This window comes from Allobosea sp. (genome assembly GCF_017308075.1).
Classification (GTDB): domain Bacteria; phylum Pseudomonadota; class Alphaproteobacteria; order Rhizobiales; family Beijerinckiaceae; genus Allobosea.
In genome coordinates this window covers 110,011-221,854 of record NZ_JAFKFX010000025.1, presented here as the reverse complement: position 1 = coordinate 221,854, position 111,844 = coordinate 110,011, and the positions used below count along the sequence as shown (strand labels likewise).

Here is a 111,844-nt window from a genome sequence, read left to right as displayed (position 1 = left end):
GAGCGGCGTGTCGTAGCCGATCTTGGTCCAGTCCTCGTTGTCGAGGGCTACGCCGATATGCTTGGCGATGGCGTTGACATGGACCGGCGCATTGGTCGAGCCGCCGATCGCCGAATTGATGACGATGGTGTTCTCGAAGGCTTCACGCGTCAGGATCTTCGAGGGGATCAGGTTCTCCCAGACCATCTCGACGATGCGGCGGCCGGTGAGATAGGCCATCTCATAGCGGTCACGATAGGGGGCCGGAATGGCGGCCGCGCCGGGCAGGGTCATGCCCATCGCCTCGGCGAGCGCGTTCATGGTCGAGGCCGTGCCCATGGTGTTGCAGTGGCCGGCCGACGGTGCCGAGGAGGCGACGAGGTCGACGAAGCCGCGATAGTCGATCTCGCCGGCCGCCATCATCTGGCGCGCCTTCCAGACGATCGTGCCCGAGCCGGTGCGCTCGCCGCGGAAGTCGCCGTTCAGCATCGGGCCGCCCGGCAGGGCGATCGCCGGGATGTCGACCGTCGCAGCCGCCATGATCTGGGCCGGGGTGGTCTTGTCGCAGCCGGTCGTCAGCACGACACCGTCGATCGGGTAGCCGTAGAGGATCTCGACTAGGCTGAGATATTGCAGGTTGCGGTCGAGCGAGGCGGTCGGCCGCTTGCAGGTTTCCTGGATCGGATGGATCGGGAACTCGAAGGGCACGCCGCCCATTTCGCGGATGCCGTCGCGGACGCGGCTGGCGAGCTCGAGATGATGGCGGTTGCAGGGGGCGATGTCGGAGCCGGTCTGGGCGATGCCGATGATCGGGCGGCCCGACTGCAACTCCTCGCGCGACAGGCCGAAATTCATGGTGCGCTCGATATAGAGCGCGGTCATGTCGGCATTGGCGGGGTTGTCGAACCAGGCCTTGGAGCGCAGCTGCTCCGGCTTGATCCTGCGGACCGGCTTCTTGCCATTCGAAGACTTGCTCGGCGTCTTGCCTGTGGGGCTCTTGGCCATCCCGTCGTTTCCTCTCGCGGCCAGGCGGCCTTCGAGCCGCTTCGGCATCGTCTTTAAATCGATTTGACCGACAGGTCATGCCGGCCACGGCAGCACGGCAAGCGCACTTGCCGTTGCTACTGTATTCTGCATACAGCAGCTTTGAGCGGCCTGCCAATCGCCAATGCACGCCCGGCACCAGCAAAGGTCGCGGCGGCGCAGTTTGCAAGTGTTCCAAATGCGGCCCAGCCCGGCGAGGGGCGCAGATGCGGGGGCCGAGAGCAGGCTTGCCCGGGCGCGGCTTTGCGGCCAAGACAGATGGACAAGGCCGGCCCGGCCTGCGGGACGGGTGCGACAACAAGCGCAAGAGGAAACCGCCATGACGCTCCAGGTCGTCCCATCCTTCGCCCGGATCGGCGAGGAAAACGCTTTCGCCGTGCTGGCGCGGGCGACCGAATTGCAGCGCCAGGGCAAGGACATCATCAATCTCGGCATCGGCCAGCCGGATTTCCCGACGCCGGAGCATATCGTCGAGGCGGCGGTGAAGGCGCTGCGCGACGGCCATCACGGCTACACGCCGGCGAATGGCATCCTGCCGCTGCGCGAGGCGGTCGCGGCTGATCTGCACAAGCGCTATGCCGTGAACGTCTCGCCGGAAGAGGTGATGATCGTGCCGGGCGGCAAGGTCACCATGTTCATGGCGATCCTGATGTTCGGCGAGCCCGGCGCCGAGATCCTCTATCCCGATCCCGGCTTCCCGATCTATCGCTCGATGATCGAGTACACCGGCGCGACGCCGGTGCCGGTGCCGATCCGCGAGGCGAACGGCTTCGCCTTCTCGGCCGAGGAGACGCTGTCGCTGATCACGCCGAAGACGCGACTTCTGATCGTCAACTCGCCGGCGAACCCGACCGGCGGCGTGACGCCCAAGGCCGAGGTCGACAAGCTCGTCGCCGGCCTTGCGAACTTCCCCCACGTCGCCGTGATGTCGGATGAAATCTACGACCAGATGCTCTATGACGGCGAGAAGCATGTCTGCCTCTTGAGCTATCCGGAAATCCGCGACCGGCTGATCCTGCTCAATGGCTGGTCGAAGACCTATGCCATGACCGGCTGGCGCATGGGCTTCTCGATCTGGCCGAAGCCGCTCTACGACAATGCCCGCAAGCTCGCGGTGAACTCGCATTCCTGCGTCAACGCGCCGGCGCAATGGGCGGGGCTCGCGGCGCTGACCGGCCCGCAGGACGCGGTCGCGATGATGCTGGCGGAGTTCGACCGGCGCCGGAAGGCGGTCGTCGCCGGGCTGAACGAACTGCCTGGCGTCTCCTGTATCGAGCCGAAGGGGGCGTTCTACGCTTTCCCGAATGTCTCGCAGACCGGCTGGAAGGCGAAGAAGCTCGCTTCGGCGCTGCTCGAGGAGACCGGCGTCGCGACCATCGGCGGGCCGGATTTCGGCGTGCATGGCGAGGGCTATATCCGCCTGTCCTATGCCAACTCGCTGGAGAATATCGAGCGGGCGCTCGGCCGGATGGGCGAGTTCCTCAAGAGCGCCAAGGCCGCATGAGCTATCTTTATCTCGCATTCGCGATTGTCAGCGAGGTGATCGGCACCTCGGCGCTGAAGGCGTCCGAGCAGTTCACCCGGCCGGTGCCCTCGCTGATCACGCTGGTCGCCTTCGCGAGCGCGTTCTACTTCCTGTCGCTGACATTGCGGACCATGCCGGTCGGCATCGCCTATGCGATCTGGTCGGGCGTCGGCATCGTCTTGATCAGCCTGATCGCGCTCGTCCTGTTCGGGCAGAAGCTCGACCTGCCGGCGGTGATCGGCATGGGCCTGATCGTCGCCGGCGTCGTCGTGATCAACGCCTTCTCAAAGTCGGTGGCTCACTGAGCCAGGCGGCGTGGGCAGGGTGAGGCCGGCCTGCACCGAGCGAGGCTCCGGTGCTTTCTGTTCTTGGTGCGTCATTCCGGAGCGGCGCCGCTGATGCGGCTTGTCCGGAGTGACGGCTGATCGGGGGGGGCGTCCCCTGCCGGCCTCAGACCTTCGCTGCACTCGCGGCGGCGTCGATATTGGCCACCAGCTCGGCATCGAGGCCGAGGGAGCCGGCGAGGCCGGCGAGGAAGTCCTTTTCCGCCGGCTTGTCCGGATTGATGGCGATTCGGGCCGCGGTGTAGATCTGCGCCGCGAGCTCCGGCGACTCGGCGCCCTCGACCAGCTCGTCGACCGAGGCGGGATTCGCCATCTCGTTGGCGAGCCAGGCATTTGCCTCCGGGTCGAAGCCGGCCTCGCGCAGGCCGCCGAGAATGGCGCCACGCTCGCTGTCGTCGATATGGCCGTCCGATGCCGAGGCGGCGATCATGGCGCGGATGAAGATCAGCGCATTGGCGTCGCTCGCGGCTTCCGGCTCGAAGCCCGAGCCGGCGGGGGCTGGCAGCAGGACTCGCTGCTCGGCGCCGAGCAGCGGCTTGCCGGCCTGATAGTTCTGGTAGGCCTTGTAGGCGAGGCCGCCGACCAGAGCGAGGCCGCCGACCTTGACGGCGGAGCCGGCAATGGAGCGCCCGGCCGAGGTGCCGAAGATCAGCGCGCCTAGGCCACCGAGGACCGCGCCGGCGGCCAGCTGGTTGTTGCCGAACATGCCCTTCGCCTGGGCGAGTAACTCCTCCGGCGTCTTGCCGCCGGAAATCTGGCCGACGATGTCGGTGGCGCCCTGCTGCAGCCCGGTCTTCTGGGCGGCGTCCTGCACGCCCTGCGTGGCCTGGCCGAAGATCTGGCCGGCCATGCCGGCGAGGCCACCGGCGCCGCCCGCCTGCTGGACCTGCTGGGCGATGTTGCCGAGCATGCCGCTCAGCCCGCCGCTGCCGCCCTGTGCGCCCTGCTGCCCTGCCTGGGCACCGATCTGGCTGCCGGCGCTGACGAGCGCATCGAGAAGGGATTTGGCGTTGAACATCGAAGGACTCCTTCGGAAGGCATGCCGGGGCGGCGGCGCACTCTAGGCACCGCATTCTGTGGCCGCTAGACGGGTCATGCGAAAACGGCGGGAGGATGGCGGCGGGCGGTCGCGAGAAAGGCGATGAATTCGGCGCCTTCGCCCTTGCTTTCGGCGTCAAAGTCCTTATACAGCCGCCATCGCATCAGGCGCGCTGTCGTTTGTTCGATGAGGGCCGGTCAAACGGTTCGCGTCGCGCCAAAATTTTTGACCGGTTTCGCCGCAGGGCGAGCCGATGGGAGTTCGAGCCATGAAGATCCGCAATTCGCTCAAGTCGCTGCGTCTCCGTCATCGCGACAACCAGCTCGTGCGCCGCAAGGGCCGCGTCTACATCATCAACAAGGTCCAGAAGCGCTTCAAGGCGCGCCAGGGCTGAGTTTCGACGCGGCTTTACGCCGCGTCGACCGGCACTATGCCAGACCGGAACAAGAGCGGGCTGCACTTCGGTGCGGCCCGCTTTTTTGGCTTGGCCGTCCTGGCTTTCCGGTGAGTTCGCCGTCCCGTGAATTGACGCCGGGCCGATGCCGCCTACATTCACGGACATGAGGCTCGTCCGTTTCCTCCGCTTGGCGCTGGTGCCGCTGTCGCTTGCCGTCACGGTGCCGCTATCCGTCTGGGCGCAGCCGGCGCCGCCGTCGCGCGACGGCGCGGTGCCGCCGGCCGACATCGACGACAAGCCCAATCAACCAGAGACGCCGGCGCCGCGCAGCCCGGCGGCGACACTCGACAAGCTGTTCGAGCGTCTGGCTGCCGCCAAGACGCCGGAAGAGGCCAAGGGCATCGCGAATCTGATCCAGCGCCGCTGGGCGCGCTCCGGTTCGGACACCGCCGACCTCCTGATGAGCCGGGCGCAGCAGGCCGTGAAGGCGCAGGAGCTGCCGCTGGCGATCGAGCTGCTCGACCGGGTGATCACGCTCGAGCCGGACTGGGCCGAGGGCTGGAACCAGCGCGCCAATGCGCTCTTCCTGCTGGGGGACCCGATTCGCTCGCTTTTCGACATCGGAGAGACGCTGAAGCGCGAGCCGCGCCATTATGGCGCGATGATGGGGCTGGGCACGATCCTGCGCCAGCAGGGCGACGACAAGCGCGCCATGATCGCCTATCGGCAGGTGCTGGCGATCTACCCCGAGCTCGAAGCGGTCAAGGAGGCCGTCGAAGCGCTCAAGATCGAGGTCGACGGTCGCGACGCCTGAGTCGCGCTCGCGTAGCGACTCAATGCGATTGCCCGCGATGGAGCGGCAATGTTGCGTTGTGCCCTGATCGCCATCCTGCTCCTCGCGCTCGGCCTCGCTGTCTTCAGTGAGGTCACCCGTGCCGAGGTGGAGGCGCGCCACCCGCCCCGAGGCGCCTTCGTCGCGGTTGAAGGCGGGCGGCTGCATTATCGTGAGTGCAGGCCGGCGGGGGAGCCGCGCGGTACGGTTGTGCTACTCCATGGCGCCTATGACAACCATGCCGATCTGCTCGCGGCGCTCGGTCCGACGCTCTCCAATTATCGCGTCATCGCATTGGATCGCCCCGGCCATGGCTGGAGCGAGCGCTTGGGCGGGCGTGAGATGGCCGATCCCGGCCGGCAGGCGCAGGCCCTGATGCAGGGGCTCGACCGGATCGCGCCGGAGCGCTTCGTGCTCGTCGGGCATTCGCTCGGCGGCGCGATATCGTCCCGAATCGCACTGGAGCGACCGGAAAGGCTGCAGGGCCTCGTGCTGCTCGGCGCCATGAGCCATCCCTGGCCGGGCGGCATCGCCTGGTCGCAGCGTATCGCCGCTACGCCCTGGATCGGGTCGCTGTTCAGCCATGTTGTCGGCGTGCCGCTGGCGCGCTACCGGCTGGGCGGCGAGACGGACGCGGTCTCGGGCCTTGTCCCGCAACGGCCTTGCCATGAGGCGGCGGGCGAGGCTCGCCTGCTGCTGCGTCCCGACGTTCAGCAATCCAATGCAGAGGACATGGCTGTCGCTTTCGATTTCCTTGCCGATCAGGCGCCGCGCTATCGCGAGCTCGAAGTGCCGGTGCTGGCGGTCGCTGGGGATGCCGACACCATCGTTTCGCCAACGATCCATTCGGCTGCGATCGCGCGCGAGGCTCCGCAGGGGCGCCTGCTGCTGCTGCCGGGCGTCGGTCATATGCCGCAGCATGCCGCGCCGGGGCTGATCGCCGCGGCTATCGACGCGATGCTCGCAGCGGCTCGTGATCGGCGCTGAGCCAGCCAATCGCTGATCTAAACTTGCCATATGGCATCAATTTATCTATATGATGCCATATGGAGGATTGGTCATGACTGCGCTTTCTCCGGTCGATACCGCTGCTGCGCCGTTTTCTCCCGCCGCGATCACGCAGGAGGAGGCGGCGGCGATGTTCCGGGCGGCGGTCAATCTGTTTCGGCTCTGGGGCGTCACTGACGAGGAGGCCGCCATGCTGCTCGACCAGCCGGTGCGCAGCTACCGGCGCTGGAAGTCCGGCGAGATCGGCCGGATCGACCGCGACGGCGCGGCGCGGCTCTCCAATCTGATGGGCATTCACAAGGCGCTGCGCCTGATCTTCCGCGAGCCGCAGCGCGGCTATGCCTGGATCAGGGCGGCGAACGAGGCCTTCGGTGGCAAGTCGGCGCTCGCGGTCATGCTCGATGGCGAACTCACCGATCTGATGCGGGTGCGGCGCTATCTCGACGCCGAGCGTGGGCTCTGGTGAGTTCCGGCAAGTTTCCGGTCGTTCCGGTCGCGTGCTCGGCGGCGGTCCGCATCATCCGCAGCGCCTTCCCGCCGATCGATCTGTTCGAGGACATCGCCGACCCCGCCGACTGGCCACTGCTGATCTCGGCCGAGATGAAGACCAATCCGCGGCTGATGGAGACGATCGGCAATCTCGATCTGGTGCCGCCGGGCCGTCGCGTCTCCGGCCCCGGGGCGAGCCTCCTGATGGCGCCCTTCACCCATGTCAGCCGCGACCGGCCGAGCCGGTTCAGCGACGGCTCGTTCGGCGTGCTCTATGCCGGCGACGTCTTCGAGACGGCGCTGTTCGAGACGATCCATCACCATGCAAGCTTCATGGCGAAGACACAGGAGCCGCCGGGCTGGACCTCGCAGTTCCGCGAGATCGTTCTCTCGGTCGAAGGCTCACTGCACGATCTGCGTGGCGAGGCGGTCGGGACGAGCCCGCTGCTGCTGGCGGAAGGGTACGAGGCCGGGCAGGCGCTGGGCGCGCGGCTCAGGGCGTCGGGCTCGGACGGCGTCGTCTATCCGAGCGTGCGCCGGCCGGACGGCGAATGCGTCGGCCTGTTCTGGCCGGACCTCGCGCACGATCCGGTTCAGGGCCGGCATCTCGACTATCACTGGAACGGCAGGCGGGTGGATCTCTACCGCGAGGCTGGGACGGGGAGGGTGTTCCGGATCGGGTAGCCCGTTGACACGCCCTCGCTCTGCTCCAGATAATGCCGGCATGATCGAGAAGGACACGCATATTGTCGCCCGGCTCGCCGGCATCCCGACTGGCGGGATGCCGGGGCATCGATCGCGTTAGTCCAAGCGTATCGCGCACCCGCAGCCTCGCCGGATACGGACGAGGCCGTCTTTTCGCCTGTGCCTCGTCCATCCGCATGACCGATGGAGCCTTTCATGGCACAGAACATCTATGACGATCCCGAATTCTTCGCCGGCTATAGCCAGCTTCCGCGGCAGGTCCACGGCCTCGCCGGGGCGCCGGAATGGCCGGCCATCCGCGCACTTATCCCCGATCTGAAGGGGAGGCGGGTCGTCGATCTCGGCTGTGGCTTCGGCTGGTTCGCGCGCTGGGCGCGCGAACAGGGCGCCGCATCGGTCACGGGTCTGGATGTCTCCGAAAAGATGATCGCGCGTGCCCGGGCGCAGACCTCGGATGCCGCGATCGCCTATGAGATCGCCGATCTCGAGACGCTTGAGCTGCCTCCGGCGGCGTTCGACTTCGCCTACAGCGCCCTGACCTTCCACTATATCGCGGATTTCGGCCGGCTGGTCCGCATGATCCACCAGGCTCTGACGCCGGGCGCGCATTTCGTCTTCACGATCGAGCACCCGATCTACATGGCGGCGGCCCATCCGCGCTGGTCGAGCGATGAGGACGGGCGCAAGACCTGGCCGGTGAACCGTTATGCCGTGGAAGGCGAGCGCCGCACCAACTGGTTCACCGACGGCGTCCTCAAATATCACCGGACGCTCGGTACGACGCTGAACGGCCTGATCGCCGCCGGCTGGACGCTCCGCCATGTCGCGGAATTCGCGCCGACCGCCGCCCAGATCACGGAGAATCCCGGGCTGGCGGAGGAGCTGGAGCGGCCGATGATGCTGCTGGTGTCGGCGCAGCGCTGATACCGTGCGGATCGCGGCGGGCTCAGACCCTGACCGCCTTCGCCTTGCGATCCGCGCCGCCGAAGATACGCAGGTATCGGGCGATCTCGGCCGGATCGCCCGTGGCCTTGTTCGGGTTGTCGGAGAGTTTCACCGCCGGGCGGCCATTGGCGCTGACGACCTTGCAGACCAGCGAGATCGGGTCGAGATCGGGCGTGCCGACCGGCGAGCAGCCAACGAAGTCGTTGGTGAGGTTGGTGCCCCAGCCGAAGCTGGTGCGGACCCTGCCGTGGAAATGGTGATAGGCTTCCTCGATCGAGTCGATGTCCATGCCGTCGGAGAAGATCAGCAGCTTGCTCTGGGGATCGCGGCCCTGGGATTTCCACCAGGCGATGATCTGCTCGCCTGCCTCGATCGGTGGGGCGCTGTCGGGGCGAAAGCCGGTCCAGTCGGCGAGCCAGGAGGGGGCGTCGTCGAGGAAGGCGGTGGTGCCGAAGGCGTCGGGCAGCACGATCAGGAGGTTGCCGGCATAGACCTGACGCCATTCGTCGAGCACGCGATAGGGGGCGGCGCGCAGTTCCTCGTCGCCGTCGGCCAGCGCCGCCAGCACCATCGGCAGTTCATGGGCGTTGGTGCCGATCGCCTCGAGATCGTTCTCCATGGCGAGCAGCACGTTCGAGGTGCCGGTGAAGGTCGGCCCGAGGCCCTCCTTCAGCGCCTCGACGCACCAGCGCTGCCAGAGATGGCCATGGCGGCGGCGGGTGCCGAAATCGGAGATGCGCAGATCGGGCAGCTTCTTCAGCCGCTCGACCTTGTCCCAGAGCTTCGACTTGGCGCGGGCATAGAGCACGTCGAGCGCGAAGCGCCCCCAGCCCTTCAGGGCCTGGCGCGAGCGCAGCTCGTTGACGATGGCGAGGGCCGGGATCTCCCACATCATCGAATGGGTCCAGGGGCCGGCGAAGGTCAGCTCGTATTGCCCGTCGACCTTGCGCAGCTCGTAATCGGGCAGGCGGAACTCGGCGAGCCAGGCGATGAAATCCGGCGTGAACATCTGGGTCTTGCCGTAGAAGCTGTTGCCGGCGAGCCAGATCAGCTCCTTCTTGGTGAAGCGCAGTTCCCGGGCATGGTCGAGCTGGGCGCGCAGCTCACCTTCGTCGATCACCTCGGCGAGCCGGATCGCCTTGCTGCGGTTGATCAGCCCGAAGGTGACCTCGACCTTCGGGTGGAAGCTCCTGATCATCTGCAGCATCAGGAGCTTGTAGAAATCGGTGTCGAGCAGGCTGCGCACGATCGGGTCGAGCCGCCAGCTGTGGTTGTAGGTCCGTGAGGCGATGTCGGTGATGGCCATGGGCGTCGCGGGCTGCTGGAAGGATCGCTCAAGCAGTAGAGCAGGGGCGGCCGCAGGGGAATGGCGGGCGGCGGCACAGGGTCATTCCGGGGCAGGCCGCAAGGCCCGAGCCCGGAACCCATGACCTCGATGCGTTTTCGAGAAAGCAGCACGACCGACAGTCTTGCTGCCGGCCGTGGTATTCATGGGGGCCGGGCTCTTCGCTGCGGGAAACCCCGGAAAGACGGCGTGCTTCCTCAGCAAGCGCGAAGAGACGTCCTCACGCCTGTTCGACATGCTCCTTCGCCACGAAGGCGATGCGGACCATGTTGGTCGCACCCGGCGTGCCGAAAGGGACGCCGGCGACGACGATGATGCGGTCGCCGAGCGCCGCATAGCCCTCGCGCACCGCGAATTTGCAGGCGCGGAAGGCCATGTCGTCATTGTCGCTGGCGTCCTTGGTGACGACCGCATGCACGCCCCAGACCAGGGTCAGGCGGCGTGCCGTCGCGCGGTTGGGCGTCAGCGCGACGACCGTCGAATTCGGCCGCTCGCGGGCGAGGCGGAAGGCGGTCGAGCCCGAGGAGGTCCAGGCCGCGATCGCCTTCAGGTGCAGGGCAGAGGCGATCTCATGGGCGGCCTTGGCGATGGCGTCGGCGCCGGTCGCCTCCGGCTCGGCGCGCTGCGCGTCGAGGATCGAGCGATAGGTCGTGTCGTTCTCGACCTCCTCGGCGATGCGGTTCATCATCGTGACGGCTTCGACCGGGAATTGGCCGGCGGCGCTCTCGGCCGAAAGCATCACGGCGTCGGCGCCCTCGAAGACGGCGGTCGCGACATCGGAGACCTCGGCGCGGGTCGGCACCGGGGCGGTGATCATGCTCTCCAGCATCTGGGTCGCGACCACCACCGGCTTGCCCATGCGCCGCGACAGGCGGGTGATGCGCTTCTGCGTGCCGGGAACCTTCTCGAGCGGCATCTCGACGCCGAGATCGCCGCGCGCGACCATGATCGCGTCGGAGGCATCGATGATTTCCTCGAGCCGCAGCAGCGCCTGCGGCTTCTCGATCTTGGCCAGGGCGAGCGCGCGGCCGCGCACGATCTTGCGGAGATCGGCCATGTCCTCGGGCCGCTGCACGAAGGAGAGTGCGATCCAGTCGACGCCGGCCTCGGCCGCCGCCTCGGCGTCGGAGCGGTCCTTGTCGGTCATCGCCGAGACCGCAATCGTGGTGTCGGGCAGGCTGATGCCCTTGCGCGAGGACAGCCGGCCGCCGACCGTGACCTTGGTGACGGCCTGCTTCTCCGAGGCCTTCTCGACCACGAGCCGGATCTTGCCGTCATCGAGGATCAGGTTGTGACCGGGCTCCAGCGCCGAGAGGATTTCCGGATGGGGCAGGTGGACGCGCTTGACCGTGCCGGGGGCAGGATCTGAATCGAGGGTGAAACGCGCGCCGTTCTCCAGCAGCACGCCGCCATCGCCACCGAACTGGCCGACGCGCAGCTTCGGCCCCTGCAGATCGGCGAGGATGCCGACCGGACGCCGGAACTGCGTCTCCAGCGCCCGCAGCATCGCGACCTTCTCGGGCAGCGTCTCGCGTTGGGTATGGCTCATGTTGATCCGGAAAACGTCGACGCCGGCCTGGAAAAGTTTCGCACACATCTCCGGCGTGGAGGAGGCGGGCCCCAATGTCGCGATGATCTTGATCCGTCGTTCCCGCCACATTGGGTCGTTTCTCCTTGTTCGCGCAGTTCGTTCTGCGTCCGGTCGTTCCGTCGCTTATTCGTGGCTCCAGGGCAAGCGCAGACGCAAGATTCTGCGCTCGCCCGGAACTGGAAAGGCTATCGCGGTCAAGGCCGCGGCGGCGCTGCTCCGGGGGTGTCGGTCAACTGGATCGTCCAGCCCTTCTGCTCGCCGGTGTCGACCTCGAAGAAGCCCGAGCGGTCATAGCCGCGCGACAGGCAATCCTCGATGCCGCGGATGGTGAACTCCTTGTTGCGGGTGCACATGATCGACTTGCCGGTCCATTCGCCGCCCTTGTCGTAGTCGACGGCGTGGACATAGTAGAAGCGTGCCGCCAGCGTGCCGCGCAGCAGGGTCTCGCAGGCCCGCGGCGCGATGTTCCACCAGCCTTCGGTGACCCAACCCTGGGCGTCGCGATAGCCGATGGCGACGCCGACGCGGCTGCCCGTGGTGTTGCACATGCGCAGATCAGCCAGCGCCGGGACGGCGCCTGCGAGCAGGAGCGCTGCCGGCAAGGCGAGGCGAAGCCCGGATCGGGCGAAGCGTGCGCTCAAAATCATGGATCGATCAGGATTACGCGGCAATCGTTGACATTGGTCAGGGTCGGGCCGGTCCGCAGCAGGTCGCCAAGGCCTTCGAAGAAGCCGGTCGAATCATTGTCGCGCAGCGATTGGGCGGGATCGAGGCCGAGCGCGCGGGCGCGTGCCAGCGTCGTCTCGTCGATGATCGCGCCCGCCGGATCGCTGGCTTCGCCGCCGCCGCCATCGGTGCCGTCGGTGTCGCCGATGAGCGCGACGATGCCCGGCTCGCTGGCGAGCGCGATGGCCAGCGCCAATGCGAACTCCTGGTTCGGGCCGCCACGGCCCTTGCCGGCGATGGTGACGGTGAGTTCGCCACCCGAGATCAGCGCGGCGCGCCGGCCTTCCGCCTTCAATGCAAGGGCCTGCCGGGCCTGCCGCTGCGCGACCTCGCGGGCCTCGCCTTCGAGATCGGGCCCGAGATCGATCGGTTCGTAACCGGCGGCGCGGGCGGCCGCCACCGCGGCGGCGATCGCGTCGGCCGGGCGGGCGACGATGCGGTAGTCGCTGCCGGCAAAGGCGGGATGGCCGGGCTTCGGCGTCTCGTTGGCCTCGTCGGCGAGGAGTGCCTCGGCCGCCGGCGGCAGCTTCAGCCCGTAGCGGGCGACGATGGCGCGGGCATCGGCCATGGTGCTGGGGTCGGGCACGGTCGGGCCCGAGGCGATGGCGGCCGGGTCATCATGCGGCACGTCGGAGACCGCGATGGTCAAAAGCCGTGCTGGGGCGGCGGCGAGGGCAAGCCTGCCGCCCTTGATGCGCGAGAGCCGCTTGCGCACGATGTTCATCTCGCCGATCGGCGCGCCCGAGCGCAGTAGCGCCTTGTTGACGGCCTGCTTCTCGGCCAGCGTGAGCGTGCCGGCCGGTGCGACCCAGTTGGCCGATCCGCCGCCGGAGAGCAGGACGAGGACGAGATCGTCGGCCGTTGCGCCCTGGGCGAGAGCGAGCGCGCGCTCGGCGCTGGCGATGCTGCCTTCGTCCGGTACCGGATGGCCGGCGGCGACCATCGGGATGTGGCGGGTCTTGGTCTCGTAGCCGTGCCGGGCGACGGCGTGGCCGAGCAGGCGTTCGGGCGCGAGGCCGAGCGTGTCGAGATAATGCGCTTCGGCGAGCGCGGTCATGCTGCCGGCGGCCTTGCCGGCGGCGAGCAGGATCAGGCGGCCGGACGGGGGAGGCTTGGGCAGGTGCCCGGCGAGCCAGCTGCTCGGATGGGCGCGCGCCACGGCGGCGTCGAAGATCGTCCGCGCCACTTTGCGCCGCTGTTCGATTGCCTTGCGAAGCTGTTGCAAACCGTCGGCCTTCCCGCGAATCCGATCATGCCAATCGACTTTCGTCTCAGCCCCTTCTATGTCGCTGGCGCGCGGGCGTCATCCGCGATTTGCTGGGCGGTTCCGAGGGCGGAATGGGGACGCAGATGGCCTTGCCGAACGATGCTGTCCCGTTGCTCCCGGGCGAGGTCGAGATCATCCCGGGCGATCCGGCGACCGGCGTGCTGCTGCTCTGTGACCACGCCACCAACGCCATTCCTGCCGAGCTCGACGGGCTCGGCCTGCCGGCCCAGCAGCTCGAACGCCATATCGCCTACGATATCGGCGCGGCCGAGATGACGCGGGCCATGGCGGCGGCGCTGGGCGCGCCGGCGGTGCTGAGCAATTTCTCGCGCCTCCTGATCGATCCCAATCGCGGGCGCGATGACCCGACCCTGGTGATGCGCATTTCGGATGGCGCGCTCGTGCCCGGCAACGCCCGGATCGACGAGGCCGGCATCGCCGAGCGGATCCTCCGCTATTACGCGCCCTATGACGCCGCCATCGACGCGGCGGTCGAGGCCGCGATCGCGGCTGGACACCCGCCGGCGATCGTCTCGCTGCATTCCTTCACGCCGTTCTGGAAGGGCGTGCCCCGCCCCTGGCATGCCGGTGTGCTCTGGGACCGCGAGGGCCGGCTGGCGCAGGCGCTGATCGCGGCGCTGCAGAACAAAGGCGATCTGATCGTCGGCGACAACGAGCCCTATAAGGGCGGGCTGCCGGGCGACACGATCGACCGGCATGCGACGCGGCGCGGCCTGCTCGACGCGCTGATCGAGATCCGCCAGGACCTGATCGGCCAGCCGCACGCGGCGCGCGCCTGGGGCAGGCGGCTGGCGCGCTTGTTGCCCGCGAGCCTCGCAATCGCGCGAGAAATGTGAAATCCGGCCGCTTCCCGCTTGACCTCGCGGCCCATCCGGGCGAACCCCTGCGACCAATTTTCGAAGAAGGGTTTGAGAATGGACGATCCGGTTGCAGGCGATCAGCTGCTTAGCATCGTGCAGCGCATCGAGCGGCTCGAGGAAGAGAAGAAGACGATCTCCGACGACATCAAGGAGGTCTATTCCGAGGCCAAGGCCAATGGCTACGACGTCAAGGTGCTGCGCAAGGTGATCGCGCTGCGCAAGCGCGACCTCGACGAGCGCAAGGAAGAGGAGGCGATCCTCGACCTCTATCTGCAGGCCGTCGGCGAGACGCCCTGATCCGGGCGGCGCGTCGAGCGCCAACCCGCCTATTGCCAGCCGGACTGCCCCTGTCGTCAGGCGATCGAGGCCGTCCGGCCCTGGCGCTGTCCGCTACCGGACGTTCAGCCCGAATTCCCGCAGCAACTGCCCGGCTTGTTCACGCGAGATCGTCGCGCCCTTGAAGGCGGCGGCATCGCCGAGCCGCAGTCCACCGAGATCGGCGCCGCGCAGATCTGCGCCCTGAAAGCGCGCGCCTTTCAGCGAGGCTTCGCGCAGGCTGACGCCTGCGAGGATCGCGTCGCGGAAATCGCAGTCGCCGAGATCGGCCTGCGAGAAGTCGACGCCCTCGAGGTGCATCCCGCGAAACGACATGCCGCGGAGCTTGGCGTAGACCAAAAGCGTGTCGCGGAAGCAGGTGTCCAGCGACCGGGTTTCCGTAAGGGTTGCGCCCGTGAGCTTGCAGCCGATGAAGGATGCGGCGGTGAGCTTCGCCCCGCGCAACCCGGCATTATTGAGGTCGCAGGACGTGAGTTTGGCCTCGGTCAGGTCCGCTGCGGTCATGTCGGCGAAGGCGGCACTGCACGATGTCCAGCTCGTGCGCTCCAGAATGGCGCCCTTCAGTTGTGCGTGCTGGAGATTGCAGCGCTCGAAGGTCCAGTCGGAAAAGTCCAGCCGCGACAGGTCGAGCCCCTGCAGGTCGCAGCCGGAAAGGCGGGCTGGTTGCTCCCGGGCGGCCAGAGCGGCCAACTCGGAGCGATCGGGCCTGCTGCCGGCACCGACGGTGTCAGGCGTCCTGTTCTCGGCCATCGCGAAGCTCCTGCGGGTGCGTTCTCAGTTGGCAGCCCTGTCGGCCATCGCTCCTGCGCCGTCAATTCATGACGGAAAACGCCGGCCTCGGATCATCCGAGACCGGCGCTTTCCTGGGCGGTCTTGCGGGCGGCTGTCAGCTATGGGTCCGGAACCGGACCTCGTCATCGATGAAGGTCTTCTCCGGGAAAGCCGCTTCATTGGAGCCGAAGGGCATCTGCGCGGTCAGCTTCCAGGACGCAGGGATGTTCCAGGCCTTGGCGACGTCTGCGTCGACGAGCGGATGGTAATGCTGGAGGCTCGCACCGATATCGGCGTCGGCGAGCGTCGTCCACACGGCCAGCTGCGCGATACCGGTCGAATGTTCCGACCAGATCGGGAAGTTGTGCGCGTAGAGTGGGAAGCTGGCCTGGAGCGCCTTGACCGGCTCCTGATCCTCGAAGAACAACACGGTTCCCGCACCGTTCGCGAAGCTGTCGATCTTCTTGCTCGTTCCCTCGAAATCGGCGGCCGGCACGACGGCGCGAAGCGCCTCCCGCGTGATGTTCCAGAACTTGTCGCTCTCCTTGCCGAAGAGAATGACGGCGCGCGAGCTCTGCGAGTTGAAGCTGGAGGGAGACAGTCGGATCGCTTCCCTGATCAGGGCATCCACCTGCGCTTCGGGGATCGGCAGATTCTTGCCGAGAGCGTATTGCGTACGGCGCTTCTTGAGCTTGTCGAGCATGGCTTCCTCATATGCGAACGCATGTCACGTCGGTGGACCGATGAGACAGGACGGGTTTCCCTGAGCGCCTGCACAGGCGCCGTCCCGGCGAAGGCGGGACTTGATGAGGGAGAGGTAGCGGTTCACTTGCTGCATCGGAATGCCCATATTGGGCACCAATCTGTTGCTAGCGGGGGAACGCCTGCATGTCCGAGCTCGACGATATCCGCAGCTTCGTCGCCGTGGTCGATTCCGGAGGCTTCGGCCGGGCCGGGCGTAGCCTCGGCCTGTCGAAATCGATCGTCAGTCGCCGCGTGGCGCGGCTGGAGGCCGATCTCGGCACCAGACTTCTGAGCCGTACCACCCGCGGCGTCAGCCCGACCGAAGCGGGGCTCGAGTTCAAGGCGCGCGGCGAGCGCATCTTGGCCGAGCTGACAGAAGCCCGCGAAGCGGTGGCGCTGCAGGCCGGCGGGGTCGCGGGCCGCCTGCGGCTGAGCATGCCGCTCTCCTTCGGCATCCACCATGCCGCGCCGGTGCTGGCCGAGTTGGCGCGCCGGCATCCCCGGCTCGAGATCGATGCCGAGGCCAGCGACCGGCAGGTCGACCTGATCTCCGAGCGCTTCGACATGGCGATCCGGATCGGCGTGCTGAAGGATTCCAGCCTGGTGGCGCGTCGGATCACCTCCGTGCGCGGCATCGTCGTCGGCAGTCCCGCCTACCTTGCCGGGCATGGCCGCCCGGCGACGCCGGCCGATCTCACCGGCCATGAATGCCTGATCTATACCGGCGGGGCGGTGCCCGACTGGAATTTCAAGGTCAATCGGCGGCTTGTCTCCGTCCGGCCGAGCGGGCGGCTTCGTTCCGATAATGGCGACACCTTGCTGCAATGGGCGGAGGCCGGGCTGGGTCTCGCCCTGCTGCCGAGCTTCATTGCCGGCGAGGCGATTCGCGCCGGCCGGGTCGAGCCCGTCCTGGTCGAGTTTCCGCTGCCGGAAAGCGGGCTTTATGTCGTGCGTCCGCCGGGCGCCTATGTCTCCGGCAAGGTCCGCGTGCTCACCGATCTCCTGGTCGAACGCTTCGGCTCCGCCGCGACCTGGGATCCCTGCCGGAAGGTGCTGGATCAGCATGCGCAGATGGTCGGATCTGGCGAGGACGAACATCAAGCTGCGTGAAGTTGCACTTCACCCGATTTCACGTGCCAGCCGTCTTTCGCAAAGGCAGTGTTGCGGCCCATCGAAGCGGGAGATCGTGATGCTGCTGGTTGGAATGCTCGACAGCCCCTATGTGCGGCGTGCCGCGATCACCGGAACCTTGCTCGGGCTCGAATTCGAGCACCGCTCGGTCTCGGTGTTCCGGCACATGCCGGAGTTCAGCAAGATCAATCCGCTGATCAAGGCGCCGACGCTGGTCGCCGATGATGGTACGGTGATCAGTGAATCGCTGCTGATCATCCAGCATTTCGAGGATGTCGCCGGACGCTCATTGCGGCCCGCCGACCCGGCCGCACGGGTGCGGGACCTCAGCCTGACCGGCATCGGCATCGTTGCCGCCGACAAGGCGGTTTCGGTCGAATACGAGCGCAAGCGTCCGGAAGAGCGCCGCTACGCCAACTGGCAGGAGCGCATTCTGACGCAGCTGCATACGGCGCTCGATCTGCTCGACCAAGCGGCGCGGCGCGGCGAGCTCGCCGCCGGTCCGGAATTGCGGCCGGGCGACATCGCGGCGGCGATCGCCTGGGGCTTCTGCCGTTTCGTCATCCCGGAGTTCGTCGACGAAGCGCGCTGGCCGGCGCTCGCCGCACAGGCCAAGGCCTGCGAGGCGCTCGACGTGTTCGAGGCCTGGCCGATCGACCGGGAGTAAGACCCGGCGCTACTGCGCCGGGTCGGGTTCGCGCTCGACCTTCGGCCTGGAGGCCGGGCGGAAGCGCTCGCGCAGCGACTGGAAGATGACGTAGAGCGCCGGGATCAGGAAGATGCCGATCACGGCCGCCGCGATCATGCCGCCGAAGACCGGCGTGCCGACATTGCGTCTGGCGAGCATCGAGGGCCCCTCCGCAATCACCAGCGGCAGGAGGCCGAGGATGAAGGCGAGCGAGGTCATCATCACCGGCCGGAAGCGCAGGCGCGCGCCCAGCGTCGCCGCGTCTAGGAGGGGAAGCCCCTTTTCGCGCTGCTCCTTGGCGAATTCGACGATCAGGATGCCGTTCTTGGCCGCGAGGCCGATCAGCACGACGATGCCGATCTGGGCATAGAGGTCGAGCGTCAGCCCGCCGATGACGATGCCGACGAAGGCGCCGAGCACGCCGACCGCGACCGAGAGCAGGACGGGCACGGGGATCGTCCAGCTCTCATAGAGCGCGACCAGGAAGAGATAGGCAAAGAGCAGGGCGAAAGCGAGGATCATCCCCGTCTGGCCCTCGGCCCGCTTCTCCTGGAAGGAGACGTCGGTCCAGTCGCCGCGATAGCCCGCCGGCAACGTCTTCGCCGCGACCTGCTCCATCGCCGCCAGCGCCTGGCCGGAGGAGACCCCCGGCGCCGGCGAGCCCTGTATCGTGACGGCGAGGCGGTTATTGTAGCGGATCAGCGCCTGCGGCCCGACGATGATGCGTGCCTCGAGCAGGCTGCGCAGCGGGATCATGCTGCCGTCGCGGCTGCGGACATTGATGCGGTAGATGTCGTCGATCGACTTGCGGTCGGCGCCGTCGGCCTGGATCTGGACCTGCCAGGTGCGGCCGAAAAGGTTGATGTCGTTGACATAGTAGCCGCCGAGCGAGGCCTGGAGCGACTGGAACAGGGTGCTCAGCTCGACGCCGAGAATCTGGACCTTGTCGCGGTCGATGTCGAGGAAGACCGAGGGCGTCGTGTCCGAGAAGGTCGAGAAGACGCGGCTCAGCTGCGGGTCCTGATTGGCGGCGATGGTCAGGCCGCGCAGCGTACGGGCGAGCGCCTTGGGATCGGAGCCGCCCATGTCCTGCAGCACATAGGTGAAGCCGCCGCCGGTGCCGAGGCCGACGATCGGTGGCGGCGCGATCGGCACCACGGCGCCGCCGCGTACCGCCCGCAGCTTCTGCGCGACGCGGGCGAGGACCGCGTTGGCGCTCTGGTCGGCACCCTTGCGATCCGCGAAGGGTTTCAGCGTGACGAGGAAGAAGCCGGCATTGGACTGCGAGTTCCCGTCGATGAAGTTCAGCCCGATGATGGTCGAGTAATCCTCGACCGTCGGCTCGGCCTTGAGGATCTTCTCGACCTCGGCGGCGACGGCGGCAGTGCGGCCGACCGAGGCGCCGTCGGGCAATTGCGCGACGACGAAGAAGGCGCCCTGGTCGTCCTCCGGCAGGAAGCCGGTCGGTGTGATGCGCCCCATGCCGTAGATCGCGGCACCGAAGGCCGCGGTCAGCGCCAGGCTGATCAGCGAGATGCGCACCAGCCGGGCGACGAGGTCGCCATAGCGATCGCGCGTCCAGTCGATGCCGCGCATGACATGGCCGATCGGGCCGCGCCGCGGGCCGTGATGCGGCTTGAGCAGAACGCCGCAGAGCGCCGGCGACAGGGTCAGTGCATTGATCGCCGAGATCAGCATCGCGACCGCGACGGTGACGGCGAACTGGCGGAAGAGTTCGCCCGAAATGCCGGGGATGAAGGCGACGGGCACGAAGACCGAGAGCAGCACCAGCGTGATCGCGATGATCGGCGCCACGATCTCGCCCATGGCGCGCTTGGTCGCATCGGCCGGCGAAAGCTCGGGATGCTCCTCCATCACGCGCTCGACATTCTCGACGACGACGATCGCGTCGTCGACGACGATGCCGATGGCGAGCACGACGGCGAGCAGCGAGACCGTATTGGCGGAGTAGCCGATGGCGTTCAGCACGATGAAGGTGCCGATGAGGCTGACCGGGACGGCGAAGGTCGGGATCAGGGTGGCGCGGAAGCTGCCGAGGAAGAGGAAGACGACGATGATGACGAGGATGAACGCCTCGATCAGCGTCTTCTTGACCTCGTCGATGGTCGCGGTGACGAAGGCGGTCGGGTCGTAGGTCACCTTCCAGGCGAGGTCTTCCGGGAAATTGCGGGCGATGTCGCCGACGGTCTTCTTGACCGCATCGAGCGCCGCGATGGCGTTGGCGCCCGGCGACTGGTAGATGCCGATCAGCACGGCCGGGCCGCTGTTGAGGCGGGTCTCGCGGTCGAGATTGGCGGCACCGAGCTCGATGCGCGCGACATCGGAGAGCCGCAGCACCGACCCGTCCGGGTTGGTGCGCACCACGATCTTCTCGAATTCCTGCGGCGAGCTCAGCCTGCCTTTGGTCTGGATGTTGAGCTGAAGCTGCTGGTCGTCGGAGATCGGACGTGCGCCGATGCGGCCGACCGCGGCCTGGGTGTTCTGCGACTGGATGGCGTTGATGATGTCGCCGGTGGTCAGGCCGAGCCCGGTCAGGGCGTCGGTGCGGACCCAGGCGCGCATCGAATAGTCCTGCGCGCCGAACAGCGAGGCGTCGCCGACCCCCGGGGTCGAGCGGATCGCATCGAGCAGGTTGATGGTGGTGTAGTTCGAGACGAAGAGGTTGTCGTAGGTCTTCTTCGGCGAGTAGACCGCGATGACCCCGAGCAGCGCCGAGGACTGCTTCTTCACCGTCACGCCGTTGCGCTTGACCTCCTCGGGCAGCTTCGACAGCGCGATCTGGACGCGATTGTTGACGTTGACGGTGTTGATGTCGGGATCGGTGCCGAGCTCGAACGAGATCTTCAGCGAATAGCTGCCGTCATTGCCGCTGACGCTCTTCATGTAGAGCATCTTGTCGGTGCCGACGATCTGGGCTTCGAGCGGTTGCGCCACGGTCGACTCGACCACGGCCGCCGATGCGCCGGGATAGGAGGTCGTCACCGAGACCTGTGGCGGCACGATGTCGGGATATTGCGCGACCGGAATCGCAAAGAGCGAGATCAGGCCGGCGATGACCGTGACGACCGCGATGACGATGGCGAGGCGCGGCCGGTCGACGAAGACGGAGGTGAACATGCCTCAGCTCCGGCCGGCCGGCGGTGCTGCGACGGGGGAGGCGAGAACCGGTGTGCCGGGCCGCAGGCCCTGAAGCCCCTCGACCACGACCTGCTCGCCGCCATTCAGCCCCTTGTCGACCACGACATAGGCGCCGGCCTCGGCGCCGATCTGCAGGCGCTTGACCACAGCCTTGCCGCCCTCGACCACGAAGACGTAAGCGCCTTGCTGGTCGGCGATCAGCGCCGCCTGGGGCACCAGGACCTTGTCCACGGGCTTGTCGGCATGGACGGCGACATTGACCAGGGTCCCGTCGATCAGCCGGCCTTTCGGATTGGGCACGACGGCGCGGACCAGGACGGTGTCGGTGGAGCGGTCGACCGAGACGTCGACGAAGTCGATCGTGCCCTGCTGGTCATAGGTCGAGCCGTCTGAAAAGCGCAGGGTGACCTTTGGTCCGGTCGCGCCGGCATCGACGCGATTATGGCCGAAGGTGACGAATTCGCGCTGACTGACCGGGAAGTTCACATACATCGGGTCTTCGCTGACGATCAGGGCCAGCGCGCCGCTGTCCGGCGAGACGACATTGCCCTTGGTCAGCTTGGTACGGCCGATCCGGCCGGCGATGGGCGAGGTGATCTCGGTGTAGCCGAGATTGATCTCCGCGGTCTTCAGATTGGCGGCGGCGGTGGTGGTCGAGCCCTTCGCAGCGGTCTCCTCGGCGACGCGCTGGTCGCGTACCGCGACCGAGCCGGCATTGGTCCGCAGCAGGTCCTCGGCACGCTGGCGCTGGGTGGTGGCGTTCTGCAGCGTCCCCTCGGCGCTCTCGAGCGTGCCCTGCGCCTGCTGCACGGCCGCCTCGAACGGCGCTCTCTCGATGCGGAACAGCGGGGCGCCTTCCTTGACGCTGTCACCGTCGCGGAACAGGACGGCTTCCAGGAAACCGGTGACGCGGGCCCTGATCTCGACCCGGTTGATCGCCTCGATGCGGCCGACGAAATCGGCGGTGCGCTCGATCGGGCGCTTCTGCGCCGGGGTGGTGCCGACCGGGATGGCCGCCGGCTGGGCGGGTTGAGCCGGCTGGGCGAGTGCGGGCCAGGAGGGGCCGAGCAGGGCGAGGCCGGCGACGAGCAGGAAGGTCGCTCCATTCCGCGACCGGCGAGCCGGACTTTCCGCAAGTTGAGCGCGCATTTCCATGACTCCCGTAGGCATCGTCCGTATCCTGCCATGACGCGTATCATGACGCGACGGCACTGTGCGCGTTTTATTGATGCAGCGCTACGCCTACAAGATCATGACGGGCGCTGTCGCAGCGTCGGCCCGTCGGCAGGTCAGTTCTGGACGAAGGTCGTCGGCAGGGCGCGGACGGCGGGGCCGCTGAAGCCGCTGGTCTTGAGGTCGCTGGGGGCGGCGTTGCTGAAGCCGAGCGCGGCCGCCGGGCTTGGCCCCGCGACCCACCCCCTGGCGGCAGGATCGGTCACCTTCGCCTTGGCGGTGGCGACGCCGGCGCGGCGCGGCGCGGCCGCCGGCTGGGCGACGGCGGCGAACAGCGAATCCAGACCGGAGCGATCGGCATCGTATTCGGCGGCCATCGGCGTCCGCGTCTCGGCCGCCGCGCCTTCGGCGACGCGTCGCGGCGCTTCGCCCGGCGCACGCGGACGGATCGGCGGCGGTGGATGCGAGACATTGACCAGGCGAGCACCGGCAGGAGCCGCGTCCTCGGCCTCGGCGCGAGCGGGCTCCGGGGCGAGGTTCGCGAGAACGACCGGGCGGATCGGTGGCAAGGGCGCCGCGACAGGCCGGCCGGCCACGACAGCCTCGATCACGGGGGGCGGCAGGTCGCCGGGGCGGCGCGGCGGCAGCGAGGCGAGAATCAGCTTCTGCTCGGTCTGCGGCAAGGGCAATGCCGAGGCCTCGGCGGCCAATGCGGCGAGTTGCGGCGAGCCGGCGGGCGGCGGCGGCAGCGTCAGGCTGGCCGGTCGCGCGACCGGCAATGCGGTCGCGATCGCGCTGGGCTTGGGCGGCTCGGCCGGCGGTGGCGCAAGGGCGGCGAGCTGAGTCTCGGCCGGTGCGGCAGCGGGCGCTGCGGGAGCCGGTGCCGTGGCGCGGTTCGAGCGCTCGCGCATCAGGGCGCGGCCGGTCGGCTCGGTCTGGGCGGGCTGGGCATTGAAGACCGCGAAACGGCCGCCATCGCCACTGTTGCTGTCGCCGGCATAGGCCATGACGGTGGGTTGCGGCGTCGGTGCGCGGCGGGCCGCGGCGCGGCCGCGGCTCGGGCGGGCATCCGCCTCCTCGTCGTCGCCGCCGAAGAGCGCTGCCCAGAAGCCCTTCCCGCCGCGGCCGGAAGCGATGATCGCGCCCTCGTCGAAATCTGTGGCGGCATAGCCCATCACCGAGCCGCCACTGGAGAGAATCTCGGCCTTGGCGACCTCGTAGCCGCCGAGGGGCTTGCCGTCGGCCGGCAGATGCACGGTCTTCTCGTCCGGGAACAGACGCACCAGCTGGTCGCGGGTCATGCGTGGCCAGGAGCGCACCGAGCCGGCGTCGAGATGGATGAACGGGGTATGGGCGCCGGGATAGAAGCCGACGCCGCCGCGTTGCAGCCGCATGCCGACCTCCCGGATCTTCGCGGTCGGCGTGTCCGGCAGGTAGAAGTCCATCGCCTTGCCGACCATGTGCTGGCTGGACTTGGCGACCCCGCGTGAGCGCCGGCGCAGCATCGAGTTGGTGCCGGGCGAGCGATAGGCGGACACGACGTGGAAGGGCTCTTCGGAGCCGACCTTGCGATGCACTTCCCAGGCGAGATCGAACAGGCGCGGGTCCATCCGGATCGGCTCGTCGGTGCGCCAGTCGCGCATCGCCCAGTTCAGCTTCTCGAGCGCTGCGGAATCGTAGCGGCCGTCACGCCTGAAGGTGACGGTCGTCTCCTCCTTGGTATGCATGTGCTTGATGGTGATGGTGCGGGTATCGCCGTTGGCGACGGCATCCTGCGTGCCGCGGACCCCAATGCACAAGACGACCACGCTGGTCGCGACGAGCGCACCGGTATGCGCGAGGCGCCGCATGGGGCGCGTCAGCCGTCTCGTCGTCTCGGCTTTCGACCAGCTCACTCTCACCTGACCCGTCTCGAAGCGCCGGCGAGCCGGTGCGGTAAACGTGAAGGAACAGTTGCCGAGAAGGCTTAACGGGAGGTTACCGGCGGCACAACCATCCCGCCGGATTTTCGGCAAGTCCGCAGCTGGCTACCCACAGATCATGGCGAAACCGTGCCGCCGCCGCAATCTGGCCTCAGGAGAGCCGCTCGAGCGCGGTGCGGACGAGCCGGTGGAAGCCGTAGAGATCCTCAAAGGTCGTGATCGCGCCGGCCTCGTTCACCACCAGCGTGTTGTAGACCAGATGGATCGGCAGCGGCTGCGGCAATCTGATCGTGCGCTCGCCGGAGCCGATCAGGCGCTTCAGCCGTTCGTTCGTCCATTCCGGGCCGAGCACGAGATCGGCGAGCGCGAACGGGTTCTCGACGCGCACGCAACCATGGCTGAGCGCGCGCTTGTTGCCGGCGAAGAGGCGGCGGTTCGGCGTGTCGTGCAGATAGACGGCATGGTCGTTCGGGAACATGAACTTGATCCAGCCGAGCGCGTTGCGCTCGCCGGGGGGCTGGCGCACCGAGATCGAATTGCCGCGGCGGGTGACGACATAGCCGCGCTTGGCGGCATAGTCGGGATCGGCCTTGAGCCCGGGCAGGAATTCCTTCTTCAGGATCGAGGGCGGCACGTACCAGGACGGATTGACGACGACATATTCCATCTTGTGCGAGAAGATCGGCGTCGCGCTCTGCGGCTTGCCGACGATGACGCGGGTATCGTGCACGGGCTTGCCGTCATGGACCATGCGCATCCGGAACTCGGGGACGTTGACCATGACATGGCTGGCACCGAGATCGGCGGGCAGCCAGCGCCAGCGCTCCATCTGGGCGATGATGTCGTTTTCCAGGCGGGCGGCGGGCGGCGAGCCGAGCGCGGCGAGCGTCTGGTTGCTGAGCACGCCGTCGGCGCGCAGCCCGGCCTGCTTCTGAAATTCGGCGAGCGCGGTCGCGGTCGAGCGGTCGAAGACCGGTTCTTCGCTGGCGCCGAGGCCGAGGCGGGCGCGGACCAGCGGCACGCGCTGGTCGCGCATGCCGAGCCGCAGCGGCGGCCCGGCAGGGATGCGCACCGAAGGCACATCCTCGTCGTCGGAGCGCAGCGTGGCGAGCTTGGCCTTGAGCCGGCGATAGCCCTCGTGCTGCGGGTTGTACGCGGCGAGCACCGCGCCCGGGTCGGCGGCGCCGGCGAGCTCCGACAGCACCTCGGTGGCCGAGGGCAGGTCGAGCTCCGGGGTCAGCATCTTCGAGAGGCGGCGTGGATCGATGCGGCCGCCGCGCGCGTCGCGGGCATAGAGCACGGCGAGGGCCGAGAGCCTGACATCGGCCTCGGCGAGGCCGTTTTTGTCGCTGGCCTCGAAAGCCGGCACGGCATAGTCGGCGGGGCGCAACCCGTCCTGGCCGGCGCGGGCGAGCTGGGCGACGAGCTGCTTGCCGGCGGGGCTCCAGCCCTTGCCCTCGATCCAGAACGGCCGGTTCTCGTTGGCAGCGTAGGCGGCGAGGATGTCGGCGCGCTCACGCTGGGCGAGGCGCGGTACGGCGAGACCATCCTCGGCACGCTGGGCGATGTGGGCGGCGAGCTCGAGCGCGCTCGGCAGCGACAACACGACTTCGGGCAATGCCGGCGGAGCGATCTCGATCTGCGCCGGGAGCGCGGCCGGGGAGGGCGCCTCCGGCGCCGGCCTGGCGGTCAATGCGGGATCGACCGGCGGCAGCTCGGGAGCCGGAATTTCGAGCAGGAATATGCGGTCCTCAGGCTGCGGCGTCACCGAGATCGCTCCGGTGACGAGCTCGGTCGCATCGAGCGGGGCGGCGAGCTCAGGCTGCTCTTCGGCGGGGCCGGTTCGCAGGTCGAGCACCAGCTCGGGCGGGGCGGGAATGTCGAGCTTGAGCGGGGCCGCTTCCGGCAGCATCACCAGTGGCGCCGGCAGTTCCGGCAGCGGCAGGCGCGGCGCGGCGGCCTCGTGCGGCGCTTCCTGCGCGAACGCGCCGGCGATGCCGAGCGCGAGAGCCAGGATAGCGGCGGAGGCGGATTCCGCCAGAAGGCGACGGCGCATGCTGTGTCCCCGAATCGCTGCCGATCCACGCCGATACCTGCGTGAGGCAGCCTGTTTCGACTAGTGCCGCCCTGCAACAGCGGCGGCCATTCTGTCCGAAGCCGGTTCCGCCGGCCGCGGCGCTCGGTCCGGTTCCGGCTCGGCGGCGTCCACTCCGGTCGGACCGGTCTCGCCTTCGATCAGCCCGTAATCCTTGAGCTTGCGATAGAGCGTCGAGCGGCCGATGCCGAGCTTGCGCGAGATCTCGGACATGTGGCCGCGATAATGGGCGAGCGCGAATTTGATGATCTCGCGTTCGAGCTCGTCGAGGCTGCGCATGTCGGAGCCGGCGACGAGGTCGAGCGCGTTGGGATCGCGCACCGGCACCTGGACGATGCGCGGCGGCGCATCCTCCTGGCGCGCGCCGGAAAGGGGCGGCGGGGCCGGCGGGATGCGGACGTCGAAGCCCTCCATCTGCGCGGCGATCTGCGGGAACTCGGCGATGGTCAGTTCGTCGCCATCGGCAAGGACCACGGCGCGGAACATGGCGTTCTCGAGCTGGCGGACATTGCCCGGCCAGTCGTAGCGGCTAAGCAGTCCGAGCGCCTCGCTGCTGATGCCGCGCAGCTTCTTGCCCTCTTCGGCGGAGAAGCGGGCGAGGAAGCCGCGGGCGAGGTCGGCGACATCCTCGCGGCGCTGGCGCAGCGGCGGCAGGGTGATGGGGAAGACGTTGAGGCGGTAATACAAGTCCTCGCGGAACTCGCCGCGCTTGACCTGATCGAGCAGGCTCTTGTTGGTCGCCGAGATGATGCGGATGTCGATGCGCACCGATTTCTTGCCGCCGACCGGGTCGACCTCGCCCTCCTGGATGGCGCGCAGCAGCTTGACCTGGGCATCGAGTGGCAATTCGCCGACCTCGTCGAGGAAGAGCGTGCCGCCATTGGCCTCGACGAATTTGCCGACATGGCGCTCGGTGGCACCGGTGAAGGCGCCCTTCTCGTGGCCGAAGAGGATGGATTCGACGAGGTTGTGCGGGATCGCTCCGCAATTGACGGTGACGAAGGGCTTGCCGCGGCGGTCGCTGGAGCCCTGGATGGCGCGGGCGAGGACCTCCTTGCCGACGCCGGATTCGCCTTCGACGAGGACCGGGATGTTCGACTTGGCGGCGCGCTCGGCGAGCTGCACGACCCGGCTCATATCCGGGCTCTTGCTGGCGAGGTCGCGGAAGCCGAGCTGGCCGGCGGAGCGCCGCTTCATGTAGCGGATCTCATGCTCGAGCGCGCCGAGCTTGAGCGCGTTCTTGAGCGAGACCTGCAGGCGCTCGGCTCCGACCGGCTTGACCACGAAGTCGACCGCGCCCGCCCGCATCGCGGAAACCACGGTCTCGATCGATCCGTTGGCGGTCTGGACGATCACCGGCGTCGCGATGCCGCGCTCGCGCAGCGCGGCGAGCACCGCCATGCCATCGCGGCCGGGCATGACGAGGTCGAGCACCAGGCAGTCGATATGCTGCGATTCGTCGCCGAGCAGAGCGAGCGCCTGCTCGCCGCCCTCTGCCGTCAGGACGTCATGGCCGAAGCGCTTGAGCATCGCGTCGAGCAGCCGGCGCTGAACGGGATCATCGTCGACGACGAGGACGGTGGCGGACATGGACCCTCGATCGGCCAGGGGCTTGCAGGCGGAAGCGCTGTTCCGTTTCGGGGCAATCTCGGCCAGAAGGGTTAAGCCGTGATTAAGACAGCGACACCGTTCGTGCTCAGGGGCGCGTGCGGGTCCGTGCTTCAGGTGCGGTGAAGGCGCGCCTGTAGCGGCGGCTATGCGAGGTGCCACGCTGCGGCACTTCCGGTGTGCCTTCCGCAAGGCCGGCGACCTCGACCCGGTCGCGGCCCTTGCGCTTGGCCCGGTAGAGCGCGGCGTCGGCACGCTCGATCACGGCTTCCAGCTCCTCCTCGCCGGCCGTCTCGGCGACGCCGATGCTGACGGTGACCGGGCCCTGCAAAGGAGCGATGGCGCGCGAGCGCCGCGCATAGCCCGCACGGATCGCCTCAGCCACCGTGACGGCCGGTTCGAGCGGCGTCGCCGGCAGGAGGACGACGAACTCCTCGCCGCCAAGGCGGCCGAGAACGGCGCCGGTTCCCTCGACCGCCTCGCTCAGGACTTTCGCGAGTTCCTGGATGACGAGATCGCCGGTGGCATGGCCGTAGCTGTCATTGACCTGCTTGAAGGCGTCGATATCGCAGAGCAGGAGCGCCGCTGGCTCCTGCGGATCGACCGTGGCCAGCGCGGTTTCGGCGGCGGTGAAGAAGCCGCGGCGATTGCCGATGCCGGTGAGCGGGTCGGTCAGCGACTGCGCGGTCGCCTCGGCCATCAAGTCGCTCGTCGCCCTGAGCAGGAAGAGGGCGGCCATGGCGCACCAGCTCAGCATGGCGAAAATCCGGAAGCTTACGCCCCAGAAGGCGCTCGTCACTTCCGCCTCGCTCTCGATCGGCCCCTCCAGCGCGAAGGCGAGGGCGGGACGGGCGACGAGGAGGGCGGCCGTCAGCACGAAGACCAGGCCGGTCAACCGGTCGATCCTGTCGCGGTCCGGGGCTCGCGCGATCGCGCGCGCTGCGATCAGGAAGATCAGGGCGGCTCCGATGCTGGCGATGGTACCGCGCCAGAAGACGCTCGGGCTCACGAGGCCGAACCAGATTCCGGCGAGGACGGTGGCGAGCAGGATCGGCAAGGTGACGCGGTCGGCCGGCCTGCCGCCATGCAGAAGCAGGGCGCCGCGCGCCGCGAAGAAGGCGACACCGACCAGAAAGGCGTTGGCGATCAGGGAGAAGGGCGCGGCGTTCTCGGTGATGAGGCGCGCCAGGCTGATCGCGGAGCCGAGGACAGCGCAGGCATAGGCCAAGGACCAGTTGAGCACATGCCGGTGCTCCCTTTGCTTCAGCCAGAGGGAATAAAGGGTCGCGCAGAGCACTGCGGCAATGACGGGCAGAATCGCGGTCAGAAGATATGCGTGGTCCATTCCACCATTCCGCGGTCGGCGCGCGCTCGCAGAGGCCGGTCTCGACCCTGGGTAGTGGCAGCCCTTACGGAAAGTCAACGTCTTCAGTTCGCGCGAATGCCCTGCATGCACAGGCGGCTGGAGCGAGGCGGCGCGCGAATGCGGCGCTGCGCAACGTTGATCGCGCGGTCTTGTCCGCGCATATGGGAGGGAACGGTTTCGCCAGAAAGGTGCCTTTGACATGACGACAGCCTTCGCCGGGACGACCGCCGCCAATGTCGCGCGGAGCGCCGAGGCCGGCGCCTCCAAGGCCGCCACGGCGCTCGGCATCCTGCCGGAATGGGATTTGACGCATCTCTATCCGGCGATGGATTCGCCTGCCTTCGCCGCCGATCTGGAGCTGGCCCTGGCCGAGGCGCGCAGCTTTGCGGCGCTCTACCGCGGCAAGCTCGCCGCGCTGGCCGAGCGCGCCGATGCCAGCACCGTGCTGGCCGAGGCGGTCGCAGCCTATGAGAAGCTCGAGGATCTCGTCGGCAAGATCATGTCCTATGCCGGCCTGGTCTATTCCGGCGACACCACCGATCCGCAGCGCGCCAAGTTCTATGGCGATACGCAGGACAAGGTGACGGCGATCTCGACCGAGCTGCTGTTCTTCGGGCTGGAGCTCAACCGGATCGACGAAGCCGTGCTGGCCAAGGCTGCCGCGCAGGCGCCGCTCAGCCACTGGAAGCCGTGGATCGAGGACCTGGCCAAGGACAAGCCGCACCAGCTCGAGGACCGGATCGAGGAGCTGTTCCACGAGAAATCGGTGACCGGCCACGGCGCCTGGAACCGGCTCTTCGACGAGACCATCGCCTCGCTGCGCTTCAAGGCCGGCGGGGAGGAGCTGACGCTCGAACTGACGCTGAACCGGCTGCAGGATGCCGACGGGGCGGTGCGCAAGGAAGCGGCCGAGGCGCTCGGCACGGTTTTCCGTCAGCATCTGCGGACCTTCGGGCTGATCACCAACACGCTCGCCAAGGACAAGGAGATCTCCGACCGCTGGCGCAAGTTCGAGGATGTCGCCGATTCACGGCATCTGGCGAACCGGGTCGAGCGCGATGTGGTCGATGCGCTGGTGGCGGCGGTACGCGAGGCCTATCCGCGCCTGTCGCACCGCTACTACAAGCTGAAGGCACGCTGGTTCGGGCGCGAGGCGCTCGACTACTGGGACCGCAACGCGCCGCTGCCCAAGGTCGACCAGCGCACGATTCCGTGGACCGAGGCGCGCGATACCGTGCTGTCCGCCTATGGCGATTTCTCGCCGGAGATGGCCGGCATCGCCCGCCGCTTCTTCGACGAGCGCTGGATCGACGCGCCGGCGCGGCCCGGCAAGGCGCCGGGCGCCTTTGCCCATCCCACCGTGCCCTCCGCGCACCCCTATGTTCTGGTCAACTATCAGGGCAAGCCGCGAGACGTGATGACCCTCGCCCATGAGCTCGGCCATGGCGTGCACCAGGTGCTGGCCGGGCCGAACGGCGCGCTGATGGCGCCGACGCCGCTGACGCTGGCCGAGACGGCGAGCGTCTTCGGGGAGATGCTGACCTTCCGCAAGCTGCTCAACGAGACGGTCGACGCCAAGCAGCGCAAGGCGATGCTCGCCGCCAAGGTCGAGGACATGATCAACACGGTCGTGCGCCAGATCGCCTTCTACTCCTTCGAGCGGAAGGTCCACGAAGCCCGCCGCTCGGGCGAGCTGACGGCGGAAAATCTCTGCGAACTGTGGATGAGCGTGCAGTCGGAGAGCCTCGGTCCCGCGATCAGGCTCGGCCCGGGCTACGAGACGTTCTGGGCCTATATCCCGCACTTCATCCACTCGCCCTTCTACGTCTACGCCTATGCGTTCGGCGATTGCCTGGTGAACTCGCTCTACGGCGTCTACCAGAACTCGGCGGAGGGCTTTCAGCAGCGCTATTTCGCGTTGCTCTCGGCCGGCGGCACCAAGCATCATTCCGAACTGCTCAAGCCGTTCGGCCTCGACGCCCGCGATCCGGCCTTCTGGCAGATCGGCCTCAACATGATCGAGGGGCTGATCATCGAGCTCGAGGGCATGGAATAAGCGAGGGGGTGCGCAGGTGAGCTCCCAGGTCTTCGACCGCGCGCTCTATCGGCGTCGCCTCGCGGCGGCGCTCGCGGGCGGCTATCCCGATTTCCTGCTGGCGCGCTGCGCCGATGATCTCGCGGAGCGGCTTTCTGCGGTGCTGCGGCGCTTCGCGGTCGCCGCCGATCTCGGCTCGGCCCTGCCGCTGGCGGCGCCGGTGCTGCGGGAGAAGGCGGACGGGGTGCTGCGGCTGGCGGAGGCGGCCGGCGCTGGCGCCGACATCGTCGGCGATCTCGAGGCGCTGCCCTTCGCCGCCGCCTCGCTCGACCTCTCCGCCTCGCTGCTCGCCCTGCATGCGGTCAACGACCTGCCCGGCGCGCTGCTCCAGATCAGGCGCAGCCTTCGGCCCGACGGGCTGTTCATCGGCTGCCTGCTCGCCGGGCAGAGCCTGACCGAACTGCGCCAGGCACTGCTCGCCGCCGAGGTCGAGGTGAGCGGCGGGGCGAGCCCGCGGGTCGCGCCCTTCGCCGATCTGCGCGATCTCGGCAGCCTGTTGCAGCGGGCCGGCTTCGCCCTGCCGGTCGTCGACAGCGAGCTCGTCACCGTGCGCTATGGCGATCTGTTCGGCCTGCTGCGCGACCTGCGCGCCATGGGCTGGGCCAATACGCTGCTGGAGCGCAGCCGCAAGCCGCTGCGGCGGGCCGTGCTGCTGCGTGCCGCCGAGCTGTATGCCAAGCGCTTTGCCGATCCGGATGGCAGGCTGCGGGCGAGTTTCGAGATCGTCTGGCTCTCGGGGTGGGCGCCGCATGAGAGCCAGCAGAAGCCGCTCCGGCCGGGTTCGGCCAAGGCGCGGCTGGCGGATGCGCTCGGCGTGACGGAGGTCGGCACCGGCGAGAAGCCGGGCGGAGAGGGGCAGGGATGAGCGACAAGCCGGTACGACTGAAGCGGGCCGGTTTCCGGCTGTTCCGCACGATCCCGACGCGCTGGGCCGATAATGACGTCTTCGGCCACGTCAACAATGTCGTCTACTACAACTGGTTCGACACGGTGGTGAACGCCTGGCTGATCGAGCAGGGCTTCCTCGACGTGAAGGAGAGCCCGGTCGTCGGCCTCGTGGTCGGCACGCGCTGCGACTATTTCGAGAGCGTCGCCTTCCCCGAGACGGTCGAGGGTGCGCTCGCGGTCGAAAGGCTCGGCCGCTCCTCGGTGACCTACCGTCTCGGCATCTTCCGCGAAGGTGCGCAGGAGACGGCGGCGCAGGGCCTGTTCACCCATGTCTATGTCGAGCGCGCCGCGCAGAAGCCGGTGCCGATCCCGGAAGGGCTGCGTGCGGCGCTGGCGGGACTGAGCATCTGAAATCTGGCCCGGAAAAGTTGTTTCTCCGCCGGCTTCGGGCTATGCCCCGCCCTGAATGAGCGCTCCGCTCGCCCCGTCCGTCAGGAACAGGTCGCGTGATTCCCAACGACATCAAGATCACCCCCCAGTTGGTCGCCGAGCACGGGCTCAAGCCCGACGAGTACCAGCGCTTCCTGCATCTGATCGGGCGCGAGCCGACGATCACCGAGCTCGGCATCGTCTCGGCGATGTGGAACGAGCACTGCTCGTACAAATCCTCGAAGATCCATCTGAAGACGCTGCCGACCAAGGCGCCCTGGGTGATCCAGGGCCCGGGTGAGAACGCCGGCGTGATCGACATCGGCGACGGGCTCGCCGTGGTCTTCAAGATGGAGAGCCACAACCACCCGTCCTTCATCGAGCCCTATCAGGGCGCGACCACCGGCGTCGGCGGCATCCTGCGCGACGTCTTCACCATGGGCGCGCGTCCGATCGCGGTGCTCGACGCGTTGCGCTTCGGTGACCCGTCGCATCCGAAGACCCGCCATCTGGTCTCCGGCGTCGTCGCCGGCATCGGCGGCTACGGCAACTCCTTCGGCGTGCCGAATGTCGGCGGCGCCACCGGTTTCCATCGCCGCTATGACGGCAACATCCTGGTCAACGCCATGGCGGTCGGCCTCGCACGTGCCGACGAGATCTTCTACGCCAAGGCGTCCGGCGTCGGTAAGGCGATCGTCTATCTCGGCTCGAAGACCGGGCGCGACGGCATCCATGGCGCGACCATGGCTTCTGCCGCCTTCGACGAGGGCGCCGAGGAGAAGCGCCCGACCGTGCAGGTCGGAGACCCCTTCGCCGAGAAGCTGCTGCTGGAAGCCTGCCTCGAGATCATGGCCGCCGGCCATGTCGACGCGATCCAGGACATGGGCGCAGCCGGCCTGACCTGCTCGGCCGTCGAGATGGGCGCCAAGGGTGATCTCGGCGTCGAACTCGACCTCGATTCCGTGCCCTGCCGCGAGGAGCGGATGAGCGCCTATGAGATGATGCTCTCGGAAAGCCAGGAGCGCATGCTCATGGTGATCAAGCCGGGTCACGAGGAGCCGGCCGAGGCGATCTTCCGCAAATGGGGCCTCGACTTCGCCGTCGTCGGCAAGACCACCGACACGCTGCGCTTCGTCGTCAAGCACCAGGGTGAGACGATGGCCGACCTGCCGATCAAGGAGCTCGGCGACGAGGCGCCGGAATATGATCGGCCGTGGATCGAGACGCCGAAGCGGCCGGTGGTCGATGCGGCTAGCGTTGCCCAGCCGATGGCGAATGCCGAAGCCCTGCTCAAGCTGGTCGGTTCGCCCGATCTCTGCTCGAAGCGCTGGATCTGGGAGCAATACGACACGCTGATCCTCGGCAATTCGGCGGTGACGCCGGGTGGCGACGCCGGCATCGTGCGGGTCGAGGACGGGCCGAAGGGCCTCGCGATGACCGCCGATGTGACGCCGCGCTATTGCGAGGCCGACCCGTTCGAGGGCGGCAAGCAGGCCGTCGCCGAGGCCTGGCGCAATCTGACTGCGGTCGGCGCCCTGCCGCTCGCCGTCACCGATAATCTCAACTTCGGCAATCCCGAGCGGCCCGAGGTGATGGGCCAGCTCGTCGGCTGCATCAAGGGCATCGGCGAGGCCTGCCGGGCGCTCGATTTCCCGGTCGTCTCCGGCAATGTCTCGCTCTACAACGAGACCAATGGCGTCTCGATCCTGCCGACCCCGACGATCGGCGGCGTCGGCGTCCTCGCCGATGTGACCAAGCATGCGACCGTCGGCTTCAAGGCCGAGGGCGAGGCGATCATCCTGATCGGCGAGACCAATGGCTGGCTCGGCCAGAGCGCCTATCTCGCGACGATCTGCGGCCGCGAAGAGGGCGCGCCGCCGCCGGTCGATCTTGCCATCGAGCGGCGCAATGGCGATTTCGTCCGCCCGCTGGTCACGGCCGGCCGCGTCAGCGCCTGCCATGACCTCTCGGATGGCGGACTTGCGGTCGCGCTCGCCGAGATGGCGATGGCGAAGGGCGTCGGCGCCAAGGTCGCGGCCCTGCCGGCTGGTCCCGCCCATGCGGTGCTGTTCGGCGAGGATCAGGGTCGCTATCTCGTCACGGTGCCGGCCGGTGCCGCAGAGGCGCTCATCGCCGAGGCAAAAGCGGCGGGCGTTCCGGCGCAGCTGATCGGGCAGACCGGCGGCGCCGATCTTGCCCTGCCGGGCGAGGCCGCCGTTTCGATCGTGGCTCTGCGCAAGGCGCATGAGAGCTGGCTGCCGGACTACATGGCCGGCAAGGCTGCCTGAGGAGACCTAAAGACATGGCGATGGACGCCCACGAAATCGAGAACATGATCAAGGCGGCGCTGCCCGATGCGGTGGTCGAGATCAAGGACCTCGCCGGCGACGGCGATCACTACGCCGCGACGGTGACCTCGGCGGCCTTCAAGGGCAAGTCCCGGGTGCAGCAGCACCAGATGGTCTATGCCGCGCTGCAAGGCCGCATGGGCGGCGTGTTGCACGCCCTTGCGCTGACGACGGCGGTTCCCCAGAATTAGAACGAATGCATCCAGCGGGCCTTGAACCCGCCCCAGGAGATCAGGACATGACCGACATCAATGCCCGCATCGACGCCGAGGTGAAGTCCGAGGACGTCGTGCTCTTCATGAAGGGCACGCCGCAATTCCCGATGTGCGGCTTCTCCGGCCAGGTGGTGCAGATCCTCAATTACGTCGGCGTGCCGTTCAAGGGCGTCAACGTGCTCGAGGATCAGGAGATCCGCGAGGGCATCAAGGCCTATTCGAACTGGCCGACGATCCCGCAGCTCTACGTCAAGGGCGAGTTCGTCGGCGGCTGCGACATCGCCCGCGAGATGTTCCAGGCCGGCGAGCTGCAGACGCTGCTGGCGGAGAAGGGCATCACCGTCAAGCAGGCGAGCTGACGCTCTCAATTTGTCGAAGCCTTCGAGAGGGCGGCGCATCCGGCGCCGCCCTTTTGCATTTGGCGCCGGGTGGCGGTCTACCGATGCCACGTCGGAGGCTCACTTCACCAGCAGCCAGTCCTCGACGACCAGCGCGTCGAGGCCCGAGGTGTAGAACATCAGGATCGCATCCTCGCTCGTATGCAGGATCGGCTTGCCCATGATGTTGAAGGAGGTGTTGAGGATCACCGGCACCCTGGTCAGATCGTGGAAGGCCGAGATCAGCGCGTGATAGCGCGGATTGCGCTGCGCCGTGACGCTCTGCAGCCGGCCGGTGCCGTCCTCATGGACGACGGCCGGGACGCGGGCGCGGACCGCTTCCTTCCAGCTTAGAGTGCGTTCCATATAGGGCGAGTCCTGGTAGTCCTCGAACCAGTCGGGGCCATGTTCGGCTAGGATCGACGGGGCGAAGGGCCGGAAGGCCTCGCGATACTTCACCTTGGCGTTGAGCAGGTCCTTGGCGTTCGCCGGGCGCGGATCGGCGAGGATCGAGCGGTTGCCGAGGGCGCGCGGGCCGAATTCGGCGCGGCCCTGGACCCAGCCGACGAGCTTGCCTTCGGCGAGCAGGCTTGCGGTCGCGGGCGCGATCTCATCGGCCGCGAGCTTGCGCAGCCGCGGCTCCCAGGCAGCCATCCGCTCGAACGGCTCGGTCGAGACGGTCGAGCCAAGATAGGGGCTCAGCGGTCCCGCCGGCGGGCGCCAGCCGGGATTGGCTTCGGCATAGGCGAGCCAGGCGGCACCGAGCGCATTGCCGTCATCGGCTGGCGCCGAGGGCACATGGACACGGGCGAAACCGTGGCGGCCCGCGATCTTGTCGTTGCAGATCTTGCCGTTGAAAGAAGAGTTCAGGGCGCAGCCGCCGGCGAGGACGAGGTTCTCGGAAGGGCAGAGCGCCGCGGTCTCGGCCAACAGCGCCGTCATCATCTCGGCGAAGACGTCCTGGCCGCAGCGGGCGAGATCGGCCCAGCCCTTGTCGAGCGCATCGGCCGGACGGCGGGCGAGGATCTCGGCGCCGACCTCCCTGACCGTCGCGGCGTCGGCGAAGGAGAGCTTGGTGCCCTCGATCCGGTAGAGCCGGCGGAGCAGCGTCAGCAATTCCGGGTCCTGCCGGCCATAGGGGGCGAGCCCCATGATCTTCCATTCCTCGCCCTTGGCCTGATCGAAGCCGGCGAGGTCCGTGACGAAGCCGAAATAGAAGCCGATCGAGGCACGGCCGCTATGGCGCCTGAGCTCGGTGATCTCGCCGTCCCTCAACGCAAAGATCGCCGAAGCGCCGGTTTCGCCCATGCCGTCGACCACCAGGCAGGCGGCGTCGCGGAAGGGCGAGGACCAGCAGGCATAGGCCGCATGGCTGAGATGGTGGCCATAGCGCGCGAGGCCGATGATCCTGGCCTCGCCGAAGGCGCGGTCGAGCCCGATCAGCGTGCCGATCCCGGCGCGCTGCTGGGCGAGATGGAGCGAGGCGATGAAGGCCCGCTCGGAGCGCGCCGGCACCATCGAGCGGTTGAAACCCGGCGAGAGCTTGAGCAGGGCATCGAGCGTGAAGGCGCCGCTGCGGTCCATCTGTGCCAGGAAGTCGGTGAACTCGGCGCCCCAGCTGGTGGCGAGGCGGATCTCGGCACCGCGCGGAATGTAGCGCCTGAGCAGAGAGTCCATCCGCGCCGTGGTGTCCGGCTCGCAATTGGGGGCGCGCTTGTACTGGAGATAGCGCTCGGCCGCTTCCGCGAAGACGACCTCGCCATCCGGGCCGACGATGGCGATGGCGGGGTCGTGGAAGGTGGTGGCGAGGCCGATCGTGTAGGTCATGTACTCGGGCAAGTGATGGGGTGGCCGATACTCTAACATGAGGGATGTCGAGATTGCGACGCGCCAGCGCTCCTTGCGAGTTGATTTTCACGAATTTTCCGTTATCGTATTGTATTTGTTTGTATAATTTTATTTTCGTTGACTGGACATATGATGCGCCTAGGCTGCGCGTCTCCCAAAATTCGCCCGCAGGTCCTTTTTGATGTCGAAATTTCTATTTTTTCTATCTTTTATTTTTTCTGTATTTTCTAATATCTGCCTTGCTCAAGGTATTGTCCCTGGCAATTCTAGTTCTACTTCTGATTCGACGGTTGAGCGCGGGGCTGCGTCGCTCGACGATCTCGTGCGCGTGCTCGAGGACGACAAGCTGCGCGCGGATCTGCTCCAGCGCCTGCGGCAACGTCCGCCGGGGCAGGCGGCACCGGCGCAGCCGAGCGAGGCAGGGCTGGCGCAACGTGTCGCGGAATACACCAGAGCGGTGGCCGAGCAGAGCGCCGAGGCGGTCTCGGCAGCGCTGCAGGCGGCGCGGCAGATCGGGTCGGTGTTTTCGGGCGATTCAGGGCTCGACATGGTGCGCCTGCGCGATGCCGGGCTGGCACTGGCGCTGGTCGCGGCGGGGCTGTTCGCCAGCTTTCTGGTCGTCAGGTTCGCCGTCGAGGCGGTGCAGGGCAGCCTGGCGAGGCGGGTCGAGCGGGCATCCTGGGCGCCCCGGCTGGCCGCGCTCATCGGCGCGGGGATCCTGGATCTGGCGGGCGTCGCCCTCGCCTGGGGGGCGGGCTATCTGATCGCCCTCCAGCTTGTCGGCGGCGCAACCCGCCGCATGACGCTGGACCAGACCCTGCTGCTCAACGCCTTTCTGGTGATCGAATTCGTCAAGGTGGCGATGCGGGCCGTGCTCGAGCCACGCCATCCGGGACTGCGCGTCCTGCGGCTCGACGATACGATGGCGGCGTACTGGTATTTCTGGCTGGCGCGGCTGGTTTCGCTGATGGGCTACACATTCCTGTTCGCGGCACCGGTCATGGCGCTCTACCTCCCGGCCGCCGCGGCGCAGGCACTCAAGGTCCTGGTGACGCTGACGGCCCTGGTGATCACGATCATCATCATCCTGCAGAACCGGCACAGCGTGCGCCGCCGGCTGTTCGCGCGGATGGAGGCCGGCCGGCGCGACCTGCTGGCCCGCGCCGGCCACGTCTTCGGGCGCTACTGGCACATCCTTGTCATCACCTATCTCGTCGGCATCTTCCTCGTCTGGCTGGTCAACCCGGCGCGTGCCTTGCCGTTCGTCATGGCTGCGACGGTCCAGTCCTTGGTCGTCGCGCTGATCGGCGGGCTGGTGGTCGCCTTCGTCTCGCGGCTGGCCAATGTCGGCGTTCGCCTGCCCGAGGATATCCGCCTGCGCCTGCCGCTGCTCGAGCCGCGGCTTCAGGCCTTCACGCCGCGGGTGCTGCAGATCGTCAGGACCCTGGTCGTCCTCGGTGTTCTTCTCGCCGTCGCGCAGGCCTGGCAGCTGCTCGATTTTGCGGGATGGCTGGCGAGCGCGTCCGGCCAGAGGCTGACCGGTTCGGTGATCGCGGCGGCGCTGATCGTCCTCGTCGGCATGGGCATCTATGTCGCGATGCTGTCCTGGGTCGAATATCGGCTCAATCCCGATTTCGGGACGGTCCCGACCGCCCGCGAAAAGACCCTGCTTGCCCTGTTCCGCAATGCCTTCACCACGGCGCTCGCGGTCCTCGTCCTCATGCTCGCGCTGGGGCAGCTCGGCCTGAACATCGCGCCATTGCTGGCCGGCGCCGGGGTGCTGGGCCTGGCGATCGGCTTCGGTGCGCAGAAATTCGTGCAGGACATCATCACCGGCGTCTTCATCCAGTTCGAGAACGTCATGAACGAGGGCGATGTCGTCGAGGTCGGCGGCAAGTCCGGCGTGGTCGAGCGCCTGACCATTCGTTCGGTCTCGGTCCGCTCGCTCGACGGCACGCTGCACCTGATCCCGTTCTCTTCGGTCGATCAAGTCTCGAACATGATGAAGGGCTTCTCCTTCCACGTCGCCGAAATGGGGGTCGCCTATCGCGAGAGCATCCCCGAGGTGAAGGAGGCGATGGCGGAGGCCTTCGCCAGCCTGCAGGCGAGCGAGCATGGCGAGCGGATCATCGGGCCGCTCGAGATGCAGGGCATTACCGCTTTCGGCGATTCCGCCATCACCGTGCGGGCGCGGATCAAGACCTTGCCGGGCGCGCAATGGGCGGCCGGGCGCGCCTATAACGAGCTGCTCAAGGAGGTCTTCGACCGCCGCGGCATCGAAATCCCGTTCCCGCATCTGACGCTCTATATGGGCGCCGACAAGGCGGGCGCGGCGCCGCCGCTCAACCTTTCGGGCCAGCTCGCGCTCGCCGGAGCGTCGGCGGGCAAGCCATAGGCGTCGCGGGCAGAGGTTCCGGCCGGGGCGGCGAAAGCTCGGCTCAGCGGCCGAGCGCCGTCCGGATCAGGGCGAGGGCTTCGGTGCCGGCCCATTCGGCGGGCCCCTGCAATGTCGCGAGCTCGCAGCCCTGCGGATCGACCAGGAGGCTCACCGGCATGCCCTCCGCCTTCTTGGCGGCGCGCAGGTCCTGGAAGACCTTGGCTTCGGGGTCGGCGTAATAGGCGAGACCGGCGATGTCCTTCTTCGCCAGCCACTCCTTCGGCTTGTCGAGGTTGCGCGTGTCGATATTGACGGTGACGACCTCGAAATCCGGACCGCCGAGCGTCTTCTGGAGCTTGGCCAGCGCCGGCATTTCGAGCAGGCAGGGCGGGCACCAGGTCGCCCAGAGATTGACCAGCACGGTCCGCCCGCGCATCGCCGAGAGGCTGGTCGGCTTGCCGTCCGGGCCGTTGAAGGCGAGATCGGGCACGGGCGTCGACTTTTGCGGCACCTGGATGGCGGCGATTTCGCCCTTCACCAGCGGTCGCAGCTGGGCGAGCTTCGTCGTCGCGGCGCTGCAAGTGGAATTGCCGGCTCCGTCCTGCCCGGAGTAGAAGGCGGCCACGCCGCCGAGCGCGACCAGAACCAGCGCGCCGAGGGCCACCGCCATTTTCGAACGAGACGTCATCGTGCGTCCTCAAGAGCAGGAAAGATCGCCGTGAGCAACCGCATGTGGGGTGGGCGTTTCGCCACAGGTCCAGACGCCATCATGGAGGAGATCAACGCCTCCATCGATTTCGACCAGCGTCTGTGGCGGCAGGACATCAGGGGCTCGCTCGCGCATGCGGCCATGCTGGCCGCGACGGGGATCCTGACGCAGGACGACGTGGACGTCATCACCAAGGGACTCAAGGGCATCGAGGCCGAGATCGAGGCCGGGCGCTTCACGTTCTCGCGTGCGCTCGAGGACATCCACATGAACATCGAGGGCAATCTGCGCGAGCAGATCGGCCTCGCCGCCGGGCGCCTGCACACCGCCCGCTCGCGCAACGACCAGGTCGCGACCGATATGCGGCTCTGGGTGCGCGACGCGCTCGACCAGCTCGACGAGCAGGTCGCCGATCTCCAGCTCGCCCTCGCCGAGAAGGCCGAGGCCTATGCGGGGGCGGTGATGCCGGGCTTCACCCATCTGCAATCGGCGCAGCCCGTCACCTTCGGCCATCATCTGCTCGCCTATGTCGAGATGCTGGCGCGCGACCGCAGCCGGCTCAGGGATGCCCGCGAGCGCATGAACGAATGCCCGCTCGGCGCCGCCGCGCTCGCCGGCACCTCCTTCCCGATCGACCGGCACATGACGGCGGAGGCGCTCGGCTTCGCCCGCCCGACGGCGAATTCGCTCGATTCGGTCTCGGACCGCGATTTCGTGCTGGAGACCCTGTCGGCCGCCTCGATCTGCGCGATGCATCTGTCGCGCTTCGCCGAGGAGATCGTGCTCTGGGCGACGCCGCAATTCGGCTTCGTCAAGCTCTCCGACAAGTTCTCGACCGGCTCCTCGATCATGCCGCAGAAGCGCAATCCGGACGCGGCCGAGCTGGTGCGCGGCAAGGCCGGGCGCATCTTCGGCGCGCTGCAGGCTCTGCTGACGATGATGAAGGGCTTGCCGCTGACCTATTCGAAGGACATGCAGGAGGACAAGGAAGGCACCTTCGACGCGGTGCAGACCCTGTCGCTCTGTCTGGCCGCGACCACCGGAATGGTCCGCGACATGCAGCCGGACCTCAAGGTGATGAAGAAGGCGGCCGGCCTCGGCTACGCCACCGCGACCGATCTCGCCGACTGGCTGGTGCGCGTCCTCAAGATGCCGTTCCGCGACGCGCACCATGTCACCGGGCGCCTCGTCGGCCTGGCCTCGGAGCGTGGCGTCGGGTTGGAGAAGCTCTCGCTGGCCGAGATGCAGCAGGTCGAGCCGACGATCACCGAGGCGGTCTTCGCGGTGCTCGGTGTCGAGCAGTCGGTGAAGAGCAGGGTCAGCTATGGCGGCACCGCGCCCGCCAATGTGAAGCGGCAGGCCAAGCGCTGGCTGAAGCTGCTCGCCAGGGATGCCGGCCGTCAGTCCCGGGCTTGACCCGAGCCTCTACCGCCCCATTTTCTCGGGCCGGCGCTGCGCCGCGCCCGAGAATGACGCCGCCGAGGCTCGCAAGCCGCGGCGCCATTCGCTACACTGCCGCTCGAACCTAGTCCGAGGATTTTCTTTCGTGCCGCATTCCCGCCTGAAATTCGGCCGCGCCGTTCTGCTGGCCGGCCTGCTCGGACTCGCGCTCGCGGCCTGTGGCCGCAAGGGCCCGCTCGAGGCCCCTCCCAACGCCAAGAACGCCATCGCGCTGCCGGACAAGCAGATCGGCGCCGTCGAGAACACGCCGCCGACCGCCATGGACGCCTCGCCGCTCGGCAAGCCGGCGAAGGCGAGCAAGGCGTTGCAGATTCCCGAGACGCCCTTCGTGCTCGACCCGCTGCTCTGAGCTGACAATGCACCATTTCGCCTATCGCGACGGCGCGCTCTTCGCCGAGGATGTCGACCTGCGCGAGATCGCGGAGAAGGTCGGAACCCCCGTCTACGTCTATTCCTCGGCCACGATCGAGCGGCATTACCGGCTCTACGAGCAGGCGATGACGTCGATCACGGCGGGGCGGAAGCCGCATGTCTTCTATGCCATGAAGGCGAACAGCAATCTCGGCGTGCTGAAGACGCTGGCGGGGCTGGGAGCAGGGGCGGACACGGTTTCCGAAGGCGAGATCCGCAAGGCGCTGGCGGCCGGCTTCCCGCCGGAACGCATCGTCTTCTCCGGTGTCGGCAAGAGCGAGGGCGAGCTCGCCTTCGCCGTCGAGGCTGGAATCTACCAGGTCAATATCGAGAGCGAGAGCGAGCTCGACTTGCTGTCGCGCATCGGCGAGCGGCTCGGCCGGCGCCAGGAGGCGGTGTTCCGGGTCAACCCCGATATCGGGGCCGGCGGCCACGCCAAGATCACCACCGGCTCCTCGGCCAACAAGTTCGGCGTCTCCTTCGAGGACGTGCACCGGCTCTACGCCCGCGCGGCCAACCTGGCCGGCGTCCGGATCATGGGACTCGCCGTGCATATCGGCAGCCAGATCCGCGAGACCGGAGCCTTCGAGGCGGCCTATGCCAAGATGCGCGACCTCGTCCTGGCGCTGCGCGAGGAGGGGCACCGGGTCGACCGGCTCGATCTCGGCGGCGGCCTCGGCATTCCCTATGAAGTCCCGCGGGACTTCGACCATGGCCCGGGGCTGATCGAAGCCTATGCCGGGATGGTCGGCAAGCTGACGGCGGGACTCGATGTCGAGCTCGGCTTCGAGCCGGGCCGGCTGATCGTCGGCAATGCCGGCATCCTGCTGACGCGGGTGCTGCACCTCAATCCGCGGCCGACCAAGCAATTCCTCGTCGTCGACGCTGCGATGAACGATCTGATGCGGCCGGCGATGTACGAGGCCTATCACGAGATCTGGCCGGTCGCGGAGCCCGCGGAGGGCGCAAAGACGGTCGCCTATGATGTGGTCGGGCCGATCTGCGAATCAGGCGACACCTTCACCACCGGGCGCGAGCTGCCGCAGCTCCGGCAGGGCGATCTGATCGCCTTCATGACCGCCGGCGCCTATGGCGCCAGCATGTCTTCGACCTATAACCAGCGCCTGCTGGTCGCCGAGGTCCTGGTGAAGGGTGATCAGTTCGCGGTGACGCGGCCCAGGCAGAGCTATGAGGAGCTGATCGGCACCGATCGGTCGCCGCCCTGGCTGTCCTAGACCGCGCATGATGATCGCTCTGGCGGCTTCACGATTCCCGGAGCGCCTGTGGGCTGCCGCGCTTCCGCGCTGGTCATGCCATATTCCCGTGCTAGCCTTTGTTCCATATCGGAGGCAGAGGGCCGTATGGCGTGGCCCGGAGCAGCGGGATGAATGACAGGCCGCGCCACACGGCGCTCGATCCGCTCGCATTGATCCGCCGCAGGCTCGATCGCCTCGCGGTGGTGTCGCGACTGTCGCTGGCCTGGGAGCGGCTCTGGCCGCGGCTCTGGGCACCGCTTTCCGTCGCCTTCGCCTTCCTCGCCGTTTCCTGGCTCGGGCTCTGGCTGCATCTGCCCTGGTGGGGTCGGGCCGGAGGCGCGCTTCTGTTCGCCGGCGCCTTTCTTGCGAGTTTCTGGCCGATCGTCCGCGACCGTTGGCCGGGCCGGCGCGAGGCGCTGGCCCGGCTCGACCGCTCGGTGGCGGGCGGCCATCGTCCGGCGACGGCGCTCGAGGACAGCCTCGCCGTCGGTGGGCGCGATCCGGTCTCGCAGGCGCTGTGGAAGCTGCACCTGCAGCGCCAGAGCGAACATGTCGCGGCGCTGAAGGTGAGCGCGCCTCGGCCGCTGATGGCCGCACGCGACCGTCGCGCGCTGCGCGCCGTACCGCTGCTCGCGGCGGTCACCGGCTTCTTCGTCGCCGGCCACGAGGTCTGGCCCCGGCTCTCGGCGGCTTTCGACTGGCGCGGCCCGGCCGCGGCGACGGCACCGGCGCGGATCGATGCCTGGATCGATCCGCCGGCCTATACGCGCCTGCCGCCGATCCTGATCGATTTCTCCAGGCTCGCCAGCCCGCGCTTCAACGTTCCCGAGAAGTCGACGGTGGTCGTGCGTATCGCCGGTCGCAGCGCCATGGACGTCGCCACGACAGGCCGGCTCGACGCGCTGCCGGCCGATGACAAGGCGGCGCCGGCCGGCGCCGGCCCAAGCGGGGCTGCCAGGTCAGCCGAGCCTGCCGTCGCGGTCGTCGAGAAGCGCTATCTCCTCGCCGGTGACGGCACGCTGCGCATCACAGGCAGCGGCGCCCCGGAGCAGACGCTGAGCCTGCACGCCGTCATCGACGCCAAGCCCGAGATCGCTTTCGTCGATGCCCCCAAGCCCGTGAGCGGCGTGCAGGGCGGGCTCGGGATCGGCTACCGCGCCAAGGATGATTACGGAATCGCGGCGATCGAGGTGATCGTCTCGCGCGCCGGCCCGGTCACGAGCGGGCGTTCTCTGGTCGAAGCGCCGAAGCAGAGCCTGCCGCCGCCATCCTCCGCCTCCGGTGAGGAGGAGATGAAGAGCACGGTCGATTTTTCGGCCCATCCCTGGGCCGGCGCCAAGGTCAATATGAGTCTGCTGGCGCGCGACGAGGCCGGCCAGGAGGGCCGTAGCGAGACGCTCGAAGTGGTTCTGCCGCAGCGCGTCTTCACCAAGCCGCTGGCCAAGGCGCTGGTCGAGGAGCGCCGCCGTCTGGTGATGAATGTCGAGACCCGCAAGCGCGTTCAGCTCGCCATGGACGCGCTGATGATCGAGCCCGAGCGCTTCATGAAGGAGACCGGGGTCTATCTCGCCATGCGGATGATCGGCGAGCGCCTGCGCCGTGCGACGAGCGACGATCAGCTGCGCGAGACCGCCGACCTGATGTGGGGGCTCGCCTTGCAGCTCGAGGATGGCGATCTCTCCGATGCCGAGAAGGCACTGCGCGCCGCTCAGGAGAACCTGCAGCAGGCGCTGGAACGCGGCGCTTCCGAGGAGGAGATCCGCAAGCTCACCGAGGAAATGCGGCGGGCGATGGATCGCTATATGCGCGAGCTCGCCCAGCAGATGCAGCGCCAGCAGCAGAATGGCGAGCAGAACCAGGCGCAGCTGCCGGAGAATTTCCGCTCGGTGACGCCGCGCGACCTGCAGAACATGCTCGACCGGATCGAGGAATTGTCGAAGCGCGGCGATCTCGCCGAGGCGCAGCGGCTGATGGAGGAGCTCAACAACCTCCTCAACAACCTCAAGACGGCAAGGCCCGGCCAGCAGGATCCGCGCCAGCGCGAGATGAACCAGGCGCTCGGCGATCTCGATCGGATGACGCGCGAGCAGCAGCAATTGCGCGACGAGACCTATCAGCAGGAGCAGCAGCGCCAGAACCGGGCCCAGCGTGGCCAGCGGCCGGGCCAGCAGCAGGCCCGCCCCGGCCAGCAGGGCCAGCGCCAGCAAGGGCAGCAGGGCCAGCGTGGGCAACGCGGCCAGCAACCCGGCGAGCAGGGCGACGAAGGCGAGGGCGAGGACGGCCAGAACGCCGAGGGCGGCCAGGGCCAGGGGCAGGGCCTGTCGCAGCGGCAGCAGGCCCTGCGCGAGCGCCTGCAGGACCTCCAGCGGCGCATGCGCGGCATGGGCGCCGATCCGGGGGAGCTCGGCGAGGCCGAGGAGGCGATGCGCGAGGCGGAGGGACAGCTCGGCCAGGGCCAGGAAGGCGAGGCCGTCGATGCGCAGGGACGGGCGCTCGACGCGCTGCGCAAGGGCGGCCAGAACCTCGCCCAGCAGATGCAGGGCCAGCCCGGCGAGGGTGAGGGCAATGACAACGCCTTTGGCGAGCCCGATGGGCGCCCGGCGGGGCGGCCTTCAGCCCAGCAGCGCACCCGCGACGACCCGCTCGGCCGGCCGCAGCGCCAGCGCGACTGGGCCGATGGCCGGGTCCGCGTGCCCGGCGCCGACGAGAGCGCGACGCAGCGCGCACGGCGCATCCTCGAAGAGCTGCGCCGCCGCCTCGGCGATCCCTCGCGGCCGCTGGAAGAACTCGACTATCTCGAGCGCCTGCTGCGGCGGAACTGAGCGCCGCAGTGCCGTCGTTCGGGGGCATGCCGAGGCATCCGTCCGGAAGCCGTCCAATTAAGGGCGATCTCGGCAAGGGCCCGGAGACCGCGGTGTCCTCATCAGGCCATGACTGCGCTCTGGCAGACCGGGCTCGCCGCCTCGCGGCGGCCCGGAAGGAGGCCGAGGCTGCTCAGCCGGCCCGGTTGCCCGAGACCATCGCCAGCGCCGCGATGAAGCGGTCGAGATCGGCTTCGCCGAGATAGGGCGTCGGCGAGATGCGGATGGTATTGCCCTTGGCGATGCCGCCGCGGCGCACGGTCATCACCTTGTGCTGGTCGCGCAGCGCCGCGACGATGGCGTTGCAGTCGGCTGGCGAGCGCTTGCCGGCGATCGCGAAGGAGGTGATCCCGGCTACCATTTCCGGATCGTCCGGCGTCTGGATCTCGATGCCCTTGAGTTCCCGCGCCCTGGCAACCCAGTAATTGCGCAGATGGCGATAGCGCGCCTCCTTGGCCTGCGGGCCAATCTCGCGGTGCAGGGCGAGCGCCGCCGGAACCGTGAGTTGGGCCGCGAAGTTCGGCGTCCCGGTGTGAATGCGCGAGCGGATATCGTCGGGTTTGAAATCCTCGTCGCCGAAATGGGTGTCGATGTCGGCGAGGCGTTCGCGGGCGATGTAGATCAGGCCGACGCCGAGCGGCGCGCCGATCCATTTGTGCAGGTTGAAGCCGATGAAGTCGACGCCGAGCTCCTTTGCCCTGAAATCGACCTGGCCCCAGCTATGGGCCGCGTCGAGGATCACGTCGACGCCGCGCGCCTTGGCCATGGCGGCGATCTCGCGGACGGGCATCATCAGCCCGGTGCGATGGCTGAGATGGGTGAGCAGCAGCAGCTTGGTCTTCGGATTGGCCTTGAGCGCGGCCTCATAGGCGGCGAGGACATTGGCCTTGGTCGCGGGCTCGGGAATATCGAATTTCGCGACCTCGACGCCGCGCCGGTCCTTCAGCCAGTTCATGGCGTATTGCATCGAGTCATAGTCGAGATCGGCGTAGAGCACGCCATCGCCGGCATTGAGCTTGTTGTAGCCGGCGATCAGCGTCTGCAGCGCCTCGGTGGCGCCGCGCGTCAGAGCGATCTCCTCGCGCGCCACGCCGAGGAACTCGGCGAGTGGCGTGCGGACATCGTCGAGATCCTTGCCGATCCTGGTGCGGGCGTAGACCGTGTTTTCGAAGTTCACGAAGTCGGTCAGACGCTTGTATTCGGCCTTCACCGGCTCTGCCATGATGCCCCAGTAGCCGTTCTCGAGATTCACCATGTCGGGGGTGACGCTGTAGAGGCCGCGTACCGCATTCCAGTAGGAGGCGTCGGTGCCGATGGCGGCGCTGGGCTGCGGCGGCAGGCCGCGCGCGAGCGCCGGAGCGGCGCTGGCCGCCAGAGCTGCGGCTCCAATACCGGTCAGCAGGGAGCGGCGGCTGAGATCGATGCCGGGTTTGTTGGACATGACGGGTTCCTCAGGGATGGAGGGCCCCGCCTAGCCCCTGGCTGTTTCAGCAGGGTGACAGACCGCGCCGGAAACCGCGGGAGACTTATCCCCGTGCCGCGAAGCTGGTGCATAATCCCCGCAGCCACGGGGAGCGCCGTCATGACGATGAAGGGATCGCGAAGCCGCGGGAAGCCCGCCACGCCGGTGCCCGCCGAGGACCTTCCGGCCGAGATGCCGGAGGCCGTCGCCGAGCCGGACCTCGCCGTGACGGTGGCGCGGCTCGCCCGGCTCGCCCCGGTCGGCAAGGCCGAGATCATGGCGAACATCGCGCTGCATTTCGAGCGGCTCGCCGTTCAGGCCGAGATCACGACGCGGCTGCGCCTCTGCCATTTCCTCGCCCAGGCCGCGCATGAGACCAACCGTTTCCGGACGCTCGAGGAGCAGGGTGGGCCGGCGCAGTTCGCGCGCTATGAAGGGCGCGCGGATCTCGGCAACAGCGAAGCCGGGGATGGGGCGCGCTATCGTGGCCGCGGCGTCTTCCAGCTGACCGGCCGGGCCAACTACCGGCGTTATGGCCGGATGCTGAACGTCGATCTCGAGGGCCGGCCGGAACTCGCGCTCGATCCGCGCATCTCGATCCAGATCGCCTTCGCCTATTGGCGCGACCGCAACCTCAACGCCGCCGCAGACCGCGACGATGCGGCCCGCGTCACGCAGCTGATCAATGGCGGCGCCAACGGTCTCGCCGACCGCCGGCAATTGCTGGCGACGGCGAAGGGCATCTGGATTTAGACCGGGCAGCCAGTCCAGGGGCCGAAATCGATCAGGATCGGCCTCGGCCGCGATAGCTCGGAATCCACGCGGTCGGCTTAAAGCTTTCGCAAGGGCAGGCGGCGATAAGCTGCGCAGCTATCGCCACCTGCCGCAGAGTGTGCCTTGCCGCTGGACTACCATTCGCTGCTGACGGCCTTCGCCCTTTCCGGTTGCGGATTGGCGATCACCTTTTTCGTCAGCTGGTTGGCCTCCAGAACGGAACGCTTCCTGATCGCCTGGACTTTCGGCGTGGCGTTCATGGCGCTCGGCGTGCTGATCTACAGCTGGTACGCGCAGACCATGGTGCCGGCCATCGGCGCCGCCGGATACACGATCCTGCTGACCGGCCTCGCCTTCGTGTTCGGCGCCGGCCGTGAGTTCCGCACCGGCGTCCTGCCCTGGCGCAGCATGGTCGTCATGGCGGTGGTGTCCTCCGTCGCCATGGCCGTCCCGATGCTGGCCGGCTACAACGGCGCCGCCATCGTCATGCTCAACGTCGCAGCGACGGTCATTCTTCTGATCACGGCCTGGGATTACTGGCTCGGGCGCGCCGAGGCCCGGTTGGCCATCCCGCTGCTGACGGTCCTCTACGTGCTGACGGGGCTTTCCTTCGTCCCCTGTGCCGTCCTGCTGCTACTGGATGGCGAATGGCGCTTGTCGCAGGCTCCATCGAACTGGGCCGAAGACCTCAACATCGTCATCTGCCTGCTCACCCTGTCCGGTATCGGCGCGCTTTCCCTGGCGCTGAACCAGGCGCGGCTGGCGCGCGGCCACAAGCGCGATGCCGAGACCGATCCTTTGACCGGCCTGCTCAACCGGCGGGCGCTGCTCAGTCGCCTCTCAGGCGACGTCAGAGGTCCCGCGGCATTGATCGTTTTCGACATGGACCACTTCAAGACGACCAATGATGTCCATGGTCATCTGGCGGGCGATGAAGTGCTGCGAAGCTTCGGGAAGATTCTGGCGCTGACCAGCCGATCGCAGGGGCTCGCGGCGCGGCTCGGCGGCGAGGAATTCGCGCTGCTGTTGCCGGGAGCCTCGCTGATCATGGCGGCAAATCTCGCCGATGGCGTGCGCAGGCGCCTCGCTAAGCGCAATTTCAGCGGGAATGGTGGTTCGTTTGCGAGCACGGTCAGCGCCGGCGTCGCCTGGTCCGAGGATGCCCTCATTGATTTCGAGGCGCTCCTGCACAATGCCGACAAGGCGCTCTATGCCGCCAAGCGGAATGGCCGCGATCGGGTCGCCCGTGCGGGCGACACGGAACCTCCGGCCAGCAGCCGGCCATTGCCGGAGGGGCGGCGCGATGTCGTCGAGCGCGTCCGGCTCAAGGTCGGCTAGATCGCCGCGCGTCCGTCCGGACGCGGTTACGGTGATCGATCTTTTTGTTATCGCATCGGCCTGCGGAAACCGATGCGAAACAGCCGCGCTGCTCAGCCGTGTCCCGCCTTCAACGCCTGGTCGAGATCGGCATAGAGGTCCTCGACATCCTCGATGCCGGTCGAAAGCCGCAGCAGATCGGGCGGGCATGGTGAGCCGGCGCCCTCGATCGAGGCGCGATGCTCGATCAGGCTCTCGACGCCGCCGAGCGAGGTCGCTCTCTTGTAAAGTTCGACGCGAGCCGCTGCGGCAACGGCCGCCTGCTCACCGCCGCTGACCTGGATCGAGAGCATGTAACCGAAGCCGCCCTGCATCTGGCGCGCCGCGATGTCGTGGCCGGGATGCTGCGGCAGGCCGGGATAGAGCACGCGTGAGACCAGCGGATGGGCCGAGAGCTTCTGGGCCAGCGCCATGGCCGAGGCCGACTGGCGCTCCTGCCGGAGATGGAGCGTGCGCATGCCGCGCATCAGGAGATAGGCCTCGAACGGGCCGAGGATGCCGCCCTGCATCTTGCGGACGGTCTTGACCCTGCCCCAGAACTCGTCGTCCTCGCTGGCGCAGAGCGCACCGGCGACGACGTCGGAATGGCCGTTCAGCACCTTGGTCGCGGCATGCATGACGATGTCGGCGCCGAGGGTCAGCGGCCGGGTATGGACCGGCGAGGCACAGGTCGAATCGACCGCGAGCTTGGCGCCGGCGGCGTGGGCGATCTCGGCGGCGGCGGCGATGTCGGTGATGGTCCAGAGCGGGTTCGACGGCGTCTCCGCCCAGATGAGCTTGGTGATGCCGGGCTTCACGGCTGCCTTCAAAGCGGCGAGATCGTCGGTCTCGACGAACTCGATCTTCAGCCCCCAGCGCGTCGCCTCGGTCAGGAGCCAGGCCCGCAGCGCCCAGTACATCACCTTGGAGGCGACGACATGGTCACCCGGGGAGAGCGCCTGGAACACTGCGGTCGCCGCGGCCATGCCGGAGCCGAACAGCAGGGCGCCGGCCTTGGCCTCCTCGAGCATGGCGAGCACGGCCTGCGCCTCGTGCACCGTCTCATTGTCGGGACGGCCATAGACGAAGCCCGAGGAATAGGCGTTGTCCGCGTCGCGGATATAAGTGGTGGCGACATGGATCGGCGGCACGACCGCCTTGGTCAGCGGGTCGATCTTGCCCATGGCCTGGGCGGCGAGCGAGCGGGGATGCAGCGGGCGCTTGGTCATCGGTGATCCAGTTTCCACTATGAGAGACGATTCATCTCACTGTCTTTGCTGCGGTGCAATAGGCTCGTCTTGCGAGGAGCGCAGGGATACCCCATCCTTGCCGCATGAGCACACAGACCTATAGGGCCGATCGCCAGCTGCCCGCATGGCTGGCCATTATCCTCGCCATCGTACCCGTGGCGGCGGCGTCGCTGATCGGCAGCGCGGCGACGGTGCCGCAGATCCCGGGCTGGTATGCCGGGCTCGCCAAGCCGCCCTTCAACCCGCCGAACTGGCTGTTCGCCCCGGTCTGGACCGTCCTGTTCGCGCTGATGGGCCTCGCCGCCTTCCGCGTGCTGCGCCGCCCGTCAGGCACGATCGGTCGTGGCCGGGCGCTGCTGGCCTATCATGTCCAGCTCGCGCTCAATCTCGCCTGGTCCTGTGTCTTCTTCGGGCTGAACAGCCCGGCGAGCGGGCTCGTCGTCATCGCCCTGCTGATCGCCGCGATCATCTGGACGATCAGGCGCTTTGCGGCCCTGCCGGACCGGTTCGCGGCTTGGCTGCTCGCGCCCTATCTCGCCTGGGTCTCGTTCGCCGCGGTGCTCAACCTCTCGATCTGGTGGTTGAACCGCTGAACGATCACGCTGCCCAGTCGGTGACCATCAAGCCGGGGATGCGCTCGAATTCGCGACGATTACCCGTGACGAGAACCGCGCCGCGGCGACGGGCCTGGGCAGCGATCAGGACGTCGTAGGCGCCGATCGGCATGCCGGAGGATTCGAGCGCGGCGCGGATGTCGCCGGCCTCGGCGGCGTCCTCAGCGTCGAAGAGAAGTGCCTCGAAGCCTTCCGCAAGGAAGGCGTCGAGTACCCGGGTGGACGCTTCGCGCCGAACGCTCTTGGCGATGCCATAGCGCAATTCGAAGAGGACGATGGTTGGGATGAGCAGCGTCGTTCCTGCCGCCAGCTCCTGCTGAAGTCGCTGTTCGACGGCCGGAACGCGGCCATTGATTGCGAACACGATCACATTGGTATCGAGACAGAACATCGGACCAGCTCAGCCGAATACGATCTCGTCCTCGTTCCCCGGTGGCGGATCATCCGGCAGCTCATCGACCAGGAAATCGCGTGCACCAAGCGCATCGAGGCGGGCGCGCCAGGCTACGGCGTCGAAAGGCGGGCGCGTGACAGGTTCCAGGATGACCTTGTCGCCGACCTTGCTGACCCGTACTTCGCTGCCCTCGAAACGGAACTCCTTGGGCAGCCGGACAGCCTGGCTGCGGCCGTGCATGAAGAGCTTGGCCCTTGCCGATGACACTGTGCTCATCACGACGCCTCCAGGGTCGATATCTACCAAAGATAGATATCGCTCGTCTGGCGTCAATGGACAAAGGGCTTCAACCGATCGAGCGTTCGATCACCCGCATCACGGTCTCGCGCAGCTCGGCGATGGTGAAGGGCTTGGCCATCACCTCCGCGACGATCGTCTCGAGGCTCTTGGCGCGCTCGCGCTGCTCGGCATAGCCGGTCATCAGCATGATGGTGAGGTCGGGGAATTCGCGCTTCGCGGCGAGGGCGAGCGCGATGCCGTCCATCAGCGGCATGCGGATATCGGTGAGCACAAGGTCGAACCGGCCCTGTTCGGCGGTCAGGATCTCCAGCGCCTCGGCGCCATCGCCCGCCATCATGCAATCGTGCCCGTCCATGGCGAGGCCGCGCGCGACGAGCATGCGCAGGGTCTCCTCGTCATCGACCACGAGAATGCGCGACATGGGTTCAGATCCCCGGCAAGCCGGCCTGGTCGGCGGTCTCGATCACGCCGACATAGGGGAGTTGGCGATAGGAATGGGCGACGTCCATGCCGTAGCCGACGACGAAATAATCCGGGCATTCGAAGCCGACATAATCGGCCTTGATGTTGACGGCACGCTTGCCCGGCTTTTCCAGCAGGACGGCGCTCGAAACCTTGGCCGCACCGCGCGCCGCCAGCAGGTCCTTGGCGAAGGCGAGGGTGCGGCCGGATTCGAGGATGTCGTCGACGAGCAGGACCTGGCGGCCGCGGACATCGCTCTGCACGTCGCGCAGGATCTCGACCTGACCGGAGGAGATGGTGGCGGCGCGGTAGCTGGAGAGATGGACGAACTCGACCTGGGGCGCCATGCCGGCGCGGTGCATCGCGCGGATCAGATCGGCCACGAACATGAAGCTGCCCTTCAGCACCGCGACGACCAGCAGGTCGGCGGGCGAATCAGCCGCGATCGCCGCAGCCATCTCGGCGTTGCGGGCGGCAATGGTCGCCTCGTCGTAGAGCACCCGGATACGCTGGGATGGCGGCATGGTCTGGCATTCCTTCCGGGCTCCGGCGCCCGCTAGCGCCGCCCCATGATCGCGGCTGAAACTGGACCTATCGATAACGCCGGAGCGCGGATAATTGAAGTCCGCCACGGCAATGCGGTGGGGGAATCACCGCGCGCTGGCGAGCGTCGCCTGGGCGAGCGGCCCGAAACGGACCTGTACCGAGCGGCCGTTCTCCGGCGGCGCGGCCAGCCGAGCCCGGAAGCGGACCAACTCCGCCGGCTCGAGTACGGGCCGCGGAGGATCTGCGGTCCAAGTGTAGAGCACCTGGCCGGCCTCGTCCTTCACGGCGACCGTGATCGGCGGCAGTTTCGTCTTCTCGCGGGTGATGTTGGTGACGTCGCCCTCGACGACCAGGAAGCGCCCCTGCGCATCCTGCACGAGTTCGCTCTCGACGGCGCTGAAGGCGAGCCCGCGCAGATTGACGGGCAGGCCGAGCTTTTCATAGAGCGCGGCAAATTGCGGCAGGGTACGCACCACTGCGCCGCGCTGCCAGAGAGCCAGGCCAAGGACGCAGACCCCCGCGAGGGCGATGGCAGCGGGTGTGCCGAGCGGCAGGCGCCCGGCCGGCCGGAGCCTTTCGAGCCAGCCTTTCGCCGCAGGCTTGCGGCGCCGTCTGGTCGGCGCGGCAGGCGCCGCCGCCGCGGCGTCGCTGCGTTCGGCGGCGAGCGCCGAGACGCTTTGCTCGATCTCGGCGGCCTGGCGCAACTCCTCGGCCAGCAGGGCGTTGGTCTCGTCCTCGCTGGGGGCGCTGGGGAAGTCCTGGGCCGCGATCTCGCCGAGATCGGCCTCCGGCTCGGCCCCTGGCGCCTCCGCCTGCTGCGGCTCGGGCGGGGGTGCGGCCAGTGCCGGGGCCTCGACCTGCCAGGTCGTCTGGCAGGACGCGCAACGGACCTTGCGCCCGGAAGGGCCGATCTTGGCCTCGTCGAGCTCATAGCGGCTGGCGCAGGAGGGGCAGACGATCAGCATGGTCTTGGGTGGTCGCTCCGCGCGGCGTTGGTCTGCAGCCGGCTGGAAGGCGCGGCGATGATGTTCGAACCTCCTCGGTTCCGGGCGGCGCGCAAGCGCCGGCATGCCGGGAGGCGGTTCGTCCAGTCATTGGCGCAATTTATGGTTAACGTCGCGTAAAGCGGGTGCTTTCAGGCGAAGAATTGCGGGGAGCGACGGCATGACCCTTCCCGCGGGCGGCCGCTCCGGGTGTAGGATCGCACTGCGGCGAGACCGGCGAAGCGCGATTCGGCGGGTGACGGGATAGGAGCAGAGTTGGTTCGGTTCGAAAATGTCGGGCTGCGATACGGTATGGGGCCGGAGGTGCTGAAAGACATCAATTTCAGCATCGCGCCGCGTTCGTTCCAATATCTGACCGGGCCTTCGGGAGCCGGCAAGACCACGCTGATCCGGCTGATCCTGATGGCGCTGAAGCCGACGCGCGGCCTCGTGCACCTCTTCGGCCAGGACGTCTCGCGGCTCGAGGCGACGACGCTGACCGATTTCCGGCGCAAGATGGGCGTCGTCTTCCAGGATTTCCGCCTGCTCGACCATCTCACCGTCTACGAGAACGTCGCCCTGCCGCTGCGCGTGCTCGGCAAGGAAGAGGCCGGCTATCGCGCCGAGGTCGTCGAATTGCTGCGCTGGGTCGGGCTCGGCGAGCGCATGCATGCGGTGCCCTCGGTTCTGTCCGGTGGCGAGAAGCAGCGCGCGGCGATCGCCAGGGCGCTGATCTCGCGGCCGCAGCTGCTGCTTGCCGACGAGCCGACCGGCAATGTGGATCCGGGGCTGGGCCGGCGCCTGCTGCGCCTGTTCATGGAGTTGCAGACGCTCGGCACCGCGGTGGTGATCGCGACCCATGACCTGGCGCTGATGGAGCTCTATGACGCACCGCGCCTGGTGCTTGCCGACGGGCATCTTCATGTCGACGCCTGACCGGGGCGCCGAGCCGGCCGAGCATGAGGAGGGCGAGGAGTTCGCCCGGCCGCGATCGCGGTTGCCGGATAATCTGCGGCGCGATCAGCCGCTGGTCCCGGTCGACACGGTCGCCGGGCGTGCCCTGGTGGTGGTGATCGCGATCCTCACCTTCCTGGCCGCGCTCAGTGCCGGTGGCGCCTTGATGGCGGCGCGGGCTTCGGAGCAATGGCGCGGCGCGGTCGCCAACGAGATGACGATCCAGGTCAGGCCCGATCCGCGCCGCAATATCGAGGCCGATCTCGCCCGGGCCGTCGAGCTCGCCCGCGCGGTTCCGAGCGTCGCCGAGGTACGGGCGATGCCGCGGGACGAATCGGACAGGCTGCTCGAGCCATGGCTCGGCGCGGGGCTCGATCTGATCGAGCTGCCGGTGCCGCGCCTGATCGTGCTGCGCCTCAATGCCAGCGTGGCGAACGACCTCGTCGCCTTCAGCCAGACATTGCGGCGCGAGGTGCCGAGCGCGACGCTGGACGATCATCGGCTCTGGGTGCGCCGGCTTTCGACCATGGCGAACACGATCATCGTCGCGGGGGTCGGTGTGGTGATGCTGGTGCTGGTGGCGGCGGCGCTCGCCGTCGCCTTCGCCACGCGCGGTGCGATGGCTGGCAGTCGCGACAGCGTCGAGGTGCTGCATCTGGTCGGCGCCGATGACGAGTTCATCGCCCGAGAGTTCCAGAACCGGTTCATCACGCTAGGGTTGCGGGGCGGCGGCGCCGGTGGATTCGCGGCCGTCATCGTCATCGCGCTGCTCGGCTGGCTGGCTTCGGCCTGGAGCGCGACCCCCGAGGCAGATCAGTTGCAGGCTATGTTCGGCGCCTTCGAGATCGGCTGGTCGGGCTATGGCGTCGTCATTCTGGTTGCGGCAATCGTTGCCGCCATTGCCGGTCTCGTCTCTCGCGTGACGGTTCGGCATTATCTGCGGGCGATGTCGTGATGTATTGCAAGGGGGGGCCTGCGATCATGCCGCTATTGCGCCCGAATGGGCGAGTATCTTGCAGTGGTCATGGCGATGATCGCAGCGAGGCCAGCTCATCCTACGCGTGCTGAGGGCGATGTGGCCGATGCGCGCGCCATCGTGACGAAGGCGTCGTTCCGCCGCAGGTTGGGACGTGCGCTGCTTTGGCTCGCCTTGCTGGGAACTCTGGCGCTTGTCGCCGGCTATGTGCATTTCGCGATGCGCCTGGCCCAGAGCGAGGCCAGGGCGCCTCGAACCGACGCGATCGTCGTGGTGACCGGCGGTGCCCAGCGCGTCGGCGACGCGATCGGCCTGCTGCATGCGGATCGTGGTACGCGATTGCTGATCAGCGGCGTCAATGAGCGGACCGGGCGAGAGGAGCTGGCGAAGCTCAACCCACGGGCGCGCGAGGTGCTGACCTGCTGCGTCGATCTCGACTATCGCGCCCGCAACACCATCGGCAACGCCATCGAGACCCGGCGCTGGATCCGCCAGCACGGCTTCCGCTCGCTGCTGCTGGTGACCTCCAATTACCACATGCCGCGCACCATGCTGGAATTCAATCACGCCATGCCCGGCGTGCGGATCGTGCCCTATCCGGTGGTCACCGACCAGGTCGACGTCACGGCCTGGTGGAAGGACTGGCACACGATCAGGCTGCTGGTGCCTGAATATGCCAAATACCTGGTGGCCTTCCTGCGCAGCCTGGTCGAGGACGATCCCGAAACCTCGCGGCTTTCGGTGATCATCGGCGGACGAAAGCCGGTTTCGCCCAAGCCGGGCGACCAGATGGGACCGGAGCAGGACAAGCGTTCGCGCTCCGCAGGGCAGGTGCCGGGCGCCTGAGGCCGCGGTGCTCTTGACGGGCGCGCGCCGGCGAGGTTCTTGCCCCGCATGCTCGTGCTCCGCTCGCTCCTCTTCAATATCGCCTTCTACCTCAACCTCGCCTTCTGGCTGGTCTGCGCCATGGTGACCATGGTGCTGCCGAAGCGCTTCCTGCTCGGCGTCGCCCTGAATTGGGCGAGCAGCTCGCTCTGGCTGATGCGGGTGATCGTCGGCACGCGCTGCGAGATCAGCGGTATCGAGAACATTCCGCCCGGCGGCATCATCATGGCGGCGAAGCACCAGTCGGCCTGGGAGACCTTCGCGCTGATCACGGTGTTCCGGAACCCCGTCTACATCCTGAAGCGCGAGCTGACCTGGCTCCCCTTCTTCGGCTGGGCGCTGCTGAAGATGAAGATGATCCCGGTCGATCGCAGCGCCGGCAGCCGCGCGCTGCAGATGGCGACGCGCCGGGCCAAGGTCGAGCTCGGGCAGAACGGGCGGCAATTGCTGATCTTCCCGGAGGGGACGCGTCGCCCCGTCGGAGCCCCGCCCGCCTACAAGTTCGGGGTTTCCCATCTTTATGGCGAGCTCGGCGTACCCTGCGTGCCGGTCGCGCTCAATGCCGGCCTGTTCTGGCCGCGGCGCTCCTTTCTGCGCCGCCCGGGGACGATCCGCGTCGAGATCCTGCCGGCGATCCAGCCCGGCATGGACAAGAAGGCCTTCCACATGCTGCTGCAGGAGCAGATCGAGAGCGCCACCGACCGTCTGGTCAGCGAGGGCCGGGCCGAACTCGCCCGCCTCGGCGTGCCGGCTCCTGTCAGTCCGCGGCAGGAAGCGACGCGCAATGGCTGATTGAACTTGACAGCAGCGTCACTATGTTCTGATTTTGTTCTGGAACAAAGGAGGAACCGATGGCTGCTCTGGCTCTTCTGGCCGGCCCTTGCGAGGATAGCCCGGTGCGGACCGCGCGTGAGGCGCCGCTGCGCGGTGCGGCGCAACTGGCCGAACGGCGCTTCACGGCCTGGCGGGGCCGCTCGGGGCGGCGCTATGTCGCCTCGGTCTTTGCCGTGCAGGACGGGCATGCGCTGAATTTCACCGATGCCGTGCTGCTCGCCGTCTCGCCGGAGCGGACGATCGTCGCGGCGCGCGACAGCGGAGCCTTCGGCATCGATGCGGCGCTGACCCGTTGGCGCGACGCGGCCGCCATGGCCGGTGCCTGCGAAATCCATGTGCATTTGCTGGCAGAGGACGGCGCGAGCCGGCGCGCCGCGCTCGCCGATCTGATGCCCGAGGCCTGAAGGCTCAGGTCGAGGCAGGACCCGCGCTCTTGTCGAGTTCGGCGACGAGGTGGGTCAGCAGCGGGTCGTGGATGCCCATCTCATGCAGGTGCTCCTGGGTGCGCCGGACATAGTCCGGATTCTCGCCTGAGACGCCCTTGCCCTGCCGTACGAAGCCGAGCACCGCCGCTTCCGGCAAGCGGCCGGCATACTGGCCGTGGGCCCGGTCGGCGATATAGGTGAGCGCATTCAGGCGCCGCCCGTCGTCGAGGCGGATGGCGAGCCGCCTTTCGAGATAGACCGCGGTCGCCTGCTCGCGGGCTCGCAGATAATCGATGGTTTCCGCGGCCTGGTCGACCGGCACGCGAAAGGCGACGCCGCGGCAGATGCCGCCGCGATCCAGCCCCAGCACCAGGCCGGGTGTCTCGGGCGTGCCGCGATGCACATGCGAATAGATGCAGAGCGAGCGATGGAAGCCGTGCAGGCGTGCTCCGGCCCGCTCGACGAAATCAAAGCCCGGTCGCCAGATCAGCGAGCCATAGCCGAAGACCCAGAGATCCTCCGGCGTTTCCGCTTCGGTCATCCGTACCCTCACAATTTGGCCCGCTTGCCTCGGCAGACAGGACGCCACGATCCGCAAGCGGATCGGCGCTGGCCTCTTGCCGCCCCGGTCGCTATCAATCCGCCGGAATCCTTGCAAGGGAGCGACCGCGCATGCCTGCCGACATCACCGCGCGACGGAACAGCCGTTTCTGGCTCTATGCTCCCTTCGTCCTGCTCGCCATCCTCGCCGCGGGCTGGTCGGGGCTCTGGGTGATGGCGCGTGGCAAGGTCGAGCAGCATCTCGACGCGGGAATCGCGCGCGAGGCGGCTGCCGGTCGCAACTGGACCTGCCGCGATCGCAGCATCGGCGGCTACCCGTTCCGGATCGAGCTGCGCTGCGCCGGCGTGACGCTGGTCTCCTCGCGCTGGGGCGACGAGGTTAAGGTCGAGACCGGCCCCGCCGTCGCCGTAGCCCAGGCGACCGCGCCGGGGCATCTGATCCTGCAAGCCACCGGGCCGCTGACCGCGACTCTCCCGGCCAGGCAGAACGCCGATCTCAACTGGAGCGCGCTCGAGGCCAGCCTGCGCCTGACCACGACCGGTTTCGAGCGCATTTCGCTCGTCGTGCACGACCCGGTCGCGACGCTGCGCACTCCGGACGAGAGCGGCGGCCTGCGTAGCGAAACGCTGCGCTCGGCGCTGTTCGAGGCGCATCTGCGGCCGAACCAGCAGAATTATGCCAGTCAGCAGGCGGTCGATGTCGCGCTGAGCACGAAGGGAGCGGTCTTGCCGGTGCTCGATGCCCTGCTCGGCGATGCCGCACCGAGCGATCTCGACGTGCAGGCGACCGTCTTGCAATCCTACGCTTTTCGGCGCGGCTTCAATCCCGATGCGCTGGAAAGCTGGCGCACGGCCAATGGCGGGATCGAGATCACGCGGCTTAGCCTGCTCAAAGGCACGGCCCGGTTCGAGGCTTCCGGCCGGCTCGGGCTCGACGAGGCGCATCGGCCGGCCGGGCAGGTCGATGCCGCGGTCGCCGGGATCGAGCGCGTCGCCGGCATCAGGGTCGGGGGGCTGACCGCGGGGCTCGGCGCGCTGCTGGGCGGGCGGGCCAATGCGGCGCAAAGCAATGCGGCGGCAGGGCTCACGCCGCTGCCGCCGGTCGTCCTGCGCGAGGGCAGGGTCTTTCTCGGGCCGGTGCGGCTGCCCCTGCAACCGCTGCGGCCGCTCTACTGAGCGCCGATCGCGGCGCGCGGCGCCTCGATCCGCACCAGCGCCTTCTTGACCGCCTCCTGCACCTTCTCGAAGGCACGGACCTCGATCTGACGGACGCGCTCGCGCGAGACGCCGAACTCCTCCGAGAGCTGCTCGAGGGTGATCGGGTCCTCGGCGAGGCGGCGCGCCTCGAAGATGCGGCGCTCGCGCGGGTTGAGGACGTTCAAGGCCTCGCGCAGCGCCGAATGGCGATTGTCGCTTTCCTCGGATTCGGCGAGCCGGTTCTCCTGGCTCTCGCTGTCGTCGACCAGCCAGTCCTGCCATTCACCCTCGCCATCCTCGCGCAGCGGCGTGTTGAGCGAGGCGTCGCCGCCGAGGCGACGATTCATGTCGACGACGTCCTGTTCGCCGACGCCGAGCTTGGTGGCGATGCTCTTGACCTGGTCGGGCCGCAGATCGCCGTCGCCGAGCGCCGAGATCTTGCTCTTGGCCTTGCGCAGGTTGAAGAACAGCTTCTTCTGGTTGGCGGTGGTACCCATCTTCACCAGCGACCAGGAACGCAGGATATATTCCTGGATCGAGGCCTTGATCCACCACATCGCATAGGTCGCGAGCCGGAAGCCCTTGTCGGGCTCGAAGCGCTTGACCGCCTGCATCAGGCCGACATTGCCCTCGGACACGACCTCGCCGATCGGCAGCCCGTAGCCGCGATAGCCCATGGCGATCTTGGCGACGAGGCGCAGATGCGAGGTGACGAGCTTGTGCGCCGCGTCGCGGTCGCCATGCTCGCGCCAGCGCTTGGCCAGCATGAATTCCTCGTTCGGTTCCAGCATCGGGAACCGACGGATCTCTTCCAGATAGCGTGAAAGTCCGCCCTCGGCGGACATGACGGGCAGCGACGCAATCGCCATGCTCGTACTCCTCTCCAGGCTCCCGCACAGCGGCGAGCCGACCACCCGATGATCCATCGGGCAGGATTGTGCGGCGCGCTGCCTCGACGAAGACCGTCGTCAATTCGCGGGTAGCGCTCCCAGCGGCGCCCCTTCAGCCATCCGCTTCGCAGTGCAGTATATTCAATGCGAGAGTGACCGAAAGTGGGCGGCGCAGCAAAAAACCGTCACAGGATCGCGAGTTCTCTTTGCAAACGTGCAAAGTCGTCCGGTGGTTCCGACTCGAAATGCAGCTCCTCGCGGGTGACCGGATGCGCAAAACCGAGCAGGCGCGCATGCAGAGCCTGGCGGCCGAGAGCGGTGAGCGCGGCGCGTGCGCCTTCCGGCAGGCGGCTGGCCTTGGTCATGAAGCCCGAGCCATAGAGCTGGTCGCCGAGCAGGGGGTGGCCGATATGGCTCATATGGACGCGGATCTGGTGGGTGCGGCCGGTCTCGAGCTGGCATTCGACCAGGCTCGCCAGTGCTTCGACCTCCTCATGGCCGCGCAGCAAGGGCGGATAGCGCTCGATCAATTCGATATGGGTGATGGCCTCGCGGCCCCGGCCTTCGCCGACCACCATCATCTTCTCGCGATTGCGGTTGGAGCGTTCGATCGGTGCGTCGATCGTGCCGCTATGGCGGCGCGGCGCTCCCCAGACCAGGGCCAGGTAGGCCCGTTCGAGCGGCCCCGTGCGGCCGTGATCGGCGAATTGCTTGGCCAGCCCCTGATGCGCCTTGTCGTGCTTAGCGACGACGAGCAGGCCGCTGGTGTCCTTGTCGAGGCGGTGGACGATGCCGGGTCGGCGCACGCCGCCAATGCCGGAGAGGCTCGCGCCGCAATGGGCGATCAGCGCATTGACCAGCGTGCCGTCCTCATGGCCGCCGGCGGGGTGGACGACGAGGCCGGCGGGCTTGTCGATGACGATCAGGTGCTCGTCCTCGAAGACGACGTCGAGCGGGATCGCCTGGCCGACCGGCGCGGCGGGCTTGGCCTCGGGCATCACCAGAGTGAGCTTCTGTCCCTCGGCGACCTTGCGGCTGGGGTCGGCGATCACGGCGCCGTCGATGCTGACGCCGCCCTCCTTGATCACCTGCTGCAGCCGGGCACGGGAAATCTCGCCGGCGAGCAGCGCCAGCGCTTTGTCGAGGCGCAGGCCGGCATGCTCGGCGGCAATGACGAGTTCAGTCGGGACATCAGTGGGGTTGGGCGCGTTCATGTCCCGTCTATAGGCGCAAGGGAAGAAAATCGCACCCAAAGATCACAGATCATGTGCGGGCCTTAATCGGCAGCTCGGGCCGCGCGAGGCGCGAGTCGGCCCCCTCCCGTCAGGAGGTGGCCGGCTCGTCATGGCGCTCTGGCCGAGGAAGGACGCCGAATTGCGTCAGCCGAAGAGGCGGAAGCGGCCCTTCGGTTCTTCCGGCTTTGCCTGTTCCGGTCCCGGATCGTCGGGAGCGTGGGCGACCGGGAAGACCACCGGCGATGGCCGGGCCTGTCCGGCTGGCTTGGCGGGGCTCGGAGCCGCCTCGGCGGGCGCGGTAGCCGCCGGTTCGGGCTTCGGCTTGGCAACGGGTTCGGGCTTGGCTTCCGGCGTAGATTCGGCTCGGGTCTCCACAGCGGCAGGCGTCGGGGTGGGTGTGACCGTCTCGGCCACGGTGGCGGCCGGAACGGCCTCGACGATCGCGGCGGCGGGCTCCGGCGTCGCGGTTTCGACACGTCCTTCGAGGAGCGGCGCGGACTCGTCGAGATCGGCGAGCACGTCGTCGAGATCGGCGGCGGGGCGGCCGAGCGTCACCGGCGGCATCGTCCAGACGAAGGCATCGAGGCGGCCGGAGATCGGCGAAACCGGCAGCCAATGGTCGGAGACCAGTCCATCGGCGACCCAGGCCGCGTCGCGCGGGGCACGGGTGGCACGAGCGAGCCATTCGCGGACGCGCCCGGCGGCGCCGTGCTCGGCCTCTTCGAGCTCGGCCATCAGCAGGCAGACCCGGACCGAGGCGCCACCGGCGAGCAGCGGCTTCAGCGCCGCGCGCGCCTTCCCGAAGTCCTGGGCGTGGATCGCCGCGCCGGCGAGCGCCAGCACGCCCTCCGGGTCGGAGGGACGCAGCCGGGTCAGCGTCTCGGCGCGGGCGAGGCGATCGCGGGCGCTGTCGCCGGGGCGGACATCGAGATAGGCGGCGGCGATATCGGGGTGGGAAGCTTCCTTCCAGGCGGCTTCGAGCAGCCTCGCCGCCTTCTTGACGTCGCCGCGCTCGGAGAGCATGCGCCCGGCCAGGGCCGCCGCCGGGGTCAGCCCCGGGGCGAGCTTGGCGGCTTCGAGTGCGGCGGCGAGCGCCTTCTCGGGTTCGCGGCCCTTGGCTTCGAGCGCCTCGGCGGCGAGCAGAACGGCGCGCTGGCGCTTGGCCTCGGCCTTGTCGGCGAGGCGCAGCGCGGCTCGGCGCTCGACGGCGGTGCGCGCCGCCTGCCAGTCGCCGGCGCTGGTGTGGAAATCGAGCAGGGCATCATTGGCCCAGGCGAGCGAGGGCGAGCGGCGCACCGCCTCGTCGGCGAAGGCGCGGGCCGCAGCCATGTCGCCGCGGCGGCGCGCCTCGACGAACAGGCCGCGCAGGCCGAGCACCCGGGTCTCGGGCTTGTCGAGCATCGCCTTGAAGGCGGCCTCGGCGCGGCCGCGATCGCCGGTGAGCTGGGCGGTCTGGGCCTCGAGCAGCAGGGTCAGCGGCTCCTCGGCCGCGAATTTGCGGGCGTCATGGGCGTGGCGGCCGGCGGCGATGGGATCGCCGGCGCCGATCGCGACCATGCCGCGGGATACCGCCTCGAAGCCGCGCGCCCGGCGGCGCGACCGTGAGGCGAAGCTGAAGGCCGAGGGCAGGCCGAGCACGAAGCGCAGCACCGCCCAGACGACCAAGGCCAGGAAGGCGAGCAAGATGACGCCGATCGCGGCGATCGCGACGCTGGTCTCGATCCGGTAGCCCTGCCAGAGCACCGAGACCTCGCCCGGGCGGTCGGCGAGCCAGACGGCGCCGGCTGCCAGCGCGGCGATGACGAGGAGATAGGTCAGTACGCGAACCATGGAGCCTTCCTCAGCCTGCCGAACCCAGGGCGGCGACCGCATTGCGCGCGATCGCGGCGATGGCGGCCTCGGCTGCCGCACGTTGCTTGAGCGCCGTCCCGAACGCCTCGCTGGGGCGGCGGGCCGGCTCCGGCAGCTGCGCCCAGAGCGCCGCCGCAGTGGCGATGTCGTTCTGCACCAGAGCGTTCTCCAGCCGGATCGGCAGCGTCGCCGGATCGTTCGCGCCGGTGTCGCCGACCGGGCGGATGGTGACGATCCGGCTGGCGAGCCCGAGCAGCTTGTCCTCCCAGCTGCTGGCCGGCGGGGCGCTCTCGCGGGCAAACAATGCGCGGTGGCTGCGGAACTGGGCGAGCAGGGCGTCGCCGGTCGAGGCGCCCTTGGCGGCGACCGTATCGAGTGCGGTCAGCTCGGCGGCCGGGATGCCGCCTGCTGCGAGCGCGGCGACGTCCTGCTGGAATGGCCGGCCGACGGCGATCGCGTCGCGCACGCGCTCGGCGAGGACGATGCGGGTGGCGGCGAGTGCCTGCCGGCTCGGCACCAGAGCGTTCTTGGCGGTGGTCTCGACAGCGGCGAGGCGTTGCCCGGTCTCGCCGAGGCGGCGCTCGAGTTCGGTTGCGGCAGTGCGGGCGGCGGCGGCGTTGCTGTCGGCCTGGCTGAGCTTTTCGGTGACCTGGGCCAGGGCGGCGGCGTCGCCCGCCGCGACCGCGGGGGCGGCCTTGGCGAGCTCGGCGAGGCGGCTCGCATTGCTCTGCGCCACGGCGTCGGCCTTGGCCGCGCTGTCGGCGGCGGCGCTGGCCTTGCGCTCGATCGCCTCGAGTGCGGCGCGGCTGGGCAAGGCGGCGCTCTGGGCCTGCAGCGCCTCGATCCGACGGTTCAACTCGGCGAGGCGGGCGGCGTCGTCGGGGCCGGCGAGCTTGAGGCCGAGCAGCACCAGCCCGGCGCCGACCGCGCCGCCGATCAGTCCGGCGAGAGCAAGCGCCGGCAGGCCGGGGCGGCGCTCAGGCAGGGGAGGCGGGGGCGGCTCGAACTCGCGGGGGAGGGCCTCGCTGGGCAATACGGCCTCGGCGGCGCGCTCGGTTTCGGCGGCGGGGCTCGCGGCGGACTCCGGCTCAGGCGTCGCGGCTTCGGGGGAGACCTCGGCGGTCGGTTCGCCCTGCGGCTGCAATTCGATGGTCGGCGGGGTGCGGCCCGAGCGGCTGCGACGCTTTGCGGCCGGGCTCTGTTCGCTGCTCGGCTCGCTCATGGCATCCTTTTCCGTCTCGGCAGCCGGTTCGGCCGCCGCCGTTTCCTCTCTAGCACCGCCATCGAGCAGAATGCGAGCCGGCAGTTGGTCGAGTGCGGCGAGCAGAGCGGCCTCCTCGGCATGCTCGGCGACCAGCACGGTGCCGGCGCCGGCGCCGATCAGCGGTGCGGCGATCTCGGCCGAAAGCGCGACCTGAGGCAAGGCGAGCGCCTGCTCGGTCAGGCCGGCAGCGCCGGCCAGCGAAAGGAAAGTCTGGGCGCTGCGCGGAGAATAATGCAGGGCGGCATCGACCTCGCGGCGGCGCAGGGCCTCGACGGCGGCCTCGGGCAGGCTCTCGACCGCCCTGGCCTCATAGGCCGTCCAGATCGCGACCTCATGGCCGGCGGCGCGCAATTGCTCCGGCAGATCGTCATGGCGGTCCTGCCCGGCGACGAAGAGCAGCTTCTTCGGCGCCGGCAATTGGCTGGAGATCAAAGCGAGGAGATCGGCGCGGTTGCCCTTGGCGTTGCGGGTCGCGAAGCCGAGTTCCCCGGCCGCATCGGCGGTGCGGCTGCCGACACAGAATGCAGGAAGCGCCTTGCGCCAGGCCTTCGGCAACTGCTCCAGCGCCGGAACGGCGTTGGCGCTGGTCAGCACGATCGCGTCGAACGGGCCTTTCGGTGCCGGCTCCGCGCCTGGGACGATGCTGAAGAGCGGCGCCAGGACCGGCTCCTGGCCGCGCTCGCGCAGCACCTTGGCGGTGCGCTCGGCATCGGGCTGCGGTCTCAACACCAGAACGCGCATGTCGTCTCCTCGTTTCGGCCGGTCGTAGAGGCTCAGGCCGGATCGTAGATGCCGGCCGGGGCGCGGGCGCGCAATTCGCGCCCGAGATCGGCTCCCAGTTGCGCGGCTTCCGTGACGGAACCATGGCGCTCACCCTCGGCGCATTGCGAGCCGTCGGGCGAGAGCAGCTGGGCGCGCAGATGCACGCGTTCGCCGTCGACGACGGCATGGCCGGCGATCGGCATGCGGCAGGAGCCGTCGACCTCGGCCAGGAAGGCGCGCTCGGCCGTGACCGCGATCCCGGTTTCACGGCAGATCACCGGGGCGAGTGCCGCGATCGCGGCGGCGTCGTCCTCGCGGATCACGATGCCGATCGCGCCCTGGCCGACCGCCGGTAGCGATTCCGCGATGGACAGGATGCCGCTCGCCTTGTCCTCGAGGCCGAGCCGGCGCAGCCCGGCGAGCGCCAGCAGCGTCGCGTCGATCTCGCCGCTGGCGACCTTCTCCATGCGCCGCGCGACATTGCCGCGCAGCAGAACGACCTTCAGATCGGGCCGGATTCGGCGCAGCATCGCCTGCCGGCGCAGCGAGGCCGAGCCGATCACGGCGCCCTGCGGCAGGTCGGCGAGGCGGGAGATGCCGCGTGAGATCAGCACGTCGCGCGCATCCTCGCGCGGCAGATAGCCGCCGACCACGAGGCCGGGCGGCAGCTCGGTCTGCAGGTCCTTGGAGGAGTGCACGGCGAAATCGATCATCCCGGCGAGCTGGGCGACATCGAGTTCCTTGGTGAACAATCCCTTGCCGCCGGCCGCGGCGAGCGAGCGATTCTGGATCGAATCGCCGGTGGTGACGATCGGGTCGAAGGGCAGGTCCTCGGCGGCCCAGCCATGGGCCTCCATCAGCCGGCCGGCGAATTCCCGGGCCTGCGCCATGGCGAGCGGGCTGGCGCGCGTACCGATGACGAAGCGGCCGGGCAGGCGCTGCTGCCGCGGGGGGGTGGGCTGTTCGCTCATTCGGCGCAAATTCTCCGTTTCCCGGCGCAACGTCCCGCGCGCCATTGGCCTTCTCTTTCTGCAGCACTATACGAAGGAAATCCCCGCGCGAAACCGCGCACCTGTCAGCCACCCCGCTGCCGGGACCTTAAACCAGCGAGCTTTCCGACCGACCGGCCATGCGAGTTCTGGGCATAGAGACCACCTGCGACGAGACCGCCGCCGCGATCGTCGGCGTCGAGCGCGGCGGCGCGGCCAAGATTTTGTCCAACGAGATCCTGAGCCAGATCGCGGCGCATGCCGCCTATGGCGGGGTCGTTCCGGAGATCGCGGCACGCGCCCATGTCGAGGCAATCGACCGGATCGTCGCGCGCGCCTTCGAAAATGCCGGGCTCAAGGCCTCGGAGATCGACGCGGTCGCGGCGGCGGCCGGGCCGGGATTGGTCGGCGGCGTGATGGTCGGCCTGACCAGCGCCAAGGCGATCGCTCTGGTGACCGGCAAGCCCTTCATCGCGGTCAACCATCTCGAGGGCCATGCCCTGACCGCGCGGCTGACCGACGATGTCGCCTTCCCCTATCTGCTGCTGCTGGTTTCCGGCGGGCACACGCAATTGCTCGCCGTGCGCGGCGTCGGCGACTACCTTCGGCTGGGCACGACCATCGACGACGCGGTCGGCGAAGCCTTCGACAAGATCGCCAAGATGCTGGGCCTGCCCTATCCCGGCGGCCCCTCGGTCGAGCGCGAGGCACTCAAGGGCGATTCCGAGCGTTTCGAGTTCCCGCGGCCGATGACCGGGCGACCCAAGCCGGATTTCTCGCTGTCGGGCCTGAAGACGGCGGTGCGGCTGCTGGCGGAGCGGATCGCGCCGCTTTCCGATCGCGATGTCGCCGATCTCTGCGCCTCCTTCCAGGCCGCGGTTGTCGATGTTCTGGTCGACCGGACCCGGGCCGGGCTGCGCGCCTGCCGCGAGGCCGGGATCAGCCCGTCGACGCTCGTCGTCGCCGGCGGCGTCGCCGCCAACCAGACGATCCGTTCCGGGCTGATGCGGCTTGCCACCGAGGCCGGGCTGCCGATGGTCGCGCCGCCGCTGGCGCTCTGCGGCGATAATGGCGCGATGATCGCCTGGGCCGGGCTGGAGCGGCTGCGGCTCGGCATGATCGACGATATGAGCGCGGTCGCCCGGCCGCGCTGGCCGCTCGACGAGCTCAAGGCCGCCGTGTGATGGCAGCGGATCGGTTCGCCACGATCGGCGTCGTCGGTGGCGGCGCCTTCGGCGCGGCGCTTGCCTTGGCGGCGGCACGGGCCGGACGGCGCGTGATCCTTTGGGCCCGCGACGGCGAGGCGGTCGCGGCGATGCGCGCACGCCGCGAAGTGCCGCGCCTGCCGGGCGCGATCCTGCCGGAGGCCGTCGAGCCGGCCGCCGAGCTGACGGCGCTGGCCGCGGCGCAGGCGCTGATCCTGGCGGTGCCGACCCAGTCGCTGCGGCCGGTCTGCACGAGCCTCGCGCAAGCCTTGCCTTCCGGGTTGCCGGCGATCTCGGCCGCCAAGGGCATCGAGCAGAAGAGCGGCCTGTTCACCACGCAGATCATCGCCGAGCTCTGGCCGGGCGCGGTGCCGGCGATCCTGTCGGGCCCGAGCTTCGCCGTCGACATCGCCCGCGGCCTGCCGACGGCGCTGACCCTGGCGGCGAGCGAGCCCGTGCTGGCGCAGAAGCTCGCCGAGGTGCTGAGTTCGTCTTCGCTGCGCATCTATCACAGCAACGACCCGCGCGGCGTCGAGATCGGCGGCGCCGCCAAGAACGTGCTCGCCATCGCTGCGGGCATCGCGATCGGGCTCGGTTATGGCGAGAGCGCCCGGGCGGCGCTGGTGGCGCGCGGCTTTTCCGAGCTGCGCCGTTTCGGCGAGGCCTTCGGGGCGCAGTCGGAGACGCTGATGGGGCTTTCGGGCCTGGGCGACGTCGTGCTCTCCTGTGCCTCGGCACAATCGCGCAATTTTGCCTATGGGCTGGCGCTGGGGCAGGGCAGCACGCCGGCCGAGGCAGCCGGCGGCAAGCTCGCCGAAGGCGCCTTCACGGCGGCGATCCTGGCGGAGATGGCGCGGGCGCGAGGAATCGAGACGCCGATCGCGGAAGCGGTCGCGGCGATCATCGCCGGAAAGATCGGGGTCCGCGAGGCGGTCGCCGGGCTGCTGGCGCGGCCGATCCGTTCCGAAAACTGAAACGGCTGGAACCGGGCGGGGAGCGAATAATGGCCAATGACTGGTCCGACCTGACGAAACGCGTGGCCCGCGGCATCGCCGAGGTACGCAAGACCACCGGCGCGGAGCTGGTGGCCGAGAGCCAGCCCGTGCCTCTGGCCGGGCGGATCGCCGGGCGGGTGATCGAACTGCGCCGCCGCCGCCGCGAGGACACGCATCGCTTCGTGCTGATCCTGCCCTTCGGCGAGGGCGAGACCAGGATCGAGCTCAGCCCGCAGGACTACGCCGCGCTGACCCGCGAGATGGTGCGGTTCTGGAACGAGCAGGGCGAGGCCGCCTCGCGGCCGCCGGCGCCTTTGAAGGAAGAAGAGGACGACGCCTGATGGCTCACTGGCTGATCAAATCGGAACCCTCGGTCTGGTCCTGGGAGGACCAGGTCAAGGCCGGGGCCGAGGGCACGCGCTGGGACGGGGTGAAGAACCACACCGCCAAGCTCAACCTGATGGCGATGAAGAAGGGCGAGCAGGTCTTCTTCTACCATTCCAATGAAGGGCTCGCGGTGGTCGGCATCGTCGAGGTCATCAAGGAGCACTATCCCTGGAGCGAAGCGGGCCCGCCCTGGGTGCTGGTCGATTTCAAGGCGGTGAAGCCCTTGCCCAAGCCGGTGACGCTCGCCGCGGTGAAGGCCGAGCCGAGCCTCGCCAAGATGTCGCTGGTCACCTCCTTCCGCCTGTCGGTGCAGCCCGTGACCGACGAGGAATGGGCGATCGTCTGCAGGATGGGCGGGCTCTGAGACCGTTTCCGCGTGCGTCCACCGGGAGGCCGGCAGGGCACGCGACGGCGTATCCGGAGCGACCCGGGCGCAGCGGCGGAGCTCGCTCCCCCGCCGAAAGTCGCAGCAACGAAAGTGCGAGCCGCCGGCGCTTGTCGCCGATGGCTTGCGTCTTATGATGTGATGAACTTGAACGAAGCCGCGTCGGATCGCGACGACGGCGCCATGCCGCCCAGAGCCGCCTCCGGCTCACGCCGACGGCCGAAGTCTGGGGAGATGTCTGATATGACCGAGATGATCTACGATGTGCCGGCGACCTGGGCCAAGAAGGCCTATCTGAACGACGCCAAGTACAAGAAGATGTACGCGGCCTCGATCAAGGATCCCGACAAGTTCTGGGGCGAGCAGGGCAAGCGCATCGACTGGTTCAAGCCCTATACCAAGGTCCGCAACGTCAGCTACAAGCCGGGCAAGGTCTCGATCAAATGGTATGAGGACGGCACCACCAACGTCGCCTATAACTGCATCGACCGGCATCTGCCGACGCGGGCGAAGCAGACCGCGATCATCTGGGAGGGCGACGACCCCTCGGAGTCGAAGAAGATCAGCTACGGGCAGCTCTACACCGAGGTCTGCAAGTTCGCGAACGTGCTGAAGGCCCAAGGCGTCAAGAAGGGCGACCGCGTCACCATCTATCTGCCGATGATCCCGGAGGCGGCCTATGCGATGCTGGCCTGCGCGCGCATCGGGGCGATGCATTCGGTGGTGTTCGGCGGCTTCTCGCCGGACTCGCTCGCCAGCCGGATCGAGGACTCCGATTCGAAGATCGTGATCACCGCCGATGAGGGTCTGCGCGGCGGCCGCACCGTTCCGCTGAAGAAGAATGTCGATGCCGCCGACCCCAAGGTGAAGGGCGGCATCGCGACGGTCATCGTCGTCAAGCGTACCGGTGGCAACGTCACCATGCAGGATGGCCGCGACGTCTGGTATCATGACGAGGCGGCGAAGGTCTCCGGCCATTGCCCGCCGGTCGAGGTCAAGGCGGAGGATCCGCTCTTCCTGCTCTACACGTCCGGCTCGACCGGCAAGCCGAAGGGGGTGCTGCACACCACCGGCGGCTACCTCGTCTATACCGCGATGACGCATCAATACGTCTTCGACTACCACGACGGCGACATCTACTGGTGCACCGCCGATGTCGGCTGGGTCACCGGCCACAGCTACATTCTCTACGGGCCGCTCGCCAATGGCGCGACGACGCTGATGTTCGAGGGCATCCCGACCTATCCGACCATCTCCCGCTTCTGGGAGGTGATCGACAAGCACAAGGTCAACACCTTCTACACCGCACCGACCGCGATCCGTTCGCTGATGGGCGCCGGCGAGGAGGCCGTGACCAAGACCAAGCGCAAGTCGCTGCGCCTGCTCGGCTCGGTCGGCGAGCCGATCAATCCGGAAGCCTGGGAATGGTATCACCGCGTCGTCGGCGAGCGCCGTTGCCCGATCGTCGACACCTGGTGGCAGACCGAGACCGGCGGCATCCTGATCTCGCCGCTGCCCGGCGCGACCCGGCTGAAGCCCGGCTCGGCGACCCGGCCCTTCTTCGGCGTCAAGCCCGAGATCGTCGACGCCGAGGGCAAGGTCCTCGAGGGGGCGGCCGAGGGCAACCTCGTCATCTCCGAGAGCTGGCCGGGCCAGATGCGCACGGTCTATGGCGACCATAAGCGCTTCGAGGAAACCTATTTCGCGACCTATCCGAACAGGTACTTCACCGGCGATGGCTGCCGGCGCGATGCTGACGGCTATTACTGGATCACTGGGCGCGTCGACGACGTGATCAACGTCTCCGGCCACCGCATGGGCACGGCCGAAGTCGAGTCGGCGCTGGTCGCGCATCCCAAGGTCTCGGAGGCCGCGGTGGTCGGCTATCCTCACGACATCAAGGGGCAGGGCATCTACGCCTATGTCACGCTGATGGCGGGCGAGGAGCCTACGGCGGACCTGAAGAAGGAGCTGGTCACCTATGTCCGCAACGAGATCGGCCCGATCGCGTCGCCGGACCTGATCCAGTTCTCGCCGGGCCTGCCCAAGACCCGCTCCGGCAAGATCATGCGCCGCATCCTGCGTAAGATCGCCGAGGACGAGTTCGGGGCGCTGGGCGATACCTCGACGCTGGCCGATCCGGCCGTGGTCGAAGACCTGATCGCCAACCGCCAGAACAAGCGCAAGGCGGGCTGAGTCCCGAAAACGACACGGAAAATGGCCGGATCCGATCCGGCCATTTTCTTTTAATTCCTCATGACGCGATCGCCGGCGGCGGCCGAGGTCGCTGCGGGGCGCCTCAGGCTTACTTTGCGGCAGGCTTGCGGCGCGGCGCCTTGATCTTGCGCCCATAGAGCTCCAGCCGGTGGCGCACGATCTCATAGCCGAGCTCGGCGGCGATCTTGGCCTGCAGCGCCTCGATCTCGGGCGAGGAGAACTCCACCACCGTTCCGGTCTCGACATCGATCAGGTGGTCGTGATGCTCCTGGTCGGCGTGCTCATAGCGCGAGACGCCGTCCTCGAAGGCGTGGCGCTCGATCGCGCCTTGCGTCTCCAAAAGCTTCATCGTCCGGTAGACCGTCGACAGCGAGAGTGTCGGATCATGCGCGAAGGCGCGGGTGAAGATGCCCTTGGCGTCCGGATGGTCGTCGGCTTCGGCGAGCACGCGCAGGATCAGCCGGCGCTGCTGCGTCATGCGCAGCCCCGCCTGGCGGAGCTGGCCCTCGAAAGCCTCCACGCGCTGGTCGATTCCCTTCATGGCAGAGAGGTAGCAACGCTGAGAGGCATTTGCAAAAGCAGTTATCGCAAATCGTTCGCAACTGCGTTGACAGATGCAAGTGGTTTGCAATAGCGTTCGGCCATGCGCCATCGAACGCTGGAGAAAGCATGTCCCCGCGCCGCCGTTTCCTGAGCCTGCTCGCTGCTGCCCCGCTGGCGCTGGGCCTCGCCTTCGATCCTCTGACCGCGCTGGCGCAGGCCGTGTCCGGCAAGCCGTTGCGTGTCGTCACCACTTTCACGGTGATCCAGGACATCGCCCAGAACGTCGCCGGCACGGCGGCGATCGTCGAGTCGATCACCAAGCCCGGCGCCGAGATCCACGACTACCAGCCGACGCCGCTCGACGTGGTCAAGGCGCAGTCGGCCGATCTCGTGCTCTGGAACGGGATGAATCTCGAGCGCTGGTTCGAGCGCTTCTTCGACAATGTGAAGAACGTGAAGAGCGCGGTGGTGACCGAGGGCATCGTGCCGATGGGCATCAAGGAGGGGCCCTATGAGGGCAAGCCCAACCCGCATGCCTGGATGTCGACGGCAAGCGCGCTGATCTATGTCGAGAATATCCGCAAGGCGCTGAGCGAGGCCGATCCGGCCAATGCCGAGACCTATGCCAGGAACGCCGCCGCCTATGCCGCGCAGATCCAGGCGATGGACGCGCCGCTGCGCGCAAGGCTCGACAAGGTGCCGGAGGACAAGCGCTGGCTCGTCTCCAGCGAGGGCGCCTTCAGCTATCTCACGCGCGACTATGGCTGGCGCGAAGCCTATCTCTGGCCGATCAATGCCGATGAGCAGGGCACGCCGCAGCAGGTGCGCCGGCTGATCGACCTCGTCCGCAAGAACAAGCTCCCGGCTGTGTTCAGCGAGAGCACGATCTCGGACCGCGCCGCCAAGCAGGTGGCGCGCGAGACCGGGGCGAAATATGGCGGCGTGCTCTATGTCGACTCGCTCTCCGATGCGCGCGGCGCCGTGCCGACCTATCTGAAGCTGCTGGAAGTCACCGTCGACACCATCGCCAAGGGGTTCGGTCAGTGAACCTGCATCGCCCGATAGCGCCGCGGCTCGCGGCGGAAGGCGCGCCCTCGATCACGGTGGAGGGCGTCACCGTGAGCTATGCCAACGGCGTCACCGCCGTGAACGACGCCTCCTTCGGGCTCGGGCCGGGCACGATCTGCGCGCTGGTCGGCATCAACGGCTCCGGCAAGTCGACGATCTTCAAGACGCTGATGGGCTTCCTGAAGCCGGCTGCCGGCCTTGTGCGGATCGCCGGACTCGAGGTGCAGCGGGCGCTGAAGCGTGGCCTTGTCGCCTATGTACCCCAGGCTGAGGAGGTCGACTGGACCTTTCCGGTTCTGGTCGAGGACGTCGTGATGATGGGGCGCTATGGCCATATGGGCTTCCTGCGCCTGCCGCGAAAGGCCGATCGCGAGGCGGTGGAGCAGGCGCTGGCCCGGGTCAACATGCTCGATTTCCGCCGCCGCCAGATCGGCGAGCTCTCGGGCGGGCAGCGCAAGCGCGTCTTCCTGGCGCGCGCTTTGGCGCAGGGCGGGCAGGTGATCCTGCTCGACGAGCCCTTCACCGGCGTCGACGTCAAGACCGAGGACCAGATCGTCTCGCTGATGCGCGAGCTCAGGGCCGAAGGGCGGCTGATGCTGGTCTCGACCCATAATCTCGGCTCGATCCCGGAATTCTGCGACCAGGTCGTGATCATCAACAAGACCGTGCTGGCGGCGGGGCCGACCGAGACCACCTTCACCCAGGAGAACCTGCAGCGGGCCTTCGGCGGCGCGCTCCGGCATTTCCGGCTCGAGGGCACGGCCCTGCACGACGATGCCGATGCCCGGCGGATCACCGTGCTCACCGACGATGAGAGGCCGCTCGTGCTCTATGGCGAGCGCGACCATGAGAAGCTGGCGAGCGGCAGCACGGACGACAAGCCATGATCGAATTCCTGCTCGAGCCCTTCGGCTACCAGTACATGGTCAAGGCGATCTGGGTCTCGGCCCTGGTCGGCGGGGTCTGCGCCTTCCTCTCCTGCTATCTGATGCTGAAGGGCTGGTCGCTGATGGGCGACGCGCTGGCGCATGCGATCGTCCCCGGCGTTGCGCTCGCCTATCTGCTGAAGGTGCCCTATGCCGCCGGCGCCTTCTTTTCCGGGCTGCTCGCGGCGCTCGCCATGGCGCTGGTCAGGGTGCGCACGCAACTGCGCGAGGACGCGGTGATCGGCATCGTCTTCACCAGCTTCTTCGCCATCGGCCTGCTGATCGTCTCGATCAACCCGACCTCGGTCAATGTCCAGTCGATCGTGCTCGGCAACATCCTCGGCATTTCCGACGAGGACGTGATCCAGGTCGCGATCATCACGCTAGTCTCGCTCGCGATCCTGCTGGCGCGCTGGAAGGACCTGATGCTGGTCTTCTTCGACGAGAACCATGCCCGCAGCGTCGGGCTGAACCCGCTCAGGCTGAAGATCCTGTTCTTCGTCCTGCTCAGTGCCTGCACGGTCGCTGCGCTGCAGACGGTCGGTGCCTGCCTCGTCATCGCCATGGTGGTGACGCCGGGGGCCACCGCCTATCTCATGACCGATCGTTTCGGCCGGCTGATCGCGATCGCGGTGACGATGGGCGTCGTCACCTCGGCGGTCGGCGCCTATGTCAGCTACTTCCTCGACGGCTCGACCGGCGGGCTTATCGTCGTCTTCCAGACCCTGCTCTTCCTCGCTGCCTTCGTCTTCGCGCCAAAGCATGGAAGGCTGGCGGCGCGGCGGGCGGCGAGTGCGAGGGCTTCCGCATGAGCCTCGTCCAGACCTGGCTGCTCTCCCCCTTCGCGCACGAGTTTATGCAGCGCGGCCTGATCGTCGCGGTGATGGTCGGCCTGGTCTGCGCCGTGCTCTCCTGCTTCCTCGTGCTCAAGGGCTGGTCGCTGATGGGCGATGCGGTCTCGCATGCGGTGCTGCCCGGCATCGTGCTCGCCCATGTCGCCAGCCTGCCGCTGGCGCTCGGCGCCTTCGCCGCCGGGCTCGGCTGCGCCTTCGGCATCGGCTATCTCAAGGAGAACAGCCGGGTGAAGGAGGACACGGTGATGGGCATCGTCTTCTCCGGCATGTTCGCGCTCGGCCTCGTGCTCTTCGTCAAGGTCGATAGCGACCAGCACCTGATGCACATCCTCTTCGGCAACATGCTCGGTGTGACCTGGGCCGACATCGCCGAAACCGCGCTGATCGCGCTGCCGGTCACTGCGATCATGCTGCTGAAGCGGCGCGACTTCCTGCTGCACGCCTTCGATCCCGGTCATGCGCGCGCCATCGGTCTGCCGGTCAGGGCGCTGCATTTCGGCCTGCTCGCCTTGCTGGCTTTGACCATCGTCGCGGCGCTGAAGGCGGTCGGCATCATCCTGGTCGTCGCCATGCTGGTGGCGCCGGGCGCGATCGGTTACCTGACGAGCCGCCGTTTCGACCTGATGCTGCTGGTCGCGATCGCCTCGGCGACCTTGTCGAGCGTCGCCGGCACGATCCTCTCCTTCCATCTCGATGCCGCGACCGGCCCCTGCATCGTGGTGGTCCAGGGCGGGTTCTTCGCCCTGGCGCTCGCCGCCAATCTCTGGCGGGCGAGCCGGCGCCGGGCCTCGAGCGCCGTCGCGGGAGACTTCACGAAAGCGTGATCGCCAGGAATAATGGCTCGGCTGGGGCGTTTGGCATCGGCCGGCATCTCCGTGTCGGCCTTCGAGGAGCGCGTGGATCATGGCCGAAACCGATCTCGACCGCCGCCGCCTGCTGCGCGGCAGCCTGTTCGGGCTACCCTTGCTCGCCGTCTTTGCGACGGTGATCGGTAGCGCCCCGGCGCGGGCGGACGATGATGACGACGACGATGATGATGACCGCCGTCGCCGTCGGCGCCGCTACTGGCGGGAGCGTGAACGTGAGCGCCAGTATTGGCGGCAGCGTGAACGCGAGCGCTATTATCGCCGTCGCCGCGATTACGACGACTACGACGATTGAGCACCGTCGCGCGCCCGGCCCCGCTGGCCGGCCGTGCGATCAGGCGATCACGCCCGCTCCCTGCAAGAGCGCGAGGCGTTCCGCGTCGAGCCCGAGCTCGGCGGTGAGCACCTCCCGCGTGTCCTGGCCGAGATCGGGCGGCAGACGTCCCACCGGGGCGCGCGCGCCGTCGAGCCGGTAGGGCGGCGCGAGCACGGTGCCGGCGCTGCCGTCCGGCCGCTGGCTCTCGACCACCATGCCGGCCTCCTGCGCGCGGGCCGAACGCAAGGCTTCGTGCAGCCCGAGCACCTCGCCGCAGGGGATGGCTTGCGCGCTCATCCGCGCCAGCAGTTCGGCGCGGGGCCGGGCGCGCAGTTCGGCCTCGATCACCGTGATCAGGGCGGCGCGATGCACGGTGCGCTGCAGATTGGTGCGGAAGCGCTCATCCTCGAGCAGATCGAGCCGCTCGATCACTTGACGGCAGAAACGCTCGAACTGGGCATTGTTGCCGACGGTGACGACGAGGGCGCCATCGGCCGCCTCGAACACGCCATAGGGCACGATCGAGGGATGGGCATTGCCATAGCGCGGCGGATCCTGGCCGAGCGCCAGAGCCTCCAGCGCATAATAGGCGCCGATGGTCATGCCGGAATCGAACAGAGCGAGCTCGACATGGCGGCCCTTGCCGGTGCGGCCGCGCTGGACGAGCGCGGCTAGCACGGCCTGCGCCGCATATTGCCCGGTGAAGAGGTCGACGGCGGCGACGCCGAATTTCAGCGGCGGCTGGGTCGGCTCGCCATTCAGCGCCATCAGCCCGGCTTCGCCCTGGATCACGAGGTCATAGCCCGGCCGGGTCGCCTCCGGCCCATCCGAGTCATAGCCGGCGATCGAGCAGTAGATCAGTCCGGGGTTTTCGGCGCTGAGCGCGGCATAGCCGAGGCCGAGCCTGTCGGCGCCGCCGGTCTTGAAGTTCTGGATTACCACGTCCGCCTTCGCCGCCAGCGCACGCACGATGGCGAGGCCCTCGGGCTGGGCGAGATCGACGCCGACCGAGCGCTTGTTGCGGTTGACGCTGTTGAAATAGCAGGTGTTGCGGCCGCCGACGCGGATGCCCCAGTCGCGGGTGTCGTCGCCGCGCAGCGGATGCTCGATCTTGATGACCTCGGCGCCGAGATCGCCGAGCACCTGGCCGCACCAGGGGCCGGCAAGGATGCGCGAGAGATCGAGCACACGGATGCCGGCAAGCGGCAGGTCGAGTTCGCTCATGAGCCCATCACGCCTTCCAGGCCGGCGGCGAAGGCGATCAGGCGCGGGCGCACCTCATCGAGCAGGAAGCCCTCGTCGAGGATGACGGTCGGCGCGCCGCAATTGATCGACATCGGCGGCAGGCCGCCGCCGGGGCGGAAGCCAACCGCGATCGAGCTCACTGTCGGCTGCCATTCGCCGAAGGAGCGTACGCAGCCGGTCTCGCGGTATTCGGCCAACGCCCGCTCGACGCCTTCGCGCAGGCGCGGCCAGGCGGTCTCGTCGACCGAGCGCACATCTTCGAGGATCGCCTCGCGCTCGGCCTCGTCGCAGATAGCGAGATAGGCCCGGCCCATGGCGCTGCGGCAGAGCGAGAGCCGCGAGCCGACATCGATGTTGAGCGCGATCGCCGCCTCGCCGCGGCAGCATTCGACATAGCGCATGCCGAGCCGGTCGCGGACGCCGAGGCCGACCGAGGCGTTGGAGAAGGCGGCGAGCTCGCGCATGCCGGGCCGGGCGATGCGACGCACGTCGAGCCCGGCGAGGGCGGTGGCACCGAGCGCGATCGTCGCGGTGCCGAGCCGGTAGCTGCCGCTTTCCGGCATGGCCTGGAGATAGCCGAGCCGGGTCAGCGTATGGGTCAGGCGCGAGACCGTCGAGCGCGCGAGGCCGCAGCGCCGGGCGATCTCGGAATTGGCGAGCGCCTCCTCGCCGCGCCGGAAGCAGGAAAGCAGTTCGAGCCCACGCGCCAGCGCCGTGATGAAATGCCGCTCCTCGCCCGCCTCGCTCGCAGCCGTGCGCGCCGGCCGCCCGGGCCTTGCGCGCTGCTGAGGAGCGGCCGCGGGCATCGCCTCAGCGCTTCATCAGGAAGGCGGCGAAGGCGGCCTGCGCTTCGGCCGACATCAGGCGCTCGCCGAAATGGCGGGCTTCGGTGGCGATGGTCTCGGCGGTTGCGGCGGCGCTGCCGCGCTTCAGCAGCATCTTGGTCAGCGCGACGGATTGCGGTGGCAGGGCGGCGAGCGCCTTCGCCTTCTCGACCGCCAAGGGGAGCGCCTCGCCGGCTTCGGTGACGGCGTTGAGGAGACCGGCCTCCTGCGCCACCTCCGGGCTGAAGACCTCGCCGAGCATCAGGAGTTCGGCGGCGCGCTTGGAGCCGGCGATTAGCGGCAGGAGATAGCTCGATCCGCCCTCCGGGCAGAGGCCGAGCGCGACGAAAGGCAGGCGGAAGCTCGCGCCCTTGCCGGCGAAGGCGAGGTCGCAATGCAGCAGCATGGTCGTGCCGATGCCGACGGCGAAGCCCTCGACCGCGGCGACGATCGGCTTCTTCGTGGTCGAGATCGCGCCGAGGAAGTCGATGGCGATGCGCGCCCCGACGCCGGTGGCGGCCGCGGCGGCGAAATCCTTGATGTCGTTGCCGCTGGTGAAGCAGCCGCCGGCACCGGTCAGGACGATGGCGCGGACGCCCGCATCGGCATCGGCGGCGGCGAGCGCGTCGATCAGGCCCTGATAGGTTGCCCGGTCGAGCGCATTGCGCCGGTCCGGCCGGTTCATGGTGATCTGCCGAACGCCCTCGGCAACGTCTTCGGTCAGCACCGTCTCGGTCATTGTCCTGTTCTCTTTTTCAAAGGGCCGGGCAGGGGTGGAAATCCGGCAACCGCAGTCCGGTATCGGTCAGAGCAGGCGGGCCCTCGCCTGCTCGTATTCGCTCTTCAGGCGGGCGATCACCTCGGCCACGGGCGGGGCGTCGTCGATCAGGCCGACGCCCTGGCCGGAGCCCCAGATGTCGCGCCAGGCCTTGGCCGAGCCGGAGCCGAAGCTCATCTTGCTCTTGTCGGCATGGGGCAGGTCGTCGGGGTCCAGCCCCTGAGCCGCGATGCTCGGCTTGAGGTAATTGCCGGGCACGCCGGTGAAATAGGGGGTGTAGACGATGTCGGCGGCCGAGGCGCCGACGATCATCTCCTTGTAGCCCTCGGCGGCGTTCGCCTCCCGGGTCGCGATGAAGCGGGTGCCGATATAGGCGAGGTCTGCCCCCATCGCCTGCGCCGCCAGGATGGCGCCGCCGCTGGCGATCGCGCCCGACAGGATGATCGGGCCGTCATAGAAGCGCCGGACCTCGCCGACGAGAGCGAAGGGCGACAGCGTGCCGGCATGGCCGCCGGCGCCGGCGCAGACCAGGATCAGCCCGTCGACGCCGGCCTCCAGCGCCTTTTCCGCATGGCGGATCGTGGTCACGTCATGGAAGACGAGGCCGCCATAGGAGTGGACCGCCTTGACCACCGCATCGGGCGCACGCAGCGAGGTGATGACGATCGGCACCTGATGGCGGACGCAGGCTTCCATGTCGTGCTGGAGCCGGTCGTTAGAGGCGTGGACGATCTGGTTGACGGCGAAGGGCGCGATCTTGCGGGCGGGGTCGGCTGCCTTGGCGGCGGCGAGCTCGGCCTTGATGCGCGTCAGCCAGATGTCGAGCTGGTCGGCTGGACGGGCATTGAGCGCCGGGAACGAGCCGACCACGCCGTTGAGGCATTGCGCGATCACCAGTTCCGGGCCGGAGACGATGAACATCGGCGAGCCGATCACCGGCAGCGAGAGCGATTGCGCGAGGCCAGGCGGGAGGGACATGCGGACGGCTCTTAGGCAGGCGTTGCAGTGGGTCGACCGGGGCCGACGATGTTCGAGCGGTCGCGGGCGGTCAAGCACTGCCAGACGTTATTCTGCATAGCAGAATGAAGCGCGCCTTTCGAAATTGCGACGCCGATGCGAGCTTGACAAGAGCGGGTGCGGCCGGGTCCCTAGCAGGGAAACCTACAGAAGAACATTCCGCTTGGCGGAACGTGCGCGAGATTCGGGGGAGCCCGCAGATGCTGACCGTCAAGATCGCCCATCAGGGTGCCGTCGCGGTGGCGACCATCGACAATCCGCCGGTCAATGCGCTGGGAGCGGCGCTGCGCCGCGATCTCGCTGCCGCGGTGACCGAGGTCATGGCCGATCCAGAGGTCGAGGCGCTGGTCATCGCCGCCGCGGGCAAGGCCTTCATCGCCGGCGCCGATATCAGCGAATTCGGCAAGCCCTTGGCCCAGCCGATCCTGCCCGAGGTGATCGCCCTGATCGAGGATGCGCGAAAGCCGGTGGTTGCGGCGATCCAGGGCGTCGCTCTTGGCGGCGGGCTCGAGGTCGTGCTCGCCTGCCATGGCCGGGTCGCTCTGCCGGCGGCGAAGCTCGGCCTGCCCGAGATCAAGCTCGGCATCATTCCCGGCGCCGGCGGCACGCAGCGCCTGCCGCGCCTGATCGGTGCCGCCAAGGCCTTTCCGATGATGCTGTCGGGCGAGCCGGTCGCGGCGCAGAAGGCGCTCGATCTCGGCCTTGTCGACCGGGTGGTCGAAGGTGATCTCGTCGCGGCGGCGGTCGGTTTGGCGCAGGATCTCGCCGCGAAGGGCAGGCCGCGGAAGACCGGCGAGATCGCCGACAAGCTGACGCCGGCCGATCGCGAGGCCTTCGAGGCGCTGGCCAGGGACGCGACCGCGAAGTCTGGCGACATGCCGAATGCGATGGCGCTGATCGAGGCGGTGCGCGGCGCCTTCACCTTGCCGCTGGCCGAGGGCCTCGCCAATGAACGCGCCCTGTTCGCCAGACTCGTCGTCGACGAGCGCTCCAAGGCGCTGCGCCATGCCTTCTTCGCCGAGCGCGAGGCGGCGAAGGTCCCGGGCATCGACGACAGCGTCAAGCCGCGCCCGATCGCGCGCGCCGCGGTGATCGGCGCCGGCACCATGGGCGGCGGCATCGCCATGTGCTTCGCCAATGCCGGTATCCCGGTGACGCTGATCGAGACCTCGCAGGAGCAGGTGGAGAAGGGCCATGCCCGCATCCGCGACACCTATGGCTTCTCGGTGAAGCGCGGCTCGATGACCGAGGCCACGCGCGAGCAGCGCATGGCGCTGATCACGCCGGCGGTCGGGATCGCCGCCGCCGCGGAAGCGGACATCGTGATCGAGGCGGCCTTCGAGGAGATGAGCGTCAAGCGCGAGATCTTCGGTGCGCTCGACAAGGTCGCGAAGCCGGGCGCGGTCCTCGCCAGCAACACCTCCTATCTCGACCTGACCGAGATCGCCGCGGCGACGACGCGCCCGGCCGATGTGCTCGGCATGCACTTCTTCAGCCCGGCCAATGTGATGAAGCTGCTCGAGATTGTGCGGCCGGAAGGCGTCGCCGCCGATGTCGTGGCGACCGCGATCGCGCTCGGGCGCCGGCTCGGCAAGGTGCCGGTCGTGGTCGGCAACTGCTTCGGCTTCGTCGGCAACCGTATGCTGGAGCAGCGCACCCGCGCCGCCGAGCGGCTGCTGGTCACGGGCGCCCTGCCGCATGAGGTCGATGCGGCGCTGACCGGTTTCGGCTTCAAGATGGGGCCGTTCGCCATGTCGGACCTTGCCGGCAACGATATCGGCTGGCGCAGCCGCAAGTCGCGCGGCAAGACGGCGGCCGTGGCGGATGCGATCTGCGAGCGCGGCTGGTTCGGCCAGAAGATCGGCCGCGGCTATTACCTCTATCCGGAAGGCGCCCGCGCCGGGCAGCGCGACCCGGAGGTCGAGGCGCTGATCGCCGATATCTCGGCGAAGGAGGGCGTTGCCCGCCGCGGCTTCACCAGCGAGGAAATCCTGGCGCGCCTGCTCGACCCGATGGTCAACGAAGGTGCGCGCATCCTGGAAGAAGGCATCGCGACGCGTTCCGGGGACATCGATATCGTCTGGCTCACCGGCTACAACTGGCCGGCCTGGCGTGGCGGGCCGATGCACTGGGCCGAGGCCGTCGGCCTCGACGTGATCGTCCGGCGGCTGGAGGAGCAGGCGGCGGAAAGCGGCGATGCCTCACTCGAGCCGGCGCCGCTGCTGCGCAGGCTCGCCGCCGAGGGCAGGGGCTTCTCGGCGCTGAAGGCGGCGTAGAAGGCATTTCTGTCGGCCGTTCGGACGAAGACAGATCAGATCATCGATAGAGGACACCCCAGCGCCATGACCGAAGCCGTCATCGTCTCGACTGCCCGCACGCCGATCGGCAAGGCCCATCGCGGCGCCTTCAACCAGGTGCGGGGCGCCGACATGGCCGCCCATGCGATCCGCCATGCCATGGCGCGGGCGAAGCTCGAGCCGGAGGCGGTCGAGGAAGTCGTGATGGGTTGCGGCTATCCGGAAGCCGCGACGGGGCTGAACGTCGCGCGCCATGCCGCGCTGGTCGCCGGGATTCCGGTACAGTCGGCCGGCGTCACGGTCAGCCGCTTCTGCGCCTCCGGGCTGGAGGCGATCGCCCATGCGGCGCGGCGCGTCGTGATGGACGGCGTGCCGGTCGCGGTCGGCGGCGGCGTCGAGTCGATCAGCCTCGTGCAGCCGGTGACGAGGCGCGAGCTGGCGCTGAACGACTGGCTGACCGCCAATAAGCCCTCAATCTACACGACGATGATCGAGACCGCCGATAATGTCGCGCAACGCTATGGCATTTCGCGCGAGGCGCAGGACGTCTTCTCGCTGGAAAGCCAGCGCCGCACCGCCGCCGCCCAGCAGCGCAGGCTCTTCGACGACGAGATCGTGCCGATGACCGCGGTGATGGCGGTGACCGACAAGGCGACCGGCGACGTCCGCCAGGAGGCGGTGACGCTGGCGAAGGATGAGGGCAACCGGCCGGACACGACGCTGGAAGCGCTCGCCAAGCTGAAGCCGGTGCGCGGCGAGGATCAGTTCGTCACCGCCGGCAATGCCAGCCAGCTTTCGGACGGCGCCTCGGCCAGCGTGGTGATGTCGGCGCAGGAGGCGAAGCGCCGCGGGCTGGAGCCGCTCGGCATCTTCCGCGGTTTTGCCGCCGCCGGCTGCGAGCCCGACGAGATGGGCATCGGCCCGGTCTTCGCGGTGCCGCGCCTGCTCGAACGCAACGGTCTCAAGGTCTCCGACATCGACCTCTGGGAGCTGAACGAGGCCTTCGCCTCGCAGTCGCTTTATTGCCGCGACAAGCTCGGCATCGATCCCGAGAAGGTCAACGTCAATGGCGGCGCGATCGCGATCGGCCATCCCTTCGGCATGAGCGGGGCGCGGCTCGTCGGCCATGCGCTGCTCGAGGGCCGCCGGCGCAAGGCGCGCTATGCCGTCGTCACCATGTGCGTCGCCGGCGGCATGGGCTGCGCCGGGCTGTTCGAGATCAATTCGTAAGCGAGCGTCATGGTCGGACCCGACCCGACCATCTCGGAAACCAGCATTTGCGTCACGAGATTCCCGGGTCTGCGCTTCGCTTCGCCTGAGAATGACGGGAGGTACCCATGGACCTGCGCTTCACGCCCGAGGAGCTGGCCTTCCGCGACGAGGTGCGCCAGTTCTTCCGCCATGAGATCCCGGCCGAGATCCGGCGCAAGGTCTCGGAGGGGCGCGGGCTCTCACGCGAGGACTATGTCACCTCGCAGCGGATCATGAACGCCAGGGGCTGGGCGGTGCCGCACTGGCCGAGAGAATGGGGCGGGCAGGGTTGGACGGCGATCCAGCGCTACATCTTCACCGAGGAGATGCTGCTCGCCGCCGTGCCGCTGCCGCAGCAGTTCAACTGCTACATGGTCGGGCCGGTGATCGCCGCCTTCGGCTCGCAGGCGCAGAAGGAGCGCCACCTCGCCCGCATCGCCAATCTCGACGACTGGTGGTGCCAGGGCTTTTCCGAGCCCGGCGCCGGCTCCGACCTTGCCTCGCTCAAGACCAGAGCGGTGCGCGAGGGCGACCACTACATCGTCGACGGGCAGAAGACCTGGACGACGCTCGGCCAGCATGCCGACTGGATCTTCTGCCTGGTCAGGACCGATCCGGCGGCGAAGAAGCAGGCCGGTATCTCCTTCCTGCTGATCGACATGAAGACGCCGGGCATCAGCTTGCGGCCGATCATCACGCTGGAAGGCCGGCACGAGGTCAACGAGGTCTTCTTCGACAAGGTCAGGGTGCCCGCCGAGAACCTCGTCGGCGAGGAGAACAAGGGCTGGGACTATGCCAAGTTCCTGCTCGCCAATGAGCGCACGGGCATTGCCCGCATCGGCCTCTCCAAGGAGCGCATGGCAAGGATCAAGCGTCTCGCGCAGGAGATGCCGGCGGGTGAGGGCACGATGTGGGATGATCGCGACTTCCGCGAGCGCTTCGCCGACGTCGAGATCGAACTGAAGGCGCTGGAGATCACCCAGATGCGGGTCGTCGCCGCACAGGCGCGCGACCCGGGCAGGCCGGACCCGGCCTCCTCGATCCTCAAGATCAAGGGCTCGCAATTGCAGCAGGCGACGACGGAGCTCCTGCTCGAAGTCGCCGGCCCCTTCGCGCTGGCGGCGCCGGAACGCGGCGCCGAGCCGACCAATGACTGGCCCTTCGACCATGACTGGGCCGATGCGGCCGCCGCTAGCTATTTCAACAACCGCAAGGTCTCGATCTATGGCGGCTCGAACGAGATCCAGAAGAACATCATCGCCAAGGCGGTGCTGGGCTTGTGACGATGGGCTCGACCCCTTGCTATCCGCCGCCGTCATCCCGGGCCTGAGCCGGGATCCATACTAGGGCGCCGACGCCCTGCGATGGATCCCGGAGCGGCGCGGCTTTGCCGCTTGTCCGGGATGACGGTGCGGATGGGACGACTGCGCTGCGAACCGAAGAGACGCACCATGGATTTCGACCTCTCCCCCGAACAGGCGCAGCTAAAGGACGGCGTCGAGCGGCTGATCGCGGCGAGTTACCCTTCGGTGGAGACGCGCCAGAAGCTCGCCCGCGAGCCGCTCGGCTTCTCCGAGCGGGGCTGGGCGCAATTCGCCGAGATGGGCCTTCTGGGGATTCCGTTCAGCGAGGCCGAGGGCGGTTTCGGCGGCGGGCCGGTCGAGACGCTGGTGGTGATGGAGGCGCTCGGCAAGGGGCTGGCGCTGGAGCCTTACCTTGCGAGCGTGGTGCTCGGCGGCGCCGCCCTGCGGCTCGCCGGCTCGGCCGAGCAGAAGCAGCGGCTGATCCCGGCCGTGGTCGACGGCTCGCTGCGGCTCGCTCTGGCGCAGACCGAGAAACAGGCGCGCTACGATCTTAACGACATCGCCATGACGGCACGCAAGGTCGAGGGCGGCTATGTGCTGGATGGCGCCAAGAGCGTCGTGCTCAGTGGCGACAGTGCCGGGCTCCTGGTGGTCAGCGCTCGCACCTCCGGTGCGCGCCGCGATGCGCAGGGCATCAGCCTGTTCCTGGTGCCGGCCGATGCGCCGGGCCTGCGGATCACGGGCTATCCGACGCAGGATGGCGGGCGGGCGGCCGAGATCGGCTTTGCCGGGGTGCGGGTCGCCGATGCGGATCTGCTGGGGGAGGAGGGCAAGGGGCTGCCCGTGCTGCAGCGCCTCTCCGAACATGCGATCGCGGCGCTTGCCGCGGAGGCGGTCGGCGCGATGGCGGCGCTGCACGCCCTGACCGTCGACTATCTCAAGACCCGCACGCAGTTCGGCATGCCGATCGGCAATTTCCAGGTGCTGCAGCATCGGGCGGTCGACATGCTGATCGCGCTCGAACAGGCCCGTTCCATGGCCTTCTACGCGGCGATGATGGTCGAGCATGACGAGGCGCAGGAGCGCGCCACGGCGCTGTCAGCGGCCAAGGTCCAGATCAACCGCTCCTGCCGCCTCGTCGGGCAGGAGGCGGTGCAGCTCCATGGCGGCATCGGCATGACCATGGAGTATATCGGCGCCCACTATTTCAAGCGCCTGACCATGATCGAGAGCCTGTTCGGCGACACGCCGCACCATCTGCGCCGGGTTGCGGCTGCCGGCGGGCTGGTGGCCTGAGCCGGGCTCAGCGCCCCTCGGCGGCGAAACCGAGCGGGATTGCCGTCGTCGATTTCAGTTCCTCCATGGCGAACATCGAGGTGACGTCGCTGAGGTCGATGCGCGAGATCAGCTTCTTGTAGAGCGCGTCATAGGCGGCGATGTCCGAGACATAGGCCTTGAGCAGATAGTCGATCTCGCCGCTCATCCGGTAGAAATCGACGATTTCCGGCAGGTCGTGCACCGCCGTGTGGAAGCGCTCCAGCCATTCCATCGAATGCCTGGAGGTCTTGACCGCGATGAAGACGGTGACCCCGGCCTTGAGCTTGTCGCGGTCGAGCACTGCGACGCGGCGCCGGATATAGCCGGCGGCTTCGAGCTTCTGGATGCGCCGCCAGCAGGGCGTCGAGGAAAGCCCCACGGTTTCGGCGATGTCGGCCAGTGGCAGGCTCGCATCCGCCTGCAGTAGCGCAAGGATGCGCAGATCGAAGCTGTCGAGCTTGGCCAAGGGAATTCTCCGAGTCTGGAATGAAACGTGCCTGAAATTATCTGTGCGAGAATCTGATGCTCGTTACAGTTTGATTATTGGTATCAGTTTTCAATTTTCATGGATTTTGGCGTCAGGTAGCAAATCCTTCCCCATGAGCCGGACCTATCATGCCCCGGCGTTCGAGACCGGGGAGATCAGGACATGCAGGGTTACCTCAGCGAGGAGCGGCGCGGGGCGGTGCTACGCGATCTGCGGACCCATGAGGGCACCTGTTCGCGCGACTATCTGGCGGCTGCGCGCAATGTCCTGCGCGAGCTCGTCGCCATCCCCGATCTGGTCCAGCGCTTGCCGCTGCTGCGCAAGCCCGGCGGCTATGCCCGCAACCTTCTCGCCGGCAACGACGCCGTCAGCGTCTGGGCGATGGTCTGGGCCGAGGGCGCGACGACCTCGATCCATGATCATCACTGTTCCTGCTGCTTCGGCGTCGTCTCCGGCACGGTGTCGGAAACCTGGTATCGCGCCGTCGACACGGCCCGAGCGGTGCCGACCGAGGAACATGACCGGCAGGCCGGCTATGTCGCCTGCATGCTACCGACCGGCCCGAACATCCACCGCATGCAGAATCGCGGACCGGGCGAGGCGATCTCGATCCATATCTACGGTTTCGACCACGAGGCCCACAGCTCCTCGATCGAGACAGAATACACTGCTGTCGCCGGCTGAGGGGCCGCCGGCGCCGAGGGTCAGCCCAGCCAGCTGGTAAAGCCTTCGACCGGTTCGCGCTCCGGCACCAGCCGGTTGGCGGGGGCGTCGGGGTCTGCCTTGCCCAGGGCGATACCGCAGACCACGACCTCGCTCTCGGGGATCGCGAGTTCACGCCGCACCACAGGGTGGAAGCGCGCGAAGATCGCCTGCGGGCAGGAATCGAGGCCATGCGCCTGCGCCGCGATCAGGAAGGTCTGCACGAACATGCCGAGATCGAGCCAGGAGCCGATCTCCAGGTCGCGGTCGATCGTCACCATCAGCGCCACCGGCGCCCCGAAGAAGCGCAGATTGGCCTGGGTTTGGCGCTTCATGCCTTCATGGTCGCCGCGCACCACGCCGAGCAGCGAGTAGAGGTCCCAGCCGACCTTGCGCCGGCGCGACAGATAGGGCTCGCGGAAGGTCTGCGGGTAGTAGCGGTATTCTTCCTCGATCGGCAGATCGGGGGAATCCAGCCCCGCGATCAGTCCCTGTTCCAGCCGGGCGCGCGCTTGCGGGCCGAGCACACGCACCCGCCAGGGCTGCATGTTGGTGCCGCTCGGCGAGCAGGCCGCCAGCTCGAGCAGGCGGCGGACCAGCGTCGGATCGACCGGATCGGGCAGGAAGGCGCGGATGGCGCGGCGGCTCTCGATGGCGCGTTCGACAGTCGCAGCGTCGGTCATGCAGGGTCCTCGACTTCCGATCCTCAGCCCGCTTTGCGGGCCGCGACGAAGTCCTCATGCTCGCGCAGGAGATCGCCGGCGAGCGCCTGGGCGATCAGCTTGCGGGTGTTCTCGAGCCCGTAGATCGCCGCGAAGGAGCCGAAGCGCGGGCCCTGCTCCTCGCCGAACAGCACCTGATAGATCGCCTTCCACCATTCGCCGGTGACGGCGGGGCGCTCGGGCGTCGCGCTCTTGGCCTGGAAGTTCTGGTAGCGCGGGATGGCGCGGGCGATGTCCAGGGCGGTGTCCTGCACGGTCTCGGCGGAAGCCCCGTCCGGCAGGGCTGCGAGCGCGTCGGCCAGTGCCGAAAAGGCCTGGCGCTCGACCTCGTCCGCCGGCCGGTAGTGCTTGGCCGGCTTCACGAAGTCGCGGAAATAGGCGATCGCATAGCCGACCAGCGCATCGAGGCGCGGATGGGTCTGCGCCGAGACATCCGGCGCATAGCGCTGCAGGAATGCCCAGAGCACCGCCTTGTCCTCGGAATTGGCGACGGCGACGAGGTTGAGCAGCAGGCCGAAGCTGATCTGCGTGCGGGTGGCGTTCTCGCCCGAACCGGCCTGCGCCACCAGCTCGGGCGCGGGCGGATTGCCGGCATGGATGTGCCAGGCCGGGTTGCCGAGCCGGTTCTTCCAGTCCTGACGCTCATAACCGCCGAGGAACTGCAGATATTCGTCGACCGCCCGCGGGATCACGTCGAAATGCAGCTTCTTGGCCTCGCGCGGCCGCGCATACATGAACAGCGCCAGGCTTTCCGGCGAGCCGTAAGCGAGCCATTCCTCGATAGTCAGGCCGTTGCCCTTCGACTTCGAGATCTTCTGGCCCTGCTCGTCCAGGAAGAGCTCGTAGTTGAAGCCCTCCGGCGGCGTGCCGTCGAGGGCGCGGGCGATCTGAGAGGAGACCTTGACGGAGTCGATCAGGTCCTTGCCGGCCATCTCGTAGTCGACGCCGAGCGCGACCCAGCGCATCGCCCAGTCCGGCTTCCATTGCAGCTTGGCATGGCCGCCGGTGACCGGGGTGGTGAAGCGCTCGCCGGTCGCGGGGTCGCTCCAGGTGATGGTGCCGGCCTCGACATCGCGCGCCTCGATCGGCACCTGCATGACGATCCGGGTCTTCGGGTGGATCGGCAGGAAGGGCGAATAGGTCGCGGCGCGCTCCTCGCGCAGCGTCGCCAGCATGATCGCCATGATCTTGTCGAAGCGGGCGAGCATCTTCAGCAGGGTCGCGTCGAACTCGCCGGCGCGATAGGCGTCGGTCGAGGACTTGAACTCGTAGTCGAAGCCGAACTGGTCGAGGAAGGCGCAGAGGCGGGCATTATTGTGCCGGCCGAAGGAGTCATGCGTGCCGAAGGGATCGGGCACCTCGGTCAGCGGCTTGCCGAGATGCTGTGCCAGCAGCTCCTTGTTCGGGACGTTGTCGGGAACCTTGCGCAGGCCGTCCATATCGTCCGAGAAGGCGATCAGCCGGGACGGGATGGCGTCGTCGGTCAGCACACGAAAGGCGTGGCGGACCATGGAGGTGCGCGCGACCTCGCCGAAGGTGCCGATATGGGGCAGGCCCGACGGGCCATAGCCGGTCTCGAACAGAACCTCCTTCTTGCCCGATTTCTGCAGCCGCGCGACGAGCTTCTTCGCTTCCTCGAACGGCCAGGCGGCCGAGACGCGGGCGGCTTCGATCAGCGCGGGTTCGAAAACGGACATTTGGCCTGGGATCCTCGCAAATGCGGCAGGGGAGCGGGCGGTTTCGCAGATATGCGTGGGCGACGTCAATGCGCTGTCGCGCCTCGCCAGCCCCCGCAAGGACGCCTTGCCGGAGCTTGGCAGGGGTATAGGCTGTGGCCGCCCATGCCTGAAAGGATGCTGCGTTGGACCGCGATCTGCACGACGAACTCACCGCCTGGCGCCAGCATCTGCACGCCAATCCGGAATTGTCGATGCAGGAGGAGAAGACCAGCGCCTTCATCCAGGAGAAGCTCCGGGAACTCGGCGTGCCCTTCACCGCCAATATCGGCGGCCATGGCGTGGTCGCGACGCTGAAGCGCGGCAACTCGGATCGCAGCGTCGGCCTGCGCGCCGATATCGACGCCTTGCCGATCAAGGAGGCGAACGCAGTCCCCTATGCGTCGCAGCGTAGCGGGGTGATGCATGCCTGCGGCCATGACGGCCACACCGTGTCGCTGCTGGGAGCGGCGGCGCTCCTTTTGCGCGACGAGAGCTGGAGCGGCACGGTCCAGCTGATCTTCCAGCCTTCCGAGGAGAACGGCGCCGGCGCGAGGGCGATGATCGCCGACGGGCTGTTGGAGCGCTTCCCGATGGAGCGTGTCTTCGGCTTCCACAACTGGCCGGGGCTGGAAGCCGGCACGGTGCAGGTTCATCGCGGGCCGGTGATGGCCGATCCCGGGCGGTTCGAGATCACCCTGCATGGCACGGCCGGGCATGGCGCCAAGCCCGACCTGACCCGTGATCCGATCGTCGCCGCCGGCTATCTGATCGTCGCCTTGCAGACCATCGTCTCCCGCAATGTCGAGCCGATCGACAGTGCCGTCGTCTCGGTCGGGGCGATCCATGGCGGCACGGCGCCTAACCAGATTCCGGACCGCGTCACGCTCTCGGGGACGTTCCGCACCTATCGGCTGTCGGTGCGCGAGCGCGTGATGGACCGGATCAGGCAGATCAGCGAGGGCATCGCCGAGACCTTCGAGATGCGGGCAGAGGTGCTGCTCACCGCGATGGGGGCGCCGACCGTCAACAGCGAGATCGAGGAGGAGCTCGCGGTTTCGGCCGCCAGGAGCCTCGGCCTCGCGGTCAGGCGCGACCTGCCGCCGAGCACGGCCTCGGAGGATTTTCCGATGCTGACGCGGGATCGGCCGGGCGCCTATGTCTGGATCGGCAACGGTCCGGCGCGGGATGGCGGCGAACTGCACAATGAGCGCTATGATTTCAACGACGCGATCCTGCCGGCGACGGCGGGCTGGATGGCGGCGGTGGCCCGCCAGGCGCTGGAGGGCGCGCTGAGCAACGCCTCGCCGGGCTGATCAATAGGGGCTCACCGGGAAGAAGCGGATGAACAGGCGCGCATAGGTGCCGTCGTCCCAGAGCGATTGCAGCGCATAGTCGATGGCGCGCTTCAACGGCAGCTCGTCCTTGCGCAGGAGGAAGCTGACGCCTTCGCCGAAATAGCGCGACTCCAGATAGGGGCCGCCGGCGAAGGCGAGCTCGTTGCCGCCGCGGCCGGCGAGGGCGAGGGCCAAGCCGAAACCGTCGCCGAAGACATATTCGGCGTCGCCGCTGCGCAGCAGGGTCAGCGCCGCCAGCATGTCGGAAACCTCGCGGCGTTGGACGAAGGGAGCGACGCGCTCGAGGAAGGCCTGGTGGGCCGTGCCTGCGATCACGGCGACGCGCTTGCCCTGCAGAGCGGCGAGATCGAGATCCGCGCGCGCATTGCCGCGCGTCGTGACGAAACGGGCCGGCGAGCGATGATAGAGATGGCTCGCCGCAAAGCGCTCGCGCAATTCGCGGGTGATCGGGATCGCCGCGGCGAGCACGTCGCCGCGGCCCTCGGCGAGCGAGTCGAGCAGGGTGTCGAAGCGCCGCGCCTGGATCGTACAGCTCATGGCGAGCTTCTCGCAGACGGCGCGGGCGAGCTCGACCGAGAAGCCGGTGACGCCGCCCTCCGGCGTCGCGAAATGCATCGGCGGGAAGTCGTCGTCCGTCAGGAAGCGGATGACCCGCGGTGGGCCGGGATCGGGCCGCTCGAGCCGGACATTCGGATCCCAGAAGTTCGGCACGACATAGCTGGGAGTCGGCTGCGCCTGGGCGATCGCTCCGCCCGCGGGCAGGAGCAGCAGGGCGGCGAGGGCGCTGCCGGCGAAGGTTTTGGTGATGCGGGCGATCATCGCCCGCATCTGGCGCCAGGCCGGGGCGGGGATCAAGGGGCAGTTGCCGTCATAAAGGGCGCGGGATCCCCTCTCCTGTAAGGAGAGGGGTAGGGGTGAGGTGTTCGGGAGAGAAAACGCTCGCCGCAACGCAGCCGCGGTCAGCGCTCACGCAACTGGTCTTGCCGCCAACACCTCACCCTGCCCTCTCCTTACAGGAGAGGGTTCCCCGAGCTCGGCTCGGCAGCGTCGAGCGTTCATCCCAGCGTCGCCGCCGTCGCCTTCGCACCCTTCTGGAACAGGTTGCCGAGATGCCCCGCCACGGCCTGCGTGAAGCGCTGCTCGCGCGGCAGGTCGTCGCCGAAGATCGCGCCGAGGCCGAGCAGGGCTTCGCTCAGTGCCGCGGCATTGCGGCCGACCGCCTTGGCGCGCGTCGCGAACTCGGCGGCGAGCGGGTCGCGCACGTCGATCGCGGCGCCCTTCTCGTCGGTGCCGGCGACATAGGCCATCCAGGCGGCGACGCCGAGCGCGAGGTGATCGATCGGCGCACCGGCCTTCAAGCGCTCGCGGATGGTGCCGAGCAGGCGCTGCGGCAGCTTCTGCGAGCCGTCCATGGCGATCTGCCAGGTGCGGTGACGGATCGCCGGATTCTGGAAGCGGGCGAGGAGGTCGCCGGCATAGGCCTTGAGGTCGACGCCCTGCGGGGCCGGCACGGTCGGGATGATTTCGCTCCAGAGCCCCTGCAGGAAGCGCGCGAAGACCGGATCGCGACTGGCATCGGCGACCGTCTCATGGCCGGCGAGATAGCCGAGATAGGCGAGGCTCGAATGGGCGCCATTGAGCATGCGCAGCTTCATGAACTCGAAGGGCGCGACCTCGGAAACCATCTGGGCACCGACCGCGTCCCAGCGCGGCCTTCCGGCGACGAAGCGGTCCTCGATCGCCCATTGCCGGAAGGGCTCGCCGATCACCGGGGCGGCATCATCCTGACCGAGGAGGCGCACCACCTCGGCGATATCGGCCTCGGTGGTCGCCGGCACGATCCGGTCGACCATGGTCGAGGGAAAGGCGCCATTGGCCTCGATCCAGGCCGCGAGCTTGTCGTCGTGCAGCGCAGCGAAATCGCGGACGAGGCCGGCCAGGACATGGCCGTTGGCGGGCAGGTTGTCGCAACAGAGCGCGGTGAACGGGCCAAGGCCGGCGGCCTTGCGGGCGGCGAGGCCGGCGACGATCAGGCCGATGGCCGAGCGCGGCGCGCCGGGATCGGCGAGGTCGCGGACGATGTCAGGATGGTCGGCCCTGAGCCTGCCGGTTGCCGGATCGTGGCAATAGCCCTTTTCGGTGACGGTGAGCGAGACGATTCTGGTCTCCGGCGCGGCGAGCTTCGCCACCAGCGCCTGCGGGCTCTCGGGCGCGACCAGGACGTCGAGGACCGAGCCGATGACGCGCAGCTCAGGCCCGGCAGGGGCCCGCTTCAGGAAGGTGTAGAGCCCGTCCTGGGGTTTCAGCCGGTCGCGCTGGTCGGGCCTTTGCAGGCTGGCGCCGGTGATGCCCCAGGCGCCGAATTCGGTCTCCAGCGCATCGTCGGTGAATTCGCAGAGATGGGCACGGGCGAAGGCGCCGAGCCCGAGATGGACGATGCCGGGTGTGAGCGCAGCGCGATCATAGCCGGGCCGTCGGACGGTGGCAGGCAGGGCGGCGAGCGTGGCGGAAGACAGGCGGGTCAATGGAACAGCCTCGGCAGCCAGAGGGAGAAGCCCGGCACATAGGTCACGAGCAGGAGCACGGCAACCGAGGCGCCGTAGAAGGGCCAGATCGTGCGCATGGATTCGCCGATCGAGATGCGCCCGATGGCGCAGGCGACGAATTGTACCGAGCCGACTGGCGGGGTGTTCAAGCCGATGCCGGCGTTGAGAATCAGGATCACGCCGAAATGGATCGGGTCGACGCCGAAGGCCTTGACCACCGGCAGGAAGATCGGCGTGCAGATGATGATCATCGGCGCCATGTCCATGAAGGTGCCGAGCACCAGAAGGATCAAGTTGATCATCAGCAGGATGGTGAGCGGGTTGTCGGAGACCGCCTTCATCGCCGCGATCGTCGCCTGCGGCACCTGCAGGAAGGCCATCAGCCAGCCGAACGAGCCGGCGGCGCCGATGACCAGGAGCACCATTGCCGTGGTGCGGACGGCGCCGAGCGTCGCCTCGACGAAGGCGGTCCAGGTCAGTTGCCGATAAACCAGGATGGTGACGAGGATGGCGTAGACCACCGCGACGCAGGAGGATTCCGTCGCGGTGAAGACGCCGGAGCGGACGCCGCCGAAGATGATGCCGATCAGGAGGATGCCGGGCGTGGCGACGACGACATAGCGGCCGACAGCGGCGAAGCCCGGAAAGGCCTCGCGCGGGTAGCCGCGCCTCACCGCCACAGCCCAGGCCGCGACCATCAGCGCGCTGCAGAGCATCAGGCCGGGCACGATGCCGGCGGTGAAGAGGTCGGCGATCGAGAGATTGCCACCCGCCGCCAGCGAATAGATGATCATGTTGTGCGAAGGCGGGATCAGGAGCGCGATGATCGCCGCGTTGGCGGTGACGTTGACGGCGTAGTCGGCATCGTAGCCGCGCTTCTTCATCTGCGGGATCATCAGCCCGCCGACCGCCGAGGCGTCGGCGACGGCCGAGCCGGAAATGCCGCCGAAGAGCGTGCAGGTCACGACATTGACCTGGCCGAGGCCGCCGCGCAGGTGGCCGACCAGGCTCGCCGCCATCTGGATCAGGCGCTCGGCGATGCCGCCGCGGATCATCAGATCGCCGGCATAGATGAAGAACGGGATCGCCATCATGGCGAAGGCGTTCATGCCGGAATTCATCTGCTGGAAGACGACGACCGGCGGCAGGCCCATATAGACGACGGTCGCGACCGAGGCGATGCCGAGGCAGAAGGCGACGGGCACGCCGATCAGCAGCAGCAGCGAGAAGGAGCCGAACAGAACCCAGAGTTCCATGGCTCAGACCTCCTGCTCGGAGCCGAAATGGCCGAAGCCGAGCGGGGCCTGCTTCAGGCCTGTGACGAAGAGCAGCATCTTCTCGAGTGCGAACAGGGCGATCAGGGCGCCACCCGCGGCGATCGGGACATAGTCCCAGCCGCGCGAGATGCCGATGATCGGCATGCGGTCGCTCCAGGTGCCCATGGCGAGCTGGGTGCCGTAGACCAGCATGGCGAGGCCGAAGGCGCAGACCAGCCCCTCGCCGATCAGGATCAGCGCGGCCCGCATGGGTGGCGGCGACATGATCAGCCCGACCTCGAAGCCGAGATGGTCGCTCTCGCGCACGCCGACGGCGGCGCCGAGCAGGATGAACCAGGACATCAGGAAGAGCGAGCCGGCCTCGACCCAGATCGGCGTGTCGTTGAGGACGTAGCGGCCGAACACCCCCCAGGCGACCATGGCCGTCATCAGGACGAGGCCGGTGCCGGCGGCGACGAGCGAGTACAGGCTGAGCTTGGCGCCGAGGCGCGTCAGAAGCGCGGTGAAGGCGTGCATGGGATGTCCAGATGATGTCTGCCGATTGCTTATGCTCAGCCCGCATTCTCAGGAGCCGCGAAGCGACGTCTCGGGATGGGGGCCTCCTCGATAAAAAAACGGGGCAGCCCGGAGGCCGCCCCGCCATTCAGCTCACTTCACCGCCTGGATCGCGGCGACCATGTCCTTGAGCTTGGGATCGGTGACGAACTTGTCGTAGACCGGCTTCATCGCGTCGATGAAGGGCTGCTTCTCGACGCTGTTCACCTGGGCGCCGCCGGCCTTGACCTTGGCTTCGGAAGCCTTTTCGCGAGCGTCCCAGAGCTCGCGCATCTTGGCGACGGATTCCTTGGCGGCCGTCTTGATCAGCGCCTGGTCGGCGGCGTTGAACTTGTCGAAGCTCTTCTTCGACATCACCAGCACCTCCGGCGAGAGCGAGTGCTCGGTCTGCGAATAGAATTTCGAGACCTCGAAATGCCGGGTCGATTCATAGGACGGCCAGTTGTTCTCGGCGCCGTCGATGACGCCGGTCTGGAGCGCCGAATAGACCTCGCCGAAGGGCATCGGCGTCGCATTGGCGCCGAGCGCCGAGACGAGCGCGACGAACATGTCCGACTGCTGGACGCGGATCTTCATGCCCTTCATGTCGGCGGGCGTGTTGATCGCCTTCTTGGAATTATAGAAGGAGCGCGAGCCGGAATCGTAGAAGGCGAGGCCGATCAGGTCGTGCTTCTCGAAATCCTTCAGGAGATTGTCGCCGATCGGCCCGTCCATCACCTTCCGCATATGGTCGACCGAACGGAAGATGAAGGGCAGCGAAGGCACATTGGTCGCCGGGATCAGATTGTTGAACGGCGCCATGTTGATGCGGTTCATGTCGATGACGCCGAAACGCGTCTGGTCGATCGTGTCCTTCTCCTGGCCGAGCTGGGCCGAGTGGAAGACGTTGATCTTGATACGGCCCTGGGTGCGCTCGTCGAGCAGCTTGCCCATGTGGCGGACGGCCTCGACCGTCGGGTAATCTGTCGGATGGATGTCGGTGGAGCGCAGGGTGACGTTCTGTGCCTGAGCCGACAGGCTGAAGCTGGTGATGAAGGCCGCGCCCGCAAGCGCGGCGAAATACCGTCTCGTGATCATGTTGAAGTCCCTCCCGTTGAAACCTGCCGGATTTTCCGGTCGTTTTTGCCCGTGGCGAGCGCCATGGCCGCAGAGGGCCGGCGCGGCGATGTCTAGAGAAATTCCTCCCGCATCGGCGTGAAGGAATCGACGAGCTGCCCGGCCTCGATGGCGACGACGCCATGGACGAGGTTCGCCGGCACGAAGAAGCTGTCGCCGGCGGAAAGTCGGCTGGTCTCACCATCGATGGTGACGTCGAAGACGCCGCTCTCGACGAAGCAGGCCTGGCGGTGCGGGTGCTGATGCGGCTTGCCGACCGCGCCCTTCTCGAAGGCGACGCGCACCACCATCAGATCCGGCCCATAGCCCATGATCTTGCGCTTGATGCCGGGATCGGTCGCCTCCCAGGCGATATCCGCATCATGCTGGAAAAAGGCGTCGAGACGGTCGGTCATCGTGCCAGCCAGCCTCCGTCGACAGGAAGGATCGCGCCGTGGATGTAGGAAGCGGCGTCGCTCGCCAGGAACACCGCCGCGCCGCCGATATCCGAGGGCTTGCCCCAGCGCCCGGCCGGGATGCGGCCGAGGATCGCGGCGTTGCGCTCGGGATCGGCACGCAGCGCTTGCGTGTTGTTGCTCTCGACATAGCCGGGCGCGATCGCGTTGACGTTGATGCCGTGCTGCGCCCATTCGCAGGCGAGGAGCCGCGTCAGCCCCGCGAGGCCGCTCTTGCTCGCCGTATAGGAGGCGACGCGGATGCCGCCCTGGAAGGAGAGCAGCGAGGCGATGTTGACGATGCGCCCGCTGCGACCGGCCGCGAGCGCCGCCTTGGCGAAGGCCTGGGCCAGGAAGAAATTGGCCTTGAGATTGAGGTTCATCACCTCGTCCCAGTCGCTCTCGCTGAAGTCGAGCGCGTCCGCCCGGCGGATGATGCCGGCATTGTTGACGAGGATGTCGAGCGGGCCGGCGAGCGCCCCGGCCTCGTCGATGACGCGCGCGGCGATGCCGTTCTGCTGGAGATCGGCCTGGAGCGGCAGGCAGGTTCCGCCGGCATCGGCGATCAGTGTCTGCGTTTCGGCCATGCTCGATCGGCCGGCTGCGATCACGGTCGCGCCGGCCTGCGCCAGCGCCAGGGCAATGCCCTGGCCGATGCCGGTATTGGCGCCGGTGACCAGCGCCCGCCGGCCTTCCAGCGAGAAGGGCGAGCGCGTCGGCATCAGCGCAGGGTCTCCACCGGGGCGGCATCCATGTCGGTGAACTCGACATTGTCGCCGGCCATCGCCCAGACGAAGGCGTAGTTCGAGGTGCCGCAGCCGCAATGGATCGACCAGTTCGGCGAGATCACCGCCTGCTCGTTGGCGACGAGGATGTGGCGGGTCTGCTGTGGCTCGCCCATGAAGTGGAAGACGCGATGGGCGGGATCGAGGTTGAAGTAGAGATAGGCCTCCATGCGCCGCGTATGGGTGTGGCAGGGCATGGAGTTCCAGACCGAGCCCGGCTCCAGCGCCGTCATGCCCATCACCAGCTGATTGGTGCCGGTCGAGTTCGGCATGATGTATTGCCGGATGGTGCGCTTGTTCGACGTCTCCGCCGAGCCGAGATGCAGGGTGTTGGCCTCGTCCTTGCGGATGAGCTGGTGCTTCGCCTCGCGATGCGCCGGGGCGCTGGTCAGGTAGAACTTGGCCGGATCAGCCGGATCGGCGCTGGCGAAGGAGACTTCCCTAGCGCCGAGGCCGACATAGAGCGCGTCGAGGCTCGGCAGGTCGAAGCGCTCGCCGTCTACGCTGACCGAGCCGGTACCGCCGAGATTGATCACGCCGAGCTCGCGTCGCGCCAGGAAGAAGGGCGTGCCGGTCGGCGCGAACGGGTCGAGCGTCAGGGGGCTGGCCGACGGCATCGCGCCGCCGACGATCATGCGGTCGTAATGGCTGTAGGTCAGCGCGATCTCGCCTTGCACGAAGATGCGCTCGATCAGGAAATCCTGGCGCAGCGCCTCGGTATCGTAACCGCGCACATCGCGCGGATGGGCGGCCTGGCGTTCGTCGATCCTGCTGGTCGCGGCGGTCACAGCTTGTAGGCCTCCTTGGCCAGGCGATAGGCGAGGTCATGGGCGAGTTCCGCCGCCTCGTCCTCGTCGAGCCGGTGCTCGGCGACGAGCTTGGCGAGGTAGTGGCAGTCCATCCGGCGGGCGACGTCGTGGCGCGCCGGGATCGAGAGATAGGCGCGGGTATCGTCGTTGAAGCCGACGGTGTTGTAGAAACCTGCCGTCTCGGTGGTCAGCTCGCGGAAGCGCAGCATCGCCTCGGGCGCATCGAGGAACCACCAGCCAGGCCCGAGCTTCAGCGCCGGATAATGGCCGGCGAGCGGGGCGAGCTCGCGCGAATACACGGTCTCGTCGAGGGTGAAGGCGATGACGGTGAAGCCGGGTTCGTTGCCGACCGCGTCGAGCAGCGGCTTCAGCGCCGAGACATAGTCCAGCCCGCGCGGGATGTCGCAGCCCATGTCGCGGCCGAACTGCTCGAACAGATACGGGTTGTGGTTGCGGTAGGAGCCGGGATGGATCTGCAGGACGAGCCCGTCATCGAGGCTCATCTTGGCCATTTCGGTCAGCATCTGGCCGCGGAACAGGTCGGCATCCTCGGCCGAGAACTTGCCCTTCAGGATCTTGGCGAAGAGCTTCTCGCATTCGGCCTGGGTGAGGTTGGCGGTGCGGGCCGTGGCGTGGCCATGGTCGGAAGAGGTCGCCCCGCGCGCGATGAAATAGGCGCGGCGCTTGCGATGAGCCTCGAGATAGCCGTTCCAGCTCGTGACATCCTCGCCGGTCAATTCGCCGAACTGCTCGAGATTGCCTTTGAAGCCCTCGAATTCGGGATCGACGACGCTGTCGGGCCGATAGGCGGTGACGACCTTGCCGCCCCAGCCGGACGCCTTGATCATGTCGTGCCATTTCAGCGGGTCGAGCGCGCCTTCGGTGGTCGCGATCGCCTCGATGTTGAAGCGCTCGAACAAAGCGCGCGGCCGGAATGCGTCCTGCTCCAGCTGCTCGGCGATGCGGTCATAGATCTTGTCGGCATTGTCGGCGCTGAGCCGCTCGCGGATGCCGAAGATCGTGTTGGCGGCATGCTCGAACCAGAGCCGGGTCGGCGTACCCCTGAACAGGTGCCAGTTGCTGGCGAAAAGCTTCCAGATCTTGCGCGGGTCGGCCTCGACCTCACCGCCATCCTTGCGGGCGATGCCGAGCTCTTCGAGCTTGATGCCCTGCGAATAGAGCATCCGGAAGATGTAGTGGTCGGGCTTGACGAACAGCGTCGCCGGATCGGGAAACGGCTTGTCCTCGGCGAACCAGCGCGGGTCGGTATGGCCATGCGGGGAGATGATCGGCAGGTCGCGAATGCCGGCATAGAGGCGGCGCGCAATGCCGCGCGTCACCGGTTCGGCGGGCAAGAGACGATCGTCGTGCAGCAGCATCGCTGGCGTTTCCTCTTATGGCCGTGACCATAGGCACGGCGCTGAGGCGTGGTCAATATACTAATATACTAGTTCGTCAAACAGAGTCGTGTTAGTCGGTTGAAGACGACAAATGACGACTCGCGTCATGTCCTATTCGGGAGGCGACAATCATGGCCGGGGCGAGGCGATGTCGGAAGCCATGAGCGATCGGGAAGCCGGTGGAGGCCGGCGCGAGCGGCGGCCGCAGCGCATGGCCGTCGTGCCGGCCGGGCGCGCGACGGCGGCGGCGATGGTGCAGGATGAACTCCGGCGCGAGATCCTCGACATGGAGCTGCGGCCGGGAGCGCCGTTATCGGAGAAGGATCTGACCGCCCGTTTCGGGATGAGCCGCACGCCGGTGCGCGAGGCGCTGATCCGGCTGAAGGAAGAAGGCCTCGTCGAGATATTCCCGCAGGCCGGCACCTTCGTCGCGCGCATCCCGGTCGGTGCGATCCCGGAGGCGGTGTTCATTCGCCAGGCGCTGGAATGCGCCACGGTCGAACTGCTGGCGGAGCATGCGAGCGCCGAGGACATCGCCCGGCTGGATGCGACCATTGCCCGCCAGCACGAGGCCTTCGACAGCGGTGACCAGGAGAGCTTCCACCGCGCCGATGAGGCCTTTCACGAGGCGCTGGCGCAGGGCGCCGGCTATCCCGGCGTCTGGAAGCTCGCCCAGGCGGCCAAGAGCCAGATCGACCGCTGCCGGCGCATGACCCTGCCGGTGCCCGGGCGCATGGAGATGGTGATCCGCGAGCACCTCGCCATCGTCGACGAGGTCCGGCGCCATGACGCGCCGGCCGCGATCGCGGCGATGCGCCAGCATCTCGGCACGCTGCTGCCTGATCTCGTCCATCTGCAGGCGAGCAATCCGGATTATTTCGTGTGATCTGCACTGCTGGCAGCGTGAGGCTCGGGGAACCCTTCTGCCGTGTGGGAGAAGGGCAGGGATGAGGGACTGCCCTATCCACAGAACGCGCGACGGTGTCGCCTCGCCTTAACAATTGGTGGCGGGCCCTCACCCCTATCCCTCTCCCAACCGGGAGAGGGGATGCCGCAGCCTTCAGCGCTCTTGCCTCCCGCTTCGTTCCCGCGCCATCTTGCGCCGCCAAATCAGGGAGGCGGACGATGACGACGCGGCGCGATCTTCTGGCGGGGGCGGGTGTCGCCGCGCTCGCCACCCAGTTTTCGCTGCCCGCCTTCGCGCAGGCGAAGGACAGCGTCGTGATCGGCATGACGCTCGAGCCGCCGACGCTCGATCCGACATCGGGCGCGGCGCAGGCGATCCGCGAGGTCGTGCTGCAGAACATCTTCGAGGGCCTCGTCGCCATGGACCGCACCGGCAAGATCGTGCCGGCGCTGGCCGAAAGCTGGACGGTCTCGGCGGACGGGCTGACCTATACCTTCAAGCTGCGGCCCAATGCCCGTTTCCATGACGGCACGCCGTTCTCTGCACGCGACGTGAAGTTCTCCTTCGAGCGCGCGGTGGCGCCCGATTCGACCAATGCGCAGCGCTGGATCTTCACGCAGATCGCCGCGATTGAAGCGCCGGACCCGGTGACGGTTACGATCACGCTGAAGCAGCCGACGGCGAATTTCGTCTACGGCCTCGCCTGGGGCGACGCGATCATCGTCTCGCCGGCGACGGCGGCGGACAACAAGACCAGGCCGGTCGGCACCGGACCGTTCAAGTTCGCGCGCTGGAACCGCGGCGACCGGCTCGAATTCGAGCGCAACGCCGAGTATTGGGGGCCGAAGCCGGCACTCGCCAAGGCCGTGTTCCGCTTTATCGGTGATCCGCAGGCCCAGGTCGCGGCGCTCCGGGCCGGCGACATCGACGCCTTCACCAATCTCTCGGCGCCGGAGGCGATCCCGCAGCTCAAGGCCGACCCCAAGCTCAAGGTCACGCTCGGCAAGACCGAGGGCGAGACCATCCTCGCCATCAACAACGCCAAGGCGCCGTTCAGCGATATCCGAGTGCGCCAGGCGATCTCGCATGTGCTCGACCGCAAGACCATCGCGCTCGGCGTCTACGGCTTCGATCTCGACTATATCGGCAGCCATTTCTCGCCGCTGCACCCGGCCTATGTCGATCTGACCGGCACCTATCCGGTCGACATCGCCAAGGCCAAGAGCCTGCTCGCGGCGGCGGGCTTCCCGAACGGTTTCTCCTGCACGCTGCGCCTGCCGCCGCCGGCCTATGCGCGCCGCGGCGGCGAGATCATCGCGGCCTTGCTGGCGCAGATCGGCATCAACGCCTCGATCGAGCCGCTGGAATTCCCGCAATGGCTGGAGCGGGTGTTCCGGGGCAAGGATTTCGACCTCACGGTGATCGCCCATACCGAGCCGCTCGACATCGGCAACTATGCGCGCGACGACTACTACTTCCAGTACAAGAACCCCGAGTTCAAGGCGCTGATGGCCAAGATCGACGGCACGCTCGACGAGGCCGAGCGCAACAGGCTCTATGGCGAGGCGCAGCGCATGCTGGCGCGCGACGCGGTCAACGGCTTCCTCTTCATCCTGCCGAAGCTGACCGTGACCAAAGCCGATCTCGAGGGCATGTGGACCGACTGGCCGCTGCCGCTGACGCCGCTGGCGGAGGTGCGCTGGCGGTAGGTGTTTTTCGATGGCGATCGGGATATCCGCGGGGAACCCCTCTCCCGGATGGGAGAGGGGCAGGGGTGAGGGACCGCCGCTGATCGATAAGTGGAGCGTCGCCGTTGCGCCCTCTGTGGTTAGGGCAGGCCCTCATCCCTGCCCTTCTCCCACACGGGAGAAGGGTTCCCCGCGGCTCTCAGGCCCGTTTCGCGTCGCCTCGTCCGGGCAGAGCCAGCGGAGCGCCCCGTGACCGCCTATCTCCTGCGCCGGCTGCTCGCCCTGGCCGCGACGTTGCTCGGCGCTGCGCTGGTGATCTTCCTGGTGCTCGAAATCCTGCCGGGCGATCCGGCGGCGGTGACGCTCGGCCTCAACGCCGCGCCCGAAGCTCTGGCGGCGCTGCGCATGGAAATGGGCCTCGACCGGCCGGCTCCGGTGCGTTTCCTCACCTGGATAGGCGGGCTCCTGACCGGCGATCTCGGCCTCAGCTACACCTATCGCGTGCCGGTGACGCAATTGATCGGCGAACGTATGGTGGTGACGCTGCCGCTCGCCGCGATGGCGATCCTGCTCGCAATGGCGATCGGCATTCCTCTCGGCGCCGTCGCGGCGGCGCATCACAATCGGCCGGGCGATGCGGCAGTGATGGTCTTCGCGCAGGCGGGCCTCGCGATTCCGAACTTCTGGTTCGGCCTCCTGCTGGTGCTGGTCTTTGCGGTCGGTGCCGGCTGGCTCCCGGCCGGCGGCTTTCCCGGCTGGGGTGCTGGGCTCGTGCCCGCCTTCAAGGCGCTGCTGCTGCCGGCGATCGCGCTCGCCCTGCCGCAGGCGGCGATCCTGGCGCGCGTCACCCGGGCGGCGATGCTGGAGACGATGCAGCAGGATTATGTCCGGACCGCCCGGGCCAAGGGGGTGAGCCGGCGCCGGACCATGCTGCGCCATGTGCTGCGCAATGCGCTGATCCCGGTCGTCACCATTCTCGGGCTGCAGTTCTCGATGATGATCGCCGGCGCGATCATCATCGAGAACGTCTTCGCCCTGCCGGGACTCGGGCGGCTGGTCTTCCAGTCGATCGCCCAGCACGACCTGATCGTCGTCAAGGACCTCGTCATGCTGTTCTGCGCGCTGGTCGTGCTGGTTAATTTCCTGGTCGAGCTGCTCTACGGCGTCATCGATCCGCGCCTGCGGCAGGCGGATTGACGCGATGGCGCAGCTTTCAATGCCAGCCGAGACCGATGCGGGCGGCGCCGGCCGGGGCGAAAGGGCGCGGCTCGGGGACCGGCAGATCGACCGCCACGATGCGGACAGCCTCGGCGATGTCTTCGGCGAAATCAGGGGCGGTGCGCAGCGCCGCCAGTGGGCGCGGCGCGGGGATGGCAAGCCCGTCCGCGACCATCGCCGCCACATGCCGGGTCAGCGCGCGAGTGCCGCGGCGCAGGGTTTCGTCGAGGCTGTCGGCGGAGCAGAGGCAGCCCGGGAAATCCGGGAAGCTGATGCCGAAGACGCCGGCCGACTGGTGAATGAGCGCGATGACGCGCGGCATAGCCTGAACCTCCTCGCGAACGGACGAATGCTCAGCCCATTGGCTTGCCCGAGCATAGCCGAGTTCACCGCGCCGGGGTGGCGCTCATGCGACGGGAGCCGTGCGACATGAGGCCGCCGCAGCCTGTCATGCGGGGGCGCCCGCGACACTGGTGGGCCAGCCCATCTTTCCTTGCTGGTCTCGTCCTCGCCGGGCTCGTCGTCGCCGCGGCGCTGATCTCCTATGTCTGGACGCCCTATGATCCCAAGCAGATGGCGATCCTCAAGCGTCTGCGGCCGCCCTCGGCCGAGCACTGGTTCGGCACCGACCAGTTCGGCCGCGACGTCTTCTCGATGATCATGGTCGGCGCCCGCAATTCGCTGGCGGTCGGCCTCGGCGCTGTCGGCCTCGGCCTCACCGTCGGCAGCGCGCTCGGCCTGCTTGCGGCGATGCGGCGCGACGGGCTGCTCGACAATCTGATCATGCGCATGGCCGATTTCAGCCACGCCTTCCCGGCCGTGCTCTCGGCGATCATGATCAGCGCAGTCTGGGGACCGGGCATGATGAATGCGGTGATCGCCATCGCGATCTACAGCCTGCCCTATTTTGCGCGACTCGCACGCGGGGCGGCGCTGCAATGCTGGGCGCTTGACTATGTGCTGGCGGCGCGCGCCGCCGGGCTGAGGGAGATCACCATCACCCGGCTGCACATCCTGCCCAATATTGCCGGCGTGCTGGTGGTGCAGGCGACGATCCAGTTCGCGCTCGCCATCCTCGCCGAGGCCGGCCTGTCCTATCTCGGGCTCGGCACGCAGCCGCCGAACCCGTCCTGGGGCCGAATGCTCAACGAGGCGCAGACCTTTATGGCAGCCCAGCCCTGGCTCGCCATCTTCCCGGGCATGGCGATTGCGCTTTCGGTACTGGCCTTCAACCTCCTGGGCGACGGCCTGCGCGACGCGGTCGATCCACGCACGCGGCGTTCGCGGGATTGAGGACGATGATCCGGTGTGGAACCTCTTTGTCTTTCCGGGCGGGCCAAGAGGCCTGAGCATGAAACACCCGAACACGATTTCCCTCCGTCATGGTCGGGCTTGTCCCGGCCATCAACGCCTTCGCTGGCCGAGTGCCGTGTTCAAGACGTGGATGCTCGCCACAAGGGCGAGCATGACGAACTGGAAACCTGTCGTGTTCCTGGGTTTCGGGCTCTTCGCTGGCGCGAAGCCCCGGAATGACTGTCGCGGTTCGTTTGCTTCAACACTGACTGTGGGAATCTCCCGATGATCGAGTTCGCCGATCTCAGCGCCGTCGACATGCTGAACGCCTTTCGCTCGCGCGAGCTCTCGCCGGTCGAGGTCGCCGAGGCGGTGATCGCGCGGATCGCACGATGGGAGCCGTCGCTCAACGCGCTCTATGCCTATGACCCCGAAGGCGCACGCGCCGCCGCCAAGGCGAGCGAGGCGCGCTGGCGCCGGGGCGAGGCGCTGGCGCTCGACGGCGTGCCCTGCACGATCAAGGAGAACATCGCGACGCAGGGTGTGCCCGTGCCGCTCGGCACGGCGGCGACGGAACTGGCCCCTGCTGCAGCCGACGCGCCGCCGGCGCAGCGCCTGCGCGAGGCCGGCTGCGTCATCCTGGGCAAGACCACCATGCCCGATTACGGCATGCTCTCCTCGGGCCTGTCGAGCTTCCACAAACTGGCGCGCAACCCGTTCGACCTCTCGAAAAACCCCGGCGGCTCCTCGGCCGGCGCGAGCGCGGCGGGGGCGGCCGGCTACGGCCCCTTGCATGTCGGCACCGATATCGGCGGCTCGATCCGCCTGCCGGCCGGCTGGTGCGGGCTCGTCGGGCTGAAGCCCAGCTTCGGCCGGGTGCCGATCGACCCGACCTATTACGGCCGCGTCGCCGGGCCGATGACCCGCACCGTCGCCGATGCGGCCCTGATGATGCGCGAGCTTTCGAAACCGGACGAGCGCGACCCGATGAGCTTGCCGCCGCAGGAGATCGCCTGGCTCGACCTTGAGCGCGAGCCGCGCGGGCTCAGGATCGGGCTGCAGCTGGAAGCCGGCATCGGCCTGCCGGTTGAGCCGGAGGTGAGGGCAGCGATCGTTCGGGCGGCCGAGGCCTTTCGCCAAGCCGGCGCGATCGTCGAGACGATGCCACCTTTCCTGACGCAGGATATGCTCGACGGACTCGACGATTTCTGGCGCCAGCGCGCCTGGGCCGAGATCGGCGCGCTGCCGAGGGAGAGGCAGGGCAAGGTGCTGCCCTATATCTACGCTTGGGCAGAGCGCGGCCGTGCCCTCAGCGGCGCGCAGGTGCATCGCGGCATGAGCCAGATGCTGGCAATCCGCCATGCGGCGCTGAAGGCGGCCCAGCCCTTCGACTATGTGCTCTCGCCGGTCTCGCCGGTGCCGAGCTTTGCCGCCGAACTCGCTTCGCCGCTCCACGATCCCCAGCGGCCCTTCGAGCATATCGTCTTCACCGTCGCGGCCAACATGTCGGACCAGCCTTCGGTCTCGGTCCATGCCGGCATGACGGCATCAGGCCTGCCGATCGGCCTGCAGATCACCGGGAAACGCTTCGACGATCTCGGCGTGCTGCAGATGGCGCGGGCCTGGGAGCAGCTACGCGGGCAGGGGCCGGAATGGCCGCGCGCTCCCCAGCACGCGGTTTGATCAGGCCTTCTTCGTTTTCTTCCCCGCCGCATTCAGCGCCATGGCGGCGCGGATCAGCGCAGCAAGCGCTGCCTCGTGGATCGCATCGCCTTCATGAATGTCGATGGCGCGCCTTGTGTTGCCGTCGAGGCTCGCATTGAACAGGCCGGCGGGATCGGGGAGCGAGGCGCCCTTGGCGAAGGTCAGCTTCACCGCGCTTTTGTAGGTCTCGCCGGTGCAGAGGATGCCGGCATGCTCCCAGACCGGGACGCCGCGCCATTTCCAGCTCTCGATCACCTGCGGATCCGCCTGCCGGATGATGGCGCGGACTTGTGCCAGCGCCGCACCGCGCCAGTCGGTCAGTTCCGCGATCCGGGCGTCGATCAACGCGGAGGCGGAGGCGACATCGCCGGGCTTGTCGTTCTCCTGCTGCATCGACCGATCTCCTTGTCGCGCTTCACATCTTCTCGCCCGGCAAGGCTGCTGCCTGCTTTACCCAGGCGGTGAACTGGGCCTCGTCGAGTTCGTCTTGCTCGTAGATATCGAGATAGCGCACCTCCTTCTGCTTGGAGGGGCCGGGCGGCAGCGGGTCGAGCGCGGCGCCGCGGAAGAAGGAGATTTTCACGTATTTCGCGAAACAGTGCAGGCCGAGGAAAAAGCTCTGTTCGTCGGCGCCGTAGAGCGGCGAGTTCCATTTCACCGCCTTCCTGACGCCGGGGACAGCGGCGCTGATCAGCGCATCGAGCCGGGTGCCGAGACCGCTCTTCCAGCCTGGCATGGCGGCGATATAGGCCTGGATCGGCGCCTCGCCATAGCCCTTGGCGATCTGCGGATTGCCGCCCGAAAGGAGCACGGGTTGCGCGTCTTCGGCTTTCGGCTTCGTAGCCGCCTTCGAACTCTTGCCGGCCATAGCTTCGCTCCTAGCCTTCCGCCCGCCGCCCTTGCCGCCGACCGGCAGCATAGGGCAGCACGAACATGTAGAGCCCGGAGACCATCATCAGGAAAAGCGGCAGCAGCGGGGAATAGACGATCCAGGCCGGCGGCTCGCCCAGCGCCATGGCGACGAAGTTGGCGATGACGGTCGCGGTGAAGATGATCGACAGCCAGCGATGGGCCAGCCGAATGGAGCCGTTCAAGGTCAACGAAGCCTCCTTCCTGAAACCGGAGTGGGGCGACATGGCTATTCGGCTTTTGCGAGCAGCTCTTCGAGCTTGTCGAAGAAGCGCGGCCAGCCGCTCCTTGCGCCGCCATAGGCCAGCTTCTGGTCCGGCCGGAAGCCGACCTGTTCCATGCGCAGCAGCGTGCCCTTAGGGGTCGGAGAGAGCGTGAAGGTGACCACGCTCTTCAGGCTGAAGGCCGCCTCCTCATGGGCGAGGTCCCAGCTGTAGGACAGCGTGCGGTTCGGCTCGATGGCGAGGACTTCGCAATCGAGCACGCCACCCCAGTCGCCATGTAGCTTGAAGCGGTGGCCGAGGCTCGGCACGAAATCGTTCCGCATCAGCCATTCCGCGATCAGATGCGGCTGGGTCAGGGCGCGCCAGAGTTTCTCCGGCGGATGGGCGATCTCGCGCTCGACGATCACCGAGCGCGTCTGCGGGGTGGTGGTGCTCACTGGTCCATCCTGTCGAGCAAATTTTCGAGGTCGTCGAAGCGTGCTTCCCAGAAGCCGATCATCTGGCTGGTCCAGTCGATCATGGGGCTGAGCGCCCCGATCTGGGGGCTGTAATGGGTCTGGCGACCTTCCTGGCGGTCGCGCACCAGGCCGGCCTGTTTCAGCACGCCAAGGTGCTTGGACACGGCCGGCTGCGAGACCCCGGCCTGGGCCGTCAGGGCGCCGACGGTCTGTTCGCCGTCGCGGCAGAGGCGTTCGAAGATCGCCCGCCGGGTCGGGTCGGCGAGCGTCCTGAACAGGATGTCGTGAGCAACCGGTGTCATGATCTATAACTCATTGGCTATGATTTGATTCATAACCATAGAGATATGAATTGGTCAAGCGCATGCGTCGACGGTGCAGGGCGGAGGCGCGTCGCGGGTGCTGGACCGCATCGTGGCGGTCCAGCACGATGCACTGGAAAACGCGGGGGCGACGGCGGTGCCGGCGCCGCGCTGCGGTCCGCCTTCTGGGGAACCTCACCATGGATCTGAAGCTCAGCGGCAAGCGTGCCCTCGTTACCGGGGGCAGCAAAGGGATCGGTCGTGCGATTGCGCGGCAATTGGCGCTGGAAGGCGTCGATGTCGTCATCGCCGCCCGCAATCAGGCGGAGCTCGACGCTGCCGCGGCCGAACTGGCGCAGGAGAGCGGGCGCAAGGTCGTCGGGCTCGCCGTTGACACGCAGCTCGATGCCTCGGTGAAGGCGCTCGTCACCGGCACGGTCGCCGCGCTCGGCGGGCTCGACATCCTGGTCAATGCCGCGGCGCGGCCGGCGAGCCAGGCGGTGCCGCCCAAGCTCGCCGAGATCACCGACGCGCTGTTCTGGGACGACGTCAACGTCAAGGTGATGGGCTATCTGCGCACGGCCCGCGAGGCGGCGCCGATCATGGCCGCCAATGGCTGGGGCAGGATCATCAATATCAGCGGCCTCAATGCGCGGATGACCGGCTCGGCCATCAGCTCGATCCGCAATGTCGCCGTGGCGGCGCTGACCAAGAACCTCGCCGACGAGCTCGGCCCGAAGGGGATCAATGTCACCGTGGTGCATCCCGGCGTGACGCGCACCGAGAAGACGGCGGGCATGTTCGCGGCGCGGGCCGCCGATGCCGGCGTCGATGCGGCCGAGATGGAGCGCCGCGCGGCCGCCAATGTCTCGATCGGCCGCCTGGTCGACGCGGCGGAGATCGCCGACCTCGTCGCCTTCCTGGCCTCGCCGCGCAGCGTCGCGGTGAATGGCGACGCCATCGCCGCCGGCGGCGGCACGCGGGGGGCGATCCACTACTGAGCGGCCGCATCCCGGCCCGTCAGCTCCTCAGGATGAGCGGTGAGGGGAGGCGAACGGCCTTCAGAACAGCGCGGTCGGCGCGAGCTCGGCCAGCACCATCAGGCCAAGGCCGAGCAGGCCGAGGGCGCCGCCGGTCCAGGCCAGCATGGCGACGCCGGTGATGATCGCCGCCGAGGAGATCACGATGGCGATCTGGAGCAGGCCGGAGACGATGTCGTATTTGTCGTCGCGGGCGCTGGAGATGTCGCGTCGGGCTTCCGCCGCCTTGGCGCGGGCGATCAGCTCCTTGCGGCCTTCCTGGGTTTCGGGTTCGGTGTCGTAGCGGGCGATCGTCGCCTTCCAGCCATCGATGCGTTTCTGCAACCGCTCGCGGGTGGCCGGCTCGGTCGTGCCGGCGAGCTCGACCTCCATCGCCTCGGCGGCGGTGCGCAAGGTGGTGCCGCGAATGGTCTTGGCCTGGAAGAAGGCCCAGAGATTGGAGGCCTCGATGTTCCTGGCGAGCGCGTCCTGCTCGGCGTTCTTGCCGCCGATCTCGGCGAAGGCCAGCATCAGCGCGAGGATCGCGATCAGCAGGGCGATGCGCTTGTTGACCCTGCTCCCGGTCGTGCTCTCCTCGGTGACGTCTTGGGTAGCTGCAGCCATGGACCTGATTCCCCGGGGATCGCGCAGCGCAGATCATCCGGTTGCGGCGCGGAATCAAGCGGGATTTCCGTAGGGTCAGGCGTTATCAACGGGCGCGGGGGTGGGCGGCGTCATAGGCGGCGAGCAGCCGGCTGGAATCGATGCGGGTGTAGACCTGCGTCGTCGAGAGGGAGGCGTGGCCGAGCAGTTCCTGGATTGCGCGCAGATCGCCGCCGCGGCCGAGCAGATGCGTGGCGAAAGAGTGGCGCAGCGCATGCGGGGTTGCGCTGCCGGGCAGGCCGAGCGAGCCGCGCAGGCCTTCGACCGCGAGCTGGATGATGCGCGGCGAGAGCGGCCCGCCCTTGACCCCGACGAAGAGTGGCCCGTCCGGCTCGAGCCGCCAGGGGCATTGCGCGAGATACTGCGCAACGGCGTCGACGACGACCGGCAGCACCGGCACCATTCTGGT

General features: G+C 68.0%; 108 protein-coding genes (2 of these 108 running past the window's edge). 54 read left to right on the top strand and 54 right to left on the bottom strand.

What is annotated here, in order from left to right; all coding sequences use genetic code 11:
* Positions 1–984 carry the 5' portion of an IlvD/Edd family dehydratase gene (locus tag J0J10_RS06560; RefSeq protein WP_291637602.1) on the bottom strand. Its footprint begins 867 nt before the window's first position, so 984 of the gene's 1,851 nt are visible here — the first part of the coding sequence; its start codon is at positions 982–984; its stop codon lies beyond the left edge, outside the window.
* A 358-nt stretch (positions 985–1,342) separates the two neighbouring features.
* On the opposite strand from J0J10_RS06560, the gene J0J10_RS06555 reads away from it, so the two are divergent.
* Positions 1,343–2,527, top strand: coding sequence for a pyridoxal phosphate-dependent aminotransferase (locus tag J0J10_RS06555; RefSeq protein ID WP_291637604.1), 1,185 nt, complete (start codon positions 1,343–1,345; stop codon positions 2,525–2,527).
* Positions 2,524–2,853 carry an SMR family transporter gene (locus J0J10_RS06550; protein ID WP_291645781.1) on the top strand — a complete coding sequence of 110 codons (330 nt, stop codon included), beginning with the start codon at positions 2,524–2,526 and terminating at the stop codon, positions 2,851–2,853. Before J0J10_RS06555 ends, J0J10_RS06550 begins: the two co-directional genes overlap by 4 nt.
* 145 nt (positions 2,854–2,998) lie before the next feature.
* Here J0J10_RS06550 and J0J10_RS06545 read toward each other — a convergent pair whose 3' ends face one another.
* Complete coding sequence (locus J0J10_RS06545; protein ID WP_291637611.1) at positions 2,999–3,910, bottom strand: tellurite resistance TerB family protein; 912 nt, start codon at positions 3,908–3,910, stop codon at positions 2,999–3,001.
* A 289-nt stretch (positions 3,911–4,199) separates the two neighbouring features.
* Here J0J10_RS06545 and ykgO point away from each other — a divergent pair, with 289 nt between their 5' ends.
* The 6 genes from ykgO (at position 4,200) to J0J10_RS06515 (ending at position 8,286) form a co-directional block, all read left to right on the top strand.
* The gene (ykgO, locus tag J0J10_RS06540) at positions 4,200–4,325 is read left to right on the top strand and encodes a type B 50S ribosomal protein L36 (RefSeq protein WP_114828362.1); all 126 of its coding nucleotides are present in this window, start codon (positions 4,200–4,202) and stop codon (positions 4,323–4,325) included.
* 166 nt (positions 4,326–4,491) lie between these two features.
* Positions 4,492–5,142 carry a tetratricopeptide repeat protein gene (locus J0J10_RS06535; protein ID WP_291645780.1) on the top strand — a complete coding sequence of 217 codons (651 nt, stop codon included), beginning with the start codon at positions 4,492–4,494 and terminating at the stop codon, positions 5,140–5,142.
* A gap of 48 nt (positions 5,143–5,190) precedes the next feature.
* Complete coding sequence (locus J0J10_RS06530) at positions 5,191–6,147, top strand: alpha/beta fold hydrolase (RefSeq protein WP_291645779.1); 957 nt, start codon at positions 5,191–5,193, stop codon at positions 6,145–6,147.
* 73 nt (positions 6,148–6,220) lie between these two features.
* Positions 6,221–6,634 (top strand): MbcA/ParS/Xre antitoxin family protein, encoded by a 414-nt coding sequence (locus tag J0J10_RS06525; RefSeq protein ID WP_291637619.1) that lies wholly within the window; start codon positions 6,221–6,223, stop codon positions 6,632–6,634.
* Positions 6,628–7,341, top strand: coding sequence for an RES family NAD+ phosphorylase (locus tag J0J10_RS06520; RefSeq protein ID WP_465247165.1), 714 nt, complete (start codon positions 6,628–6,630; stop codon positions 7,339–7,341). The genes J0J10_RS06525 and J0J10_RS06520 overlap by 7 nt, the downstream gene beginning before the upstream one ends.
* A 216-nt stretch (positions 7,342–7,557) precedes the next feature.
* Positions 7,558–8,286, top strand: a complete 729-nt coding sequence (locus tag J0J10_RS06515; protein WP_291645778.1) for a class I SAM-dependent methyltransferase — start codon at positions 7,558–7,560, stop codon at positions 8,284–8,286.
* A gap of 22 nt (positions 8,287–8,308) precedes the next feature.
* Here the strand turns inward: J0J10_RS06515 and pncB are convergent, their stop codons facing one another.
* The 4 genes from pncB to J0J10_RS06495 all read right to left on the bottom strand — a co-directional run bounded on the left by pncB (position 8,309) and on the right by J0J10_RS06495 (position 13,194).
* A complete protein-coding gene (pncB, locus tag J0J10_RS06510) occupies positions 8,309–9,613 on the bottom strand; it encodes a nicotinate phosphoribosyltransferase (RefSeq protein ID WP_291645777.1) in 1,305 nt (434 codons plus the stop codon).
* Between the two features lie 259 nt (positions 9,614–9,872).
* Positions 9,873–11,312: a pyruvate kinase gene (pyk, locus tag J0J10_RS06505; RefSeq protein ID WP_291645776.1), complete on the bottom strand. Its 1,440-nt coding sequence runs from the start codon at positions 11,310–11,312 to the stop codon at positions 9,873–9,875.
* 125 nt (positions 11,313–11,437) lie between these two features.
* The gene (locus tag J0J10_RS06500) at positions 11,438–11,890 is read right to left on the bottom strand and encodes a DUF1036 domain-containing protein (RefSeq protein ID WP_291645775.1); all 453 of its coding nucleotides are present in this window, start codon (positions 11,888–11,890) and stop codon (positions 11,438–11,440) included.
* Positions 11,887–13,194 (bottom strand): glycerate kinase type-2 family protein, encoded by a 1,308-nt coding sequence (locus tag J0J10_RS06495; RefSeq protein WP_291645774.1) that lies wholly within the window; start codon positions 13,192–13,194, stop codon positions 11,887–11,889. Before J0J10_RS06495 ends, J0J10_RS06500 begins: the two co-directional genes overlap by 4 nt.
* Positions 13,195–13,307: 113 nt before the next feature.
* Here J0J10_RS06495 and J0J10_RS06490 point away from each other — a divergent pair, with 113 nt between their 5' ends.
* Both J0J10_RS06490 and J0J10_RS06485 read left to right on the top strand, forming a co-directional pair.
* Entirely contained in the window at positions 13,308–14,093 is a 786-nt protein-coding gene (locus tag J0J10_RS06490; protein ID WP_291645773.1) for an N-formylglutamate amidohydrolase, read from the top strand.
* Positions 14,094–14,171: 78 nt separating this feature from the next.
* On the top strand, positions 14,172–14,414 hold the full coding sequence (locus tag J0J10_RS06485) for a DUF2312 domain-containing protein (RefSeq protein WP_066477463.1): 243 nt from the start codon (positions 14,172–14,174) through the stop codon (positions 14,412–14,414).
* 93 nt (positions 14,415–14,507) lie between these two features.
* On the opposite strand, the gene J0J10_RS06480 is transcribed toward J0J10_RS06485, so the two are convergent.
* Together J0J10_RS06480 and J0J10_RS06475 are read right to left on the bottom strand one after the other, a co-directional pair.
* The gene (locus tag J0J10_RS06480) at positions 14,508–15,203 is read right to left on the bottom strand and encodes a pentapeptide repeat-containing protein (protein WP_291645772.1); all 696 of its coding nucleotides are present in this window, start codon (positions 15,201–15,203) and stop codon (positions 14,508–14,510) included.
* Positions 15,204–15,339: 136 nt separating this feature from the next.
* The gene (locus tag J0J10_RS06475; RefSeq protein ID WP_291645771.1) at positions 15,340–15,927 is read right to left on the bottom strand and encodes a nitroreductase family protein; all 588 of its coding nucleotides are present in this window, start codon (positions 15,925–15,927) and stop codon (positions 15,340–15,342) included.
* Positions 15,928–16,112: 185 nt separating this feature from the next.
* Between J0J10_RS06475 and J0J10_RS06470 the strand changes: the two genes are divergently transcribed.
* Together J0J10_RS06470 and J0J10_RS06465 are read left to right on the top strand one after the other, a co-directional pair.
* Positions 16,113–17,078, top strand: coding sequence for a LysR family transcriptional regulator (locus J0J10_RS06470; RefSeq protein WP_291637639.1), 966 nt, complete (start codon positions 16,113–16,115; stop codon positions 17,076–17,078).
* A 79-nt stretch (positions 17,079–17,157) separates the two neighbouring features.
* Positions 17,158–17,766, top strand: a complete 609-nt coding sequence (locus J0J10_RS06465; RefSeq protein ID WP_291645770.1) for a glutathione S-transferase family protein — start codon at positions 17,158–17,160, stop codon at positions 17,764–17,766.
* Between the two features lie 9 nt (positions 17,767–17,775).
* Here J0J10_RS06465 and J0J10_RS06460 read toward each other — a convergent pair whose 3' ends face one another.
* The 6 genes from J0J10_RS06460 to J0J10_RS06435 form a co-directional block, all read right to left on the bottom strand.
* On the bottom strand, positions 17,776–20,925 hold the full coding sequence (locus tag J0J10_RS06460) for an efflux RND transporter permease subunit (protein WP_291637643.1): 3,150 nt from the start codon (positions 20,923–20,925) through the stop codon (positions 17,776–17,778).
* A 3-nt stretch (positions 20,926–20,928) separates the two neighbouring features.
* Positions 20,929–22,095 (bottom strand): efflux RND transporter periplasmic adaptor subunit, encoded by a 1,167-nt coding sequence (locus tag J0J10_RS06455; RefSeq protein WP_291645769.1) that lies wholly within the window; start codon positions 22,093–22,095, stop codon positions 20,929–20,931.
* A gap of 140 nt (positions 22,096–22,235) precedes the next feature.
* Positions 22,236–23,969, bottom strand: coding sequence for a peptidoglycan L,D-endopeptidase MepK (locus J0J10_RS06450; protein WP_291645768.1), 1,734 nt, complete (start codon positions 23,967–23,969; stop codon positions 22,236–22,238).
* Between the two features lie 223 nt (positions 23,970–24,192).
* Positions 24,193–26,097, bottom strand: a complete 1,905-nt coding sequence (locus J0J10_RS06445) for a L,D-transpeptidase family protein (protein ID WP_291645767.1) — start codon at positions 26,095–26,097, stop codon at positions 24,193–24,195.
* Between the two features lie 60 nt (positions 26,098–26,157).
* On the bottom strand, positions 26,158–27,726 hold the full coding sequence (locus J0J10_RS06440; RefSeq protein WP_291645766.1) for a sigma-54-dependent transcriptional regulator: 1,569 nt from the start codon (positions 27,724–27,726) through the stop codon (positions 26,158–26,160).
* Positions 27,727–27,832: 106 nt separating this feature from the next.
* Entirely contained in the window at positions 27,833–29,089 is a 1,257-nt protein-coding gene (locus tag J0J10_RS06435) for a GGDEF domain-containing protein (protein ID WP_291645765.1), read from the bottom strand.
* A 220-nt stretch (positions 29,090–29,309) separates the two neighbouring features.
* Here J0J10_RS06435 and J0J10_RS06430 point away from each other — a divergent pair, with 220 nt between their 5' ends.
* The 6 genes from J0J10_RS06430 (at position 29,310) to grxD (ending at position 35,444) form a co-directional block, all read left to right on the top strand.
* Entirely contained in the window at positions 29,310–31,166 is a 1,857-nt protein-coding gene (locus tag J0J10_RS06430; RefSeq protein WP_291645764.1) for a M3 family oligoendopeptidase, read from the top strand.
* Between the two features lie 16 nt (positions 31,167–31,182).
* A complete protein-coding gene (locus J0J10_RS06425; protein WP_291645763.1) occupies positions 31,183–32,070 on the top strand; it encodes a methyltransferase domain-containing protein in 888 nt (295 codons plus the stop codon).
* Positions 32,067–32,504, top strand: coding sequence for an acyl-CoA thioesterase (locus J0J10_RS06420; protein ID WP_291645762.1), 438 nt, complete (start codon positions 32,067–32,069; stop codon positions 32,502–32,504). Before J0J10_RS06425 ends, J0J10_RS06420 begins: the two co-directional genes overlap by 4 nt.
* A gap of 95 nt (positions 32,505–32,599) precedes the next feature.
* Entirely contained in the window at positions 32,600–34,810 is a 2,211-nt protein-coding gene (purL, locus tag J0J10_RS06415) for a phosphoribosylformylglycinamidine synthase subunit PurL (protein WP_291637662.1), read from the top strand.
* Positions 34,811–34,824: 14 nt separating this feature from the next.
* Positions 34,825–35,061, top strand: coding sequence for a BolA family protein (locus J0J10_RS06410; protein WP_291637664.1), 237 nt, complete (start codon positions 34,825–34,827; stop codon positions 35,059–35,061).
* A gap of 47 nt (positions 35,062–35,108) precedes the next feature.
* Positions 35,109–35,444 carry a Grx4 family monothiol glutaredoxin gene (gene grxD / locus J0J10_RS06405; RefSeq protein WP_291637666.1) on the top strand — a complete coding sequence of 112 codons (336 nt, stop codon included), beginning with the start codon at positions 35,109–35,111 and terminating at the stop codon, positions 35,442–35,444.
* Positions 35,445–35,543: 99 nt separating this feature from the next.
* Here grxD and J0J10_RS06400 read toward each other — a convergent pair whose 3' ends face one another.
* Positions 35,544–37,289 carry a carbamoyltransferase family protein gene (locus J0J10_RS06400; protein ID WP_291645761.1) on the bottom strand — a complete coding sequence of 582 codons (1,746 nt, stop codon included), beginning with the start codon at positions 37,287–37,289 and terminating at the stop codon, positions 35,544–35,546.
* Between the two features lie 349 nt (positions 37,290–37,638).
* Here J0J10_RS06400 and J0J10_RS06395 point away from each other — a divergent pair, with 349 nt between their 5' ends.
* A complete protein-coding gene (locus tag J0J10_RS06395; RefSeq protein ID WP_291637669.1) occupies positions 37,639–39,705 on the top strand; it encodes a mechanosensitive ion channel domain-containing protein in 2,067 nt (688 codons plus the stop codon).
* Positions 39,706–39,748: 43 nt separating this feature from the next.
* Here J0J10_RS06395 and tlpA read toward each other — a convergent pair whose 3' ends face one another.
* Positions 39,749–40,375, bottom strand: coding sequence for a thiol:disulfide interchange protein TlpA (tlpA, locus tag J0J10_RS06390; RefSeq protein ID WP_291645760.1), 627 nt, complete (start codon positions 40,373–40,375; stop codon positions 39,749–39,751).
* 30 nt (positions 40,376–40,405) lie between these two features.
* Here tlpA and argH point away from each other — a divergent pair, with 30 nt between their 5' ends.
* From argH to J0J10_RS06370, 4 genes are all read left to right on the top strand, one after another.
* Positions 40,406–41,812 carry an argininosuccinate lyase gene (gene argH, locus J0J10_RS06385; RefSeq protein ID WP_291645759.1) on the top strand — a complete coding sequence of 469 codons (1,407 nt, stop codon included), beginning with the start codon at positions 40,406–40,408 and terminating at the stop codon, positions 41,810–41,812.
* Positions 41,813–41,942: 130 nt separating this feature from the next.
* Entirely contained in the window at positions 41,943–42,206 is a 264-nt protein-coding gene (lptM, locus tag J0J10_RS06380; protein ID WP_291645758.1) for an LPS translocon maturation chaperone LptM, read from the top strand.
* 7 nt (positions 42,207–42,213) lie between these two features.
* The gene (gene lysA / locus J0J10_RS06375; protein WP_291645757.1) at positions 42,214–43,503 is read left to right on the top strand and encodes a diaminopimelate decarboxylase; all 1,290 of its coding nucleotides are present in this window, start codon (positions 42,214–42,216) and stop codon (positions 43,501–43,503) included.
* 149 nt (positions 43,504–43,652) lie between these two features.
* The gene (locus J0J10_RS06370) at positions 43,653–46,346 is read left to right on the top strand and encodes a TIGR02302 family protein (RefSeq protein WP_291645756.1); all 2,694 of its coding nucleotides are present in this window, start codon (positions 43,653–43,655) and stop codon (positions 46,344–46,346) included.
* Positions 46,347–46,518: 172 nt separating this feature from the next.
* Here the strand turns inward: J0J10_RS06370 and J0J10_RS06365 are convergent, their stop codons facing one another.
* Positions 46,519–47,826, bottom strand: coding sequence for an aminotransferase class V-fold PLP-dependent enzyme (locus J0J10_RS06365; RefSeq protein WP_291645755.1), 1,308 nt, complete (start codon positions 47,824–47,826; stop codon positions 46,519–46,521).
* Positions 47,827–47,967: 141 nt separating this feature from the next.
* Between J0J10_RS06365 and J0J10_RS06360 the strand changes: the two genes are divergently transcribed.
* Both J0J10_RS06360 and J0J10_RS06355 read left to right on the top strand, forming a co-directional pair.
* On the top strand, positions 47,968–48,600 hold the full coding sequence (locus tag J0J10_RS06360) for a glycoside hydrolase family 19 protein (protein WP_291645754.1): 633 nt from the start codon (positions 47,968–47,970) through the stop codon (positions 48,598–48,600).
* Positions 48,601–48,744: 144 nt separating this feature from the next.
* Positions 48,745–49,959 carry a GGDEF domain-containing protein gene (locus J0J10_RS06355; RefSeq protein ID WP_291645753.1) on the top strand — a complete coding sequence of 405 codons (1,215 nt, stop codon included), beginning with the start codon at positions 48,745–48,747 and terminating at the stop codon, positions 49,957–49,959.
* Positions 49,960–50,051: 92 nt separating this feature from the next.
* Here the strand turns inward: J0J10_RS06355 and J0J10_RS06350 are convergent, their stop codons facing one another.
* Positions 50,052–51,206, bottom strand: coding sequence for a trans-sulfuration enzyme family protein (locus tag J0J10_RS06350; RefSeq protein WP_291645752.1), 1,155 nt, complete (start codon positions 51,204–51,206; stop codon positions 50,052–50,054).
* 104 nt (positions 51,207–51,310) lie between these two features.
* Here J0J10_RS06350 and J0J10_RS06345 point away from each other — a divergent pair, with 104 nt between their 5' ends.
* Complete coding sequence (locus tag J0J10_RS06345) at positions 51,311–51,820, top strand: TspO/MBR family protein (protein ID WP_291645751.1); 510 nt, start codon at positions 51,311–51,313, stop codon at positions 51,818–51,820.
* A 4-nt stretch (positions 51,821–51,824) separates the two neighbouring features.
* Here J0J10_RS06345 and J0J10_RS06340 read toward each other — a convergent pair whose 3' ends face one another.
* The 5 genes from J0J10_RS06340 to J0J10_RS06320 form a co-directional block, all read right to left on the bottom strand.
* Positions 51,825–52,232 (bottom strand): type II toxin-antitoxin system VapC family toxin, encoded by a 408-nt coding sequence (locus tag J0J10_RS06340; RefSeq protein ID WP_291637688.1) that lies wholly within the window; start codon positions 52,230–52,232, stop codon positions 51,825–51,827.
* Between the two features lie 9 nt (positions 52,233–52,241).
* Positions 52,242–52,511, bottom strand: a complete 270-nt coding sequence (locus tag J0J10_RS06335) for an antitoxin (RefSeq protein WP_291645750.1) — start codon at positions 52,509–52,511, stop codon at positions 52,242–52,244.
* 70 nt (positions 52,512–52,581) lie between these two features.
* Positions 52,582–52,956: a response regulator gene (locus J0J10_RS06330; RefSeq protein WP_291637692.1), complete on the bottom strand. Its 375-nt coding sequence runs from the start codon at positions 52,954–52,956 to the stop codon at positions 52,582–52,584.
* Positions 52,957–52,960: 4 nt separating this feature from the next.
* Positions 52,961–53,521, bottom strand: a complete 561-nt coding sequence (gene hpt, locus J0J10_RS06325; RefSeq protein ID WP_291637694.1) for a hypoxanthine phosphoribosyltransferase — start codon at positions 53,519–53,521, stop codon at positions 52,961–52,963.
* Positions 53,522–53,647: 126 nt separating this feature from the next.
* The gene (locus J0J10_RS06320; RefSeq protein WP_291645749.1) at positions 53,648–54,508 is read right to left on the bottom strand and encodes a zinc-ribbon domain-containing protein; all 861 of its coding nucleotides are present in this window, start codon (positions 54,506–54,508) and stop codon (positions 53,648–53,650) included.
* Positions 54,509–54,802: 294 nt separating this feature from the next.
* Between J0J10_RS06320 and ftsE the strand changes: the two genes are divergently transcribed.
* The 5 genes from ftsE (at position 54,803) to J0J10_RS06295 (ending at position 58,579) form a co-directional block, all read left to right on the top strand.
* Positions 54,803–55,462: a cell division ATP-binding protein FtsE gene (gene ftsE / locus J0J10_RS06315; RefSeq protein WP_291637698.1), complete on the top strand. Its 660-nt coding sequence runs from the start codon at positions 54,803–54,805 to the stop codon at positions 55,460–55,462.
* On the top strand, positions 55,449–56,435 hold the full coding sequence (locus tag J0J10_RS06310; protein ID WP_291645748.1) for a cell division protein FtsX: 987 nt from the start codon (positions 55,449–55,451) through the stop codon (positions 56,433–56,435). The genes ftsE and J0J10_RS06310 overlap by 14 nt, the downstream gene beginning before the upstream one ends.
* 120 nt (positions 56,436–56,555) lie before the next feature.
* Positions 56,556–57,302, top strand: a complete 747-nt coding sequence (locus tag J0J10_RS06305; RefSeq protein ID WP_291637703.1) for a YdcF family protein — start codon at positions 56,556–56,558, stop codon at positions 57,300–57,302.
* 48 nt (positions 57,303–57,350) lie between these two features.
* A complete protein-coding gene (locus tag J0J10_RS06300; protein WP_291637705.1) occupies positions 57,351–58,133 on the top strand; it encodes a lysophospholipid acyltransferase family protein in 783 nt (260 codons plus the stop codon).
* Positions 58,134–58,192: 59 nt separating this feature from the next.
* Positions 58,193–58,579 (top strand): hypothetical protein, encoded by a 387-nt coding sequence (locus tag J0J10_RS06295; protein WP_291645747.1) that lies wholly within the window; start codon positions 58,193–58,195, stop codon positions 58,577–58,579.
* Between the two features lie 4 nt (positions 58,580–58,583).
* Here the strand turns inward: J0J10_RS06295 and J0J10_RS06290 are convergent, their stop codons facing one another.
* Complete coding sequence (locus tag J0J10_RS06290) at positions 58,584–59,141, bottom strand: gamma-glutamylcyclotransferase (protein ID WP_291645746.1); 558 nt, start codon at positions 59,139–59,141, stop codon at positions 58,584–58,586.
* 131 nt (positions 59,142–59,272) lie between these two features.
* On the opposite strand from J0J10_RS06290, the gene J0J10_RS06285 reads away from it, so the two are divergent.
* Positions 59,273–60,337, top strand: a complete 1,065-nt coding sequence (locus J0J10_RS06285) for a DUF2125 domain-containing protein (RefSeq protein WP_291645745.1) — start codon at positions 59,273–59,275, stop codon at positions 60,335–60,337.
* Here the strand turns inward: J0J10_RS06285 and rpoH are convergent.
* The 5 genes from rpoH to hemC all read right to left on the bottom strand — a co-directional run bounded on the left by rpoH (position 60,331) and on the right by hemC (position 67,331).
* Positions 60,331–61,227, bottom strand: a complete 897-nt coding sequence (rpoH, locus tag J0J10_RS06280; protein WP_291642136.1) for an RNA polymerase sigma factor RpoH — start codon at positions 61,225–61,227, stop codon at positions 60,331–60,333. The genes J0J10_RS06285 and rpoH overlap by 7 nt on opposite strands.
* Positions 61,228–61,433: 206 nt before the next feature.
* Entirely contained in the window at positions 61,434–62,462 is a 1,029-nt protein-coding gene (locus tag J0J10_RS06275) for an RluA family pseudouridine synthase (RefSeq protein ID WP_291645744.1), read from the bottom strand.
* Positions 62,463–62,627: 165 nt separating this feature from the next.
* A complete protein-coding gene (locus J0J10_RS06270; RefSeq protein ID WP_291645743.1) occupies positions 62,628–64,313 on the bottom strand; it encodes a heme biosynthesis protein HemY in 1,686 nt (561 codons plus the stop codon).
* Positions 64,314–64,323: 10 nt separating this feature from the next.
* Positions 64,324–66,339 carry a uroporphyrinogen-III synthase gene (locus J0J10_RS06265; RefSeq protein WP_291645742.1) on the bottom strand — a complete coding sequence of 672 codons (2,016 nt, stop codon included), beginning with the start codon at positions 66,337–66,339 and terminating at the stop codon, positions 64,324–64,326.
* A gap of 32 nt (positions 66,340–66,371) precedes the next feature.
* On the bottom strand, positions 66,372–67,331 hold the full coding sequence (hemC, locus tag J0J10_RS06260; RefSeq protein ID WP_291645741.1) for a hydroxymethylbilane synthase: 960 nt from the start codon (positions 67,329–67,331) through the stop codon (positions 66,372–66,374).
* Between the two features lie 158 nt (positions 67,332–67,489).
* On the opposite strand from hemC, the gene tsaD reads away from it, so the two are divergent.
* From tsaD to acs, 5 genes are all read left to right on the top strand, one after another.
* A complete protein-coding gene (gene tsaD, locus J0J10_RS06255) occupies positions 67,490–68,533 on the top strand; it encodes a tRNA (adenosine(37)-N6)-threonylcarbamoyltransferase complex transferase subunit TsaD (RefSeq protein WP_291645740.1) in 1,044 nt (347 codons plus the stop codon).
* Positions 68,533–69,528, top strand: coding sequence for an NAD(P)H-dependent glycerol-3-phosphate dehydrogenase (locus J0J10_RS06250; RefSeq protein ID WP_291645739.1), 996 nt, complete (start codon positions 68,533–68,535; stop codon positions 69,526–69,528). Before tsaD ends, J0J10_RS06250 begins: the two co-directional genes overlap by 1 nt.
* A 29-nt stretch (positions 69,529–69,557) precedes the next feature.
* Positions 69,558–69,890, top strand: coding sequence for a hypothetical protein (locus J0J10_RS06245; protein ID WP_291642124.1), 333 nt, complete (start codon positions 69,558–69,560; stop codon positions 69,888–69,890).
* Positions 69,890–70,300 (top strand): EVE domain-containing protein, encoded by a 411-nt coding sequence (locus J0J10_RS06240; RefSeq protein WP_291645738.1) that lies wholly within the window; start codon positions 69,890–69,892, stop codon positions 70,298–70,300. The genes J0J10_RS06245 and J0J10_RS06240 overlap by 1 nt, the downstream gene beginning before the upstream one ends.
* A gap of 264 nt (positions 70,301–70,564) precedes the next feature.
* Positions 70,565–72,517, top strand: a complete 1,953-nt coding sequence (gene acs / locus J0J10_RS06235) for an acetate--CoA ligase (protein WP_291642120.1) — start codon at positions 70,565–70,567, stop codon at positions 72,515–72,517.
* Positions 72,518–72,626: 109 nt separating this feature from the next.
* Here acs and J0J10_RS06230 read toward each other — a convergent pair whose 3' ends face one another.
* Entirely contained in the window at positions 72,627–73,079 is a 453-nt protein-coding gene (locus J0J10_RS06230; RefSeq protein WP_291642118.1) for a Fur family transcriptional regulator, read from the bottom strand.
* A gap of 128 nt (positions 73,080–73,207) precedes the next feature.
* Here J0J10_RS06230 and J0J10_RS06225 point away from each other — a divergent pair, with 128 nt between their 5' ends.
* From J0J10_RS06225 to J0J10_RS06205, 5 genes are all read left to right on the top strand, one after another.
* Positions 73,208–74,128: a metal ABC transporter substrate-binding protein gene (locus tag J0J10_RS06225; RefSeq protein ID WP_291645737.1), complete on the top strand. Its 921-nt coding sequence runs from the start codon at positions 73,208–73,210 to the stop codon at positions 74,126–74,128.
* Complete coding sequence (locus tag J0J10_RS06220) at positions 74,125–75,036, top strand: manganese/iron ABC transporter ATP-binding protein (RefSeq protein ID WP_465247162.1); 912 nt, start codon at positions 74,125–74,127, stop codon at positions 75,034–75,036. Before J0J10_RS06225 ends, J0J10_RS06220 begins: the two co-directional genes overlap by 4 nt.
* Positions 75,033–75,887: a metal ABC transporter permease gene (locus J0J10_RS06215; protein ID WP_291642114.1), complete on the top strand. Its 855-nt coding sequence runs from the start codon at positions 75,033–75,035 to the stop codon at positions 75,885–75,887. The genes J0J10_RS06220 and J0J10_RS06215 overlap by 4 nt, the downstream gene beginning before the upstream one ends.
* Positions 75,884–76,753: a metal ABC transporter permease gene (locus J0J10_RS06210; protein ID WP_291645736.1), complete on the top strand. Its 870-nt coding sequence runs from the start codon at positions 75,884–75,886 to the stop codon at positions 76,751–76,753. The genes J0J10_RS06215 and J0J10_RS06210 overlap by 4 nt, the downstream gene beginning before the upstream one ends.
* A gap of 79 nt (positions 76,754–76,832) precedes the next feature.
* A complete protein-coding gene (locus J0J10_RS06205; protein WP_291645735.1) occupies positions 76,833–77,090 on the top strand; it encodes a hypothetical protein in 258 nt (85 codons plus the stop codon).
* Between the two features lie 39 nt (positions 77,091–77,129).
* Here J0J10_RS06205 and J0J10_RS06200 read toward each other — a convergent pair whose 3' ends face one another.
* The 4 genes from J0J10_RS06200 to J0J10_RS06185 all read right to left on the bottom strand — a co-directional run bounded on the left by J0J10_RS06200 (position 77,130) and on the right by J0J10_RS06185 (position 80,936).
* A complete protein-coding gene (locus J0J10_RS06200; RefSeq protein WP_291645734.1) occupies positions 77,130–78,335 on the bottom strand; it encodes a CaiB/BaiF CoA transferase family protein in 1,206 nt (401 codons plus the stop codon).
* Entirely contained in the window at positions 78,332–79,162 is an 831-nt protein-coding gene (locus tag J0J10_RS06195; protein WP_291645733.1) for an IclR family transcriptional regulator, read from the bottom strand. Before J0J10_RS06195 ends, J0J10_RS06200 begins: the two co-directional genes overlap by 4 nt.
* A 4-nt stretch (positions 79,163–79,166) precedes the next feature.
* Positions 79,167–79,919 (bottom strand): enoyl-CoA hydratase-related protein, encoded by a 753-nt coding sequence (locus J0J10_RS06190; protein ID WP_291645732.1) that lies wholly within the window; start codon positions 79,917–79,919, stop codon positions 79,167–79,169.
* A 66-nt stretch (positions 79,920–79,985) separates the two neighbouring features.
* A complete protein-coding gene (locus J0J10_RS06185; RefSeq protein ID WP_291645731.1) occupies positions 79,986–80,936 on the bottom strand; it encodes an NAD(P)H-dependent flavin oxidoreductase in 951 nt (316 codons plus the stop codon).
* A 239-nt stretch (positions 80,937–81,175) separates the two neighbouring features.
* Between J0J10_RS06185 and J0J10_RS06180 the strand changes: the two genes are divergently transcribed.
* From J0J10_RS06180 to J0J10_RS06165, 4 genes are all read left to right on the top strand, one after another.
* On the top strand, positions 81,176–83,251 hold the full coding sequence (locus J0J10_RS06180; RefSeq protein ID WP_291645730.1) for a 3-hydroxyacyl-CoA dehydrogenase NAD-binding domain-containing protein: 2,076 nt from the start codon (positions 81,176–81,178) through the stop codon (positions 83,249–83,251).
* A 66-nt stretch (positions 83,252–83,317) separates the two neighbouring features.
* On the top strand, positions 83,318–84,502 hold the full coding sequence (locus J0J10_RS06175) for an acetyl-CoA C-acyltransferase (protein WP_291645729.1): 1,185 nt from the start codon (positions 83,318–83,320) through the stop codon (positions 84,500–84,502).
* 107 nt (positions 84,503–84,609) lie between these two features.
* A complete protein-coding gene (locus J0J10_RS06170; RefSeq protein WP_291645728.1) occupies positions 84,610–85,806 on the top strand; it encodes an acyl-CoA dehydrogenase family protein in 1,197 nt (398 codons plus the stop codon).
* A gap of 168 nt (positions 85,807–85,974) precedes the next feature.
* A complete protein-coding gene (locus J0J10_RS06165) occupies positions 85,975–87,123 on the top strand; it encodes an acyl-CoA dehydrogenase family protein (protein ID WP_291645727.1) in 1,149 nt (382 codons plus the stop codon).
* A gap of 7 nt (positions 87,124–87,130) precedes the next feature.
* Here J0J10_RS06165 and J0J10_RS06160 read toward each other — a convergent pair whose 3' ends face one another.
* Positions 87,131–87,610: an Lrp/AsnC family transcriptional regulator gene (locus J0J10_RS06160; RefSeq protein ID WP_291645726.1), complete on the bottom strand. Its 480-nt coding sequence runs from the start codon at positions 87,608–87,610 to the stop codon at positions 87,131–87,133.
* A 183-nt stretch (positions 87,611–87,793) separates the two neighbouring features.
* Between J0J10_RS06160 and J0J10_RS06155 the strand changes: the two genes are divergently transcribed.
* Positions 87,794–88,315 carry a cysteine dioxygenase gene (locus J0J10_RS06155; RefSeq protein WP_291645725.1) on the top strand — a complete coding sequence of 174 codons (522 nt, stop codon included), beginning with the start codon at positions 87,794–87,796 and terminating at the stop codon, positions 88,313–88,315.
* Positions 88,316–88,335: 20 nt separating this feature from the next.
* On the opposite strand, the gene J0J10_RS06150 is transcribed toward J0J10_RS06155, so the two are convergent.
* Both J0J10_RS06150 and J0J10_RS06145 read right to left on the bottom strand, forming a co-directional pair.
* Positions 88,336–89,016: a nitroreductase gene (locus J0J10_RS06150; protein WP_291645724.1), complete on the bottom strand. Its 681-nt coding sequence runs from the start codon at positions 89,014–89,016 to the stop codon at positions 88,336–88,338.
* A 23-nt stretch (positions 89,017–89,039) separates the two neighbouring features.
* Entirely contained in the window at positions 89,040–90,752 is a 1,713-nt protein-coding gene (locus J0J10_RS06145; RefSeq protein WP_291645723.1) for a lysine--tRNA ligase, read from the bottom strand.
* A 164-nt stretch (positions 90,753–90,916) separates the two neighbouring features.
* Here J0J10_RS06145 and J0J10_RS06140 point away from each other — a divergent pair, with 164 nt between their 5' ends.
* Entirely contained in the window at positions 90,917–92,086 is a 1,170-nt protein-coding gene (locus J0J10_RS06140) for an amidohydrolase (protein ID WP_291645722.1), read from the top strand.
* Here J0J10_RS06140 and J0J10_RS06135 read toward each other — a convergent pair whose 3' ends face one another.
* The 9 genes from J0J10_RS06135 to uxaC all read right to left on the bottom strand — a co-directional run bounded on the left by J0J10_RS06135 (position 92,087) and on the right by uxaC (position 101,029).
* Positions 92,087–92,983 carry a transporter substrate-binding domain-containing protein gene (locus J0J10_RS06135; protein ID WP_291645721.1) on the bottom strand — a complete coding sequence of 299 codons (897 nt, stop codon included), beginning with the start codon at positions 92,981–92,983 and terminating at the stop codon, positions 92,087–92,089.
* A 200-nt stretch (positions 92,984–93,183) separates the two neighbouring features.
* Positions 93,184–94,653 carry a mannitol dehydrogenase family protein gene (locus tag J0J10_RS06130; protein WP_291645720.1) on the bottom strand — a complete coding sequence of 490 codons (1,470 nt, stop codon included), beginning with the start codon at positions 94,651–94,653 and terminating at the stop codon, positions 93,184–93,186.
* The gene (locus J0J10_RS06125; protein ID WP_291645719.1) at positions 94,650–95,930 is read right to left on the bottom strand and encodes a TRAP transporter large permease; all 1,281 of its coding nucleotides are present in this window, start codon (positions 95,928–95,930) and stop codon (positions 94,650–94,652) included. The genes J0J10_RS06130 and J0J10_RS06125 overlap by 4 nt, the downstream gene beginning before the upstream one ends.
* A 3-nt stretch (positions 95,931–95,933) precedes the next feature.
* Complete coding sequence (locus tag J0J10_RS06120; RefSeq protein WP_291645718.1) at positions 95,934–96,467, bottom strand: TRAP transporter small permease; 534 nt, start codon at positions 96,465–96,467, stop codon at positions 95,934–95,936.
* A 132-nt stretch (positions 96,468–96,599) separates the two neighbouring features.
* Positions 96,600–97,583 carry a TRAP transporter substrate-binding protein gene (locus tag J0J10_RS06115; RefSeq protein ID WP_291645717.1) on the bottom strand — a complete coding sequence of 328 codons (984 nt, stop codon included), beginning with the start codon at positions 97,581–97,583 and terminating at the stop codon, positions 96,600–96,602.
* Positions 97,584–97,675: 92 nt separating this feature from the next.
* On the bottom strand, positions 97,676–98,017 hold the full coding sequence (locus tag J0J10_RS06110) for a cupin domain-containing protein (protein ID WP_291640961.1): 342 nt from the start codon (positions 98,015–98,017) through the stop codon (positions 97,676–97,678).
* The gene (gene kduD, locus J0J10_RS06105; protein ID WP_291645716.1) at positions 98,014–98,778 is read right to left on the bottom strand and encodes a 2-dehydro-3-deoxy-D-gluconate 5-dehydrogenase KduD; all 765 of its coding nucleotides are present in this window, start codon (positions 98,776–98,778) and stop codon (positions 98,014–98,016) included. The genes J0J10_RS06110 and kduD overlap by 4 nt, the downstream gene beginning before the upstream one ends.
* Complete coding sequence (gene kduI / locus J0J10_RS06100) at positions 98,778–99,629, bottom strand: 5-dehydro-4-deoxy-D-glucuronate isomerase (RefSeq protein WP_291645715.1); 852 nt, start codon at positions 99,627–99,629, stop codon at positions 98,778–98,780. The genes kduD and kduI overlap by 1 nt, the downstream gene beginning before the upstream one ends.
* Entirely contained in the window at positions 99,626–101,029 is a 1,404-nt protein-coding gene (gene uxaC, locus J0J10_RS06095) for a glucuronate isomerase (protein WP_291645714.1), read from the bottom strand. Before uxaC ends, kduI begins: the two co-directional genes overlap by 4 nt.
* A gap of 169 nt (positions 101,030–101,198) precedes the next feature.
* On the opposite strand from uxaC, the gene J0J10_RS06090 reads away from it, so the two are divergent.
* The 3 genes from J0J10_RS06090 to J0J10_RS06080 all read left to right on the top strand — a co-directional run bounded on the left by J0J10_RS06090 (position 101,199) and on the right by J0J10_RS06080 (position 104,842).
* On the top strand, positions 101,199–101,936 hold the full coding sequence (locus tag J0J10_RS06090) for a GntR family transcriptional regulator (RefSeq protein WP_465247164.1): 738 nt from the start codon (positions 101,199–101,201) through the stop codon (positions 101,934–101,936).
* Between the two features lie 239 nt (positions 101,937–102,175).
* Positions 102,176–103,666: an ABC transporter substrate-binding protein gene (locus J0J10_RS06085; RefSeq protein WP_291645712.1), complete on the top strand. Its 1,491-nt coding sequence runs from the start codon at positions 102,176–102,178 to the stop codon at positions 103,664–103,666.
* Positions 103,667–103,894: 228 nt separating this feature from the next.
* Positions 103,895–104,842, top strand: a complete 948-nt coding sequence (locus tag J0J10_RS06080) for an ABC transporter permease (protein ID WP_291645711.1) — start codon at positions 103,895–103,897, stop codon at positions 104,840–104,842.
* Between the two features lie 16 nt (positions 104,843–104,858).
* Here J0J10_RS06080 and J0J10_RS06075 read toward each other — a convergent pair whose 3' ends face one another.
* On the bottom strand, positions 104,859–105,185 hold the full coding sequence (locus tag J0J10_RS06075) for a type II toxin-antitoxin system HicB family antitoxin (RefSeq protein WP_291645710.1): 327 nt from the start codon (positions 105,183–105,185) through the stop codon (positions 104,859–104,861).
* 107 nt (positions 105,186–105,292) lie between these two features.
* Here J0J10_RS06075 and J0J10_RS06070 point away from each other — a divergent pair, with 107 nt between their 5' ends.
* A complete protein-coding gene (locus J0J10_RS06070; protein ID WP_291645709.1) occupies positions 105,293–106,156 on the top strand; it encodes an ABC transporter permease in 864 nt (287 codons plus the stop codon).
* A gap of 285 nt (positions 106,157–106,441) precedes the next feature.
* The gene (locus J0J10_RS06065) at positions 106,442–107,839 is read left to right on the top strand and encodes an amidase (protein WP_291645708.1); all 1,398 of its coding nucleotides are present in this window, start codon (positions 106,442–106,444) and stop codon (positions 107,837–107,839) included.
* Here J0J10_RS06065 and J0J10_RS06060 read toward each other — a convergent pair whose 3' ends face one another.
* The 5 genes from J0J10_RS06060 to J0J10_RS06040 are packed head-to-tail and all read right to left on the bottom strand — an operon-like array spanning position 107,840 to position 109,753.
* On the bottom strand, positions 107,840–108,253 hold the full coding sequence (locus tag J0J10_RS06060) for a DUF1801 domain-containing protein (RefSeq protein ID WP_291645707.1): 414 nt from the start codon (positions 108,251–108,253) through the stop codon (positions 107,840–107,842).
* Positions 108,254–108,275: 22 nt separating this feature from the next.
* Entirely contained in the window at positions 108,276–108,728 is a 453-nt protein-coding gene (locus J0J10_RS06055) for a DUF1801 domain-containing protein (RefSeq protein ID WP_291645706.1), read from the bottom strand.
* 10 nt (positions 108,729–108,738) lie between these two features.
* Positions 108,739–108,996: a hypothetical protein gene (locus J0J10_RS06050; protein ID WP_452117159.1), complete on the bottom strand. Its 258-nt coding sequence runs from the start codon at positions 108,994–108,996 to the stop codon at positions 108,739–108,741.
* Positions 108,997–108,998: 2 nt separating this feature from the next.
* Positions 108,999–109,430, bottom strand: a complete 432-nt coding sequence (locus J0J10_RS06045; RefSeq protein ID WP_291640938.1) for an SRPBCC family protein — start codon at positions 109,428–109,430, stop codon at positions 108,999–109,001.
* Entirely contained in the window at positions 109,427–109,753 is a 327-nt protein-coding gene (locus J0J10_RS06040; RefSeq protein WP_291640936.1) for an ArsR/SmtB family transcription factor, read from the bottom strand. Before J0J10_RS06040 ends, J0J10_RS06045 begins: the two co-directional genes overlap by 4 nt.
* 200 nt (positions 109,754–109,953) lie before the next feature.
* Here J0J10_RS06040 and J0J10_RS06035 point away from each other — a divergent pair, with 200 nt between their 5' ends.
* Complete coding sequence (locus J0J10_RS06035; RefSeq protein ID WP_291645705.1) at positions 109,954–110,754, top strand: SDR family NAD(P)-dependent oxidoreductase; 801 nt, start codon at positions 109,954–109,956, stop codon at positions 110,752–110,754.
* A 60-nt stretch (positions 110,755–110,814) separates the two neighbouring features.
* On the opposite strand, the gene J0J10_RS06030 is transcribed toward J0J10_RS06035, so the two are convergent.
* Positions 110,815–111,396 carry a DUF4337 family protein gene (locus tag J0J10_RS06030; protein WP_291645704.1) on the bottom strand — a complete coding sequence of 194 codons (582 nt, stop codon included), beginning with the start codon at positions 111,394–111,396 and terminating at the stop codon, positions 110,815–110,817.
* Between the two features lie 85 nt (positions 111,397–111,481).
* Positions 111,482–111,844: the final stretch of a tyrosine recombinase XerC gene (locus J0J10_RS06025; protein ID WP_291645703.1), read on the bottom strand. It continues 561 nt past the right edge of the window; only the last 363 of its 924 coding nucleotides appear in the window; the start codon falls outside the window, past its right edge; its stop codon occupies positions 111,482–111,484.

Coding starts and splice junctions, on each gene's coding strand:
- J0J10_RS06210 (WP_291645736.1), top strand. CDS start 75,884: ATGAGCCTCGTCCAGACCTGGCTGCTCTCCCCCTTCGCGCACGAGTTT.
- J0J10_RS06090 (WP_465247164.1), top strand. CDS start 101,199: ATGTCGGAAGCCATGAGCGATCGGGAAGCCGGTGGAGGCCGGCGCGAG.
- J0J10_RS06145 (WP_291645723.1), bottom strand. CDS start 90,752: ATGTCCGTTTTCGAACCCGCGCTGATCGAAGCCGCCCGCGTCTCGGCC.
- hpt (WP_291637694.1), bottom strand. CDS start 53,521: ATGCCGCCATCCCAGCGTATCCGGGTGCTCTACGACGAGGCGACCATT.
- J0J10_RS06340 (WP_291637688.1), bottom strand. CDS start 52,232: ATGTTCTGTCTCGATACCAATGTGATCGTGTTCGCAATCAATGGCCGC.
- J0J10_RS06205 (WP_291645735.1), top strand. CDS start 76,833: ATGGCCGAAACCGATCTCGACCGCCGCCGCCTGCTGCGCGGCAGCCTG.
- J0J10_RS06265 (WP_291645742.1), bottom strand. CDS start 66,339: ATGCGCGTTCTGGTGTTGAGACCGCAGCCCGATGCCGAGCGCACCGCC.
- J0J10_RS06360 (WP_291645754.1), top strand. CDS start 47,968: ATGACGATGAAGGGATCGCGAAGCCGCGGGAAGCCCGCCACGCCGGTG.
- J0J10_RS06435 (WP_291645765.1), bottom strand. CDS start 29,089: ATGGACCACGCATATCTTCTGACCGCGATTCTGCCCGTCATTGCCGCA.
- J0J10_RS06550 (WP_291645781.1), top strand. CDS start 2,524: ATGAGCTATCTTTATCTCGCATTCGCGATTGTCAGCGAGGTGATCGGC.
- J0J10_RS06330 (WP_291637692.1), bottom strand. CDS start 52,956: ATGTCGCGCATTCTCGTGGTCGATGACGAGGAGACCCTGCGCATGCTC.
- J0J10_RS06085 (WP_291645712.1), top strand. CDS start 102,176: ATGACGACGCGGCGCGATCTTCTGGCGGGGGCGGGTGTCGCCGCGCTC.
- J0J10_RS06270 (WP_291645743.1), bottom strand. CDS start 64,313: ATGGTTCGCGTACTGACCTATCTCCTCGTCATCGCCGCGCTGGCAGCC.
- uxaC (WP_291645714.1), bottom strand. CDS start 101,029: ATGCTGCTGCACGACGATCGTCTCTTGCCCGCCGAACCGGTGACGCGC.
- rpoH (WP_291642136.1), bottom strand. CDS start 61,227: ATGGCGATTGCGTCGCTGCCCGTCATGTCCGCCGAGGGCGGACTTTCA.
- ykgO (WP_114828362.1), top strand. CDS start 4,200: ATGAAGATCCGCAATTCGCTCAAGTCGCTGCGTCTCCGTCATCGCGAC.
- J0J10_RS06070 (WP_291645709.1), top strand. CDS start 105,293: ATGAGGCCGCCGCAGCCTGTCATGCGGGGGCGCCCGCGACACTGGTGG.
- grxD (WP_291637666.1), top strand. CDS start 35,109: ATGACCGACATCAATGCCCGCATCGACGCCGAGGTGAAGTCCGAGGAC.
- J0J10_RS06475 (WP_291645771.1), bottom strand. CDS start 15,927: ATGCTCGACAAGCTCAAGAAGCGCCGTACGCAATACGCTCTCGGCAAG.
- J0J10_RS06170 (WP_291645728.1), top strand. CDS start 84,610: ATGGACCTGCGCTTCACGCCCGAGGAGCTGGCCTTCCGCGACGAGGTG.
- J0J10_RS06530 (WP_291645779.1), top strand. CDS start 5,191: ATGTTGCGTTGTGCCCTGATCGCCATCCTGCTCCTCGCGCTCGGCCTC.
- J0J10_RS06345 (WP_291645751.1), top strand. CDS start 51,311: ATGAGCACACAGACCTATAGGGCCGATCGCCAGCTGCCCGCATGGCTG.
- J0J10_RS06500 (WP_291645775.1), bottom strand. CDS start 11,890: ATGATTTTGAGCGCACGCTTCGCCCGATCCGGGCTTCGCCTCGCCTTG.
- J0J10_RS06365 (WP_291645755.1), bottom strand. CDS start 47,826: ATGTCCAACAAACCCGGCATCGATCTCAGCCGCCGCTCCCTGCTGACC.
- lysA (WP_291645757.1), top strand. CDS start 42,214: ATGCACCATTTCGCCTATCGCGACGGCGCGCTCTTCGCCGAGGATGTC.
- J0J10_RS06455 (WP_291645769.1), bottom strand. CDS start 22,095: ATGCGCGCTCAACTTGCGGAAAGTCCGGCTCGCCGGTCGCGGAATGGA.
- J0J10_RS06370 (WP_291645756.1), top strand. CDS start 43,653: ATGAATGACAGGCCGCGCCACACGGCGCTCGATCCGCTCGCATTGATC.
- J0J10_RS06295 (WP_291645747.1), top strand. CDS start 58,193: ATGGCTGCTCTGGCTCTTCTGGCCGGCCCTTGCGAGGATAGCCCGGTG.
- tlpA (WP_291645760.1), bottom strand. CDS start 40,375: ATGACGTCTCGTTCGAAAATGGCGGTGGCCCTCGGCGCGCTGGTTCTG.
- J0J10_RS06430 (WP_291645764.1), top strand. CDS start 29,310: ATGACGACAGCCTTCGCCGGGACGACCGCCGCCAATGTCGCGCGGAGC.
- J0J10_RS06480 (WP_291645772.1), bottom strand. CDS start 15,203: ATGGCCGAGAACAGGACGCCTGACACCGTCGGTGCCGGCAGCAGGCCC.
- J0J10_RS06065 (WP_291645708.1), top strand. CDS start 106,442: ATGATCGAGTTCGCCGATCTCAGCGCCGTCGACATGCTGAACGCCTTT.
- J0J10_RS06040 (WP_291640936.1), bottom strand. CDS start 109,753: ATGACACCGGTTGCTCACGACATCCTGTTCAGGACGCTCGCCGACCCG.
- J0J10_RS06230 (WP_291642118.1), bottom strand. CDS start 73,079: ATGAAGGGAATCGACCAGCGCGTGGAGGCTTTCGAGGGCCAGCTCCGC.
- J0J10_RS06335 (WP_291645750.1), bottom strand. CDS start 52,511: ATGAGCACAGTGTCATCGGCAAGGGCCAAGCTCTTCATGCACGGCCGC.
- J0J10_RS06030 (WP_291645704.1), bottom strand. CDS start 111,396: ATGGCTGCAGCTACCCAAGACGTCACCGAGGAGAGCACGACCGGGAGC.
- J0J10_RS06180 (WP_291645730.1), top strand. CDS start 81,176: ATGCTGACCGTCAAGATCGCCCATCAGGGTGCCGTCGCGGTGGCGACC.
- J0J10_RS06150 (WP_291645724.1), bottom strand. CDS start 89,016: ATGACCGACGCTGCGACTGTCGAACGCGCCATCGAGAGCCGCCGCGCC.
- J0J10_RS06285 (WP_291645745.1), top strand. CDS start 59,273: ATGCCTGCCGACATCACCGCGCGACGGAACAGCCGTTTCTGGCTCTAT.
- J0J10_RS06400 (WP_291645761.1), bottom strand. CDS start 37,289: ATGACCTACACGATCGGCCTCGCCACCACCTTCCACGACCCCGCCATC.
- pyk (WP_291645776.1), bottom strand. CDS start 11,312: ATGTGGCGGGAACGACGGATCAAGATCATCGCGACATTGGGGCCCGCC.
- pncB (WP_291645777.1), bottom strand. CDS start 9,613: ATGGCCATCACCGACATCGCCTCACGGACCTACAACCACAGCTGGCGG.
- J0J10_RS06050 (WP_452117159.1), bottom strand. CDS start 108,996: ATGTCGCCCCACTCCGGTTTCAGGAAGGAGGCTTCGTTGACCTTGAAC.
- acs (WP_291642120.1), top strand. CDS start 70,565: ATGACCGAGATGATCTACGATGTGCCGGCGACCTGGGCCAAGAAGGCC.
- kduD (WP_291645716.1), bottom strand. CDS start 98,778: ATGCCGACGCGCTCGCCCTTCTCGCTGGAAGGCCGGCGGGCGCTGGTC.
- J0J10_RS06245 (WP_291642124.1), top strand. CDS start 69,558: ATGGCCAATGACTGGTCCGACCTGACGAAACGCGTGGCCCGCGGCATC.
- J0J10_RS06310 (WP_291645748.1), top strand. CDS start 55,449: ATGTCGACGCCTGACCGGGGCGCCGAGCCGGCCGAGCATGAGGAGGGC.
- J0J10_RS06175 (WP_291645729.1), top strand. CDS start 83,318: ATGACCGAAGCCGTCATCGTCTCGACTGCCCGCACGCCGATCGGCAAG.
- J0J10_RS06445 (WP_291645767.1), bottom strand. CDS start 26,097: ATGCGCCGTCGCCTTCTGGCGGAATCCGCCTCCGCCGCTATCCTGGCT.
- J0J10_RS06125 (WP_291645719.1), bottom strand. CDS start 95,930: ATGGAACTCTGGGTTCTGTTCGGCTCCTTCTCGCTGCTGCTGCTGATC.
- J0J10_RS06190 (WP_291645732.1), bottom strand. CDS start 79,919: ATGACCGAGACGGTGCTGACCGAAGACGTTGCCGAGGGCGTTCGGCAG.
- J0J10_RS06055 (WP_291645706.1), bottom strand. CDS start 108,728: ATGGCCGGCAAGAGTTCGAAGGCGGCTACGAAGCCGAAAGCCGAAGAC.
- J0J10_RS06525 (WP_291637619.1), top strand. CDS start 6,221: ATGACTGCGCTTTCTCCGGTCGATACCGCTGCTGCGCCGTTTTCTCCC.
- tsaD (WP_291645740.1), top strand. CDS start 67,490: ATGCGAGTTCTGGGCATAGAGACCACCTGCGACGAGACCGCCGCCGCG.
- J0J10_RS06060 (WP_291645707.1), bottom strand. CDS start 108,253: ATGCAGCAGGAGAACGACAAGCCCGGCGATGTCGCCTCCGCCTCCGCG.
- J0J10_RS06420 (WP_291645762.1), top strand. CDS start 32,067: ATGAGCGACAAGCCGGTACGACTGAAGCGGGCCGGTTTCCGGCTGTTC.
- J0J10_RS06545 (WP_291637611.1), bottom strand. CDS start 3,910: ATGTTCAACGCCAAATCCCTTCTCGATGCGCTCGTCAGCGCCGGCAGC.
- J0J10_RS06240 (WP_291645738.1), top strand. CDS start 69,890: ATGGCTCACTGGCTGATCAAATCGGAACCCTCGGTCTGGTCCTGGGAG.
- J0J10_RS06490 (WP_291645773.1), top strand. CDS start 13,308: ATGGGGACGCAGATGGCCTTGCCGAACGATGCTGTCCCGTTGCTCCCG.
- J0J10_RS06185 (WP_291645731.1), bottom strand. CDS start 80,936: ATGTCCCTCCCGCCTGGCCTCGCGCAATCGCTCTCGCTGCCGGTGATC.
- J0J10_RS06120 (WP_291645718.1), bottom strand. CDS start 96,467: ATGCACGCCTTCACCGCGCTTCTGACGCGCCTCGGCGCCAAGCTCAGC.
- J0J10_RS06195 (WP_291645733.1), bottom strand. CDS start 79,162: ATGCCCGCGGCCGCTCCTCAGCAGCGCGCAAGGCCCGGGCGGCCGGCG.
- J0J10_RS06535 (WP_291645780.1), top strand. CDS start 4,492: ATGAGGCTCGTCCGTTTCCTCCGCTTGGCGCTGGTGCCGCTGTCGCTT.
- J0J10_RS06275 (WP_291645744.1), bottom strand. CDS start 62,462: ATGAACGCGCCCAACCCCACTGATGTCCCGACTGAACTCGTCATTGCC.
- J0J10_RS06460 (WP_291637643.1), bottom strand. CDS start 20,925: ATGTTCACCTCCGTCTTCGTCGACCGGCCGCGCCTCGCCATCGTCATC.
- J0J10_RS06450 (WP_291645768.1), bottom strand. CDS start 23,969: ATGCGGCGCCTCGCGCATACCGGTGCGCTCGTCGCGACCAGCGTGGTC.
- J0J10_RS06110 (WP_291640961.1), bottom strand. CDS start 98,017: ATGACCGACCGTCTCGACGCCTTTTTCCAGCATGATGCGGATATCGCC.
- J0J10_RS06555 (WP_291637604.1), top strand. CDS start 1,343: ATGACGCTCCAGGTCGTCCCATCCTTCGCCCGGATCGGCGAGGAAAAC.
- J0J10_RS06410 (WP_291637664.1), top strand. CDS start 34,825: ATGGCGATGGACGCCCACGAAATCGAGAACATGATCAAGGCGGCGCTG.
- J0J10_RS06470 (WP_291637639.1), top strand. CDS start 16,113: ATGTCCGAGCTCGACGATATCCGCAGCTTCGTCGCCGTGGTCGATTCC.
- J0J10_RS06290 (WP_291645746.1), bottom strand. CDS start 59,141: ATGACCGAAGCGGAAACGCCGGAGGATCTCTGGGTCTTCGGCTATGGC.
- J0J10_RS06035 (WP_291645705.1), top strand. CDS start 109,954: ATGGATCTGAAGCTCAGCGGCAAGCGTGCCCTCGTTACCGGGGGCAGC.
- J0J10_RS06225 (WP_291645737.1), top strand. CDS start 73,208: ATGTCCCCGCGCCGCCGTTTCCTGAGCCTGCTCGCTGCTGCCCCGCTG.
- J0J10_RS06515 (WP_291645778.1), top strand. CDS start 7,558: ATGGCACAGAACATCTATGACGATCCCGAATTCTTCGCCGGCTATAGC.
- J0J10_RS06155 (WP_291645725.1), top strand. CDS start 87,794: ATGCAGGGTTACCTCAGCGAGGAGCGGCGCGGGGCGGTGCTACGCGAT.
- J0J10_RS06320 (WP_291645749.1), bottom strand. CDS start 54,508: ATGCTGATCGTCTGCCCCTCCTGCGCCAGCCGCTATGAGCTCGACGAG.
- J0J10_RS06440 (WP_291645766.1), bottom strand. CDS start 27,726: ATGTCCGCCACCGTCCTCGTCGTCGACGATGATCCCGTTCAGCGCCGG.
- J0J10_RS06115 (WP_291645717.1), bottom strand. CDS start 97,583: ATGATCACGAGACGGTATTTCGCCGCGCTTGCGGGCGCGGCCTTCATC.
- J0J10_RS06215 (WP_291642114.1), top strand. CDS start 75,033: ATGATCGAATTCCTGCTCGAGCCCTTCGGCTACCAGTACATGGTCAAG.
- J0J10_RS06300 (WP_291637705.1), top strand. CDS start 57,351: ATGCTCGTGCTCCGCTCGCTCCTCTTCAATATCGCCTTCTACCTCAAC.
- J0J10_RS06485 (WP_066477463.1), top strand. CDS start 14,172: ATGGACGATCCGGTTGCAGGCGATCAGCTGCTTAGCATCGTGCAGCGC.
- J0J10_RS06165 (WP_291645727.1), top strand. CDS start 85,975: ATGGATTTCGACCTCTCCCCCGAACAGGCGCAGCTAAAGGACGGCGTC.
- J0J10_RS06200 (WP_291645734.1), bottom strand. CDS start 78,335: ATGAGCGAACTCGACCTGCCGCTTGCCGGCATCCGTGTGCTCGATCTC.
- J0J10_RS06250 (WP_291645739.1), top strand. CDS start 68,533: ATGGCAGCGGATCGGTTCGCCACGATCGGCGTCGTCGGTGGCGGCGCC.
- J0J10_RS06075 (WP_291645710.1), bottom strand. CDS start 105,185: ATGCCGCGCGTCATCGCGCTCATTCACCAGTCGGCCGGCGTCTTCGGC.
- J0J10_RS06465 (WP_291645770.1), top strand. CDS start 17,158: ATGCTGCTGGTTGGAATGCTCGACAGCCCCTATGTGCGGCGTGCCGCG.
- J0J10_RS06350 (WP_291645752.1), bottom strand. CDS start 51,206: ATGACCAAGCGCCCGCTGCATCCCCGCTCGCTCGCCGCCCAGGCCATG.
- hemC (WP_291645741.1), bottom strand. CDS start 67,331: ATGAGCGAACAGCCCACCCCCCCGCGGCAGCAGCGCCTGCCCGGCCGC.